At 73.4% G+C, this 107,277-nt stretch carries 118 protein-coding genes (2 of these 118 only partly in view); 66 read left to right on the top strand and 52 right to left on the bottom strand.

Annotated elements, in window-relative coordinates; all coding sequences use genetic code 11:
* Nucleotides 1-67, top strand: the final stretch of a protein-coding gene (locus tag C1N71_RS13925) for a glutaredoxin family protein (protein ID WP_137756960.1). The gene continues 215 nt to the left of window position 1, outside the view; the window shows 67 of its 282 coding nt (coding positions 216-282); its start codon lies beyond the left edge, outside the window; its stop codon occupies nucleotides 65-67.
* A gap of 42 nt (nucleotides 68-109) precedes the next feature.
* Complete coding sequence (locus C1N71_RS13920) at nucleotides 110-490, top strand: hypothetical protein (protein WP_137756959.1); 381 nt, start codon at nucleotides 110-112, stop codon at nucleotides 488-490.
* 48 nt (nucleotides 491-538) lie between these two features.
* On the opposite strand, the gene C1N71_RS13915 is transcribed toward C1N71_RS13920, so the two are convergent.
* The 9 genes from C1N71_RS13915 to paaA all read right to left on the bottom strand — a co-directional run bounded on the left by C1N71_RS13915 (nucleotide 539) and on the right by paaA (nucleotide 6,875).
* The gene (locus C1N71_RS13915; protein WP_137756958.1) at nucleotides 539-1,264 is read right to left on the bottom strand and encodes a DUF805 domain-containing protein; all 726 of its coding nucleotides are present in this window, start codon (nucleotides 1,262-1,264) and stop codon (nucleotides 539-541) included.
* Nucleotides 1,265-1,300: 36 nt separating this feature from the next.
* On the bottom strand, nucleotides 1,301-2,071 hold the full coding sequence (locus C1N71_RS13910) for an enoyl-CoA hydratase/isomerase family protein (RefSeq protein ID WP_137756957.1): 771 nt from the start codon (nucleotides 2,069-2,071) through the stop codon (nucleotides 1,301-1,303).
* A gap of 102 nt (nucleotides 2,072-2,173) precedes the next feature.
* Entirely contained in the window at nucleotides 2,174-2,854 is a 681-nt protein-coding gene (locus C1N71_RS13905) for a DUF805 domain-containing protein (RefSeq protein WP_137756956.1), read from the bottom strand.
* Between the two features lie 68 nt (nucleotides 2,855-2,922).
* Nucleotides 2,923-4,041, bottom strand: coding sequence for a 1,2-phenylacetyl-CoA epoxidase subunit PaaE (gene paaE / locus C1N71_RS13900; protein ID WP_137756955.1), 1,119 nt, complete (start codon nucleotides 4,039-4,041; stop codon nucleotides 2,923-2,925).
* Nucleotides 4,042-4,572: a 1,2-phenylacetyl-CoA epoxidase subunit PaaD gene (paaD, locus tag C1N71_RS15075; RefSeq protein ID WP_254678020.1), complete on the bottom strand. Its 531-nt coding sequence runs from the start codon at nucleotides 4,570-4,572 to the stop codon at nucleotides 4,042-4,044. It abuts the gene before it with no gap.
* Nucleotides 4,569-5,417 (bottom strand): 1,2-phenylacetyl-CoA epoxidase subunit PaaC, encoded by an 849-nt coding sequence (gene paaC / locus C1N71_RS15070; RefSeq protein WP_175414242.1) that lies wholly within the window; start codon nucleotides 5,415-5,417, stop codon nucleotides 4,569-4,571. The genes paaD and paaC overlap by 4 nt, the downstream gene beginning before the upstream one ends.
* Nucleotides 5,414-5,560, bottom strand: a complete 147-nt coding sequence (locus C1N71_RS15065) for a hypothetical protein (protein ID WP_175414241.1) — start codon at nucleotides 5,558-5,560, stop codon at nucleotides 5,414-5,416. Before C1N71_RS15065 ends, paaC begins: the two co-directional genes overlap by 4 nt.
* Nucleotides 5,560-5,865, bottom strand: coding sequence for a 1,2-phenylacetyl-CoA epoxidase subunit PaaB (gene paaB, locus C1N71_RS13890; protein ID WP_137756954.1), 306 nt, complete (start codon nucleotides 5,863-5,865; stop codon nucleotides 5,560-5,562). The genes C1N71_RS15065 and paaB overlap by 1 nt, the downstream gene beginning before the upstream one ends.
* Entirely contained in the window at nucleotides 5,865-6,875 is a 1,011-nt protein-coding gene (gene paaA / locus C1N71_RS13885; protein ID WP_137756953.1) for a 1,2-phenylacetyl-CoA epoxidase subunit PaaA, read from the bottom strand. Before paaA ends, paaB begins: the two co-directional genes overlap by 1 nt.
* 139 nt (nucleotides 6,876-7,014) lie before the next feature.
* Between paaA and C1N71_RS15540 the strand changes: the two genes are divergently transcribed.
* The 4 genes from C1N71_RS15540 to C1N71_RS13865 all read left to right on the top strand — a co-directional run bounded on the left by C1N71_RS15540 (nucleotide 7,015) and on the right by C1N71_RS13865 (nucleotide 11,003).
* Nucleotides 7,015-7,629, top strand: a complete 615-nt coding sequence (locus tag C1N71_RS15540) for a hotdog fold thioesterase (RefSeq protein ID WP_368074128.1) — start codon at nucleotides 7,015-7,017, stop codon at nucleotides 7,627-7,629.
* 177 nt (nucleotides 7,630-7,806) lie between these two features.
* Nucleotides 7,807-9,126, top strand: a complete 1,320-nt coding sequence (paaK, locus tag C1N71_RS13875; RefSeq protein ID WP_175414284.1) for a phenylacetate--CoA ligase PaaK — start codon at nucleotides 7,807-7,809, stop codon at nucleotides 9,124-9,126.
* Between the two features lie 75 nt (nucleotides 9,127-9,201).
* Nucleotides 9,202-9,894 carry an SDR family NAD(P)-dependent oxidoreductase gene (locus tag C1N71_RS13870; RefSeq protein WP_137756951.1) on the top strand — a complete coding sequence of 231 codons (693 nt, stop codon included), beginning with the start codon at nucleotides 9,202-9,204 and terminating at the stop codon, nucleotides 9,892-9,894.
* 59 nt (nucleotides 9,895-9,953) lie between these two features.
* Entirely contained in the window at nucleotides 9,954-11,003 is a 1,050-nt protein-coding gene (locus C1N71_RS13865; protein WP_137756950.1) for an NAD(P)-dependent alcohol dehydrogenase, read from the top strand.
* Between the two features lie 123 nt (nucleotides 11,004-11,126).
* Here the strand turns inward: C1N71_RS13865 and C1N71_RS13860 are convergent, their stop codons facing one another.
* Entirely contained in the window at nucleotides 11,127-11,462 is a 336-nt protein-coding gene (locus tag C1N71_RS13860; protein ID WP_137756949.1) for a TfoX/Sxy family protein, read from the bottom strand.
* Between the two features lie 161 nt (nucleotides 11,463-11,623).
* Here C1N71_RS13860 and C1N71_RS13855 point away from each other — a divergent pair, with 161 nt between their 5' ends.
* The 7 genes from C1N71_RS13855 to C1N71_RS13825 all read left to right on the top strand — a co-directional run bounded on the left by C1N71_RS13855 (nucleotide 11,624) and on the right by C1N71_RS13825 (nucleotide 19,259).
* Entirely contained in the window at nucleotides 11,624-12,220 is a 597-nt protein-coding gene (locus C1N71_RS13855; RefSeq protein WP_137756948.1) for a TetR/AcrR family transcriptional regulator, read from the top strand.
* Nucleotides 12,221-12,553: 333 nt separating this feature from the next.
* A complete protein-coding gene (locus tag C1N71_RS13850; protein ID WP_137756947.1) occupies nucleotides 12,554-14,224 on the top strand; it encodes a hypothetical protein in 1,671 nt (556 codons plus the stop codon).
* 210 nt (nucleotides 14,225-14,434) lie between these two features.
* Nucleotides 14,435-15,631: an LPXTG cell wall anchor domain-containing protein gene (locus C1N71_RS13845; protein WP_137756946.1), complete on the top strand. Its 1,197-nt coding sequence runs from the start codon at nucleotides 14,435-14,437 to the stop codon at nucleotides 15,629-15,631.
* Between the two features lie 203 nt (nucleotides 15,632-15,834).
* The gene (locus tag C1N71_RS13840; RefSeq protein ID WP_175414240.1) at nucleotides 15,835-17,052 is read left to right on the top strand and encodes a hypothetical protein; all 1,218 of its coding nucleotides are present in this window, start codon (nucleotides 15,835-15,837) and stop codon (nucleotides 17,050-17,052) included.
* A 101-nt stretch (nucleotides 17,053-17,153) separates the two neighbouring features.
* Nucleotides 17,154-17,510 carry a UBP-type zinc finger domain-containing protein gene (locus C1N71_RS13835; protein ID WP_137756944.1) on the top strand — a complete coding sequence of 119 codons (357 nt, stop codon included), beginning with the start codon at nucleotides 17,154-17,156 and terminating at the stop codon, nucleotides 17,508-17,510.
* Between the two features lie 14 nt (nucleotides 17,511-17,524).
* A complete protein-coding gene (locus tag C1N71_RS13830; RefSeq protein ID WP_137756943.1) occupies nucleotides 17,525-18,001 on the top strand; it encodes an SRPBCC family protein in 477 nt (158 codons plus the stop codon).
* 214 nt (nucleotides 18,002-18,215) lie between these two features.
* Nucleotides 18,216-19,259, top strand: coding sequence for an LPXTG cell wall anchor domain-containing protein (locus C1N71_RS13825; protein ID WP_175414239.1), 1,044 nt, complete (start codon nucleotides 18,216-18,218; stop codon nucleotides 19,257-19,259).
* A 126-nt stretch (nucleotides 19,260-19,385) separates the two neighbouring features.
* Here the strand turns inward: C1N71_RS13825 and paaZ are convergent, their stop codons facing one another.
* The 4 genes from paaZ to C1N71_RS13805 form a co-directional block, all read right to left on the bottom strand.
* Entirely contained in the window at nucleotides 19,386-21,455 is a 2,070-nt protein-coding gene (gene paaZ / locus C1N71_RS13820; protein ID WP_137756941.1) for a phenylacetic acid degradation bifunctional protein PaaZ, read from the bottom strand.
* A 37-nt stretch (nucleotides 21,456-21,492) separates the two neighbouring features.
* Nucleotides 21,493-22,296, bottom strand: a complete 804-nt coding sequence (locus C1N71_RS13815) for a 3-hydroxyacyl-CoA dehydrogenase family protein (protein WP_137757354.1) — start codon at nucleotides 22,294-22,296, stop codon at nucleotides 21,493-21,495.
* Between the two features lie 71 nt (nucleotides 22,297-22,367).
* A complete protein-coding gene (locus C1N71_RS13810; RefSeq protein WP_137756940.1) occupies nucleotides 22,368-23,105 on the bottom strand; it encodes an enoyl-CoA hydratase/isomerase family protein in 738 nt (245 codons plus the stop codon).
* Between the two features lie 184 nt (nucleotides 23,106-23,289).
* The gene (locus C1N71_RS13805; RefSeq protein ID WP_137756939.1) at nucleotides 23,290-24,474 is read right to left on the bottom strand and encodes a thiolase family protein; all 1,185 of its coding nucleotides are present in this window, start codon (nucleotides 24,472-24,474) and stop codon (nucleotides 23,290-23,292) included.
* Nucleotides 24,475-24,716: 242 nt separating this feature from the next.
* Here C1N71_RS13805 and C1N71_RS13800 point away from each other — a divergent pair, with 242 nt between their 5' ends.
* Both C1N71_RS13800 and C1N71_RS13795 read left to right on the top strand, forming a co-directional pair.
* A complete protein-coding gene (locus C1N71_RS13800; protein WP_137756938.1) occupies nucleotides 24,717-25,265 on the top strand; it encodes a type 1 glutamine amidotransferase domain-containing protein in 549 nt (182 codons plus the stop codon).
* A 112-nt stretch (nucleotides 25,266-25,377) separates the two neighbouring features.
* Entirely contained in the window at nucleotides 25,378-25,611 is a 234-nt protein-coding gene (locus C1N71_RS13795; protein ID WP_137756937.1) for a hypothetical protein, read from the top strand.
* A 56-nt stretch (nucleotides 25,612-25,667) separates the two neighbouring features.
* Here C1N71_RS13795 and C1N71_RS13790 read toward each other — a convergent pair whose 3' ends face one another.
* Complete coding sequence (locus C1N71_RS13790) at nucleotides 25,668-25,943, bottom strand: hypothetical protein (RefSeq protein WP_137756936.1); 276 nt, start codon at nucleotides 25,941-25,943, stop codon at nucleotides 25,668-25,670.
* A gap of 273 nt (nucleotides 25,944-26,216) precedes the next feature.
* Here C1N71_RS13790 and C1N71_RS13785 point away from each other — a divergent pair, with 273 nt between their 5' ends.
* The gene (locus tag C1N71_RS13785; protein WP_137756935.1) at nucleotides 26,217-27,062 is read left to right on the top strand and encodes a DUF1206 domain-containing protein; all 846 of its coding nucleotides are present in this window, start codon (nucleotides 26,217-26,219) and stop codon (nucleotides 27,060-27,062) included.
* Nucleotides 27,063-27,305: 243 nt separating this feature from the next.
* Here C1N71_RS13785 and C1N71_RS13780 read toward each other — a convergent pair whose 3' ends face one another.
* Complete coding sequence (locus C1N71_RS13780) at nucleotides 27,306-27,680, bottom strand: hypothetical protein (protein WP_137756934.1); 375 nt, start codon at nucleotides 27,678-27,680, stop codon at nucleotides 27,306-27,308.
* Nucleotides 27,681-27,790: 110 nt separating this feature from the next.
* Here C1N71_RS13780 and dcd point away from each other — a divergent pair, with 110 nt between their 5' ends.
* Entirely contained in the window at nucleotides 27,791-28,387 is a 597-nt protein-coding gene (gene dcd, locus C1N71_RS13775; protein WP_137756933.1) for a dCTP deaminase, read from the top strand.
* 202 nt (nucleotides 28,388-28,589) lie between these two features.
* Here the strand turns inward: dcd and C1N71_RS13770 are convergent, their stop codons facing one another.
* Both C1N71_RS13770 and C1N71_RS13765 read right to left on the bottom strand, forming a co-directional pair.
* Entirely contained in the window at nucleotides 28,590-29,099 is a 510-nt protein-coding gene (locus C1N71_RS13770) for a 2'-5' RNA ligase family protein (protein ID WP_137756932.1), read from the bottom strand.
* A gap of 250 nt (nucleotides 29,100-29,349) precedes the next feature.
* Nucleotides 29,350-29,958, bottom strand: a complete 609-nt coding sequence (locus C1N71_RS13765) for a hypothetical protein (RefSeq protein ID WP_137756931.1) — start codon at nucleotides 29,956-29,958, stop codon at nucleotides 29,350-29,352.
* Nucleotides 29,959-30,433: 475 nt separating this feature from the next.
* On the opposite strand from C1N71_RS13765, the gene C1N71_RS13755 reads away from it, so the two are divergent.
* From C1N71_RS13755 to C1N71_RS13725, 7 genes are all read left to right on the top strand, one after another.
* Nucleotides 30,434-30,769, top strand: a complete 336-nt coding sequence (locus C1N71_RS13755) for a MarR family winged helix-turn-helix transcriptional regulator (RefSeq protein WP_137756929.1) — start codon at nucleotides 30,434-30,436, stop codon at nucleotides 30,767-30,769.
* 229 nt (nucleotides 30,770-30,998) lie between these two features.
* On the top strand, nucleotides 30,999-32,006 hold the full coding sequence (gene fgd, locus C1N71_RS13750; RefSeq protein ID WP_137756928.1) for a glucose-6-phosphate dehydrogenase (coenzyme-F420): 1,008 nt from the start codon (nucleotides 30,999-31,001) through the stop codon (nucleotides 32,004-32,006).
* Complete coding sequence (locus tag C1N71_RS13745) at nucleotides 32,003-32,674, top strand: NAD(P)H-binding protein (RefSeq protein ID WP_137756927.1); 672 nt, start codon at nucleotides 32,003-32,005, stop codon at nucleotides 32,672-32,674. Before fgd ends, C1N71_RS13745 begins: the two co-directional genes overlap by 4 nt.
* 764 nt (nucleotides 32,675-33,438) lie before the next feature.
* Nucleotides 33,439-34,338 carry a CPBP family glutamic-type intramembrane protease gene (locus tag C1N71_RS13740; RefSeq protein WP_254678019.1) on the top strand — a complete coding sequence of 300 codons (900 nt, stop codon included), beginning with the start codon at nucleotides 33,439-33,441 and terminating at the stop codon, nucleotides 34,336-34,338.
* A gap of 55 nt (nucleotides 34,339-34,393) precedes the next feature.
* Nucleotides 34,394-34,771 (top strand): VOC family protein, encoded by a 378-nt coding sequence (locus tag C1N71_RS13735; RefSeq protein WP_137756926.1) that lies wholly within the window; start codon nucleotides 34,394-34,396, stop codon nucleotides 34,769-34,771.
* Nucleotides 34,772-34,822: 51 nt separating this feature from the next.
* The gene (locus C1N71_RS13730) at nucleotides 34,823-35,767 is read left to right on the top strand and encodes a nucleoside hydrolase (protein WP_175414238.1); all 945 of its coding nucleotides are present in this window, start codon (nucleotides 34,823-34,825) and stop codon (nucleotides 35,765-35,767) included.
* 101 nt (nucleotides 35,768-35,868) lie between these two features.
* Nucleotides 35,869-36,564, top strand: coding sequence for a MerR family transcriptional regulator (locus C1N71_RS13725; RefSeq protein WP_137756924.1), 696 nt, complete (start codon nucleotides 35,869-35,871; stop codon nucleotides 36,562-36,564).
* 13 nt (nucleotides 36,565-36,577) lie between these two features.
* Here the strand turns inward: C1N71_RS13725 and C1N71_RS15410 are convergent, their stop codons facing one another.
* From C1N71_RS15410 to C1N71_RS13710, 3 genes are all read right to left on the bottom strand, one after another.
* Nucleotides 36,578-38,491 (bottom strand): AAA family ATPase, encoded by a 1,914-nt coding sequence (locus tag C1N71_RS15410; RefSeq protein WP_254678018.1) that lies wholly within the window; start codon nucleotides 38,489-38,491, stop codon nucleotides 36,578-36,580.
* Nucleotides 38,492-38,581: 90 nt separating this feature from the next.
* On the bottom strand, nucleotides 38,582-39,760 hold the full coding sequence (locus C1N71_RS13715; protein WP_137756923.1) for a MalY/PatB family protein: 1,179 nt from the start codon (nucleotides 39,758-39,760) through the stop codon (nucleotides 38,582-38,584).
* Between the two features lie 2 nt (nucleotides 39,761-39,762).
* Nucleotides 39,763-40,260 carry a beta-class carbonic anhydrase gene (locus tag C1N71_RS13710; RefSeq protein WP_254678017.1) on the bottom strand — a complete coding sequence of 166 codons (498 nt, stop codon included), beginning with the start codon at nucleotides 40,258-40,260 and terminating at the stop codon, nucleotides 39,763-39,765.
* A 269-nt stretch (nucleotides 40,261-40,529) separates the two neighbouring features.
* Here C1N71_RS13710 and C1N71_RS13705 point away from each other — a divergent pair, with 269 nt between their 5' ends.
* Nucleotides 40,530-40,823, top strand: a complete 294-nt coding sequence (locus tag C1N71_RS13705) for a DUF7882 family protein (protein ID WP_137756921.1) — start codon at nucleotides 40,530-40,532, stop codon at nucleotides 40,821-40,823.
* Nucleotides 40,824-40,826: 3 nt separating this feature from the next.
* On the opposite strand, the gene C1N71_RS13700 is transcribed toward C1N71_RS13705, so the two are convergent.
* Nucleotides 40,827-41,279 (bottom strand): MarR family winged helix-turn-helix transcriptional regulator, encoded by a 453-nt coding sequence (locus tag C1N71_RS13700; RefSeq protein WP_175414237.1) that lies wholly within the window; start codon nucleotides 41,277-41,279, stop codon nucleotides 40,827-40,829.
* Nucleotides 41,280-41,455: 176 nt separating this feature from the next.
* Here C1N71_RS13700 and C1N71_RS13695 point away from each other — a divergent pair, with 176 nt between their 5' ends.
* From C1N71_RS13695 to C1N71_RS13675, 5 genes are all read left to right on the top strand, one after another.
* The gene (locus C1N71_RS13695; protein WP_137756919.1) at nucleotides 41,456-42,778 is read left to right on the top strand and encodes a saccharopine dehydrogenase family protein; all 1,323 of its coding nucleotides are present in this window, start codon (nucleotides 41,456-41,458) and stop codon (nucleotides 42,776-42,778) included.
* 75 nt (nucleotides 42,779-42,853) lie between these two features.
* Nucleotides 42,854-43,651 carry a hypothetical protein gene (locus tag C1N71_RS13690; RefSeq protein ID WP_137756918.1) on the top strand — a complete coding sequence of 266 codons (798 nt, stop codon included), beginning with the start codon at nucleotides 42,854-42,856 and terminating at the stop codon, nucleotides 43,649-43,651.
* A gap of 94 nt (nucleotides 43,652-43,745) precedes the next feature.
* The gene (locus C1N71_RS13685) at nucleotides 43,746-44,159 is read left to right on the top strand and encodes a pyrophosphatase (RefSeq protein ID WP_175414236.1); all 414 of its coding nucleotides are present in this window, start codon (nucleotides 43,746-43,748) and stop codon (nucleotides 44,157-44,159) included.
* Nucleotides 44,159-44,677: an AAA family ATPase gene (locus tag C1N71_RS13680; RefSeq protein WP_137756917.1), complete on the top strand. Its 519-nt coding sequence runs from the start codon at nucleotides 44,159-44,161 to the stop codon at nucleotides 44,675-44,677. The genes C1N71_RS13685 and C1N71_RS13680 overlap by 1 nt, the downstream gene beginning before the upstream one ends.
* Nucleotides 44,678-44,688: 11 nt before the next feature.
* Nucleotides 44,689-45,162 carry a protein-tyrosine phosphatase family protein gene (locus C1N71_RS13675; RefSeq protein ID WP_137756916.1) on the top strand — a complete coding sequence of 158 codons (474 nt, stop codon included), beginning with the start codon at nucleotides 44,689-44,691 and terminating at the stop codon, nucleotides 45,160-45,162.
* A gap of 14 nt (nucleotides 45,163-45,176) precedes the next feature.
* Here C1N71_RS13675 and C1N71_RS13670 read toward each other — a convergent pair whose 3' ends face one another.
* Nucleotides 45,177-45,578, bottom strand: coding sequence for a PPOX class F420-dependent oxidoreductase (locus C1N71_RS13670; protein WP_137756915.1), 402 nt, complete (start codon nucleotides 45,576-45,578; stop codon nucleotides 45,177-45,179).
* Nucleotides 45,579-45,665: 87 nt separating this feature from the next.
* On the opposite strand from C1N71_RS13670, the gene C1N71_RS13665 reads away from it, so the two are divergent.
* The gene (locus tag C1N71_RS13665; protein ID WP_175414235.1) at nucleotides 45,666-46,802 is read left to right on the top strand and encodes an FAD-dependent monooxygenase; all 1,137 of its coding nucleotides are present in this window, start codon (nucleotides 45,666-45,668) and stop codon (nucleotides 46,800-46,802) included.
* 40 nt (nucleotides 46,803-46,842) lie between these two features.
* Here C1N71_RS13665 and C1N71_RS13660 read toward each other — a convergent pair whose 3' ends face one another.
* Nucleotides 46,843-47,244, bottom strand: a complete 402-nt coding sequence (locus C1N71_RS13660) for an NUDIX hydrolase (RefSeq protein WP_137756913.1) — start codon at nucleotides 47,242-47,244, stop codon at nucleotides 46,843-46,845.
* Between the two features lie 52 nt (nucleotides 47,245-47,296).
* On the opposite strand from C1N71_RS13660, the gene C1N71_RS13655 reads away from it, so the two are divergent.
* Nucleotides 47,297-47,932, top strand: coding sequence for a GNAT family N-acetyltransferase (locus C1N71_RS13655; protein WP_137756912.1), 636 nt, complete (start codon nucleotides 47,297-47,299; stop codon nucleotides 47,930-47,932).
* A gap of 7 nt (nucleotides 47,933-47,939) precedes the next feature.
* Here C1N71_RS13655 and C1N71_RS13650 read toward each other — a convergent pair whose 3' ends face one another.
* Nucleotides 47,940-48,425: a DUF2087 domain-containing protein gene (locus tag C1N71_RS13650; protein WP_137756911.1), complete on the bottom strand. Its 486-nt coding sequence runs from the start codon at nucleotides 48,423-48,425 to the stop codon at nucleotides 47,940-47,942.
* Nucleotides 48,425-48,862, bottom strand: a complete 438-nt coding sequence (locus C1N71_RS13645) for an Lrp/AsnC family transcriptional regulator (RefSeq protein ID WP_137756910.1) — start codon at nucleotides 48,860-48,862, stop codon at nucleotides 48,425-48,427. The genes C1N71_RS13650 and C1N71_RS13645 overlap by 1 nt, the downstream gene beginning before the upstream one ends.
* A 90-nt stretch (nucleotides 48,863-48,952) precedes the next feature.
* Here C1N71_RS13645 and ddaH point away from each other — a divergent pair, with 90 nt between their 5' ends.
* Both ddaH and rocD read left to right on the top strand, forming a co-directional pair.
* Nucleotides 48,953-49,795 carry a dimethylargininase gene (gene ddaH, locus C1N71_RS13640; protein WP_137756909.1) on the top strand — a complete coding sequence of 281 codons (843 nt, stop codon included), beginning with the start codon at nucleotides 48,953-48,955 and terminating at the stop codon, nucleotides 49,793-49,795.
* Nucleotides 49,792-51,021 (top strand): ornithine--oxo-acid transaminase, encoded by a 1,230-nt coding sequence (rocD, locus tag C1N71_RS13635; protein WP_137756908.1) that lies wholly within the window; start codon nucleotides 49,792-49,794, stop codon nucleotides 51,019-51,021. The genes ddaH and rocD overlap by 4 nt, the downstream gene beginning before the upstream one ends.
* A 483-nt stretch (nucleotides 51,022-51,504) precedes the next feature.
* Here rocD and C1N71_RS13630 read toward each other — a convergent pair whose 3' ends face one another.
* The gene (locus C1N71_RS13630) at nucleotides 51,505-52,101 is read right to left on the bottom strand and encodes a DUF4232 domain-containing protein (RefSeq protein ID WP_175414234.1); all 597 of its coding nucleotides are present in this window, start codon (nucleotides 52,099-52,101) and stop codon (nucleotides 51,505-51,507) included.
* 167 nt (nucleotides 52,102-52,268) lie between these two features.
* Between C1N71_RS13630 and C1N71_RS13625 the strand changes: the two genes are divergently transcribed.
* Both C1N71_RS13625 and C1N71_RS13620 read left to right on the top strand, forming a co-directional pair.
* Nucleotides 52,269-52,718: a hypothetical protein gene (locus C1N71_RS13625; RefSeq protein WP_137756906.1), complete on the top strand. Its 450-nt coding sequence runs from the start codon at nucleotides 52,269-52,271 to the stop codon at nucleotides 52,716-52,718.
* A 45-nt stretch (nucleotides 52,719-52,763) separates the two neighbouring features.
* Nucleotides 52,764-53,045 (top strand): DUF2277 domain-containing protein, encoded by a 282-nt coding sequence (locus tag C1N71_RS13620; protein ID WP_137756905.1) that lies wholly within the window; start codon nucleotides 52,764-52,766, stop codon nucleotides 53,043-53,045.
* A gap of 30 nt (nucleotides 53,046-53,075) precedes the next feature.
* Here C1N71_RS13620 and sufU read toward each other — a convergent pair whose 3' ends face one another.
* Together sufU and C1N71_RS13610 are read right to left on the bottom strand one after the other, a co-directional pair.
* The gene (sufU, locus tag C1N71_RS13615; RefSeq protein ID WP_137756904.1) at nucleotides 53,076-53,528 is read right to left on the bottom strand and encodes a Fe-S cluster assembly sulfur transfer protein SufU; all 453 of its coding nucleotides are present in this window, start codon (nucleotides 53,526-53,528) and stop codon (nucleotides 53,076-53,078) included.
* Entirely contained in the window at nucleotides 53,525-54,802 is a 1,278-nt protein-coding gene (locus tag C1N71_RS13610) for an aminotransferase class V-fold PLP-dependent enzyme (protein ID WP_137756903.1), read from the bottom strand. Before C1N71_RS13610 ends, sufU begins: the two co-directional genes overlap by 4 nt.
* A 270-nt stretch (nucleotides 54,803-55,072) precedes the next feature.
* On the opposite strand from C1N71_RS13610, the gene C1N71_RS13605 reads away from it, so the two are divergent.
* The 3 genes from C1N71_RS13605 to C1N71_RS13595 all read left to right on the top strand — a co-directional run bounded on the left by C1N71_RS13605 (nucleotide 55,073) and on the right by C1N71_RS13595 (nucleotide 58,918).
* The gene (locus tag C1N71_RS13605) at nucleotides 55,073-55,750 is read left to right on the top strand and encodes a response regulator transcription factor (RefSeq protein ID WP_137756902.1); all 678 of its coding nucleotides are present in this window, start codon (nucleotides 55,073-55,075) and stop codon (nucleotides 55,748-55,750) included.
* Nucleotides 55,743-57,089, top strand: a complete 1,347-nt coding sequence (locus C1N71_RS13600; protein WP_254678016.1) for a sensor histidine kinase — start codon at nucleotides 55,743-55,745, stop codon at nucleotides 57,087-57,089. The genes C1N71_RS13605 and C1N71_RS13600 overlap by 8 nt, the downstream gene beginning before the upstream one ends.
* A 1,019-nt stretch (nucleotides 57,090-58,108) precedes the next feature.
* Nucleotides 58,109-58,918, top strand: a complete 810-nt coding sequence (locus C1N71_RS13595) for a PepSY domain-containing protein (RefSeq protein WP_137756901.1) — start codon at nucleotides 58,109-58,111, stop codon at nucleotides 58,916-58,918.
* A 62-nt stretch (nucleotides 58,919-58,980) separates the two neighbouring features.
* Here C1N71_RS13595 and C1N71_RS13590 read toward each other — a convergent pair whose 3' ends face one another.
* On the bottom strand, nucleotides 58,981-60,207 hold the full coding sequence (locus C1N71_RS13590) for an alpha-hydroxy acid oxidase (protein ID WP_137756900.1): 1,227 nt from the start codon (nucleotides 60,205-60,207) through the stop codon (nucleotides 58,981-58,983).
* A gap of 276 nt (nucleotides 60,208-60,483) precedes the next feature.
* Between C1N71_RS13590 and C1N71_RS13585 the strand changes: the two genes are divergently transcribed.
* Nucleotides 60,484-61,350: a sugar phosphate isomerase/epimerase family protein gene (locus C1N71_RS13585; RefSeq protein WP_137756899.1), complete on the top strand. Its 867-nt coding sequence runs from the start codon at nucleotides 60,484-60,486 to the stop codon at nucleotides 61,348-61,350.
* A 37-nt stretch (nucleotides 61,351-61,387) separates the two neighbouring features.
* On the opposite strand, the gene C1N71_RS13580 is transcribed toward C1N71_RS13585, so the two are convergent.
* Both C1N71_RS13580 and C1N71_RS13575 read right to left on the bottom strand, forming a co-directional pair.
* Nucleotides 61,388-62,014, bottom strand: coding sequence for a class I SAM-dependent methyltransferase (locus C1N71_RS13580; protein ID WP_137756898.1), 627 nt, complete (start codon nucleotides 62,012-62,014; stop codon nucleotides 61,388-61,390).
* Between the two features lie 5 nt (nucleotides 62,015-62,019).
* The gene (locus C1N71_RS13575; RefSeq protein WP_137756897.1) at nucleotides 62,020-62,778 is read right to left on the bottom strand and encodes an inositol monophosphatase family protein; all 759 of its coding nucleotides are present in this window, start codon (nucleotides 62,776-62,778) and stop codon (nucleotides 62,020-62,022) included.
* 123 nt (nucleotides 62,779-62,901) lie between these two features.
* Between C1N71_RS13575 and wrbA the strand changes: the two genes are divergently transcribed.
* Both wrbA and C1N71_RS13565 read left to right on the top strand, forming a co-directional pair.
* Nucleotides 62,902-63,501, top strand: coding sequence for an NAD(P)H:quinone oxidoreductase (gene wrbA, locus C1N71_RS13570; RefSeq protein ID WP_137756896.1), 600 nt, complete (start codon nucleotides 62,902-62,904; stop codon nucleotides 63,499-63,501).
* Between the two features lie 78 nt (nucleotides 63,502-63,579).
* Nucleotides 63,580-64,446 (top strand): hypothetical protein, encoded by an 867-nt coding sequence (locus tag C1N71_RS13565; protein ID WP_137756895.1) that lies wholly within the window; start codon nucleotides 63,580-63,582, stop codon nucleotides 64,444-64,446.
* A 25-nt stretch (nucleotides 64,447-64,471) separates the two neighbouring features.
* Here C1N71_RS13565 and C1N71_RS13560 read toward each other — a convergent pair whose 3' ends face one another.
* The 3 genes from C1N71_RS13560 to C1N71_RS15060 all read right to left on the bottom strand — a co-directional run bounded on the left by C1N71_RS13560 (nucleotide 64,472) and on the right by C1N71_RS15060 (nucleotide 68,254).
* A complete protein-coding gene (locus C1N71_RS13560) occupies nucleotides 64,472-67,519 on the bottom strand; it encodes a hypothetical protein (RefSeq protein WP_137756894.1) in 3,048 nt (1,015 codons plus the stop codon).
* 67 nt (nucleotides 67,520-67,586) lie between these two features.
* Nucleotides 67,587-68,117, bottom strand: a complete 531-nt coding sequence (locus tag C1N71_RS13555) for a hypothetical protein (RefSeq protein ID WP_137756893.1) — start codon at nucleotides 68,115-68,117, stop codon at nucleotides 67,587-67,589.
* A complete protein-coding gene (locus C1N71_RS15060; RefSeq protein WP_175414233.1) occupies nucleotides 68,114-68,254 on the bottom strand; it encodes a hypothetical protein in 141 nt (46 codons plus the stop codon). Before C1N71_RS15060 ends, C1N71_RS13555 begins: the two co-directional genes overlap by 4 nt.
* A 227-nt stretch (nucleotides 68,255-68,481) precedes the next feature.
* On the opposite strand from C1N71_RS15060, the gene C1N71_RS13550 reads away from it, so the two are divergent.
* The 7 genes from C1N71_RS13550 (at nucleotide 68,482) to C1N71_RS13520 (ending at nucleotide 74,456) form a co-directional block, all read left to right on the top strand.
* Complete coding sequence (locus C1N71_RS13550; RefSeq protein WP_137756892.1) at nucleotides 68,482-70,131, top strand: circularly permuted type 2 ATP-grasp protein; 1,650 nt, start codon at nucleotides 68,482-68,484, stop codon at nucleotides 70,129-70,131.
* The gene (locus C1N71_RS13545; RefSeq protein ID WP_137756891.1) at nucleotides 70,125-71,054 is read left to right on the top strand and encodes an alpha-E domain-containing protein; all 930 of its coding nucleotides are present in this window, start codon (nucleotides 70,125-70,127) and stop codon (nucleotides 71,052-71,054) included. The genes C1N71_RS13550 and C1N71_RS13545 overlap by 7 nt, the downstream gene beginning before the upstream one ends.
* Nucleotides 71,051-71,896: a transglutaminase family protein gene (locus C1N71_RS13540; RefSeq protein WP_137756890.1), complete on the top strand. Its 846-nt coding sequence runs from the start codon at nucleotides 71,051-71,053 to the stop codon at nucleotides 71,894-71,896. Before C1N71_RS13545 ends, C1N71_RS13540 begins: the two co-directional genes overlap by 4 nt.
* A gap of 93 nt (nucleotides 71,897-71,989) precedes the next feature.
* Nucleotides 71,990-72,574, top strand: a complete 585-nt coding sequence (locus C1N71_RS13535; protein WP_137756889.1) for a hypothetical protein — start codon at nucleotides 71,990-71,992, stop codon at nucleotides 72,572-72,574.
* Between the two features lie 40 nt (nucleotides 72,575-72,614).
* Nucleotides 72,615-73,187 (top strand): hypothetical protein, encoded by a 573-nt coding sequence (locus C1N71_RS13530; protein WP_137756888.1) that lies wholly within the window; start codon nucleotides 72,615-72,617, stop codon nucleotides 73,185-73,187.
* Between the two features lie 515 nt (nucleotides 73,188-73,702).
* Nucleotides 73,703-73,909, top strand: coding sequence for a hypothetical protein (locus C1N71_RS13525; protein WP_137756887.1), 207 nt, complete (start codon nucleotides 73,703-73,705; stop codon nucleotides 73,907-73,909).
* 103 nt (nucleotides 73,910-74,012) lie between these two features.
* Entirely contained in the window at nucleotides 74,013-74,456 is a 444-nt protein-coding gene (locus C1N71_RS13520) for a hypothetical protein (protein ID WP_137756886.1), read from the top strand.
* 21 nt (nucleotides 74,457-74,477) lie between these two features.
* Here the strand turns inward: C1N71_RS13520 and C1N71_RS13515 are convergent, their stop codons facing one another.
* Complete coding sequence (locus tag C1N71_RS13515; RefSeq protein ID WP_137756885.1) at nucleotides 74,478-74,951, bottom strand: MarR family winged helix-turn-helix transcriptional regulator; 474 nt, start codon at nucleotides 74,949-74,951, stop codon at nucleotides 74,478-74,480.
* Between the two features lie 250 nt (nucleotides 74,952-75,201).
* On the opposite strand from C1N71_RS13515, the gene C1N71_RS13510 reads away from it, so the two are divergent.
* On the top strand, nucleotides 75,202-75,534 hold the full coding sequence (locus C1N71_RS13510) for a DUF7882 family protein (protein ID WP_137756884.1): 333 nt from the start codon (nucleotides 75,202-75,204) through the stop codon (nucleotides 75,532-75,534).
* A 61-nt stretch (nucleotides 75,535-75,595) separates the two neighbouring features.
* Here the strand turns inward: C1N71_RS13510 and C1N71_RS13505 are convergent, their stop codons facing one another.
* Together C1N71_RS13505 and C1N71_RS13500 are read right to left on the bottom strand one after the other, a co-directional pair.
* Entirely contained in the window at nucleotides 75,596-76,447 is an 852-nt protein-coding gene (locus tag C1N71_RS13505) for an FHA domain-containing protein (protein ID WP_175414232.1), read from the bottom strand.
* Nucleotides 76,448-76,454: 7 nt separating this feature from the next.
* Nucleotides 76,455-76,706: a hypothetical protein gene (locus tag C1N71_RS13500; protein WP_137756883.1), complete on the bottom strand. Its 252-nt coding sequence runs from the start codon at nucleotides 76,704-76,706 to the stop codon at nucleotides 76,455-76,457.
* Between the two features lie 173 nt (nucleotides 76,707-76,879).
* Here C1N71_RS13500 and C1N71_RS13495 point away from each other — a divergent pair, with 173 nt between their 5' ends.
* Nucleotides 76,880-78,172 (top strand): O-acetylhomoserine aminocarboxypropyltransferase/cysteine synthase family protein, encoded by a 1,293-nt coding sequence (locus tag C1N71_RS13495; RefSeq protein WP_137756882.1) that lies wholly within the window; start codon nucleotides 76,880-76,882, stop codon nucleotides 78,170-78,172.
* Complete coding sequence (locus C1N71_RS13490) at nucleotides 78,169-78,753, top strand: CoA-binding protein (RefSeq protein WP_137756881.1); 585 nt, start codon at nucleotides 78,169-78,171, stop codon at nucleotides 78,751-78,753. The genes C1N71_RS13495 and C1N71_RS13490 overlap by 4 nt, the downstream gene beginning before the upstream one ends.
* A 39-nt stretch (nucleotides 78,754-78,792) precedes the next feature.
* Here C1N71_RS13490 and C1N71_RS13485 read toward each other — a convergent pair whose 3' ends face one another.
* Genes C1N71_RS13485 through C1N71_RS13470 form a run of 4 tightly spaced genes read right to left on the bottom strand, consistent with a single transcriptional unit; the run spans nucleotide 78,793 to nucleotide 82,708 of the window.
* The gene (locus C1N71_RS13485) at nucleotides 78,793-79,611 is read right to left on the bottom strand and encodes an ABC transporter ATP-binding protein (protein WP_137756880.1); all 819 of its coding nucleotides are present in this window, start codon (nucleotides 79,609-79,611) and stop codon (nucleotides 78,793-78,795) included.
* Nucleotides 79,608-80,669, bottom strand: coding sequence for a FecCD family ABC transporter permease (locus tag C1N71_RS13480; RefSeq protein WP_137756879.1), 1,062 nt, complete (start codon nucleotides 80,667-80,669; stop codon nucleotides 79,608-79,610). The genes C1N71_RS13485 and C1N71_RS13480 overlap by 4 nt, the downstream gene beginning before the upstream one ends.
* Complete coding sequence (locus tag C1N71_RS13475) at nucleotides 80,670-81,704, bottom strand: FecCD family ABC transporter permease (RefSeq protein WP_175414231.1); 1,035 nt, start codon at nucleotides 81,702-81,704, stop codon at nucleotides 80,670-80,672. It lies immediately after the preceding gene.
* The gene (locus C1N71_RS13470; RefSeq protein WP_137756878.1) at nucleotides 81,701-82,708 is read right to left on the bottom strand and encodes an iron-siderophore ABC transporter substrate-binding protein; all 1,008 of its coding nucleotides are present in this window, start codon (nucleotides 82,706-82,708) and stop codon (nucleotides 81,701-81,703) included. The genes C1N71_RS13475 and C1N71_RS13470 overlap by 4 nt, the downstream gene beginning before the upstream one ends.
* 172 nt (nucleotides 82,709-82,880) lie before the next feature.
* On the opposite strand from C1N71_RS13470, the gene C1N71_RS13465 reads away from it, so the two are divergent.
* The 6 genes from C1N71_RS13465 (at nucleotide 82,881) to C1N71_RS13440 (ending at nucleotide 89,175) form a co-directional block, all read left to right on the top strand.
* Complete coding sequence (locus C1N71_RS13465; protein ID WP_137756877.1) at nucleotides 82,881-83,624, top strand: hypothetical protein; 744 nt, start codon at nucleotides 82,881-82,883, stop codon at nucleotides 83,622-83,624.
* A gap of 259 nt (nucleotides 83,625-83,883) precedes the next feature.
* Nucleotides 83,884-84,435, top strand: coding sequence for a TRAP transporter small permease (locus C1N71_RS13460; RefSeq protein WP_137756876.1), 552 nt, complete (start codon nucleotides 83,884-83,886; stop codon nucleotides 84,433-84,435).
* Entirely contained in the window at nucleotides 84,435-85,757 is a 1,323-nt protein-coding gene (locus tag C1N71_RS13455; RefSeq protein WP_137756875.1) for a TRAP transporter large permease, read from the top strand. Before C1N71_RS13460 ends, C1N71_RS13455 begins: the two co-directional genes overlap by 1 nt.
* 35 nt (nucleotides 85,758-85,792) lie before the next feature.
* Entirely contained in the window at nucleotides 85,793-86,803 is a 1,011-nt protein-coding gene (locus C1N71_RS13450; protein WP_137756874.1) for a TRAP transporter substrate-binding protein, read from the top strand.
* A 153-nt stretch (nucleotides 86,804-86,956) separates the two neighbouring features.
* Entirely contained in the window at nucleotides 86,957-88,300 is a 1,344-nt protein-coding gene (locus tag C1N71_RS13445; RefSeq protein ID WP_137756873.1) for an NAD(P)H-dependent oxidoreductase, read from the top strand.
* Between the two features lie 53 nt (nucleotides 88,301-88,353).
* On the top strand, nucleotides 88,354-89,175 hold the full coding sequence (locus C1N71_RS13440) for an NAD(P)-dependent oxidoreductase (protein ID WP_254678015.1): 822 nt from the start codon (nucleotides 88,354-88,356) through the stop codon (nucleotides 89,173-89,175).
* A gap of 30 nt (nucleotides 89,176-89,205) precedes the next feature.
* Here the strand turns inward: C1N71_RS13440 and C1N71_RS13435 are convergent, their stop codons facing one another.
* From C1N71_RS13435 to C1N71_RS13420, 4 genes are all read right to left on the bottom strand, one after another.
* Nucleotides 89,206-89,901, bottom strand: a complete 696-nt coding sequence (locus tag C1N71_RS13435) for a GntR family transcriptional regulator (RefSeq protein WP_137756871.1) — start codon at nucleotides 89,899-89,901, stop codon at nucleotides 89,206-89,208.
* 136 nt (nucleotides 89,902-90,037) lie between these two features.
* On the bottom strand, nucleotides 90,038-90,364 hold the full coding sequence (locus tag C1N71_RS13430) for a putative quinol monooxygenase (RefSeq protein ID WP_137756870.1): 327 nt from the start codon (nucleotides 90,362-90,364) through the stop codon (nucleotides 90,038-90,040).
* Between the two features lie 72 nt (nucleotides 90,365-90,436).
* A complete protein-coding gene (locus C1N71_RS13425) occupies nucleotides 90,437-91,207 on the bottom strand; it encodes an SDR family NAD(P)-dependent oxidoreductase (RefSeq protein WP_137756869.1) in 771 nt (256 codons plus the stop codon).
* Nucleotides 91,208-91,248: 41 nt separating this feature from the next.
* Complete coding sequence (locus C1N71_RS13420) at nucleotides 91,249-92,139, bottom strand: sugar phosphate isomerase/epimerase family protein (protein WP_137756868.1); 891 nt, start codon at nucleotides 92,137-92,139, stop codon at nucleotides 91,249-91,251.
* A gap of 189 nt (nucleotides 92,140-92,328) precedes the next feature.
* Here C1N71_RS13420 and C1N71_RS13415 point away from each other — a divergent pair, with 189 nt between their 5' ends.
* From C1N71_RS13415 to C1N71_RS15405, 3 genes are all read left to right on the top strand, one after another.
* On the top strand, nucleotides 92,329-93,675 hold the full coding sequence (locus C1N71_RS13415; protein WP_137756867.1) for an MFS transporter: 1,347 nt from the start codon (nucleotides 92,329-92,331) through the stop codon (nucleotides 93,673-93,675).
* A 168-nt stretch (nucleotides 93,676-93,843) separates the two neighbouring features.
* The gene (locus C1N71_RS13410) at nucleotides 93,844-94,491 is read left to right on the top strand and encodes a GntR family transcriptional regulator (RefSeq protein WP_137756866.1); all 648 of its coding nucleotides are present in this window, start codon (nucleotides 93,844-93,846) and stop codon (nucleotides 94,489-94,491) included.
* A 132-nt stretch (nucleotides 94,492-94,623) separates the two neighbouring features.
* A complete protein-coding gene (locus C1N71_RS15405; protein ID WP_137756865.1) occupies nucleotides 94,624-96,573 on the top strand; it encodes an LPXTG cell wall anchor domain-containing protein in 1,950 nt (649 codons plus the stop codon).
* Nucleotides 96,574-96,658: 85 nt separating this feature from the next.
* Here the strand turns inward: C1N71_RS15405 and C1N71_RS13400 are convergent, their stop codons facing one another.
* The 6 genes from C1N71_RS13400 to C1N71_RS13375 form a co-directional block, all read right to left on the bottom strand.
* Nucleotides 96,659-97,651: a transketolase family protein gene (locus tag C1N71_RS13400; RefSeq protein WP_137756864.1), complete on the bottom strand. Its 993-nt coding sequence runs from the start codon at nucleotides 97,649-97,651 to the stop codon at nucleotides 96,659-96,661.
* Entirely contained in the window at nucleotides 97,648-98,535 is an 888-nt protein-coding gene (locus C1N71_RS13395; RefSeq protein WP_137756863.1) for a transketolase, read from the bottom strand. Before C1N71_RS13395 ends, C1N71_RS13400 begins: the two co-directional genes overlap by 4 nt.
* Entirely contained in the window at nucleotides 98,532-99,854 is a 1,323-nt protein-coding gene (locus C1N71_RS13390) for an MFS transporter (RefSeq protein ID WP_137756862.1), read from the bottom strand. Before C1N71_RS13390 ends, C1N71_RS13395 begins: the two co-directional genes overlap by 4 nt.
* Nucleotides 99,855-99,903: 49 nt before the next feature.
* Nucleotides 99,904-100,770, bottom strand: a complete 867-nt coding sequence (locus C1N71_RS13385) for an NAD(P)-dependent oxidoreductase (RefSeq protein ID WP_137756861.1) — start codon at nucleotides 100,768-100,770, stop codon at nucleotides 99,904-99,906.
* Entirely contained in the window at nucleotides 100,767-101,498 is a 732-nt protein-coding gene (locus tag C1N71_RS13380) for a FadR/GntR family transcriptional regulator (protein ID WP_175414230.1), read from the bottom strand. The genes C1N71_RS13385 and C1N71_RS13380 overlap by 4 nt, the downstream gene beginning before the upstream one ends.
* 274 nt (nucleotides 101,499-101,772) lie before the next feature.
* Nucleotides 101,773-102,141, bottom strand: a complete 369-nt coding sequence (locus C1N71_RS13375; RefSeq protein ID WP_137756859.1) for an FKBP-type peptidyl-prolyl cis-trans isomerase — start codon at nucleotides 102,139-102,141, stop codon at nucleotides 101,773-101,775.
* A 194-nt stretch (nucleotides 102,142-102,335) separates the two neighbouring features.
* Between C1N71_RS13375 and C1N71_RS15055 the strand changes: the two genes are divergently transcribed.
* The 5 genes from C1N71_RS15055 to C1N71_RS13355 all read left to right on the top strand — a co-directional run.
* Nucleotides 102,336-102,473 (top strand): hypothetical protein, encoded by a 138-nt coding sequence (locus C1N71_RS15055; protein ID WP_175414229.1) that lies wholly within the window; start codon nucleotides 102,336-102,338, stop codon nucleotides 102,471-102,473.
* A complete protein-coding gene (locus C1N71_RS13370; RefSeq protein ID WP_137756858.1) occupies nucleotides 102,470-103,099 on the top strand; it encodes an ArsR/SmtB family transcription factor in 630 nt (209 codons plus the stop codon). Before C1N71_RS15055 ends, C1N71_RS13370 begins: the two co-directional genes overlap by 4 nt.
* A 99-nt stretch (nucleotides 103,100-103,198) precedes the next feature.
* Entirely contained in the window at nucleotides 103,199-104,509 is a 1,311-nt protein-coding gene (locus C1N71_RS13365; protein ID WP_137756857.1) for an MFS transporter, read from the top strand.
* A 118-nt stretch (nucleotides 104,510-104,627) separates the two neighbouring features.
* The gene (locus C1N71_RS13360; protein WP_368074127.1) at nucleotides 104,628-105,431 is read left to right on the top strand and encodes a sulfite exporter TauE/SafE family protein; all 804 of its coding nucleotides are present in this window, start codon (nucleotides 104,628-104,630) and stop codon (nucleotides 105,429-105,431) included.
* 139 nt (nucleotides 105,432-105,570) lie between these two features.
* Nucleotides 105,571-107,277, top strand: the 5' portion of a protein-coding gene (locus C1N71_RS13355; protein WP_137756855.1) for a hypothetical protein. It continues 573 nt past the right edge of the window; the window shows 1,707 of its 2,280 coding nt (coding positions 1-1,707); it begins with the start codon at nucleotides 105,571-105,573; its stop codon lies beyond the right edge, outside the window.

Here is a 107,277-nt window from a genome sequence, read left to right as displayed (position 1 = left end):
GACGCATCACGTGGAGCCCTCGAACGCGGACGTCGAGGCGAAGCTGCGCGAGCTCGGGATCGTCTGAGCCGCCGGGTCCGCATCCAGCCGCGCGTGCGAGGGTGAACGCATGCGCAGGACACGACGAGGGGCAGCCGCAGGGCTGCCCCTCGTCGCGTGCGCGGCGATGCTCGTGGCCGTGACGAGCGGCTGCGCCGACGACGGTGCGGGCGTCGGCGGCGACGTCGACCTGCTCGGCGGGGGCGACTCGGCGGGTGCGTGGCCGACGTCGGTGCCGAGGCCCGACCTGCCGCTCGTCGAGGAGACCGATCTCATCATCGCCTTCACGGCCGTCTACGAGCTGCGCGGCGGCACGATCGACGACTACGTCGCGGCGCTGGAGGCCGACGGCTTCGCGGAGGCGGGCGCGTCGACGTACGCGGACGGCGAGCACGTCGTCCTCCTCGAGGTCGAGGGCGACCGCCTCTACGTCACGATCACCGAGGCCTGAGGGCTCGAGCCCCGCGCCGACGCGCGCCTGCGCCGCAGCGATCCGGTCTCAGCCCGGCTGCTGCGCCGACCAGTCGGCGGGCTGTCCCGCGTGGTGCATCTGCTGCGGCTGCATCGTGGGCTGCGGGGCGGGCTGCGGCATCGCCGGCCACGGCACCGCGACCTGCACGGGCTCGCCTGCGCGCTGGACGCCGAACGGATGCGACGGACCGTACGGCGGCTGCGCGCCGTACGCCATCGCCATCGCATGCATCTGCGCAGCGACGTCCGGCGGCACGAGCGCGAGCGACCCCGGCTGCTCGTAGCGCAGCCCGTCGGCGCGCGCGGGCAGGAAGCCGAGCGCGTAGATCCAGGCGCCGCTCGTGGGCCACTGCAGCAGGCACAGCCACCCCGTCCACCCCACGTCGTGCAGGCGCCGCACGATGAGCGCGAGCGTCGGCACGATCGTCGCGAGAGAGACGAGCGCCATGAAGGCGAGCGATGCGAGCAGCAGGATGATCCACGTCATCATGCCCGAGAGCGCGTCGGCGGGATCCGACGTGATCGTGAGCGCGCTCGACACGCTGTACCCGATGGCCGAGACGACGTACGGCGCCGCGGACACGAGCCCGAGGATCGCCGTGATCAGCACGCCCCACCACAGCTCGCTCTGGCTCGCACGCCCGCGGAAGGTGGCGTACTTGCGGAAGAACCTGCCGACGCCCTGGCGGAAGGTCGCGCCGTACTGCGGCTGATCGAGCGGTGCGGGCGCTGCCGGGAGGTCAGGCGTCGTCATGCGACCATCCTCGCTCGGCGAGGCTGAGCGCCAGCCTCAGCGGCCGCGGAACGTCGGGGTGCGCTTCTGCTGGAAGGCGGCGAAGCCCTCGCGGTAGTCGTCGGAGCGCGCGAGCCGCGCCTGCGCGCGCGTCTCGTGCGACATCGAGCGCCACAGCCCGAGTCGTTCGTCGCGCAGCTCGCGCACGAGCTCCTTCGAGGCTCGGAAGGCGAGGGTCGCGCCCTGCGCGGCGTGCGCGGCCGCGGCCCGCGTCGCGCCCAGCACCTCGTCGTCCGGCAGCGCTTGCGAGAAGAGGCCGGCCGTGACGGCCTCCGCACCCGTCATGAGTCGACCGGAGTAGATGAGGTCGAGCGTGCGGTGCGTGCCGAGCCGCTCGACGAACAGCGCGTGGCCACCGGAGTCGAGGGTGGCGCCGAGGTTCGCGAACGGGCTGCCGATCCGCGCCGACTCGGCGACGTAGACGACGTCGGTCGCGACGAGCAGCCCGAGCCCCACGCCGAGGCACGCGCCGTGGGCGGCGGCGAACGTCGGGGCGGGGAAGGCGCTCAGGTGCTCGAGCAGCGGCTGGACGCGGTGACCGAGGAAGCCCGTGACGTCGTCGGTCGCGGGGTCGACGCTCGAGATGTCGCGGCCGGCGCAGAACGACGGGCCCTCGCCGCGCAGGACGAGCGCGCGCACGTCGGCCGACTCGGCATCGGCGATCGCCATCGCCAGATCCTGCAGCGCGCCCTCGTCGAGCGCGTTGCGCCGCTCGGGGGCGTCGAGGGTGATCTCGGCCACTTCGTGCTCGATGGTGAGGTCGATCATGCTGCTCCTTCGCGCGATGCAGCCATCCTCTCGCGGGCGGCGCCTCGGATGCGACGAGGGCCCGGACGCGGGTGCGTCCGGGCCCTCGTGACGGGTTCGGGGCTACTGCTGGCCGAAGCTCGGCGGCTGCTGACCCTGCTGCGGCGGCTGCTGCTGACCCGGCTGCTGCCCCCAGGGCTGCTGCTGCGCCGACGACGGGGGCACCGGCGGGTACGACTGCTGCGGCTGCTGACCGTAGCCGCCCTGCTGCGGCTGGCCATAGCCCTGCTGCGGCTGCCCGTAGCCGGACTGCTGGCCGTAGGCCTGCTGGGGCTGGCCGTAGCCGGCACCCGCATCCTTCGTCGGCAGCGCGCACATGATGAGCCAGACGATGCCGAGGCCCACGAGGGAGAGGAGCAGGAGCAGGGGCGAGAAGCCCGCATCGCGAAGACGGCGCGCGCCGGCGGCAAGGGTCATGATCGCGATCGGGATCGTGACGATCGCGAGGAGGATGCTGACGATGACCGTCGCGATCGGCACGGGCGGCGCCGCGTACGGGTCGACGGCGACGGACGACGAGTACGACGCGACGAGCGCCGCCGACTCCACGCCAGCGACGATGCCGACGATGATGCCGAGGATCACGGACACGATGGCGAGCGCGAGGTAGCCCCACCAGAACTCGCCGCGCGAGGCGCGGCCCGAGAACGTGAAGATGCCCTTCACGTAGCGCTTGACGGCCGGCATGAAGCCGATGCCGTAGACGGGGGTGCCGATCGGCACGTCGACGTTCGCAGTGCTCATGGCACGATCCTCCCGCGCGGTCGCTGGGCGAAGCCTGCGACGAGGCTGGATGCGGCCTGGGTGCCCCGTCAGACGTCGTAGTCGACGACGACGCGCTCGCCCTTGGGATGCGACTGGCACGTGAGCACGTAGCCACGCTCGAGCTCGTCGGGCTCCAGGGCGTAGTTCTCGGTCATGGACACGCTGCCCTCGACGACGCGTGCGCGACACGTGCCGCACACGCCGCCCGCGCACGCGAAGGGCACGTCCTGCCGCACGCGCAGCGCCGCGTTGAGGATCGACTCGTTCGCGGCGACCGGGCTCTCGACGCTCGCGGACTGGCCGTCGAGGGTGAAGTCGAGCCGCCACGTCGGCTCGCCGCGGCGCACCTCGACCGGGCGGCCCGCATCCCCCTCGACGCGCTCGGGGCGACCGGTCGTGAAGAGCTCGAAGCGCACGTGCGAGGCGTCGACGCCGCGGGCCTCGAGCACGTCGCGGCACAGCTGCACGAGCTCGAACGGCCCGCACAGGAACCACTCGTCGACGAACTCCGGCGGAATGAGCGCGTCGAGGATGCGGCCGAGCCGCGCCTCGTCGATGCGGCCCGAGAGCAGCGGCGCCGTGCGCTGCTCGCGCGTGAGGACGTGGTGGAGCGCGAGGCGGCCGCGGTAGCGATCCTTGAGGTCGGCGAGCTCCTCGACGAACATCACGTCGAGCTGCGAGCGGTTCGTGTACAGCAGCGTGAAGCGCGAGTCGTCGGCCTGCGACAGCACCCGGTGGGCGACGGCCATGAGGGGCGTGATGCCGCTGCCGGCCGCGATGCCGACGACGTGCCGACCCGCGAGGTCGTCGAGCCCCGACGTGAACGTGCCCTGCGGGCTCATGACGTCGACGACCGTGCCGGGCGTCAGCGCGTCGTGCGCCCACGTCGAGAAGACGCCGCCGAGGTCGCGCTTGATCGCGACCGACACGGATCCGGGGGTCGGCGGGCGGCAGATCGAGTAAGAGCGGCGCACCTCGCGCCCGTCGATCGTCGCACGCAGCGCGACGTGCTGGCCGGGCACGTAGTCGTACTGCCCCTGCAGCTCGGTCGGCACGGCGAACGTCACCTCGACGCTCTCGGCGGTGAGCGGGCGCACCTCGGCGACCTCGAGCGGATGGAAGCGGGCGCGCTGCGCGCGCGGCGGCGTGAGGTTCTGCGCGGCCATCTAGAGCACCTTGAAGAAGTCGAACGGCTCGAGGCACGAGCGGCACTCGTAGAGCGCCTTGCACGACGTCGAGCCGAAGCGGGCGAGCTCGACGGTGTCGAGGGAGTCGCAGCGCGGGCACTTCACGGCTATCGCGATGCGCACGGGGCCGTCGAGGTGCGGTGCGCGACCGTTGGGAGGGGCGATGCCGTAGCGGCGCAGCTTCGCCTTGCCGTCGGCGCTCATCCAGTCGGTCGTCCAGGCGGGCGTGAGCGTGAAGTCCACGCGCACGTCGGCATAGCCCGCGGCGGTGAGCTGCAGCACGACGTCGTCGCGCATCTGGTCGATCGCGGGGCAGCCGGAGTACGTCGGCGTCAGCACGACGTGGACGGCCTCTCCGTCGCTCGCGACCGAGCGCAGCACGCCGAGGTCGGCGATCGTGAGCACGGGGACCTCGGGATCCGTCACCTGCGCCGCGACCTTCCAGGCCGCCTGCGAGGCGGCGTCACCGTGCGCGTCGGGCGTCGCGGGCAGGGCGGCGAGCGCGGTCACCACGACGCTCCCGGGTGTGCGCGCGCGAGCACCTGCATCTCGGCGAGCAGGTAGCCCAGACGCGTCGAGTGGCGGCCCCGGCGTCCGCCCGCCATCGACGGCTCGACGCTCGGCTCCTCGAGCCCGGCGGCGTCGAGGATGGCGCGGATGCGGGCCAGCACGGGCTCGCGCAGCGTCGACGGTCGCACCGCGATGCCCTCGAGGCGATCGACGAGCGGCTCGTCGCGGAAGAGCTCGTCGACGAGCGGCCACACGTCGACGAGCGACTGCTGGATGCGCGCGTGCGACAGCTCGGTGCCGCCGCCGAGGCGCAGCGTCCACTGCGTCGCGTGGTCGAGGTGGTAGGCGACCTCCTTCACCGACTTCGTCGCGATGGCAGCGAGGGCCGGATCGGCGGAGTCGGCGAGGCGGCGGTACAGCTTGAGCTGGAAGGCGGAGGCGACGAGCTGGCGTGCGATCGTGTCGCCGAAGTGCCCGTTCGGGGCCTCGAACAGCCACGCGCTGCGGAAGTCGGGCTCGTCGCGCCAGTAGGCGAGGTCGTCCTCGCTGCGCCCGTCGGCCGTGCCGGCGTAGCGCAGGAACGATCGGGCGTGGCCGAGCACGTCGAGGCCGATGTTGCCGAGCGCGACGTCCTCCTCGAGCTCGGGCGCGCGCGAGATCCACCATCCGAGCTGCTGGGCGAGGATGAGCGCGTCGTCGCCGAGCCAGAGCGCGTACTCGGCGACGTCGGACGTCGCGACGGCGCCGTCGGCGCCGGCGAGCTCGCTCGCGAGGTCGAGCTCGTCGACCGTGACGTCGCCGTGAGCCTCCTCGCCCTCGACGCCGGTGCTGATGTCGTGGCTCATCGCGCCACCGCCCATCCGGTGATTGGCGACTTCGCCCACCGATCGGCGACTTCCGCACCGGCGATCGGCGACTCCTGCCACCGATTGGCGATCTCGACCGTGCCGAAGTCGCCAATCGCTTCGTGTGCGAGCTCGGTGCCCATCACAGGTGCTTCACGCCTTCGGTCTTCGTGTAGTAGATCGCGTGGCGGTAGTTCTTGCCCGCGGGGCTCTCGAACCACTCGTCCTTCTCGTCGGGGTCGCTCGTCGTGATGCCGTCGGCCGGCGCGACCCAGATCGACACGCCCTCGCCGCGGCGCGTGTAGAGGTCGCGCGCGTTGCGGATGGCCATCGTCGCGTCGGGCGCGTGCAGCGAGCCGACGTGCACGTGACTCAGGCCGCGGTTGGCGCGCACGAAGACCTCCCAGAGCGGCCAGGCCTCGGTGCCGACCTCGCCAGGCGTGGCCATCAGGCCGCCGCCTGCTCGGTCGCCGCCGCCTGACGCTCGGCGTACGCATGCGCCGCCTCGCGCACCCAGGCGCCGTCGTCGTGCGCCTGCCGGCGGTGCTGCAGGCGCTGCGCGTTGCAGGGTCCGCGGCCGGCGAGCACCTCGTGGAACTCGGTCCAGTCGATCTCGGACATGTCGTACGCGCCCGTCTCCTCGTTCCAGCGGAGGTTCGGATCCGGCAGCGTGATGCCGAGCACCTCCGCCTGCGGCACGAGCATGCCGACGAAGCGCTGGCGCAGCTCGTCGTTCGAGAAGCGCTTGATGTTCCATGCCATGGACTGCGCGGAGTTCGGCGACTCGTCGTCCGGCGGGCCGAACATCATGAGCGACGGCCAGTACCAGCGATCGACCGCGTCCTGCGCCATGCGGCGCTGCGCGTCGGTGCCCTGCATGAGCTCGAGCAGGATCTCGAAGCCCTGCCGCTGATGGAACGACTCCTCCTTGCAGATGCGCACCATCGCACGGCCGTAGGGGCCGTAGGAGGCGCGGCACAGCGGCACCTGGTTCGCGATGGCGGCGCCGTCGACGAGCCAGCCGATCGCGCCCATGTCCGCCCACGTCGGCGTCGGGTAGTTGAAGATCGACGAGTAGCGCGCGCGGCCCTCGATGAGCTGCTGGGTCATCTCCTCGCGAGCGATGCCGAGCGTCTGCGCCGCGGAGTAGAGGTAGAGGCCGTGGCCCGCCTCGTCCTGCACCTTCGCCATGAGGATCGCCTTGCGCTTGAGGCTCGGGGCGCGCGTGATCCAGTTGGCCTCGGGCTGCATGCCGATGATCTCGGAGTGGGCGTGCTGCGAGATCTGACGGATGAGCGTCCTCCGGTATGCCGCGGGCATCCAGTCGCGCGGCTCGATGCGGCCGTCGGCCTCGATGAGCGCGTCGAAGCGCGCCTGGCCGGCCTCGTCGCGCGCTGCCTGCTCGGCGCGCGCGGTCGCGTCGTCCTGCGTGCTCGCGGGGGCGAGTGGTGCGGTCATCGTCGACTCCTCGGATTCGTCGATCGCCCGGTGCGTCACCGCGTCGAGTGGATTACCGAACGATCGTTCAGTTACTATAGCGGCACGACGCGAGCCGGACCACCCCGGTCGCGGAGGACACGAGCACGAGGGAGTGCGGATGCCGGACGCAGCGACCACCCGGACCGACGCGGCGAGCGCGGTCGGCGGGACGGCATCCGACGCGGACGCGAGCGCCTCCGACGCGAGCGCCGTCGCGGCGACCGCATCCGCCGCGACGGCATCGGACGCCTCCGGCCGTGACGACGCGTTCGATGGCGCGAGCCCCGTCGCCGCATCCGGGCTCACCGGCGACGCGGTCGCCGCCGCGCGCCCGCACACGCGCGCCATGATGCTGCGCGACGCCGCCTCGGCGCTGCTGGGAATGCGCGTCGAGCGCGACGAGGACGGCTTCGCCGTGACGTCGATGGTCGTGCGCCCCGAGCTCACGAACGGGTTCGCCATCACCCACGGCGGCCTCGTCTTCGCGCTCGCCGACACGGCGTTCGCGATCGCGTGCAACGACGGCGAGGCGATGACGGTGGCGCAGGGCGCCGACGTCACCTTCCTCAAGTCGACGCATCCCGGCCAGACGCTCACCGCCACCGCGGTGCGTCGCACGCAGCAGGGGCGCACGGGCCTCTACGACGTGCAGGTCACCGACGAGACGGGCGACGTCGTCGCGGAGTTCCGCGGCCGCTCGTTCACCACCGCCCGCCCCCTCCCCGCCCCCTGACGCCCCGAGTGGTCACCGCTGCCGATCGATTGGGCAGTAGTGGCTGGCGACACGCCGCAGAGCGAACCACTACTGCCCAATCGATCCGCGGACCGGACGCAGAGGCAGCAGACGAAGGAGTCTGAGATGACGATCACGAACCCCGAACGCGCCGACGGCGCGCTCGTCGCCGCGCGGATGCGTGTGGCCGCGACGCCGCCCGAGGAGCGCGACCCCGAGGAGCGCCTCAGCCGCGCCGACCTCGAGGCCCTGCAGCTCGAGCGCCTGCAGCGCACGGTGCACCACGCCTACGCCAACGTGCCGCTGTACACCGCGAGGCTCGACGCCGCGGGCGTCGCGCCCGCCGACATCCGCACGCTCGCCGACGTCGCACGGCTGCCGTTCACGACGAAGGCCGACCTGCGCGAGACCTATCCGTTCGGGATGTTCGCGGTGCCGATGGAGCAGGTGGCGCGCATCCACGCCTCGAGCGGCACGACCGGCAAGCCGACCGTCGTCGGCTACACGGCGGGCGACCTCGAGCGCTGGGGCGACCTCGTGGCCCGCAGCCTGCGCGCCGCCGGCATCCGCCGCGGCATGAAGGTGCACAACGCGTACGGCTACGGCCTCTTCACCGGCGGCCTCGGCGCGCACGCCGGCATCGAGCGCCTCGGCGCCACCGTCATCCCCATGTCCGGCGGCCAGACGGCGCGGCAGGCGCAGCTCATCTGCGACTTCGAGCCCGACGCCATCCTCTGCACGCCCTCCTACCTGCTCACGATCGCCGACGCCCTCGAGGCGGCGGGCGTCGATCCGCGATCGACGAGCCTCAAGGTCGCCGTGCTCGGCGCCGAGCCGTGGACGAACGAGATGCGCCACGAGCTCGAGGAGCGGCTCGACATCGACGCCGTCGACATCTACGGCCTCTCCGAGGTCATGGGCCCGGGGGTCGGCAGCGAGTGCGTCGAGACGAAGGACGGGCCGCACATCTGGGAGGACCACTTCCTGCCCGAGATCATCGACGCCGAGACCGGCGCGCCGCTGCCGGACGGCGAGCGCGGCGAGCTCGTCTTCACGTCGCTCACGAAGGAGGCGTTCCCCGTGCTCCGCTATCGCACGCGCGACCTCACGCGCCTCCTGCCCGGCACCGGCCGCACGGCGATGCGTCGCATCGAGAAGATCACCGGGCGCAACGACGACATGATCATCCTGCGCGGCGTGAACCTGTTCCCGACGCAGATCGAGGAGATCGCGCTCGGCGTCGACGGCCTCTCGCCGCACTTCGTGCTCGAGCTCACACGCAACGGGCGCATGGATGCGCTCACCGTCGGCATCGAGCCCGACCCGGATGCGTCGGCCGACGCCGCGAGGCAGGCGGCGGATCGGCTGCAGCTGCTCGTGAAGGAGCGCATCGGCACGAGCGTCGACGTGCGCCTCGTGGAGCCCGGGCACCTGCCGCGCAGCGAGGGAAAGCTCAAGCGCGTCTACGACCTGCGCGACCAGCCCGCCGGCGCCTGACCCTCGCTCGTCGGCACGGGGGAGGGGAGCCGTCAAGCCCCGGCGGCGCCGCAGCCGTCGTGCGACGCTCGGCGCATGGCACGCATCCTCGTCATCGCCGCGTCGAGCGGCATCGGCTCCCGCGCCGTCGCGCTGCTGCGCGACGCCGGCCACGAGGTCGTCACGACCGCGCGGCAGGAGGGCGCGGCGGACGTCGTGCTCGACGCGACCGACTTCGACGCCGTGGAGGCGGCGGTGGGGGAGCACGGTCCGTTCGACGGCATCGCCTGCTTCGCCGGCTCGCTGCTGCTGAAGCCGGCGCACCTCACGTCGCGCGAGGAGTACGACCAGATCGTCGCCGCCTCGCTCACGACCTCGTTCGCCGCCGTGCGCGCCGCCGGCAAGCACATGCGCTCGGGCGGTGCGGTCGTGCTCGTCTCGTCGGCCGCGGTGCAGGCGGGCCTGCCGAACCACGACGCGATCGCCGCGGCGAAGGCGGGCGTCATCGGCCTCGTCCACTCGTCGGCCGCGACGTACGCCAACCGCGGGCTGCGGATCAACGCCGTCGCACCCGGGCTCGTCCAGACGCGCCTCACCGAGCAGCTCACCGCGTCGGACCAGAGCCGGGCGGCGTCGGAGGCGATGCATCCGCTCGGCACGCTCGGCGAGCCGGACGACGTCGCGCGCGCCGTCGTCTTCCTGCTCGATCCGGCGAACGCCTGGATCACGGGCCAGGTCCTCGGGGTCGACGGCGGCCTGTCGTCGCTGCGGCCGCGCCAGCGCGCCTGAGGCCGCGACGCGAGGCGTAGCCTCGAGGGCGGCCCATCGACGACCCTGGAGGCACCACCGTGCGCGCGCTGCGATTCACCGACTGGAAGACGAAGCCCACCCTGCAGGACGTGGACCGGCCGACGCCGGGCCCCGGCGAGGTCCTGCTGAAGGTCGCGGGTGCGGGCGCGTGCCACTCCGACGTCGCCGCCTATGCCGAGTTCGAGGCCGCGACGGCGCCGAAGGGCATGGCGCCGCCGTTCACGCTCGGCCACGAGACCTCCGGATGGGTGGAGGAGCTCGGCGAGGGCGTGACGGGCATCGAGCCCGGCGAGGCGTTCCTCGTCTACGGCCCCATCGGGTGCGGCCGCTGCGTGCCGTGCTCGCAGGGTCAGGACACGTACTGCGAGCGCGTCGCCGAGATGCCCTACCTCGCGACGGGTCTCGGCCGCGACGGCGGCATGGCCGAGTACGTGACCGTGCCCGCCCGCAACCTCGTGCCGCTGGGCGACGCCGATCCCGTGGCTGCGGCGCCGCTCGCCGACGCCGCGCTCACGCCCTACCACGCGATCACGCTGGCGCAGCCGGTGCTCGCGAGGGGCGGCTCGACGGCACTCGTCATCGGCCTCGGCGGCCTCGGCCAGATCGCCGTGCAGATCCTCACGGCGCTCACGGGCGCCACGGTCTACGTCACCGACCGCAAGCAGGACGCCGTCGACCGCGCCGTCGCCCGCGGCGCGGTCGCGATCGACGCATCCGGCGACCAGGCCGAGCAGCTGCGCGAGGCGACGGGTGGCAAGGGCGTGGATGCGGTCTTCGACCTCGTGGGCGCCACGCCCACCATCCAGCTCGGCCAGGCGGTGCTCGCGCGCGGCGGCCGCCTCTCGGTCGTCGGCATCGCCGGCGGCGAGGTGTCGTGGTCGTTCTTCACGAACCCGTACGAGGCCGTCATCACCAACACGTACTGGGGCTCGATCGCCGACCTGCACGAGGTCGTGGCGATGTATCGGCGCGGCCAGATCGTGCCCGACGTCGAGCGCTTCTCGCTCGAGGACGCCCCCGAGGCGTACCGCAGGCTCGAGGAGGGCACGCTCGACGCGCGCGCCGTCATCGTGCCGCACGCCGGCTGACACTCGGCGCGGGTCGCGCAGATCGCGTTCTGCAGGCGATTCGGGCTCTCGAGGGAACATTCCCCTCAGGGCCCGGGATCGCCTGCAGAACGCAACAGGCTCGACGCAGGAGATCGGCCCGGCTCAGGCCTTCGGCGGCAGGTCGTCGATCACCTCGAGGCCGCGCTCGACCCACTCGGCGAGCACGGCGTCGTCGTCGAGCACGGGACCCTGCACGCGCAGCCACGTCCTCGACGGGCGACCGCTCATCACCATCTCGCCCGCGCCGTCGAGCGCGAGCAACGCATCCCGCTCGTCGTCGCGCACCCGGACCATGAGGCCGCCCTGGCCGCTCACGCACACGGCCATGTGCCCGTGCACCAGGAAGGCGAGGCCGCCGAACATGCGCCGTTCGTCGACCGGCTCGTGCTCGGCGAGGAGCGGGCGGATGCGCTCGACGAGCGACGGGTCGACGGCCATGCGCCGAGCATGGCACGCACCGCCCACGCCTTGCCCCTCCAGCTGCGCATCGCAGGCGATCCGGGGCGGCGGAGGGAGCATCCCCCTCCTACCGCTCGCATCGCCAGCGAAACGCGAGCTCGACGCGCGGCGTCGCGGCCCGGGTCGGCGAAGATGGAGGGATGGCCCACGTCGAGCAGCGCAGGGGTCGCCCCGGGTACGACCGGGCCGGCATCCTGGCGGTCGCCGTCGCGACGTTCATCGAGCACGGCTACGACGCGACGTCGATCGCGGTGCTCGCGGATCGTCTCGGGCTGTCGAAGTCGGCGATCTACCACCACTTCGCGTCGAAGGAGGCGCTGCTCGCCGCAGCCCTCGACGCCGCGCTCGGCGGGCTCGAGGCCGTCGCCGCCGAGTCGGAGGCCCTCGGCGGTCCCGCGGAGGACCGCCTCGCCCATGTCCTGCGCGGCGCGGTGCATGTGCTCGTCGAGCGCCTGCCCGAGGTGACGCTGCTGCTGCGCGTGCGCGGCAACACCGACGTGGAGCGCGACGCGCTGCGGCGACGGCGCGACTTCGACCGCGCGATGCAGGCCCTCGTGCGGGAGGCGCAGGACGCCGGGGCCGTGCGGCCCGACGTCGATGCACGCATCGTCGAGCGGCTGCTGTTCGGCATGGTCAACTCGATCGTGGAGTGGTACCGACCGGGCGGTCCGGAGGGCGCCGAGCGGTTGGCGGAGGACGCGCTCGCGATCGCGTTGGACGGCATCCGCGCGCGCTGAGTCACCTGGGCCAACGCCAACGCCAACGGGAACGCGTCGCGCGTCGTCGACGTGCTCGTCCTGCGGTTCTCGAACATCCTTCGGATTCCGTCGCGCAGAGTCGAATCGGATTCGGATTCCGTCGCCGTCCGTTCGGGGTACGACGCTTTGCGTGTTCCTCCAACGAGAGCACCTCTTCGACGCCTGCACTTGTGACAGTCGTGCATTCCTCAACTTTTCGCTGCGGATTCCTCAGTTCCACGCCATCGTTGCCGTCGGCCGCACGTCCCTCGCCGCTCGCGACATCGTGCCCGTCCGCGCTCACGGCTCGAGCGCTTCGTCGAGAAGAGCTCCATGCCCCATCCTCTCCCGCGTGCTCGCGTGCGCCGCCGCGCCATCGCGCTGCTCGCCGCGCTGGCCGTCGTCGTCCTGCCTGCGGTGGCGGTCGCCGCCGCGTCGCCCGCCATGGCCGGCGGGTCGAACGACCCGACCCCCTACGCCGTCACCGCCGACGGACTCACGCTGCCCGCGGGCGCCGTGTTCCAGGACAACGGACACGTCAACGTCCGGTACATGCTCGACGGGCGCCAGACGCCTGCGAACGCCCACTTCGAGGCGAAGTGCATCACGCGATCCGACGCCGAGTGCCGCGGCGAGCGTCACGAGCTCGCGCAGTACATCGGCCAGCGCTTCCTGCCCTGGGACGCGATGGGCGTGCCGATGGGCGCGTGCATCGTGTGGGTGCAGATGTCGGCGTACAACGAGCACTTCGGCGAGGGGCGCCAGTCGCCCGTCTGCCGCACCGCGCCCGCGCCGAGCGAGCCGACGCCGTCGGAGCCGACGCCGTCTGAGCCGACGCCGTCCGAGCCGACGCCGTCCGACCCGACGCCTTCGGAGCCGACGCCGTCCGACCCGACTCCCTCGGAGCCGACGCCGTCGACGCCCGTCGTCGTCGTCGAGCCGCAGATCCAGGACTACGTCGGTGCCTGCGACGCCGCCTTCGTGCTCGACAACCGCTCCTCCACCGTCGAGGTGACCTACACGATCAACGGCGTCGCGTACGTCGTGCCTGCGGGAGGCGGACTGCACACGGACGCCGACGGCACGCGCATCGCGCCGATCGACGGGCAGTACGTGATCACGACGGATGCGGGACGTTCGTGGACGTTCCCCGCTCGCGCCTGCGACGTGCCCGCAACCGGCACGCCGACGCCGAGCGAGCCGACGCCGTCTGAGCCGACGCCGTCCGACCCGGCACCGAGCGACCCCAAGCCCTCGGAGCCCGCGCCCGGCGACCCCGCTCCGTCTCACCCGACGCCGTCTGACCCGACGCCGAGCGAGCCGACGCCGTCTGACCCGACGCCGAGCGAGCCGACGCCGTCTGACCCGACGCCGAGCGAGCCGACGCCGTCCGACCCGACGCCGAGCGAGCCGACGCCGTCCGACCCGACGCCGAGCGAGCCGACGCCGTCCGACCCGACGCCGAGCGAGCCGACGCCGTCCGACCCGGCACCGAGCGACCCCAAGCCCTCGGAGCCCGTGCCGTCGGACCCGACGCCTTCGGACCCGACGCCTTCGGAGCCGACGCCGAGCGACCCGACGCCGAGCGACCCGACCCCTTCGGACCCGACGCCTTCGGACCCGACCCCGTCGGACCCGACGCCGAGCGACCCGACGCCGAGCGACCCGACGCCGAGCGACCCGACGCCGTCGGAGCCGGGCACCGACGTGCCCGCGGTCGACCCGCCGACGCAGCCCACGGACCCGACGACCGAGGTCCCGGCCGCAGGCGACGGCGGCGAGCTGCCCGCGACCGAGGTGCCCACCGAGGTCGGCACGCCCGCGTCCTCGCAGCAGCCTGCCGCATCCGCGCCCGCGCCCGTCGCGGCGCAGCCGACGCCCTCGCAGGCCGCGCAGTCCGACGCGCTGCCGCGGACCGGTGCGGAGCCGCTGCTCCTGGTGCTGCTCGCCGGAGCGCTGCTCGTCGCGCTCGGTACCGGCGTCCGAAGGGGGGCGCGTCGCTGAGCACCCCACGGTGACGAGGGGCGTCGATCGCAGGATCGGCGCCCCTCGTCGTGTCGCCGCACCCCACCGCGCTCATGAGGCCGTCGATGGGGGACGAACGATGAGCATCGCTCGACCGATGCTGGCGCGACGTGCACGAGATCCATAGGCTCGGCACAGATCGGGCCGCGCGCTCGATGCCGTGGCCGACATCGAGAACGGAAGCCCTCCATGGACCTGTGCGTCCTTCCCCAGACCGGCAGCACCGAGCCCTGGCTGCTCCTCGCCATCGCCGCCGTCGTGCTCGTCGCCGCGGGCGTCGCGCTCGCTGTGAGCGGCCGCGCCCGCCGTGGCGTGCTCACGGGCCTCGGCGCCCTCGCGATCGTCGGTGCGCTCGTCGTCGGCGGCGTCGCCGGTGCCGCACCCGCGCAGGCCGACGCCGGCTCCGCCGACTGCGTCACCGCGCCCGCCCGTCCCGCGCCCGCGGCGGCGGCGATCGTCGTGACCCCCGGCATCCCCACCACGACGGCGCAGTGCGCTGCCGAGCCGAGCCTGCAGGTGCCCACGACGCAGGGCGTCGTCTACTCGCAGGCGCGCACCGGCAACTCGGTGACGGTCACGGCGACGGCAGCCCCCGGCTACGCGATCCTGGCCGGCGCCGTCACCTCGTGGACGTACGACCTCACGCCGACGACGCGCGCGCCGTGGCCCGTCGACCTGCCGGACAGCACGGAGGCCACCATCGTGCTGGAGGAGAGCGGCGAGGAGCTCGTGCTCGAGCCCTCCGACCCCGCGCTGGTGCCGAGCCTGCAGGAAGCGGCAGACGCGGGAGCGTTGACGTACTCGCTCGACGGCGAGGGATTCGCGCAGGTCGTCCCCGTCGCGGTCCTGGACGAGGACGGACAGCAGCTCGGCACCGGAGAGGTCGCCATCCCGCAGCCGTCGGATATCTCCTACGACTTCGAGCGAAACGTCTACCTGCTCTCACCGCAGGACACCGAGCCTGACCCGGACGTCATCGAGGCTCAGATCGAGGCGCTGCTCGCGCAGTACCCGGGCGCCGTGACCGTCCAGCCCCTGGGTGGCTTCCCCTTCTTCTTCGAGCTCACCGGGCTCCGGATCCTCGCCTCGTACGAGCCGGGTCCCGGGTGCGCGACGGAGTCCGCCGAGGTCGCCATCGACGTCCAGTTCCCGTTCTTCCCGCCCGTCGCGCTCAGCTCGGCCCTGCAGGGGCTGTCCGGCGTCGACCTCGGGACGACGGACGAGTCGCCCTCGCTGCAGCAGGCTCCCGCCAGCGAGGCTCCCGCCAGCGAGGCTCCCGCCGAGCAGACGCCCGAACCCGGGCAGCAGGCCGACGGGGTGCCCTCGTCCGAGGCGCCGTCGGAGGCTCCGGTCGTCGAGGAGACTCCTGCCGTCGTCGAGCCGTAGCCGCCGACGCACCAGACGCCGACGCCCCGGATGCCCCGAGCATCCGGGGCGTCGTGCCGTCCAAATTCGCCGATGCTCCATCACGCGATGCTGCAGGCACTCACGGGTTCTTCAGGAACGATCCATAGGGTCTCGAATGGCGTCGTGCGGTGCGCGGCGCCGCAATCGTCATCGAGGGATCGGGAGACCCCATGGATCTGTGCGTGCTGCCGCAGACCGGCGCGAGCGAGCAGTGGCTCGTGCTCGTCGTCGTCGCGGCCATCGTCATCGGCGCGGGCATCGCGCTGGCCGTCAGCGGCAAGGCGCGACGGCGCGTCGCGACCGGGCTCGGAGCGCTCGCCATCGTGGGCGCGCTCGCGCTCGGCGGGATGCAGGCGGCGCCGGCCGCGCTGGCCGACGCCGGCTCGGCGTGCGTCACCGCACCCGGCGGCGCTCAGGCGCCGAGGGCGGACACGGTCGTCACGCCCGGCATCCCCGGCCTCCAGCAGCAGTGCAACGCCGAGTCGACGGTCGTCACGCCGACGACGACGGGCGTCACGTACACGCAGACGCGCGACGGCTCGGTCGTCACGGTCACCGCCGCGGCGAACGCCGGCTACCGCATCCTCGACGGCTCGACCACGACCTGGTACTACGACGTCTCGCCCGTGACGCCCGCGCCGGCGCCCATCGACCTCCCGACGACGGTCCGCGCCGACCTCGTCGACACGGCGCCGACGCCCGAGGGCGGCACCGAGGACCGGTTCGAGACCGAGAGCACGTTCATGCCCGACCTGCTGGCCGCTGCCGCGGCGGGCTCGGCGAGCTACGGCCTCGACGCGACGCAGGCCGAGCTCGTGGTGGAGTTCGACCTCCTCGACCTCGAGGGCCAGCCGCTGACGTTCGCGGCCTCCGCGCCGGTGGCGAACGCGATCTTCGGCTACGACGCCCCGCTCGCGCTGTTCACCCTCGCCGCTCCCGTCGAGGATCGGGATGCCGCGTTCGCGTCGCTGCTCGACCAGCTCGACGCCTTCCAGCAGGAGAACCCCGGCGCCCAGCTGATCGGCGTCCGCCAGGCCGCGGAGGGCCTCGCCGTCGGCGTGCAGTGGGACGGCGGCAGCGTGTGCGGCCAGCAGGCGGCGTACGTCGCGATCGACGCGGTCTACCTCGAGATCACGGGTGTGCCGGGCGAGCCCGGACCGGCCGGTCTTGCGACCGCGGCGAGCGCGTCGTCCGGCGTGACCTCGCTCGCCGACGTGGGCGCTCGCCTCGCGGCGGCCGCGGCGGCCGAGGAGGTCGACGCCACCCTCGTCGAGACGACGGCGCCGATCGCCGACGACGACTCGGCGTCGATCGCCAAGGGGCCGGCGGCCGAGCAGCCTACGCCCGAGGTGCCTGCGCAGTCGCCCGCGCCCGAGGTCGAGGAGCTCGTCGAGGGCTGATCCCGCTCATCAGCGACGACGCCCCGGATGCCTGCGAGCATCCGGGGCGTCGTGCCGTCCACGCCCTGTCACGAGCGGGCCTCCGCGCGTACGATCGCGACATGGTCGAGCTGCAGCCTGCGGACGTGGACGAGACGGTGCCGCCGAGCGGCACGGGATGCGCCGAGTGCGACGAGGTCGATGGCTGGTGGGTGCACCTGCGGCGCTGCGCCGCCTGCGGCCACGTCGGCTGCTGCGACTCGTCGCCCGGCCAGCATGCGACGGCGCACTGGCGCGCGACGGGGCACCCCGTCATGCAGTCGTTCGAGCCCGGCGAGGACTGGGGCTGGCACTTCGTGGAGGAGGAGTCCGTCGACGGCCTCCGGCTCGCGCCGCCGACGGCGCGTCCCGAGTCCCAGCCCGCGCCAGGACCGGAGGGCCGTGTGCCCGACGACTGGCGCCGACGCATCCACCGCTGATCGAGGCTGCCGACATGGAGCGATCCACCACCGTCGCGGCTGCGGCCGACGTCGCCTTCGACCGCGTGCTCGGTGACGAGCTCACGGGCGTCTTCGACCGCGGACACCTGCTGCTGCCCGCGATCGTCGGCACGGATCCGATCTCGGGCGGGGATGCGCGCTGGGGCACGCGACTGGGGCAGTCTCGTCGCATCCGCCTCGCCGATGGCGGCTCGATGGTCGAGACCGTGCGCACGATCGACGCGCCGACGGCGACGACCTACACGATGGGCGACCTGACAGGGCCGTTCGCCGCGCTCTACTCAGGCGTGCTGGGCGAGTGGAACTTCGCGCCCGAGGGCGCGGGCACGCGCGTCACCTGGCGGTGGCGGCTGCGCCCGAAGGGCATCGCGGGCAGGCTCGCCGCTCCCGTGATCGCCTGGATGTGGCAGGGCTACGCGGCGAAGGCCCTCGAGCGCATCCGCACCGCCCTCGCCGCCCCACAGGATTGAGGTCCTCGGCCGAGTGTGACCTCGCATCCGGCCGAACACCTCGAACGTGTGGAGGCAAGGCGGCGACGGGCCCCTTCGCCACGCATGATGTCGGCGGTGCGCACGCGGACATGCTGACGATCGCTCGACTCTAGGGCTAGGCTGTGGTTCGCCTGGCCGAGCGATCGCTCGTCACCGAGGACGTCGATCGACCGGAGGACCCATGGATCTGTGCGTGCTGCCCCAGACGGGAGCGGATGGTGGAGCGTGGATCGCACTCGTCGCCGCCGCCGCCGTCGTGATCGTGCTCGGCGGCCTCCTGCTGCGTCGCGGCATCTCGCGCCGTGCGCTCGGCACCGGCGTCGCGGCGCTGGCCCTCGTCGGCGTCGTCGCGCTCGGTGCCGGCGGCGCCGCTCCCTCGGCGTTCGCCGATGCCGGCTCGAGCACCGACTGCGTGCACCCGACGGCACCCGCGCCGACCGCGGCGCCCTCGCCGTCCGCGTCGACCGAGCCGACCGCCCAGCCGGCCATCGTCGTCACCCCCGCCGCGCCGACGGCTGCCGCGCAGTGCGGCGCCGAGCCTCTCGTGGCCATCCCCTCGCAGGAGGGCGTCTCCTACGCGCAGACGCGGTCGGGCGACGTGCTCACCGTCACGGCGACGGCCCTGCCCGGCTATGCGATCGCCGCTGGCGCGCAGACGGTGTTCGAGCTCGACGTCGCCGCCACGGAGCGCCTCGACCCGCCCGTGGCGGTGCCCGCCGAGGTCGACGGCATCCTGCTCGGCGAGCAGAACGGCGTCATCACGGTGCGAGCCGCCGATCAGGCGCTCATCCCCGCGCTCGAGGCGGCAGCCGCCGACGGAGCGCTCTCGTACACGATCTCGACCACGGGGCGGATCTCGTACGGCTACGTCCTGGAGCTCGATGGTCAGGAGATCGAATCCGGCACCATCTCGGGCGGGCTGCCGAGCACGGTCGCGTACGTGGACGGCAGCTACGCCTTCACGTACGACGTCGCCGACCTCCCCGCCCTCAACGCCGAGGTGAACGCGCAGCGCGACGCGCTGCTCGCGGAGCACCCCGGCGCGAGCTTCCGGACCGTCGGGCAGTTCCCCGATCTCGGCATCCGTCTGACCACCTCCTACGAGCCCGGCCCCGGCTGCGAGACGGCCGTCACGGAGTCGCCTGTCGTGCTCGGCTTCCCCCCGGCGGTGCGACTCGCGCCGACGGCTGCGCAGCCGGACGGACTCCTCTCCGCCACGTCGGACTCGCTCCGCTGAGGCATCGAGGATGGGGGCCGCGCGTGCCACGCGCGGCCCCCGTCGTCGTCTCGCCGCCCCACAGGATGGAGGGTCTCGGCCGAATGTGACCTCACAGTCGGCCGAAGACCTCACATCTGTGGCGGGTCAGGCGGCGACGGGCTCCTTCGCCACGTACGTCAGCACGTCGTACTGCGCGACGACCTCGTCGTGCTGGTTCAGCAGGCGCGCATCCCAGCGCACCTCGCCGTACTCGTCGGTCTCGCGCGGGGTGATCTGCTTCGCCGTCAGCTCGACGCGGATCGCGTCGCCGGGCGACACGGGGGTCATGAACCGGAGGTTCTCGAGGCCCGTGTTCGCGAGCACCGGGCCCGGCGCGGGCTCGACGAAGAGGCCGGCGGCGAACGACACCAGCAGGTAGCCGTGCGCGACGCGGCCCGGGAAGAAGGGGTTGGCGGCCGCCGACTCCTCGTCCATGTGCGCGTAGAACCGGTCGCCCGTGAAGGTCGCGAACGTCTCGATGTCGTCGAGCGTCACCTCGCGCGGCGGCGAGACGACCTGGTCGCCGATGCGCAGCTCAGCGAGCGACTTGCGGAAGGGATGCGTGCCACCGGACGTCGCCGGCGCACCCGCGTGCCAGACGCCCGTGAGCGCCGTGAGCATCGCCGGCGAGCCCTGGATCGCGGTGCGCTGCATGTGGTGCAGCACGGCGCGGATGCCGCCGAGCTCCTCGCCGCCGCCCGCGCGGCCAGGGCCGCCGTGCAGCAGCATCGGCAGCGGCGAGCCGTGACCGGTCGAGGCGCGCGCGTCGTCGCGGTCGAGCAGCAGCACGCGGCCGTTCGAGGATGCGATGCGCCTGGTGAGCGCGGAGACGAACGCGGGGTCGTGGCTCGCGACGCTCGTGACGAGCGAGCCGCCGCCGCGCGCGACGAGCCGGGCGGCGTCGGCGGCGTCGGCGTACCCGACGATCGACGAGACCGGGCCGAACGCCTCGACCTCATGCAGCGCATCCGCCTCGGCATCCGCGAACCGCAGCAGCATGGGGCTCGCGAACGCGCCGTCGGCGGCGACGCCGGTCGACCCGTCGGCGAGCCGCACCTCGGGCGCCTCGGTGGAGCCGACCACGAGCTCGCCGCCCGCCTCCTGCAGCCGCGCGACCTGGCGCAGCACCTCGTCGCGCTGCTCGGTGGACGCGAGCGCGCCCATCGTGACGCCCTCGGCGCGCGGGTCGCCCACGACGACCTTCTCGGCGATGCGGTCGCGCACCGCGGCGATCACCGCATCCACCCGCTCCGCGGGCACGATCGCACGACGGATGGCGGTGCACTTCTGCCCGGCCTTCGTCGTCATCTCGGTGACGAGGCCGCGCACGAACGCGGCGAACTCGGGCGTCTCCTCGGTGGCGTCGGGGCCGAGCACGGAGGCGTTGATCGAGTCGGTCTCGCTCGTGAAGCGCACGCCGCCGGTGGCGACGCACGCGTGGCTGCGCAGCCGCTCGGCCGTCGACGCCGAGCCGGTGAAGCCCACGATGTCGCCGAGGCGCAGGTGATCCATGATCTCGCGCGCCGAGCCCGAGACGAGCTGCACCGAGCCCGCCGGCAGCAGGCCGGACTCGACGAGGATGCGCACCATGTGCTCGGCGACGTAGCCCGTCGGCGTCGCGGGCTTGATGACCGAGGGCATGCCCGCGAGGAACGCGGGCGCGAGCTTCTCGAGCGAGCCCCACACGGGGAAGTTGAACGCGTTGACCTGCACCGCGACGCCGGGCAGCGTCGTCGCGATGTGGCGACCGAGGAAGGACCCGTCCTTCGACAGCGGCTCGACGGGCCCGTCGAGGTAGACCGTCGACTGCGGCATCTCGCGCCGCCCCTTCGACGAGTAGGTGAAGAGCACGCCGATGCCGCCGTCGACGTCGACCCAGGTGTCCGCCTTCGTCGCGCCCGTGCGGGCCGAGAGGGCGTACAGCTCGTCCCTGCGCTCCGTGAGGGCGAGCGCCATCCGCTTCAGCAGGATCGCGCGCTGGTGGAACGTGAGCGGCGCGAGGCTCGCCTGCCCGACCGTGCGGGCGTGCTCGAGCGCGGCCGCGACCTCGAGACCGGCCGACGAGACGCGCGTCACGACCTCGCCGGTGGACGCGTCGCGCACGGTCGTCGCGTCGCTCGCGTCGGCGGGGGTCCACCACGCATCCTGCACGTAGCTGGGCAGCACCTCGGTCATCGTCGTCCTCTCGGTGTTCCTCGGCCCTGTGGGGCCGTCAGTCGTAGTCGTAGAAGCCGCGGCCGCTCTTGCGCCCCAGTCGCCCCTCGGCGACCATGCGGCGCAGCAGCGCGGGCGGGGCGAAGCGCTCGCCCAGCTCGGCCTCGAGCTGCTCGGCGATGCCGAGGCGCACGTCGAGCCCGACGACGTCGGTCGTGCGCAGCGGCCCCATGGGGTGTCTGTAGCCGAGCTCCATGGCCGCGTCGATGTCGGCGACGGATGCGACGCCCTCCTCGAGCATGCGGATGGCCTCGAGCCCGAGCATGACCCCGAGCCTGCTCGACGCGAAGCCGGGGGAGTCGCGCACCGTGACGGCGGCCTTGCCGAGCGCCTCGACCCAGCCCTGCGCATCCGCCACGACCTGCGCGTCGGTCGCGTCGCCGACGACGACCTCGACGAGCCGCGAGGCGGGCACGGGGTTGAAGAAGTGGAGGCCGACGAAGCGACGGGGCCGGGCGAGGGCACCTGCGAGGCTGCCGATGCCGATCGACGACGTGTTCGTGGCGAGCACGCTCGTCTCGTCGATCGCCGCCTCGGCGCGGGCGAGCGCCTCGGCCTTGAGCGCCGGATCCTCCGGCACGGCCTCGACGACCAGGCCGCAGCCTGCGAAGGCGGCGGCATCGGTCGCCGTCGCCAGCGATGCGACGAGCGATGCGCGATCCGCCTCGAGTCCGCGTTCGAGCGAGCCGTCGATCGCCTGCTCGACGCGATCGCGTGCGGCCGCCGCGGCATCCTCGTCGCGCTCGACGATCGTCACGTGCGCGCCGGCGAGCACGAACGCGTGGGCGATGCCCGCACCCATGCGCCCGCCGCCGAGCACGCCGACGCGCTCGGGCACGGCGGAGCGAGCCTCGAGCGGTGCACCACCACCGGTCACCGCCTGGCCCTCCGCTCGAGGAACTCGGTCATGCGGCGCTCCTTCTCGGGGCTCTCGAAGAGCACCGACTGCTCCTCGCCGTCGATGCGCGGGTGGTCGGCGCGCGGTGCGGCGAGCGCGCGCTTCGTCGCCTGGATCGCGGCCGCGTCGAGCGCGGCGATCTGCTCGGCGATCGCGATCGCCTCCGCCAACGGGTCGTCGACGACGCGCGACACGAGCCCGAGACGCAGGGCCTCGTCGGCGTCGAGGATGCGCGCGGTGAGCAGCAGGTCGGCCGCGACGCCGTAGCCCGCGATCTCGGGCAGGCGCCACGTCGCGCCGGCAGCGGCCATGATGCCGAGGCCCGGCTCGGGGTTGCCGATGCGCAGCGTGGGTGCGGCGACGCGGATGTCTGCGGCGAAGGCGAGCTCGGCGCCGCCGCCGAGCGCGAAGCCCTCGAGCGCTGCGATGACGGGCATCGGCAGCGCGTGCACGCGCGCGAAGGCGGTGGCGTTGATGCCGCGCAGCGCGTCGGTGGCGCGCCGCTCGCGCAGCTGCGCGATGTCGGCACCGCCCGCGAACACGCCGCCCGCGCCGGCGAGGATGAGCGTCGCCGGGGTCGCCTCGAGCTCGGCGCACAGCGCGTGCAGGTCGTCGATCGTCGCCTGGTCGATGGCGTTGCGTCGCTCGGGCCGGTCGAGGGTCGCGAGCACGTAGGCGTCGTGGCGCTCGACGCGCAGCGTGCCCGTGGTCATCGGGTGACTCCGGCGGTCCGCTCCGAGGAGACTCCCTCTCCCGCTCCCTGAGGTGCGAGCGCAGCGAGCCTCGAAGGGTGCCCGCTCGGTCGCATCCTGCCGATCCGGCAGCGAAGCCCCTTTCGAGGCTCGCTTCGCTCGCACCTCAAGGAGCGGTCCTGTGCGATCGATGTGCGTGACGTCATCACACGCGCTCCACGATCATCGCCGTGCCCTGCCCGACGCCGACGCACATCGTCGCGAGGCCGCGCTCGACGTCCTCGCGCTCCATGCGGCCCAGCAGCGTCACGACGATGCGCGAGCCGGACGAGCCGAGCGGATGCCCCAGCGCGATCGCGCCGCCGTCGGCGTTGACGATGGCCTCGTCGAGCCCCAGACGCCGGATGCAGGCGAGCCCCTGCGAGGCGAACGCCTCGTTGAGCTCGACGGCGCCGACGTCGCCGATCGTGAGCCCGGCGCGCTCGAGGGCCTTCCGCGTCGCCGGGACGGGCCCGAGCCCCATGATCTCGGGCTCGAGGGCGGCGGCGACGCCCGTGACGATGCGGGCGCGCGGCACGAGGCCGTGTCGCTCGACGGCGGCGGCGCTCGCGACGACGATCGCGGATGCGCCGTCGTTCAGCGACGACGCGTTGCCCGCGGTGACGACCGAGCCGCCGGCCACGACGGGTCGCAGCCCGGCGAGCACCTCGAGCGACGTGTCGCGGCGCGGCCCCTCGTCGACGGCGACGTCGCCGGCGCGCGTGGGCACCGCCACGATCTCGTCAGCGAATCGGCCGGCGTCGATCGCCGCGATCGCGCGCTCGTGCGACCGCACGGCGAACACATCCGCGTCCTCGCGCGAGATCCCGTCGACGCGCGCGACCTCCTCCGCCGTCTCGGGCATCGTGAAGACGGCCTTGTCGCGCGCCGCGAGCCGCGGGTTCGTGAAGCGCCAGCCGATGGACGTGTCGAACGCCTCGCCCGGCTTCGCCCACGGGCGCTCGGGCTTCGCCTGCACCCAGGGCGCGCGCGTCATCGACTCCACGCCGCCTGCGACGACGAGGTCGGCGTCGCCGGCGCGGATCGCCTGCGATGCGAGCTGGATGGCCGACATGCCGGATGCGCAGAGCCGGTTGACGGTGATGCCGGGCACCGTGTCGGGCAGGCCCGCGAGCAGCACGGCCATGCGGGCGACGTTGCGATTGTCCTCGCCGGCCTGGTTCGCGGCGCCGAGGATGACCTCGTCGACTGCGGATCCCTCGATGCCCGCGCGCCGCACGGCCTCGCCGACGACGAGCGCGGCGAGGTCGTCGGGTCGCACCGAGGCGAGGGCGCCGCCGTAGCGGCCCACCGGCGTGCGCACGCCGCCCACGAGATACGCCTCGGGCATCCGTCCTCCTCGACGATCATCCGGTCGCATGCGCGGGCGCGCGAATTCCTGACCGTTCGTTCAGGAATGCTATCGCACGCGCTCGCCGTGGTGCCAGCCGCGCGACGGTGGTCGCGGAGGCGACGATGCGGGCACGGCGACCGCGCTCGCTCCTGGCGAACCCTGTCAAGGGCACGCGAGCGATGCGCGCCGGTTCCTAGCGTGGAGGCACCAGACATCACCGAACCATTGGAGGCATCGCCATGGCCCAGCTCGACGGCAAGAAGGTCGCGTTCCTGCTCACCGACGGCTTCGAGGACTCGGAGCTCACGAGCCCGTGGGAGGCCGTGACCGGCGAGGGTGCTACCGCGACGCTCGTCAGCCCGAAGGACGGCTCGGTGGAGGGCAAGAACGGCCACACGCAGGCCGTCGACCTCGCCGCCTCCGCAGCGAGCGCCGACGACTTCGACGCGCTCGTGCTGCCCGGCGGCACCGGCAACGCCGACAAGCTCCGCATGGACCAGGACGCCGTCGCCTTCGTCGGCGCGTTCTTCGACCAGCACAAGCCCGTCTCCGTCATCTGCCACGGCGCGTGGATCCTCACCGAGGCCGACGCGGTGCGCGGACGTCGCATGACGAGCTACCCGAGCCTGCGGACCGACCTCGTCAACGCGGGCGCCGAGTGGGTCGACGAGGAGGTCGTCGTCGATCAGGGGCTGACGTCGAGCCGCACGCCCGACGACCTGCCGGCGTTCAACGCCAAGACCATCGAGGAGATCTCGGAGGGGCAGCACACGGGCCAGACGCGCTGACGCGTCGGCGAAGCAGCGGCGGGGTCGGGCGCATGGGGGCGCCCGGCCCCGCCGCGTCATGTTCGGCCGGAGTGCCGGCAGCGGCACGCTGCAGCCCGCTATCATGCGGCGCATGACCACGTCGCTCCCGTCGCCGTTCGGCACCGAGCCGACGTACTGGCGCCGCTCGCGCTCCATCGGCGACGAGTGGTACCGGCTCGAGGGTGGCCTCGACTGGCGTCTCGTGCGTGGGCAGTGGGAGCCCGCGAACCGCTACAAGCACGGCCCGACGTGGTGGCGACTCACGGGCGAGACCAGCGTCGACCAGATCCACTTCGACGAGCTGCCGTCTGGCACGCCGCGCTGATCCGGCCGATACGATGACGGGCCTCCCACACGGCGGCCCGTCGTGCGATCGGATGCCTACGGACGCCACACGAGCGGCTCACCGGCGTACTCATCGTCCTGCGTGTCGTACGGGCCGCAGGTCGCGCCCGCCAGCTCCTCGTCGCCCCGCGTCGCGACGATGGAGCACGTCGTGTGCACCGACTCGTCGGCCAGCTCCGCCGTCATCGGCGCGACCTGACGCACCTCCACGTCGACGGAGAGCGGCTGGTAGCCCTCGAGCTGGTCGAGGAACTCCTGGTCGAGACCCGCGGCCTGGAAGTCGGCGATCGACCCCTCGCGCACGCCGGTCACCGGCGGGAGGCGTCGGCGGTGCCGGCACGCAGCCTGCGAGACCGATGGCGGCTGCGAGCGCGATGGAGGCGAGCAGGGGAGCGCGGCGCGCGGACATGCGGGACGACCTCTCGTCGAAGGGATGGGAAGCCTCCGACGCTACGGAGCGCGCTGGATGCTCGCTGGCCGGTCGCTGGATGCGCTGTGAGCTGCCGGGATGGCGATGCGATACGCGCGCGCGGGCGGCGGCGCAACTGGTCGCAGGCGCCCCGGGGCACGGCTAGCGTCGCGAGCATGGTCGATCGTCAGGACGTGCGCCGCGCAGCCGGCGCAGCGAAGGACGCCGCCGGCGACGCCGAGCGGCACGCGTCGCGGCTCGAGCGCAGCCGCGGCATGCGGATCGGGATGCGCGTCGGACACGTCGCGAACGGCATCGTGCACCTCGCGCTCGCGGGCATCGTCGTCGCCGTCGCGGTCGGCGCGGGCGGCGGATCCGCCGACCAGGGCGGCGCGATGGCCGCCATCGCCGCGACGCCGCTCGGCGTCGGCGCGCTCTGGGCCGTGTCGATCGCGCTCGTCGCGCTCGCCGTGTTCGCGCTGCTCGAAGGGGTCGCGCAGCGAGCGAGCGGAGGCGGGAAGGCGCTCGCGAAGGGCATCGGGAAGGCGATCGCCTACGCCGCCGTCGCCGCGACCGGCATCCGCACGGCGCTCGGCAGCGGCGGCGGCGGTGACGCGCAGGCGGAGTCGCTCTCGGGCGCACTCATGGCGCAGCCCTTCGGGCAGGTGCTCGTCGGCGTCGTCGGTGTCGGCGTCCTCGCCATCGGCGTCGCCTTCGTCGTGCAGGGCGCGCGACGGTCCTTCGAGAAGCATGTCTCGCCGCCGGCGTCCGCGCGCCGCGCGGTCACGGCGCTCGGCGTCGCCGGCTACGTCGCGAAGGGCGTCGCGATCGCGCTCGTCGGCGTGCTGTTCGTCGCCGCGGCCATCGCACACGATCCTCAGGAGGCGGGCGGCCTCGACGGCGGGCTGCGCTCGCTGCAGCAGCTGCCGTTCGGCGTCGCGGCGCTGCTCGTCGTCGGCCTCGGCCTCGGCGCCTATGGGGTCTTCAGCATCGTGCGGGGGATCTGGGCGTCGAAGCGCTGAGGTCGCACGGCACCGGAATGCAGCAGCGCCGCCGCCCTCGGCGCGAGCGGAGCCTCGAGCAGGCGTGCGCTGCCGGATCGCCGGTGGGTGCGGCTCCGTCGAGGCTCGACGCGCGGGTCATGCGGAGCGAGCGCCGCGAGCGTCTCGGAGGTCGCGTCTCGAAAGAGCGTCGGCCGATGCCGGGAGGGCGACACGCCCCCGCCTCACCTCCGCCACCGGGGAGGCGCGCAGGATCGCAGCGTCTCAGCGCCGCCGCATCGCCGATCGCAGACCCGTGGGCGGCACCGGCCGGCCGCTCGGCGGCGCAGGCGGTTCGCTCGGGCCGTCCGAGACTGGCGTGGCGTCGGCTCCGGCGTCGGCGATCGACCGCAGCCGAGCGTCGAGCGCGCCGAGGTCGACGGGTGCACCCTGCGTCCCGCCGAGCTGCTGTCCGAGCGTCCGCAGCACGCGGGCCGCGGTCTCGGCGTCCTCCGGCGTAATCGCGGACGCGACGCGGTCCTGCACCGCCGCATCCCCCTGCTCCGCGCGAGCGCGCGCGACGACGCGCGCCACCTGCTCGACGAGGGTGGCGAGACCGGGGCTGCTCGGCGCCGGGCGACCGGGCACGGATGCGGGCATGGCGACCTCCTGCATCCACGATCCGCGCTGACGGTCGACGCGTCAATCCCGCGTCTCGTGCCTGTGCGACGCCCGCGCTCGCCCGCACGACGACGGCATAGGCTCGTGCCGTGCTGCTGAGCGACCGCGACATCCGTGCCCGACTGGACTCGGGCGACCTGGGCCTCGACCCGCTCGACCTGTCGATGGTGCAGCCCTCGAGCGTCGACGTGCGCCTCGACCGGCAGTTCCGGCTCTTCGACAACCACCGGTACCCGTTCATCGATCCGTCGATCGACCAGCCCGAGCTCACCCGGCTCGTGGACACCCCCGATGGCGAGGCGTTCATCCTGCACCCCGGCGAGTTCGTGCTCGGTGCGACGCTCGAGCGCGTCTCGCTGCCCGACGACGTCGCGGCCAGGCTCGAGGGCAAGTCGTCGCTCGGCCGCCTCGGCCTGCTGACGCACTCGACCGCCGGCTTCATCGATCCCGGATTCTCGGGCCACGTGACGCTCGAGCTCGCGAACGTCTCGACCCTGCCCGTGAAGCTATGGCCGGGCATGAAGATCGGGCAGATCTGCTACTTCCAGCTCTCGAGCCCGTCGGAGCACCCGTACGGCACCGGCGACAACAAGAACCGGTACCAGGGGCAGCGCGGACCGACCGCGAGTCGCTCGTTCGCGTCGTTCCACCTCACGCCGGTGCCGCCGGCGCCGCCCGAGGGCTGAGGCTCCGGCGCCGCCGCGGCTCGCGTCGTTGATCGGCCCTGTCGTGCCTCGATCGGCCAGTGCTCGCGGTGATCGGCGAGTTCCTGCCTCGATTGGCGAGTTGTGGCTCCGATCGGCGAGTTCGTGCGTCCATCGGCCGCGCGCGGTAGGGCTGCACCGCTCCATCGGTCCACGACGGGACCGATCGGCGATCGGCGCACGCTCAGAGCGGCGTCACCGTGCGCGTGCCCGCATCCCAGCGGCGCAGCGCGACGCCCTCGCACGGAAGCGCGCCGCCGACGAGCGGCAGCGCACGCTCGAGGTCCGCGAGTCGTAGACGGCGGGCGAGGGTGACGTGCGGCGTCCACGCGCCGGGCGCCATGTGCTCGACGTCGTCTCCGACGCCCGCCGCGTCCCGCACCGCCGCGTGCAGCGCGAGCAACGCCTTCGACGGCACGACAGAGCGCACGAGGATGCGGCGGTCCCCATCGCCGAACAGCAGCGGCGCGCCGAGCACGAGCGGCACTGGCAGCGCGTCGTCGGGTACGGGGAGCGGATGCGGCACGCCGCCCCGGCGCGCGAGCAGCGTGACGTGCGGCCGGTTCGACGGCGCCGTGTGCGGCGCGAGGCTCGACAGCCCGGCGGCCGCGAGCGCATCCCACTCGGCGCGCACGGCCGCCTCGGCATCGGCGTCGAGCAGCAGCTCGATGCTCGTGATCGGAGCGAGGTCCATGGCTCCAGTGTGGGAGACGTGCACGCGAGCGGGCGACCATCCCGCATGCAGGCGCGCCGGTCCGCTTCGGTGCACATCTCCACGGGCTGGATGGCGACCGCCTCGACCAGGGGGCCATCGGTGCGCGGTCGAACGTGCGCGGATCCGAGTCCTCGCGACGCGGAGCGCCTCGAGGACTCGCAGCCGCGCACAGTCCACCGGACACGACGACGGGCCGCACCTCTCGGTGCGGCCCGTCGTGCTCGATGGGTCAGCCCTGCTGGCGGCGACGGCCGCGGCCGCGCTCGGGCAGGTGCTCGGCGCGCACGGCGCGGGCGATGGTGCGCAGGGTGCGCATCGTCGCCTCGTGGTCGGCGTGGCTCACGCTCGCCGCCATCGTGCGCTCGACGGCCTCGCGGCCCGAGCGATGCTCGGCGAACGCCACGATGCGCGCGGTGCGCAGGATGCGGCGGTCGAGTCGGCGCTGCCGGCCGCGGGCGGCGCGGTGGTCGGCGCGCTCGTCGCGCATCCGCTCGCCGTGCTCGTCGCTCGTCGGACGACCCGGGCCGAAGGGGCGCGGACCGAAGCCGCGCCCGCCGTGGCCGAAGGGGCGCCCGAACGCGCGCGCGGGGTGCATGCCGCGCCCGAAGGGGCGGCGGTCGTCGAACGAGGTGCGCTCGTCGCCCTCGCGCTCCGTGCGCTCGGGGCCGGGGCCGCGGTGATCGGGGCCGAGGCCCTCGCGCCACCGCGGGCCGGAGCCCCTCCGGCCGTGGCCGTGGTGCGGGTGCTCGTCGTGCGGATGGTCGGCGCGCGAATGCTCGCAGCGGCGCTCGTCGCGCGGCTCGGGCGTGGACTGGTCGTGGTCGTCGTGGGTGCTCATGGTGGCTCCTTCAGGGTCCTCGGCGATGCCGGGCGCCGTCGGCGGCGTCGTGCCTCGCATCCGCGGCTCGGGGATTCGAGGGGCGGGCGAGGCAGGTCCTCGGTGCATCGCAACTGCATGTCGAAATGCATGCATATGTAGGATGACATGCATGTGCCCGTCACGTCAAGACCCCGCGTCCGACGAGTCCGTCGCCGCCGTCGCCGATGCGCTCGACGCGCTCGCCATCCTGCGCCGCGGCAGAGGCCTTCCGGGGCCGGGCGGGCCGTGGATGCGCGGCCCCGGCGGACGCGGAGCCGGCCGCGAAGGCGACGGTCCTGCCGGCGGCCCCAGGCCCTTCGACGGCGAGGCTCCCTTCGGCCGTGGCGGGCGCGGCGCCTGGCCCCAGCGCGGGCCGCACGGCGACGCCGACGATGGCGACGATCCGCATCGCGGACGCGGACCGCACGGCCGCGGACCCGGCGGCCGAGGGCGCATGCTGGCCGTGCACCGCGCACTCGCGGTGCTCGCCGCATCCGAGCAGCCCATGTCGATCACCGACCTCGGCGCGGCGATCGGCATCGACCAGCCTCGCGCATCCCGCGTCGTGCAGATGCTGCAGCATGAGGGGCTCGTGCGGCGCGAGCCGGATCCGTCGGACGCGCGTCGCACGCGCATCGTCGTCACGGCGAAGGGGCGCGCGCATGCGGATGCGCACCGCGAGCGCCGAGCGGCGCCGGTGGCCGAGGCGCTCGCCGTGCTCGCTCCGGAGGAGCGGCAGCAGCTCGCCGCGCTCCTCTCCCGCGTCGTCGAGGCGTGGCCGCGCGCGTGAGGTCTCGCCGACCGGTCGCGGTCCCCGTCCGACTGGTCGCAGTTGCACCGGAACCCCGACCAGTCAGGCGCGATTGCGACCAGTCACCGTGCATCCGCGACCAGTCACCTCGCATCTGCGACCAGTCACCGCAGGAAGTGGGCAATCGACGACCGCGGCGATAGCACGCGCACCGCGTGCGCGACAGGCACGTCGTCGACCGGGGCGCCGACGAGGGAGAGGGTGCAGCATGGGGAGCATGCGCTACGGATACAAGGCCAGCGCCGAGCAGTTCACGCCCGCCCAGCTCCTCGACCTCGTCGTCGAGGCGGAGCGCGTCGGGTTCGACTCGGCCTTCATCTCCGACCACCTCCAGCCCTGGCGGCACGAGGGCGGCCACGCGCCCAACGCCCTCACCTGGCTCGGCATGGCCGCCGAGCGCACGCGCAGCATCGTGCTCGGCACGTCGGTGCTCACGCCGACGCTGCGCTACCACCCCGCGGTCATCGCCCAGGCGTTCGCGACGCTCGGACAGGTGCACCCCGGCCGGTTCATCCTCGGCGTCGGCACGGGCGAGGCGCTCAACGAGCACGCGATCGGCGTCGCGTTCCCCGACGGGCCCGAGCGCTTCGCGCGCCTGCGCGAGGCGGTGCGCCTCATCCGCAGGCTGTGGACCGAGGACCTCGTCACGTTCGAGGGCGAGCACTACTCGACCGACGGCGCGACGATCTACGACAAGCCGCACGAGCCCATCCCCATCTACGTCGCCGGCGGCGGCCCCGCCACGACGCGCTACGCCGGCCGCGTCGCCGACGGGCACATCTGCACGTCCGGCAAGGGCGACGCGTACTACCTCGAGACGATCGTGCCGAACCTCGAGGAGGGCATCGCGAAGGCCGAGCGATCGGATGCCGACGTCGACCGCATGATCGAGATCAAGGTGTCGTACGACCGCGACCCGGAGCAGGCGCTCGAGGGCACGCGCTTCTGGGCGGCGCTGTCGCTCACGCCCGAGCAGAAGCAGTCGGTGCACTCGCCCACCGAGATGCAGCGCCTCGCCGACGAGCTGCCCATCGAGCAGGTCGCGAAGCGCTGGATCGTCTCCTCCGACCCCGAGGAGGCTGCGGCCGCGATCGGCCACTACGTCGACCTCGGATTCACCCATCTGGTCTTCCACGGACCGGGCCACGACCAGCAGCGCTTCCTCGACCAGTTCGCCGAGGACGTGCTGCCGCTGCTCAAGCAGAAGGAGGCATGATGCGCGTCACGATCATCGGAGGCCACGGCAAGGTGGCGCTGCTCGCCGCGCCGCTGCTCGTCGCGGCCGGGCACGAGGTCCGCTCGGTCATCCGCAATCCCGAGCACGAGAGCGACGTCGCCGCCACGGGCGCGACGCCCGTCGTGGCCGACGTTGAGGCGATGGACGTCGCCGCGCTCACGGGGCTCCTCGAGGGACAGGATGCGGTCGTCTGGTCGGCGGGCGCGGGCGGGGGATCGCCCGAGCGCACCGTCGCGGTCGACCGCGACGCCGCGATCCGCACGCTCGAGGCGGCCGAGACCGCCGGGGCGCGCCGATTCGTGATGGTCTCGTACTTCGGCGCGGGCCCCGACCACGGCGTGCCTGCCGACTCGTCGTTCCGCGCCTACGCCGACGCGAAGACCGAGGCCGACGCCGCCATCGAGGCCTCGGACCTCGACTGGGTCATCCTGCGCCCGAGCGGGCTCACGCTCGACGAGCCGACCGGCGCCATCGACGCGCGGCAGCTGGATGCGTCGGTCGAGCCCGGCACGATCGCACGCGCCGACGTCGCGGCGCTCGTCGCCGCGGTGCTCGAGCGGCCCGCGCTCGGCCACGCGATCGTGGAGGCGAACACGGGTTCCACGCCGATCGGCGAGGCCCTCGACGCGATCGCGGCGCGGGGCTGACGCGCGCCGAGTCGGCGGCGCTCCACCAGCTGGTCGAGGCGGCCGCAGCCGCAGGCTGCAGCCGTCACGAGACCTCGTGAGGCGCCCGCCCGACGCGATCGGGTGCGTGGTCGGGTGGGAGCGGCGGTCGCGTGGTCTCGTGACGCGTGCTCGCTGCGCTCGCGCGCTCCTCGACCGGCTGCGTGGGGGCGGTGCCAGCACCGGCCCTTGAGGTGCGAGCGGAGCGAGCCTCGAACGGGTCCCGCGGATCGGTCGGCTCCCACCAGCTGGTCGAGGAGGCCGCAGCCGCGGGCTGCAGCCGTCACGAGGCCACGTGAGGTGCCTGCTCGGCGCGACGATGCACACGGCTGATCGGGAGCGGCGGTCGCGTGGTCTCGTGACGCGTGCTCGCTGCGCTCGCGCGCTCCTCGACCGGCTGCGTGGGGGCGGTTCCAGCACCGGCGCTTGAGGTGCGAGCGGAGCGAGCCGCGAACGGGTCCCGCGCATCGGTCGGGTCCCACCAGCTGGTCGAGGAGGCCGCAGCCGCGGGCTGCAGCCGTCACGAGGCCACGTGAGGTGCCTGCTCGACGCGACGATGCACACGGCTGATCGGGAGCGGCGGTCTCGTGACGCGTGCTCGCCTGGCGGCTCGCGCGCTCCTCGACCGGCTGGTGAGGACAGCAGACGTCGCAGCGCTCGACGCCATCGCGTCGCGCTGGGGGAGGGCCTCGGCGCGCGCCGTCCACCCCCAGCGCCCGCCGGGGATCGACTCGTATGGTGAGCGCGTGACCGCCTCCGAGGCCACCGAGCCGCAGCCGCAGAGCGCCGCGTCCCGTCCGGGTGCCGAGCAGCCCGATCCCACGACGACGCATCCGATCGCGATCGTGCCGGCGGCGCTCGTCTCGCTGTCGGCCGTCGTGCTCTTCGCCTTCCTCGAGACGATCCCGGGCTACGTCATCCTGCTCTCGGGCGTGCTCGGCGGCGTGCTCACGGATCGCGCGGGGCTGTCGCGGCGGCTCGGTGCCGACCTCGCCGTCATCGGCGCGAGCCTCACGGTCATCAGCCTCACCGAGCTGAAGGCGGACGTGTCGTGGGCGGGCGTCGCGCGCTTCACGGTCGTCCTCGGTCTCGCGATCGTCATCCCGGTCGTCATCACGCGCCTGATCTACAAGGAGCGCAGCATCGCGTTCCCGTGGCGCGGCGGGCGGTGGACGCGCGCGCAATGGACGTACGTCGCCGTCGTGATCGTCGCGGGCTACCTCATCCTGCCCGTCTACTTCCTCGGCTCCGGCGTCTACCTGAACTGGCCCGAGCTCGCCGACGACGGCGAGATCCTGCGCTTCTTCCTCGGCGTCAACGCCGTCGGGCTGTGGGACGAGCTCTTCTTCATCTGCATCGTCTTCACGCTGCTGCTGCGCCACTTCCCGCTGTGGGTCGCGAACGTGCTGCAGGCGACGATCTTCGTGTCGTTCCTGTGGGAGCTGGGGTACCAGTCGTGGGGGCCGCTGCTCACCATCCCCTTCGCGCTCGTGCAGGGCCTCATCTTCAAGCTCTCCAAGCGCAACCTGCTCTACGTCGTCACGGTGCACCTGCTGTTCGACGTCGTCGTCTTCCTCGCGATCGTCGCGGGGCGCATGCCCGAGCTGCTCTGGATCTTCCCCCTGGCGGCACCGCTCGTCGGCTGAGGCCCGGATGCGGTGGCCCGTCGCGGATGTCGGAGGCGAGGGCTACCGTCGCAGCATGGCCATCGCGCGACAGCCCAGCATCGTCCTCGACTGCCCCGATCCAGGCGCGCTCGCCGGCTTCTACGCCGCCGTGCTCGGCTGGGATCACCACGCCGACGACGACGGGTCGTGGGCCGAGGCGTACGGGGAGGGATGGCCGCCGCTGTGCTTCCAGCGCGCCGACGGCTACCGCGCCCCCGAGTGGCCCGGGCAGGAGCACCCGCAGCAGATGCACCTCGACCTGTGGGTCGACGACATCCCCGCCGCCGAGCCGCAGGTGCTCGCGCTCGGTGCGACGCTCGCCGACGAGCAGCCGTCGAAGGACGGCGGGTTCCGCGTCTTCGTCGACCCTGCCGGTCACCCCTTCTGCCTCTGCCGCGCCGGCGAGTCGTAGGAGCGGGCGCGCGGGCGGTCGGAGGATGCCGACCGACCTAGGATCGCCAGGGTGACGAGCATCATCCTCGACGTGGACACCGGCATCGACGACGCGCTCGCGATCGCCACCGCGGCGCGCAGCGCCGCCATCGACCTCGTCGCCTGCACCGTCGTGTGGGGCAACGTCGACGTCGAGCAGGGCGCGCGCAACACGAGCGAGATCCTCGCGCTCGCCGGTCGCGACGACGTGCCCGTCGCCGTCGGGGCGGCCGGTCCCTACGACGGTCGACCCGCCTGGTACTCGCCGCAGGTGCACGGCGAGGATGGGCTCGGCGGCTTCGCCGACCTGGACCACGTCGCCAGGCGGTCCGACCGCACCGCCGTCGAGACGATCCTCGCCGCGAGCCACGCGGTGCAGGATCTCGAGCTCGTCGCCGTCGGTCCGCTCACGAACCTCGCGCACGCCCTCGACGCCGATCCGACGCTGCCCGAGCGCATCCGGCAGGTCACGGTCATGGGCGGGGCCGTGCTGCGCCGCGGCAACGTCAACGCCTTCGCCGAGGCGAACATCCATCACGACCCGGAGGCGGCGGCGATCGTGCTCGCGGCGCCGTGGGAGGTGACCCTCGTCGGGCTCGACGTGACGATGGACTCGATCATCACGGAGGCGATGCGCGACGAGCTCGCGCGCGGCGATGCGCTCGGCCGCCGGCTCGCGGCGATGCTCGACGCCTACATGGACTTCTACGAGCCGGTCCTCGGCCGTCGCGCCGCGGTCAACCACGATGCGGTGGCGCTCGGCATCGCCACGGGGCTCGTGCCCACGACGCGCTCGCCGCTCGCGACCGTGACGGTCGACTGCTCCGACGGGCCCGAGCGCGGCCGCACGCACGCGGCCCTCGAGCTCGTCGACGGCGTCTGGCAGGACGAGCCGGACGCCCGGCACCGCGTCGTCCTCGAGGTGGGGGACGGATTCGAGCGAAGGATGCTCGACATCCTCCAACGCCGCCCTTAGCGGACTGCGCCTGGGAGTAGGCTCACTTCGCTGCGGACGACGAGAGGCCTTCCGACCGACCGAGCACCCCAGTCGGTCGTCGTCAGGCGGAGGAGGTCGCGATGCATGTGCGAGAGGTGAGCGCCGCTGCCGGCGTGAGCGTCGCGCTCGTGAAGTTCTACGTGCGCGAGGGGCTCCTGCATCCCGGCGTGCGCGAGTCGGTGAACAGCACGTCGTACGACGAGACGCACGTCGCGAGGCTGCGCCTCATCCGCGCGCTCGTCGAGGGCGGGCGGCTCTCGCTCGCGGCGGTGAGCGAGCTGCTCGACGCCATCGACGACGAGTCGCTGCCCATCGAGGTCGTCGTGCGTGACGCGCACCGCGCGGTCTCGCGCGTCGAGCAGCCGCCGTCGGAGGAGGCGATCGCCATGGTGCGCGGCGCGATCGCGCGGCACGGATGGCAGATCAGCGACGACAACCCGGGCGTGCTGCAGTGCGCCGCGGTCGTCGACACCGCGATCTCCGTCGGCCGGGACGACGTCGAGGAGATGCTCGAGGTCTACGGCGCGCCGGTCGAGCTCATCGCTCGCGAGGATCTCGCCGCCGTCGGGCGCGCGGCCGCGGCGCGCTCGCGCGTCGCGGAGACCGTCGTCATCGGCACGGTGCTCGGCGACGCCATGCTGCTGGGCATGCGGCGCATCGCGCAGGAGCACGTCGCGCGCCAGGCGAGCATCGCCGAGCCACCGCGAGGCACGGGATCGCGGCAGGACCGCCCGCCGACGAGCGGTCACGGGCTGCGCCCGGCCGCCGGCGCCTGACCGCTCGGAGCAGCTACAGGCCGCGCGCGACGGCGGCGGCAGCGCCGAGCCACGCGCGGCGCGTCTCCGGCCGCAGGGATGCGAGCCGCAGGTGGCCGTCGACGATCGCCTGGTCGAACGGGATGCGCACGACCTCCCGTGCGAGCGGCCCGTAGCCCGAGATGACGCCGTCGACGTCCTGCCTCGATGCCTTCGGGTCCGCCTGGCTCACGACGACGACCGAGCGCTGGGCGAGGATGGCGGAGCGCTCGTCGCGCTGCGCGAGCGCCTCGAGCAGCAGCGCGCCCGCCTCTGCGTGGTCGGCCCTCGTCGTGGTGGCGACGACGATCTGGTCGGCGTGGTCGATCATCCGCAGCCACATCGGGTCGGACTCGTCGTTGCCCGAGTCGATGACGATGATGCGGTAGTACTTCGACGCGACGGCGTGGATCGCGTCGACGTCGGCGGGGCTGACGCGGTTCTCGTGCGCGAGGCGCATGGGCTTCGAGCGCAGCACGTCGTACTTGTCCTGCGTCTGGTGATGCACGAACGCCGCGAGGTCGCCCGCCTGCGCGCCGGCGGACAGCAGGCGCTCCGCCTGCGGCAGCAGCTCGAGCAGCGTCGCCTCGTGCGGCCCGCGCTCGGTGCGCCAGCCGAGGGTGCCGCGCGTCTGGTTGTTGTCCCACGCGAGCACGCCGCCGCCGCCGAGCTGCGCGAACATCGCCGAGAGCAGCACCGTCGTGGGCGTCTTGCCCGCGCCGCCCTTGCCGTTCACGACGGCGATGGTGCGCGGCCCCGACCAGTGCTGGCTCACGGCGCGCTCATCGGCCCGCTCCGCGAGCTCCTCCTGGCTCGGCGCCATCTTGAGACCCATGCGGGTCATCGCGCCGCGCAGGCCCTGCTGCGCCGGCGTCTGCCGCTGCGCGGCCTCGAGGAACGAGTGGCGTCCGTCCGCCGTCATCGGTCCGGACAGCTCCCCGGGCGCGTAGCCGCGCGCGGGCGCGCTCTGCGGCGCCGGCGTCGCGCTCGCGGGCATCGCCTGCGGCGCCGAGGCGATCGGCGCATGCTGGATGGGTGCGGACGGCGCGGGCTCCGCTGCGACCTGCCCGGGCTGGTACGCGGGCGCGGGCGGCGCGGCTGCGGGCGCGCTCGGCACCGAGGCGATCGGCGTGGCGGACGGCGGACGCGTCACCGTCTCGTCGAGGAGCGGGTCGTAGCCGGGCACGGAGCCGATCGGCGCCTGCAGCGGCACCGACGGCGACGTGGGTGGCGGCTCGGCGAGCCGCGACGACGCGACGGTGTCGTCGAGGGCGGCGGGCTCGAACGCGGGCAGCGCCGGTGAGGGCTGCGCCTCTTCGGCGGGCGCCGGCTCGTGCGTCGCGGGCAGCTCCTCGGCGCCCGAGGCGTCGCCGGCATCCGCCTCCGACAGGTCGTCGCGCGAGGCGAGGGTCGCGTCCGTGAGGGTCGGAGCGGGGCCCGTCTGGCCGAAGGACGGCACGTCGACCGTGGACGCGGCGGGCGCGGAGGGCACCGAGGCGATGAGGCCCGCGGGGCGAGGCTCGGACTCGGCGAGCGCGGGCTCTGCGCGCGGCTCGTCCGATGGCGCGGGCGCGGCCGCGGCGGGCGGTGCGGCGGACTCCTCCGCGGCCAGCGGCGGCGTCGACGGGATGGGCTCGGCCGCCGGCGGCTCGAGCTGTCGCACGTCGGAGACGGAGCCGTCCGGGTGGACGACGATCTCCCAGTGCCCGTCCGCGCCACCGATCGTCACGCCGATCGGGCGTCGCAGGGCCGCGGCGAACTCCGCCGCGTGCGACACGATCGCCGTGCGCGTCTGCGGGAAGGGTCCCGGCTCGATGTGGCGATGGGTGCCGTTGACGTCGAGCACGCCGGATCCGTCGGTGCGGATCTCGGCGCGGATGCGCGTCTGCGGCACGATCTGCTCGCTCACGGAGCCCTCCAGCCCTCGGACGTTCCGCGGATGAGGCTACTCGCTCGGCGATGCCCGATCCTGGGTGCTCGTGGGGAGCGCCCGGGCACGCTATGCGATCGCGGCACGCAGCCTCGCGACGCCCTCGCGCACGATCGCCTGGGACGTGCCGAGGTTCATCCGCACGTGGTTCTCGCCGCCCGCGCCGAAGGGCTCCCCGGCGTTCACGCCGAGGCCCGCGGCCCGCAGCGCCGTGCTCGGGCGGCTCGCGTCGGTGACGACGCCGCCGTCGGCACGGGCGTCGGGATCGGCGAGAGGCGTGCGCGACAGGTCGAGCCACGCGAGGTAGGTCGCGTCGGGGACGCGATGCTCGACGCCGGAGCCCTGCAGGAGGTCGCGGGCGAGCGCATGGTTGGCGGCGATGCCCGCGACGACGGCGTCGAGCCACGCGCGTCCCTCGTCGTAGGCCGCGGCGTGGGCGATGACCGCGAGGTGATTCGGCCCATGGGTCACGACCTCGGGGATGGTGCGCAGCGTCGCCGCGGCATCCGCCCCGGCGAGGATGGTGGCGCTGCGCAGGCCCGCGAGGTTCCACGCCTTCGACGCCGACGTGACGACGAGGCCGCGAGGGTCGACGGCGAGGTAGGGCGTGAAGACGGCGCCGGGCAGCGTGAGCGGCGCGTGGACCTCGTCGACGATCACGGTCGCGCCGTGCCGCTCGGCGACGCTCGCGACGGCCTCGAGCTCGGCGCGCGCGTGCACGGTGCCGGTGGGGTTGTGGGGGCTCGCGAGCAGCAGCGCCGTCCGGCTGCCGCCGGCGCTCGCCGCCGCGAGCGCGTCGTCGATCGCGGCGACGTCGAGGCGCGCGTCTGGCGTGAGCGGCGCCTCCCGCACCACGCGGCCCGCGTGACGCACGAAGCCGTGGAACGGCGGGTACACGGGGCTCGTCACGACGACCTCGTCGCCGGGGTCCGTCACCATGCGGACGAGCTCGAAGACGCCCGTCATGACGTCCGCCACGGTCACGGAGGCCGCGGGATCGGGTGCGAAGCCCCAGCGCGCCTCGCTGAAGCGCGCGTACGCCTCGGCGTAGCCGACGCCGCGGCCGTAGCCCGTGTCGCCGTCGCGCAGCGCTCGCGCGAGGGCGTCCCGGATGGGCGTCGCGGGCACGACGTCCATCTCCGCCACCCACATCGGCAGCACGTCGGGCTCGAAGTGGCGCCACTTGATGCTCGTGCGCTCGCGCAGCCGCTCGAGCGGCACCTCCTCGAGGGGGCCGGTGACCGCCATGCTCAGGCGACCCGCTCCAGCAGGCCCGTGTCGACGTCGTAGAGGAAGCCGCCCACGTGCACGGAGTCGGCGATGAGCGGGTGCGCCGTCACCTTGTGCACGTCGGCAGCGAGCGCGCGACGCTGGTCGGCGATCGGGTCGACCGGCAGCCAGTGCGCGTCCTGCCTTGCCGACTCGCCGATGCGCGTGAGGATCGTCTCCTCGTCGTTCGAGGCGACGGCGCAGCGCGTGTGCTCGACGATGAGGATGCGGTCGACGCCCAGCAGGTTGTTGCCGAGCACGAGCGCCACGAGCGCGCGATCGTCGACGCGGCCGCCGGGGTTGCGCAGGATCTTGGCGTCGCCGGGCCGCAGCCCGAGCATGCCGAGGGGCTCGATGCGCGAGTCCATGCAGGTCACGAGCATGACCCCGGCCTTGGCGATGCCGTCGAAGCCCTGGAGGTCGAAGGCGTCCGCGTACGCACGGTTCGCGGCGAGGAGGTCGTCGAAGTGCTGGTCCACGAGGACACGGTACGCCGACTCGCGCGCGAATCCCGACGCCTCGCACGCGCACGCGAGGCAGATGGTTCGGTGGGGGCTCGACGCGATCCGTCGACTCGCTCGGTGTCCCGGGGGATCGCGCCGGCGGCGATCGTTCGGCGACGGAAGCACTTCGCACGCCCGGTCGTACCGTCGAGGCATGCGATCGCATGACGATCGCCGCGCTCCCGACCCGACACGTCGGACCCCGCGACATCGACGCCACCGCGTCACGAGCAAGGAGGAGCGACATGGGCACGCTGCACTACGGATCGACCGCGTTCGAGCTGGAGGACGAGGCGCTGCGCCACTTCTCCGCCGTCATGGTGGCCAAGCTGCGACGCGGGGAGCCCTTCCTGGCGCTCGTGCGCTCGGACGCCGAGGGCCTCGAGCGCATCTGGGTCCACACCGCCGCCGACATCCGCATCGCCACGATGCCGACGCGCGAGCCCCTCGACCAGCAGCGCCTCCAGCACATGGTCGCGCAGGCCAACAAGGGCGGCGTGGACGTGTGCGAGGCCTGGATGGCGCGCGTCGCCGCCTGAGCCTCAGTCGCGTAGATCCGTGCGATCGACGAGGTCGCGCAGATCCTCGAGGAACTCGGCGATCGCCCGTGCCTCGGCGGCCGTGCGCTTGCCGATGAGCTCGCGGACCTCGGCCGGCAGCGTCTCGCCGCCGTCCGCATCGCCCACGGGCACGATGATCTTGCTGCGTCCGTCGGATGGATGCGGTGCCGTGACGACCACGCCCGTCGCGACGAGCCGCTTCAGCAGCTCGGTCACGTTGGGGCTCGAGATGCCGAGGTGCGCCGCGAGCCCGCCGGGCGTCACGGCCTCGTGGGATGCCGCACGGTCGACCACGTAGCGGAGGGCGAGCCGGTCGAGCTCGCTCGGCCGCTGGCCGTGGGCTCGCCGCTGCTCGAGCCGGTTCTCGGCGTGCCGGAGCTCGTCGAGGGAGTCGCGCACGGCCTCGCGCTCGTCGGTCGACGACGGATCGCTCATCCTCGTCCCTTCCCTCCCACGGGTGCCTCGGCACCATCTTGCCGCTCGCGCGGGCTCGAGAGCGAGCGCCGCGGCCCGCGTGGGTGCTGCGCCCATGCGGCCGGCGCTGGTGCGCTCCGGACGGCTGGGCCATGCTGGGCCCGGGGCGACCATCCCGTCCCGTCAGGGAGATCGACATGCGCATCCTGCTCATCGGCGCCGGCGGCGTGGGCGCCGCCTTCGCACGCATCGCCGCTCGCCGCTCGTTCTACGAGTCGATCGTCGTCGCCGACTACGCCGTGGAGCGGGCCGAGGCCGTCGTCGCCGCGATCCGCGAGCGGCACGGCGACGATGTCGCGGCCAGGTTCGTCGCGGCGCGCGTCGACGCCTCCGATCCGGCCACCGTCGCCGCGCTCGCTCGCGAGCACGCGGCGACGCACGTCATGAACGCCGTCGAGCCCGGATTCGTCGACGCCATCTTCGCGGGTGCGTTCGACGCGGGCTGCGACTACCTCGACATGGCCATGAGCCTCTCGTCCAGGCATCCCGAGCGCCCCTACGAGGAGGTGGGCGTCATGCTCGGCGACCGGCAGTTCGCGAAGGCGGCGGACTGGGAGGCGGCGGGCAGGCTCGCGCTCGTGGGCATGGGCGTCGAGCCCGGGCTGTCCGACGTCTTCGCCCGCTACGCCGCGGACCACCTCTTCTCCGAGATCGACGAGCTCGGCACGCGCGACGGCGCGAACCTCGTGGTGCGCGACGAGGACGGGAACGAGATCTTCGCGCCTTCGTTCTCGATCTGGACGACGATCGAGGAGTGCCTCAACCCTCCCGTCGTGTGGGAGCGGGACCGCGGCTGGTTCACGACCGAGCCCTTCTCCGAGCCCGAGGTCTTCGACTTCCCCGAGGGCATCGGCCCCGTCGAGTGCGTGAACGTCGAGCACGAGGAGGTGCTGCTCATGCCGCGCTGGGTGGACGCGCGCCGCGTCACCTTCAAGTACGGGCTCGGCTCCGAGTTCATCGGCGTGCTGCGCACCCTCAACCTCCTGGGCCTCGACGGCACCGAGCCCATCCGCGTGCGCTCGAAGGCCGGGCCCGTGGAGGTCGCGCCGCGCGACGTCGTCGCGGCGGCGCTGCCCGATCCTGCGACGATCGGACCGCGCATGGAGGGCAAGACGTGCGCGGGCGTGTGGGTGACGGGCACCGGCGTCGACGGCGAGCCCAGGTCGACGTACCTGTACCACGTGGCCGACAACGCGTGGACGATGGCCGAGTACGACTCGCAGTGCGTCGTGTGGCAGACGGCGCTCAATCCCGTCATCGCGCTCGAGCTGCTCGCGACGGGCGCGTGGGCGGGCACGGGCGTGCTCGGCCCCGAGGCGTTCGACGCGAAGCCGTACCTCGACCTCATGGCCGCGCCCGAGGCCGACGGCGGCTACGGCCAGGCGTGGGGCGTGCGCGAGCAGCCGCATCCCACCGCCGTCCCAGGGTCCGGGCCTACCATCGGCGACACGCCGATGTGACCGCCTGCGCCAGACGGACATGACGGACCACAGCAGCCCTCGCTCCGAGGGCAGGATCATCCGAGGAGCCGCATCGTGCGCACCGTCCCCATCCTCGCCACCGGCATCGCGCTCGTCCTGGCGTTCGGCACCGCGACCGCGGTCGCTGCGTCGAACGAGCCGACGGTCGCGGCGAGCCCCGAGCCCGTGGTCGACGTCGCCGCGGCGCCGGAGCCCACCCTCGCACCCGCGCCGGTCGTCGTCGTCGAGCCCGTCGAGACGACGGAGCCGGGGCTGACCTGGACGGCGCCGAGCTCCCAGCCGGCGCCGGAGCAGACGCTCGCGCCCGGATTCGTGCCGCCGACGTACGCGCCCGTCCCCGCGGACGCCGGATCGACGCAGCCGACCGACTGGACGCTCGCTCCCGGGTACGTGCCTGCGCACTGCTCCGACGTCGTCCCGCAGAGCGCGATCGACGCCCTCTACCCCGAGCGCGGCTACACGCTGTACGGCATCCACTTCCCCGTCGACTGGTACTTCCCGTGGTCCGGCTACCCGGCCGAGGAGCTGCAGCTGATGCAGCAGCACTGGCTGGCGAACTGCACCTGGAACGACACGGTGACCTCCTCGGGCTACGGCCAGCACGTCGACTTCGGCGCCGGCCTGGACGCGGCGGACATCGCGACCCTGCAGCAGCAGAGTGCGGGCTGGCAGTCCGTGACCCTGTCGACGGGCGACGTGCTGCTGGTCGACACGGCGCGCTCCGCCGAGCAGTTCCCGTTCACGCGTGCCTACGTCCTCCAGGGAGACCGTTGGATGCGCATCATCATGCTCAACGACACCGACGCGGCAGCCTTCGCGGAGTACCTCCTCTCCCTCGACCTCACCTGGTAGCGGGCGCATCCCGCGACGCGGCCACGCCGACGTCGGGCGGTCGCGTCGCGTCGCGTCCGGCGAGTCCTCCGGTCCGACGCCCCATGATGGGGGGATGGAGCTCGCAGAGCTGGCGCGGCGCATCGACGCCATCAGCGCCAGGTACGCCCGCATCTACGGCTTCGAGCGCGACGGCGACTGGCTGATGCTCAAGGTGCAGGAGGAGGTCGGCGAGCTCGCGCAGGCGTGGCTCGCGAAGACCGGCAGGCAGCGCGACAAGGGGCACTCGCCGGAGGAGATCGAGGAGCGCTTCGCCCTCGAGCTCGCCGACGCGATCGGCATGCTGCTCGCCTTCGCCCAGGTGACGGGCGTCGACGTCGAGCGGGCGATGGAGGCGAAGTGGCTCGTGTGGGATCGGCGCACGAACCAGCGCGACGACGCGCTCGACGCCGACGAGCGCGCGCTCGAGGGACGTGCGCTGCGCGGCGAGCGCGCGATCGAGGACGACGAGCGCGGGGAGCCGGGCTGATGGCGTCGAGCGTCGTGCTCGTGAACGGGCTGCCCGGGTCGGGCAAGTCGACCCTCGCGCGCGCGCTCGCGGCCGAGCTCGACGTGCCCCTGCTGTCGAAGAGCCTCGTGAAGGCGGGCATCGTCGGCTCGACGCCGCACATGGGCCTGCCCGGCGCGATCTACGGCGCGCTCGCGATGGACGTCGTGTGGGCGCTCGTCGGGCGCAGCGACGAGCCGCCGATCGTCGACTCGCTCTGGATCCGCTCGCGCGACCTGGGCTTCGTGCAGGAGGGACTGCGGCGCGCGGGCTCGCCGCACGTCGTCGAGGTGTGGTGCGACGTCGAGCCGGCCGTCGCGCAGCAGCGTGCGCTCGCGAGCCGCGACCGGCTGCGCTCCCGCGAGCGCTTCGCGCGGGAGTGGGACGACCTCGTGGCCGAGGCGGAGCCGCTGGGGCTCGGCGAGCTCGTGGCCGTGCCGTCGCTCGAGCCCGTCGACGCGACCGCCGTCGCCGCGTCGGTGCGCAGCCTGCTGCGCTGAGGCCCGGAGCCATGTCGTCGGACGCAGCGGAGGACGCGGCGGCGCGCCCCGCACGTCGGACGTGGGATGCGGACGCACCGGGCGTCGTGACGTTGCCGGACGGACGGATGGTGCGTGGCAGGGGCCTGCGCCGCGGAGCCGTGCCGGCCGGCGGCGAGCCCGACCTCGGCGCGTACCTCCTCGCACGTGCGCCCGACGTCGCGTGGCCGAGCATCTGGATCTCGTGGCGCGACTTCGGCATGCCGCGCGACTCGACGGCCGCGATCGCCGCGTTGCGTCGCATCCATGCGGCTGCGGCGGAGGCGCGCGTCGAGGTCGCGTGCGCGGGAGGCATCGGCCGCACGGGCACGGCGCTCGCGATCCTCGCGCGCATGAGCGGCGTGCCCGCCGACGTCGCGGTCGCGTGGGTGCGCGAGCGCTACGACCCGCGAGCGGTCGAGACGCCCGGCCAGCGTCGCCTCGTCGCGACGATGGCGCTGGACTGAGCGCCTCCCCGGCGCTACGCGTCGTCGCTCGGCGCGGCCAGCACGATCACCACGCCCTCGACCCTCCGGCGGCCGATGACGCCCGCGATGCGCTGGATGGCCGTGATGAACCTGTACTGCAGGCGGTACTTCGCTCTGAGCGCCGCCTCGACGCGCTGCTTCGTCGCCGCATCCTCGTGCACGGCGCCGACCGCCTCCACGGGCTCGGTGCCCGGCGTCGGCGTGCCGCGCACGTCGCACGGCTGCACGAGCACGCGGGGCGTGCGGCGGATGCGCTTCGCCTTCCACGCGTTCGACATCGTCGTGACGCCGGCGGTGCCGTCGCCCAGCGGCGCGATCCACACGGGCGTGCCGACCCCCTGGCCGTCGCGCTTGAACGAGGTCAGCAGCACATACTGCGCGTCGGGGATCGCCATGCGTCGATGCTCCCACCATCGCCCGGCGGATGCGGGCCGCGCGCATCCCCTGTCGTCTCCCGGCCGGCGCCGGATAGCCTCGGTGGCATGCGTGAGGCCATCGTCGTCGGTGCAGGCATCGGCGGGCTCGCCGCCGCGAAGGGACTGCTGGATGCGGGCTGGCGCGTCACGGTGCTCGAGGAGGCCTCGGCGCTGCGCGAGGTCGGCGCCGGCGTCGCGCTCGGCCGCAACGCCCTCGCGGCGCTCGACGCGCTCGACCTCGGCGACGCCGTGCGCGCCGTCGGCGTGGACGCCCTGCTGCAGGGCGTGCGGACCGCGCAGGGCACCCGGCTCCTGCGTGCGACCGAGTTCGACTCGAGCTCGTTCGTCGGCATCCACCGCACGACGCTGCATCGCATCCTCGCCGACGCGGTCGGCGACGCGGAGGTCGTCACGGACGCGACGGTCGTGCGTGTGCATCCGGGCGCTCGACCGCGGGTCGAGCTGGTCGAGGCCGGCGAGCAGCGCGAGCGGGTCGCCGACCTCGTCGTCGGCGCGGACGGCATCGACTCGGTCGTCCGCGCGGCGATCCGCGACGACCTGCCGGTCGACCCCTCCGGCTCGACGTGCTGGCGCGGCGTCGTCGCCCGACGCGATGACACGCCGCCGGGCGCGACGCAGTGGTACGGCGCCGGCACCGAGGTCGGCATCATGCCGATCGACGGCGACCGGGTCTTCTGGTACGTCGCCGCCCGCGCCCGCGTGGGCACCGCGGCGCCCGACGAGCACTCGGCCGCGATCGCCGCCGCGCGCGGGTTCGAGGAGGTCGTGCGCGCGCACGTGTCGGCCGAGCCCGAGGCCCCCGTGCTGCGCCACGACCTGCGCCTGCTGCCGACGGGGTTGCGGACGTTCGTCGCGCCAGGCGTCGCGCTGCTGGGCGATGCGGCGCACGCGATGCTCCCGACCCTCGGGCAGGGCGCCGCCATGGCGCTCGAGGACGCGGCGACGCTCGGCGTGCTCGCGGCGCGCGACGACGTCGACGAGCTGCTCGGCGCCTACGACGCGCTGCGCCGACCGCGGACGCAGTCGCTGCAGCGGCTGGCGTACGAGGTCTACCGATCGTGCCTCGCGGTGCGCCAGCCCGTGCTCGCCGCCCTGCGCAACGGCATCCTGCACCTCGTGCCGACCCTGGCGGCCGAGATCGCGACCGACTGGATGCTGCGATGGAGCCCGCCGCGCCGCTGATCCGCGTCGTCGCGGCGTTGGTCGTCGCGGTACCGGCTCGCTAGCCCCTCGCCGCCACGAGCAGCGGGAAGACGTGCTCGCGGTTGAGCGGCGCCTCCTGCGGGTCGTCGATGCCCTGCGCCGGATCGACCCAGCGCGCATCCTCGAGCTCGGCCTGCACGACCGGCTCGATCGCGCCGTCGTGCGCGAAGACCGTCGCGCGCACCGTGAACCCCGCCTCGTTGGCCGCCGTCGCGTCGAAGACGCCGACGAGGCGCAGCGCCTCCGCGTCGACGACGACGCCGAGCTCCTCGTGCACCTCGCGCGCCGCGCACGCCGCCGCCGTCTCGCCGCCCTCGGGCTTGCCGCCGGGGAGCATGAACATCGACGTGCCGCGCTTGCGCACGGTGAGCACGCGGCCGTCGCGCGAGAAGCACACCGCCGAGACCGTGATGACGCCCACGCGACGAGGCTAGCCGGGCACGCGGGTCGCAGGATCCGAGTAGCGTCGCGGCATGCGCGCCTGGCCCCTCCTCGACCTCGTCCTGCGCACGCCTCGCCTCGAGCTGCGACCCGTGCGCGACGTCGACCTCGACGACCTCGTCGACGCCGCGCTGAGCGGCATCCACGAGCCGCACGTGCGGCCCTTCCTGCACCGCTGGGACGTCGGCTCGCCCGACGAGGTGCGGCGGAACCTCGTGCAGTACCACTGGCGGACCCGCGCGGCCATCGCGCCCGACGCCTGGGCGCTCGAGCTCGGCGTGCATCTCGACGGCCGCGTCGTGGGCGTGCAGGCGATCGAGGCGAAGGACCTCGCGGTGACGCGGAAGGTCGAGTCGGGCTCGTGGATCCGGCAGGACGTGCAGGGGCGCGGGATCGGCACCGAGATGCGCCAGGCCGTGCTCCTGTTCGCGTTCGACGTGCTGGGCGCCGACGTGGCGCTCAGCGGCTACCTCGAGGGCAACGAGGCGTCGGCCGCCGTCTCGCGGAAGGTGGGCTACGTCGAGAACGGCCGCGGCGTCGTCGCCGTCGACGGCGAGCGGTACGAGGATCGCCGGGTGAGGCTCGACCGCGACGCGTTCGTGCGTCCCGACTGGCGGCTGCAGGTCGAGGGCTGGGAGGCGGCGCGCCGCGACCTGCTCGGCGACTGAGACGGGATCAGGCGGGCGCGCGACGGTAGGCGCTGCCGTCGGCGGCGCGCGCGACGAGCCCGGCGTCGACCATGTCGCGTCGGAGCAGCACGGGGTCGGTCCACAGCGCGCGCAGCCGATCGGTGATCGTGCGCTCGTCGACCTCCTCGCCCGGCGCGAGCACGGCATCCGCCGCCCACGCGAGCACCGCCTGCCGGTCGCTCGGCCGGCGCGGCCAGCCGACGATGCGCCCCTGGGAGACGTAGCGGCCGATGCCCGTCGCCGCCGACGTCGAGCCGAGCAGCGGCGTGAACGCGTCGACGGGATGCGCGCCGCCCGCGCGCAGCTCGACGAGGCCGGCGCGCACGAGGGCGACGAGCCGCCTGCGGTCGGCCGTCGGCATGGCCTCGGGATGCAGCGGCAGCCCGCGCGCCGCCTCAACGGTGACGCGGGCGAGCAGCAGACGCCGCTCGGGGTCGGCGAGCGCGGCGACGACGGGCCGCCAGTCGTCCATCAGCCGGCGACGCGCGTGACGAGCTTCGACAGCACGATCGCGGAGCGCGTGTGGTCGACGGACGACGCGGCGCGCACCTTCTCGAGCGCCTCCTCGAGGGCGATGACGTCGCGTGCGCGCATGATGACGATCGCGTCCGCCTCGCCCGTGACGGTGCCGGCCTCGACGATCTCGGGCACGCCGGCGAGGATGCGGCGGAGGTCGGTGGGCGAGACGGTGCCGCGGCAGAAGAGCTCGACGTACGCCTCCGTCGCGAGCCCCTCGACCTTCGGGTCGATCTGCACCGTGAACCCGCGGATGACGCCGTCGGCGACGAGGCGGTCGACGCGCCGCTTCACGGCCGAGGCAGACAGGCCGACGACCTGCCCGATGTCGCCGTAGCCGGCGCGGGCATTCGAGCGCAGCTGATCGATGATGCCCTGGTCGATGCGGTCCATGCGCAAGAAACTACAGTCGAAGGCTGACATTCGCATGCATCGTGCGTGTGAGCGGGCTGTCGCGCGCGAGACCGCTGCGACGATGGAGGCATGGAGCCCGAGCTCGCCACCATCGCGCCCGCCCCGTCCGACCGCGTCGCCGTGCCCAAGACGGTGCTCATGTGCCGCCCGGACTTCTTCACGGTCAGCTACCGCATCAATCCGTGGATGCATCCCGAGCATCCGACGAGCACGCAGACCGCCGTCGCGCAGTGGGAGACCCTGCACGCCGCCTACCTGCGCCTCGGCTACGACGTGCACCTCGTCGACCCGATCGACGGGCTCAACGACATGGTCTACGCCGCGAACGGCGGCTTCACGCTCGACGGCACGGCGTACGGCGCGCGATTCACGTACGAGCAGCGGGCACCCGAGGGCCCCGCCTACATGGCCTGGCTCGAGCAGGCGGGCTTCGAGGTGCACGTCCCGCAGCACGTCAACGAGGGCGAGGGCGACTTCCTCGTCTCCGGAGACGTCATCCTCGCCGGCCACGGCTTCCGCACCACGCTCGAGTCGCACGACGAGCTGCGCAGCATCTTCGGTCGCGAGGTCGTGAGCCTGCGGCTCGTCGACCCGTCGTTCTACCACCTGGACACGGCGATCGCGATCCTCGACGACGAGAACGTCGCCTACCTGCCGAAGGCGTTCGACGACGCGAGCCGCATCGAGCTCGAGCGCCGCTACCCCGACGCGGTGCTCGTGAGCGACGAGGACGCCGCGGTGCTGGGCCTCAACTCCTTCGGCGACGGCCGGTCGATGGTCATCGCCTCGCGTGCCCTCGGCTTCGAGCGCGATCTGCGCGCGCGCGGCTACGAGACGATCGGCGTCGACCTGTCCGAGCTGCTGCTCGGCGGTGGCGGCGTGAAGTGCTGCACGCTGGAGCTGCGCCGATGAGCGCCGCCGGGAGCGCATCCACGCGCACGCGCACGGCCGACGCGATCGCGCAGGTCGAGCGGCACGCGGCGCACAACTACCACCCCCTGCCGGTCGTCGTCGAGTCCGCGTCCGGCGCCTGGGTCACCGACGTCGACGGGCGGCGCTACCTCGACTGCCTCGCCGCGTACTCGGCGGTCAACTTCGGCCACGGCCACCCGCGCCTCGTGGCCGCCGCGAAGGCGCAGCTCGATCGCGTCACGCTCACGAGTCGCGCCTTCCACTCGGCGGCGCTCGGCCCGTTCGTGGCCGAGCTCGCCGCGCTCGCCGGCAAGGAGATGGTGCTGCCGATGAACACGGGCGCGGAGGCCGTGGAGTCGGGCATCAAGGTCGCGCGTCGGTGGGCGTACGAGGTGAAGGGCGTGCCCGCCGGGCAGGCGGAGATCGTCGTGGCGTCCGGCAACTTCCACGGCCGGACGACGACGATCGTCTCGTTCTCCGACGATCCGGAGGCGCGCGAGGGCTTCGGACCCTTCACGCCCGGCTTCGTCACCGTGCCGTACGGCGACGCGGACGCGCTCGCGGCGGCGATCACGCCGCGCACCGCTGCGGTGCTGCTCGAGCCCATCCAGGGAGAGGCGGGCGTCGGCATCCCGCCGGCCGACTACCTCCCGCGGGTGCGCGAGATCACGAGGCGGGAGGGCGTGCTGCTCATCGCCGACGAGATCCAGTCGGGACTCGGCCGCACCGGCGCGACGTTCCGCTGCGAGCAGCTGGGCGTCGTGCCCGACCTCCTCCTGCTCGGCAAGGCGCTCGGCGGCGGCATCGTGCCGGTGTCGGCCGTCGTCGGCGACGCCGACGTGCTCGGCGTCCTGACGCCCGGCAGCCACGGCTCGACGTTCGGTGGCAACCCGCTGGCCGCAGCCGTCGGCCTCGAGGTCGTGCGCATGCTCGCCGACGGCGAGATGCAGGCGCGCGCGCTCGAGCTGGGTGCGCGGCTGGAGGCGGGGCTTCGACGCCTCGTCGGCCACGGCGTCACGGCCGTGCGCTGCGCAGGGCTATGGGCGGGCATCGACGTCGACCCCGGGCTCGCCACCGCCCGCGAGGTGTGCCTGCGGCTCATGGACGCGGGGATCCTCGCGAAGGACACGCACGGGCAGACGGTGCGCCTCGCGCCGCCGATCGTCATCACGGAGGCCGAGATCGACCTGCTGCTCGAGGCGTTCGAGGCGGCGCTGCGGGGCTGAGCGCGCCCCGCGCCGATGACCGCTCGGTGCGGCGCGAGCGCAGTGAGCCTCGAAGCGAACTGACCCGGAGGTCAGCCGACGCATGACCGCTCGGTGAGGCATGACCGTTCGGTGAGGCATGACCGTTCGGTGAGGTGCGAGCGCAGCGAGCCTCGAAGCGAGCCCGCCGGTGAGGTCAGCCGAGGCATGACCGTTCGGTGAGGTGCGAGCGGAGCGAGCCTCGAAGCGAGCCGACTCGGGAGGTCAGCCGGCGCATGACCGCTCGGTGAGGCATGACCGCTCGGTGAGGTGCGAGCGGAGCGAGCCTCGAAGCGAGCCGACGCGGGGGGTCAGCCGGCGCATGACCGCTCGGTGAGGCATGACCGCTCGGTGAGGTGCGAGCGGAGCGAGCCTCGAAGCGAGCCGAGCCGGGGGGTCAGCCGGTGCATGACCGCGCGGTGAGGTGCGAGCGGAGCGAGCCTCGAAGCGAGCCCGCCGGTGAGGTCAGCCGACGACGGGATCGATCGTGATCCAGTCGACGTCGCCCGCGCATGCCGACAGCCCGTCGACCGGCACGAAGATCGCCTCGGTCGATCCCGGAGGATAGATGCGCCATCCATCCGCGGGCTGCACCTGGCAGGCGTCGCCGAGCGGTCCGCCGCCGCCTGCGACGTCCACCATGCGCAGCGCTGCCGTCGCGGTGTCGCCGGAGGCGATGATCACGGGCTCGTAGGACCGATCCGAGCGCTCGGCCGGCTGGCCGATCTGCGTGCCGTTCCCGTCGCCGACGGCGGAGACGCCCGGGAAGCCGTCGAGCGTGCAGGGCGTGCCGCCGACGTTCTCGAACGTGAACGTCACCGTGACGGAGCCCGCGCCGGCATCGCCGATCGCCGCCGTGACGTCGAGGTCGCCTGCGGCGCACGGCGCGTCCTCGCCCGCGGTCTCCGGATCGGCGGGCGACGGCGACGCCGAGCCCTCCGTCGGTGCGGACGGCGGCGGCGACTGCCCCTCGGTCGGCGGCTCCGCGGGCGCTCCGCACGCCGTGAGCAGGAGCGACGCCGCGACGACTGCGACGATCAGGGGCTTCCTCGATGCCGACATGGGTGCCACGGTGCTCCGCGTCGCAGGCGGTGTCAATGCCTCGCACCATGCGAACGCCCAGCGCAGCCGATGGGTCGCATGAGCGCGATGTCGAGAGCCTCCACGACCCTTGCTGGCTTCCATGCCGCATGCGGCATCCATCGCGGCGAGCGCGAGAAGATGGATGCGTGGCTACCGACCTCCGCTTCCGCTCGGTCTGGCGGATCCCCGCCGAGCGGGATGCGGTGCGCGCCGTGCTCGGCGACGTCGACGGCTATGCCGAATGGTGGCCGAGCATCCTCGACGCAGCGCTCGCGAACCACGACTCCGGCGCTCGCGGCGGCCACCTCGTCGTGCGCTGGCCGCGCGCAGGCGCGCTGCGCCTGCGACTCGCGCCCATGTCCTCCGCCGACGACGTGCTCGCGGCTCGGGTGAGCGGCGACCTCCTCGGCTGGTGCTCGTGGCACCTCTCGACGGATGCCGCTGGCGGCACATGCGTGGTCCTGCAGCAGCACGTCCTGCTGCGTCGCGGCGCGCTGCGAGCGCTCGCCCGCATCGCGCCGCGACGGCTGCGCACCGACCATGCGGCGGTCATGCGCGCCGGCGAGGCGGGGCTCGTCGCGCACATTGCGCGCTGAGCAGACCGCTTCCCGCGCGTCGGCGACGGGCGTAGCGTGACCGGCATGTGCCGCAACATCACGACCCTGCGCGGGCTCGAGCCCGCAGCGAACGACGACGAGGTCGAGGCCGCTGCGCGCCAGTACGTGCGCAAGGTCTCGGGCATCACCCACCCCACCGATCGCACGCGCGAGGCGTTCGAGCACGCCGTCGCCGAGATCGCCCACGTCACACGCCACCTGCTCGAGGACCTGCCCGACCGCAGGCAGCCTCCGAAGACGGTGCCGCCGCTGCGGCGCCCCGAGGTGCGAGCGCGGATCGCCGCGCGCGAGGCCGCCGCGAGCTGAGCCGACCCGCGTCGCGCGACGCGCGCTCGATCAGTCGCGCGCCGTGACCTGCCGCAGCGTGTCCTCGAGGGCGACCCAGGGCAGCATCGCGCACTTCACGCGCATCGGGAACCGCGCGACGCCCTCGAACGCCGACGCGTCGCCGAGCAGGTCGAGGTCGGCGTCGTCGTGCTCGCCGCGCGTGCGCAGCATGCGGCGCATGGCGTCGACGCGCCGCTGGGCCTCCTCGCGCGAGAGGCCGGGCACGTCCTGGCCGACGATCGACGCGGACGCCTGCGAGATGGAGCATCCCTGCCCCTCCCACCCGACGGCGTCGACGCGCTCGCCGTCGACCGCGATGCGCAGCCGGATCTCGTCGCCGCACGTCGGGTTGCGCTCGAAGCGCTCGGCGTGCGCGGCGTCGGCCGAGAGCGCACCCTCGCCGTGCCGAGCCTTCGCGTGGTCGAGGATGATCTGCTGGTAGAGCTCGTCGAGGCCGCTCATCGTCCCGCTCCGAAGTAGGCCCGCACGCCGCTGACGGCGTCGAGGAACCGGTCGACCTCCGCCTCGGTCGAGTAGAGGTAGGTGGATGCGCGCGTCGTCGCGGCGACGCCGAGGCGCCGATGCAGCGGCTGCGCGCAGTGGTGGCCGACGCGCGCGGCGATGCCCTGCGCGTCGAGCACCTGGCCCACGTCGTGCGCATGCACGCCGTCGACGACGATGCTCGCGAGACCCGCGCGCTCGGCGCCGACGGGCGGGCCGACGAGGCGGACGCCCTCGATGGTCGCGAGACCCTCGACGAGGCGCTGGCCGAGGGCGTGCTCGTGGGCGGCGATCGACGCCAGCCCGACCTCGGCGAGGTAGTCGACGGCGGCGGCGAGCCCGACGACCTGTGCGACCGGCTGCGTGCCGGCCTCGAAGCGCTGCGGCGGCGGCATCCACTCGGCGCCCTCGAGGGTCACGGTGGTGATCATCGACCCGCCCGTGCGCGCCGGCGGCAGCGCGAGCCCGAGCTCGCGGCGCAGGTACAGCACGCCGACGCCGCCGGGGCCGAGCATCTTGTGCGACGAGAATGCGGCGGCGTCGACGCCGAGCGCGTGGAGGTCGAGCGGCATGTGGGGCGCCGACTGGCACGCGTCGAGCACCGTGAGCGCGCCGATCGCCCGCGCAGCCGCGACGATCTCGGCGACGGGGGCGACGAGGCCCGTGACGTTGCCGACGTGCGAGAAGGCGACGACGCGCGTGCGCTCGTCGATGACGGCGAGCGCGTCCTCGAGCGTCCACACGCCGTCGTCGTCGACCGGCACGACGCGCAGCGTGGCACCCGTGGCGGCCACGAGGTCCTGCCACGGCAGCAGGTTGGCGTGGTGCTCGGCCTCGGTCGTGACGACGACGTCGCCGGGGCCGAGGTCGACGAGCGCCTCGTGCGGGCCGCGCTGCGCGCGCGAGAGCGACAGGCTCACCATGTTGAGGGCGTCGGTGGCGTTCTGCGCCCAGCTCACCTCGTCGGCATCGGCGCCGACGAACGCGGCGATGCGCTCGCGCGCATCCTCGTACGCCATCGTCGCGAGGGCGGCGAGGGTGTGGGCGCCGCGGTGCACGGCGGCGGTGCGGGTCTCGGCGAACGCGCGCTCGGCGTCGAGCACGGGCGCGGGGCGGAGCGCCGTCGCGCCCGAGTCGAGGTACGCGAGCGGGTGGCCCTGCACCTGCTCGGCGAGCTCGGGGAAGTCGGCGCGGATGCGCTCGAGCGCCTCGGGTGCGATCGTCTGGTGCTGCATGCGTCCTCCGTGCCGGGCGGCCCGACGATCCATCCTCTCGCGCGCGTGCGCGGCCTTGCGACCCGCGGCGTCATGCCGACCGCGAACAGGTGGCTGCGGCGCTCGCGGCTCCTCGATTGGTCAGTTGTGGCGAGGCGCGCGGCGTGTCCGCTGCCACTGCTGCCCAATCGAGAACGCGAAGTGACCAATCGAGCGGAGGAGGTCGGGTGGCAGACGAGGACGCGCGGGTCGTTCAGCGCCGCGTCAGCGCGGCCGCGCCAGGATCGAGTCGTGCGGGTGCTGCTGGTCGACGACGAGGTGCGGCTCGCCGACGGCGTGCGCCGTGGGCTCGAGGCCGAGGGGATGACGGTCGACGTCGCCCACCACGGCGTCGACGGCCTGTGGCGCGTGCGCGAGTTCTCGTACGACGTCGTGCTGCTCGACGTCATGATGCCCGGGATGTCGGGCTATCGCGTGTGCCAGACCATGCGCGCCGAGGGCATCTGGACGCCGGTGCTCTTCCTCACCGCCAAGGACGGGGAGTGGGACGAGGTCGAGGGCCTCGACACCGGCGGCGACGACTGGCTCACGAAGCCCTTCTCGTTCCCCGTGCTCGTCGCCCGCATCCGCGCCCTCGTGCGCCGCGGCGGCCGCGAGCGGCCCGTCGTGCTCGAGGCCGGCGACCTGCGGCTCGACCCTGCGGCGCGCACCGTGCACCGCGGGGAGACGGAGGTCGAGCTGACGGCGCGCGAGCTCGCGGTGCTCGAGCTGCTCATGCGCCGCAAGGGCGAGGCGGTGACGAAGACCGAGGTGCTCGACGACGTCTGGAGCGAGGACTTCGACGGCGATCCGAACATCGTCGAGGTGTACGTCGGCCGCATCCGCCGCAAGGTCGATCGGCCGTTCGGGCGCGACGCGATCCAGACGGTGCGCGGCGCCGGCTACCGGCTGGCGGCCGACGGTGGCTGAGGCCTCGGCGAGCGATCCTGTCGCGTCGGCGCCCGAGCGCGGGCGTCGGCGCGCGTCGATCCGGCTGCGCATCACCGCGGCGGCGCTCGCAGTCGTGACGGTCGCCTTCGGCGTCGGCGCGGTCGCGATGGTGTGGACGCTCGAGCAGCGCCTGCGCGCATCCGTCGCCGAGCAGCTCGCCGACGAGCTCGCCGCCCTCGCGGAGGGCGTCGACGCCGGCACGATCCAGACCGCCGCGCTCGTCGCGCGCGACGACGACGTGCTCGTGGCGCTACGCGCACCGACGGGCATCACGGTGAACGCAGCGGACGCGTCGCTGCTGCCCGTGCCGCCGACCGCCGAGCCCATCGAGGCGCGCGTCGACGGCCTCCACGTCGTCGTCGTCGCGGCCGAGACGTCGCAGGGCACGATCGTCGTCGGGCGGTCGTTGCAGGAGGCCGACGACGCCGTGCGCACCACGGCCGTGCTGCTCGCGGTCGCAGTGCCGCTCGGGCTCGTGCTCGTCGGCACCGTCGTGTGGATCGTCGTGGAGCGCGCGCTCGCACCCGTCGACCGCATCCGCGCACGCGTCGACGCGATCGACGCCGGCGGACTCGACATGCGCGTGCCGACGACCGGATCCGGCGACGAGGTCGACCGGCTCGCGGCGACGATGAACCGCATGCTCGCGCGCGTCGACGGCGGCGTGCGCGCGCGGCAGCGGTTCGTGTCGGACGCCTCGCACGAGCTGCGCTCGCCGCTCGCGACGATGCGGCAGTTCGCCGAGCTCTCGCGTGCGCATCCCGATGCGACGTCCGCGAGCGAGCTCGCCGACGTCGTGCTGGGCGAGGGCGAGCGGATGCACGGCATCGTCGAGGGCCTGCTGCTGCTCGCCAGGCTCGACGAGCATGGCGGCGCCGCGTCGCGCTCCATCGACCTCGACGACCTCGCGCACGCCGAGGTCGAGCGCGTGCGTGCGCTCGGGCGCACGGTCGACGGCTCCGCGATCCGCGCCGCGGCCGTGGCAGGCGATGCGCGGCTGCTCTCTCGCGCGCTGCGCAACCTCGTCGACAACGCCATGCGGCACGCGTCGACGCGCATCGCGCTCGGGTCGGTCGTGCGCGACGGGCGCGCGATGATGTGGGTCGACGACGACGGCGCCGGCATCGCGGCGAGCGAGCGCGAGCGCGTCTTCGAGCGATTCGTGCGGCTCGACGAGGCGCGCGCCCGCGACGACGGCGGCTCGGGCCTCGGCCTCGCGATCGTGCGCGAGGTCGCGCGCGCCCACGGCGGCGACGCGTGGATCGCCGACGCGCCGATCGGCGGCGCCCGATTCGTGCTCGAGCTGCCGGCGTCCTGAGGGTCGGAGAGGCGGCTCCGCTCCCGTGACCGCTCCTCGAGGTGCGAGCGCAGCGAGCCTCGAAAGGAGCCGCGCCGAGTGGTCGTGCGAGGATGCACCCTTCGAGGCTCGCCCTTCGGGCTCGCACCTCAGGGAGCGGTCTTGGAGGCGGCCGCCGAACGGAGGGGCGCGGTGGAGGTGTCGGCTCGCTCCCATGACCGCTCCTTGTGCGGGCAAGGCGCGCGCTGTCGGAGAGGCGGCTCCGCTCCCGTGACCGCTCCTTGAGGTGCGAGCGCAGCGAGCCTCGAAAGGAGCCCCTGCGGAGCGGTCGTGCGAGGGTGCACCCTTCGAGGCTCGCCCTTCGGGCTCGCACCTCAGGGAGCGGTCTTGGAGGCGGCCGCCGAATGGAGGGGCGCGGTGGAGGTGTCGGCTCGCTCCCATGACCGCTCCCTGTGCGGGCAAGGCGCGCGCGGTCGGAGAGGCGGCTCCGCTCCCGTGACCGCTCCTCGAGGTGCGAGCGCAGCGAGCCTCGAAAGGAGCCGCGCCGAGGGGTCGTGCGAGGGTGCACCCTTCGAGGCTCGCCCTTCGGGCTCGCACCTCAGGGAGCGGTCTTGGGGGCGGCCGCCGAATGGAGGGGCGCGGTGGAGGTGTCGGCTCGCTCCCATGACCGCTCCTTGTGCGGGCAAGGCGCGCGCGGTCGGAGAGGCGGCTCCGCTTCCGTGACCGCTCCTCGAGGTGCGAGCGCAGCGAGCCTCGAAAGGAGCCGCGCCGAGGGGTCGTGCGAGGGTGCAGCCTTCGAGGCTCGCCCTTCGGGCTCGCACCTCAGGGAGCGGTCTTGGAGGCGGCCCCGGTGGGGGAGGGAGCGATCTTGGAGGCGGCCCCAGTCGGGAGGGGGCGGTCCGGGATGCTGCACTGGACGCGACGCGGACTCCTCGGCTCGGTGGGGGCGAACGGGTGGTCGCCTGCCGCATCCGCACTCCTGAACAGCCGTTCAGCATCGTTCAACCTCGCGTCAGCGCGGCACCGCGAAGGTGGGACCCATGAACGAGCAGACGCCCCGCGATCCGCAGCAGCCGATCGACGCGAACGACCCCACGCCGCAGCACCCGGTAGCGCAGCCCACCGGGGCCGAGGCGCCCACCGCCCAGCAGCCCGTCGCGAACCCTGCCGCCGCCGAGGCGACCCCGCGCCGCGGCCGCGGCATCCTCAAGCCCGTGCTCATCGGCGCCGGCGCCGCGGTCGCCGTGCTGGCCGTGGCCGGCGTGGGCCTCACGGTCGCCGACGCGCTCGACGACGCGAACGACCAGCCGACGGCGCAGCCGAGCGTCACGGCACCCGCGCCCACGACGCCGTCGACCGGCGGCCCGGGCGCCGACGACGACCGCGGCGGCGACGACCAGGGCGGCTCCGACGACGGCTCCGGCCCCGCGGCACCCGCGAACCCCGCCGACCTCGCGACGGCATCCGGCCTCGCCGGTGCGATCGACGCCGCCGTCGACGCCGCGGGCGGCCAGGGTGCGACGGAGGTCGAGGTCGAGCGCGACGGCTGGAAGGTCGACGTGCTGCTCGCCGACGGCACCGAGGTCGAGGTCCGCGTCTTCGCCGACGGTCGCGAGTCGATCGTGCAGCAGGACGACGACGACAGCCGCGGCTCGGCCCTCATCGACGTCTCGCGCCTGTCCGACATCGTCGACGCGGCGCTCGCGGCGACCGGCGGCGGCACGGTCGACAAGATCGAGGCCGAGGACGACGACAGTCACGCCTACGAGGTGCGCGTCGAGATCGGCGGCGACCAGGACGTCGACGTCGAGCTCGCCGACGACCTCTCGGTCGTCTCGATCGACGACTGATCCGCCGACCCACGGCACGAGGGCCCGCGACCGGATGGTCGCGGGCCCTCGTCGCGTGCGCGTCAGCGGCGCGGGCGGAGGCGCTCGAGCTGGGTGACGTGCTGCGGGCCGAGCTCCTCGAGCGCGCAGACGCCGAGCAGCCGCATGGTGCGGGCGATCTCGTCGGTGAGGATCGCGAGGGCACGGTTGACGCCGGCCTGGCCGCCGGCCATGAGGCCGTACAGGTAGGCGCGGCCGACCATCGTCGAGCGGGCGCCGAGGGCGACGGCGGCGACGATGTCGGTGCCCGACATGATCCCGGTGTCGAGGTGCACCTCGACGTCGCCGCCCACCTCGCGCACCACCTCCGGCAGCAGCAGGAAGGGCACGGGGGCGCGGTCGAGCTGCCTGCCGCCGTGGTTCGACAACGTGATGGCGTCGACGCCGAGGCTCGCGAGGCGCTTCGCATCGTCGAGCGACTGCACGCCCTTCACGACGATCGGCCCATCCCAGGCCGCGCGCACCTCGGCGAGCGCCTCGTAGTCCACCGACGGGTCGAACATCGTGTCGAGCAGCTCGGCGACCGTGCCGTCCCACTCCGAGATCGCGGCGAACTCGATGGGGTCGGACGTGAGGAACGACCACCACCACTCGACCTTCGGCGCCGCGTCGAGCATCGCCGTCGGGGTCAGCCGCGGCGGGAACTGCATGCCGTTGCGGCGGTCGCGGTGCCGCGCGCCGGCGACGGGCGTGTCGACCGTGATGTGCAGCGCGTCGTAGCCGGCGGCCTTCGCCCGGTGCACGAGCTCGATCGACCGCGACCGATCCTTCATCATGTAGAGCTGCATCCACAGCCGCCCCTGCGGCACGGCCGACCGCACGTCCTCGATCGACGTGGTGCCGAGCGTCGAGAGGGTGAAGGGGATGCCGTACGCGTGCGCCGAGCGTGCGCCGGCTCGCTCGCCCGCGGTATGCATGAGGCGCGTGAAGCCGGTCGGGGCGATCGCGAGGGGATACGCGGAGCGCGTGCCGAGCACGTCCCAGCCGGTCGAGACGCGCGTGACGTCCTCGAGCACGGTCGGATGCAGCTCGATGTCCTGGAAGGCCTGGCGGGCCCGCGCGATGCCGACCTCGTCCTCGGCGGCGCCATCGGTGTAGTCGAACGGCCCCTTCGGCGTGCGGCGCTTCGCGATCGCGCGCAGGTCCCAGATGTTCGACGCCTTGCGCAGGCGAGTCTCGGCGGGGTTCGTGATGGTCGAGAGGTCGATCATCTTCCGGACCATCTGGATGGGTGACTCGCGGGTGGCCATGGTGCTCCTCGGTGCGCTGCGACGATGCGAACGGTCGTCCGCGCGCAGCGACGGCGCTGCACGCGGTGGTCCCGACCGGCGCGTCGGCATCCGTCTCCATGATGCCGTCGGCGCCGCGTCGCCGAGCCGCCTCGATCGCAAGCATGCCGCGTCGGCGCTTTCGAACGCAACCGATGTGCTTTCGATCCTTGCCTGGAACGTTTCGGAGTGCGTACAGTCACGCCAGGGGTGGACGCCGCACCGGGCGCACCCGTGCATCGACGAAGGAGTCGCAGCATGCAGATCGGCGTCCACGGCCTCGTGTTCACGGGTGAGTTCGACGAGTCGGGCCTCGTCACCGCGATCCGCGGCGCGCAGCAGGCGGGCTACGACCTGCTCGAGCTGCCGCTCATGGATCCGTACGCGTTCGACGGCGCGCTCGTGCGCCGCATCCTCGACGACCACGGCATCGCGATGCACGCGTCGCTCGGGCTCTCGGCGGACACCGACCTCGCGGGCACGGCCGAGCAGTCGCGGGCCGGGGAGGCGCTGCTCGAGCGCGCGCTCGACGTCACAGCCGAGGCCGGCGGCGGCTACCTCTGCGGCGTCATCTACGGCGCGATGCAGAAGCACATGGCGCCCGTCACGCCCGAGGGTCGCGCGCGATCCGCGGCGGCGCTCGCCCGCCTCGGCGCACGCGCCGAGACGATGGGCGTCACCCTCGCGCTCGAGGTCGTGAACCGCTACGAGACGAACGTCATCAACACCGCGCGTGCGGGCCTCGCCTTCCTCGACGAGATCGGCCACGACAACGTGCACCTGCACCTCGACACGTACCACATGCACATCGAGGAGTCGGGGATGGTCGAGCCGATCCTCGACGCCGCCGAGCGACTGCGGTACGTGCACATCGGCGAGAGCCACCGCGGCTACCTGGGCACGGGCACCGTCGACCTCGACGGCGTCTTCCGCGGCCTCGCCCGCATCGGCTACGACGGCCCCGTCGTGTTCGAGTCGTTCTCGAGCGCGGTCGTCTCGCCCTCCCTGTCGAACACCCTCGGCATCTGGCGCAACCTCTGGGACGACTCCGCCGACCTCGCGGCGCACGCGCGGCGCGTCATCGGCGACCGCATCCGAGCCGTCGAGACGCTCGCGCTGCACTGACCGGGCCGAGCGCGACGGGGCACGCGAGTCGCGGGCGTCAGCGCAGCGGGCGGCGGGCGAGCACGAACGCCTGCGGCATGCGCTCGCGGCCCTCGCGGGGTCGTTCGACGCTCGCCTCGATCGCGAGCCCGGCGCGCTCGGCCGCAGCGGCGAGGGTGGATGCGTCGTGCGCCCACGCCGTGAGCGTCGCCGCCGTGCCGTACGCGCCGACGATCGTGCGCATCCCCGAGCCCGACTGCGCCGCGGCGAGCACGACGCCGCCCGAGCGCACGACGCGAGCGAGCTCGGCGACGGCGGCGTCGAGCTCGCTCGCGGGCACGTGGATCAGCGAGTACCAGGCGAGCACGCCGGCCGCCGACGCTGCGGGCGCCGGCACGCTCGTGGCCGTGCCGAGCGCGAAGGATGCGCTGGGCTGCGCCGCGCGCGCGATGGCGAGCATCGCGGGCGACGGGTCGACGCCGAGCACCGCGAGGTCGCGCTGGGCGAGCCAGCGCGCGACCCGGCCCGTGCCGCATCCGACGTCGACGACGTCCCCGCCGGCGGCGGCCGCCGCATCCGCGAACGCCTCGAGCAACACGACGTCCTGCGGGTGCTCGGCGTCGAGGGCGGGCAGCAGCCGGTCGTACGCGTCGGCGACGGCGTCGTAGGCCGCGGGCTCGTGCATCGGCGTCAGGATGCGCGCAGCAGCTCGAGCAGCTCGCCCACCGCCTGCCGGTTGCCGGCGACGTGCCAGCGATGCCCGCGATGCTCGACGACCTCGGTGCGTCCGCCGGCCGCGTCGACGAGGGCCTTGCCGGGCAGCCAGTCCCACTCGGCGGTGGAGTGCTGCGCCCACACGCCCACGCGGCCGCCCGCGACGCCCGCGAGGTCGCACGAGCCGGATCCGAGGATGCGCACGGTCGCCGCGCCGCCGACGATGGCGTGCCAGGGCTCGGCGACGTCCGGGTCGTCGAGCGTCGTGGGATGCACGTAGGTCGCGACGCTCACCTCGGCGAGCGGGCGATCCTCGAGCGGCGCGACGGGCACGCCGTCGAGCGTCGTCGGCAGGTCGCGCCCGCCCAGCCAGGTCTCGCCGGTGATCGGCTGGTGCACGGCGCCGAGGACGACGCCCTCGTCGTCCTCGAGCGCGATCGCGCTGCACCAGTAGGCGAGGCCGGAGAGGAAGTTGTAGGTGCCGTCGACGGGGTCGACGACCCAGCGACGACCGGATGCGCTCGCCACGGCAGCACCCTCCTCGCCGAGCACGCCGTCGTGCGGGCGCTCGGCGCGGATGCACTCGAGCACGAGCGACTCGGCGGCACGGTCGGCCGCGGTGACGACGTCGGAGATCGACGTCTTGAACTCCGTCTCCAGCCCCTCGGCGCGCATCCTCGCAGCGAGCGCCCCCGCGTCGCGGACGAGTCGGATGGCGAGGTCGGCGTCGGTCACGCGGCCAGCCTAGGCGTCGTCGCCGCGCGCATCCCTGCCAGCGCCACGGCCGACGCGCAAGCCGTCGACGCCGCGCGCGTCGTCGAGCAGCGTGGAGGGCGCACACGGAAGGGAGCGCCTCGCATGAAGGTCGCCGTCATCTACTACTCGTCCACGGGGACGAACCACGCCATCGCCCAGGCCGTCCAGGCCGGCGCCGAGGAGGCGGGCGCCGAGGTGCGCCTGCGTCGCGTCGCCGAGCTCGCGCCCGACGCCGCCATCGACTCGAATCCCGCCTGGCGCAGCCACGTCGACGAGGTCACGCCGACCGTCGAGGAGGCGACGCTCGCCGACCTCGAGTGGGCGGACGCGTACGCCTTCGGCACGCCCACGCGGTTCGGCCTGCCGGCCGCGCAGCTGAAGCAGTTCCTCGACTCCGCATCGGGGCCGTGGAGCAAGGGCGTCATGGCGGGCAAGGCCGTGACGAGCTGGACGAGCGCGATGAACCAGCACGGCGGCATCGAGTCGACGATCCTCGCCCTGAACAACGTCTTCTACCACTGGGGCAGCGTCATCGTGCCTCCCGGCTACACCGACGACCTGCTGTACGCGGCGGGCGGCAACCCGTACGGCACGGGTCACGCGACGGGCACCGACGGCCAGCCGCCGACGGACGCGGTGCTCGCCGCCGCCCGCTACCAGGGTCGGCGCCTCGCCGAGATCGGCGCGCGCCTCGTCGGCTGAGCGCACCCACCCCGAGCCGTGGAGCGCCCCGTGCGCTCCACGGCTCGCGTGCGAGCGGCCCGGCTAGCCTGGCTCGCGATGAGCGAGCACCTGACCCTCGGCCCCGCCCCTCGACCGGCCACCGGCGTCGACCTCGTCGCGCGCATGCGCGCCGCGAGCCTCGCCGACGCGGGCGAGCGGCTGCGCCCCGCCATCGAGGGGATCTTCGACGGGATGCGCGCCGACGTCGACGGCGCCGACGTGACGATCGACGTCGATGCCACGGGCGTGACGATCGACGGACTGCTCGGCGAGGAGTCCGCAGCGTCCGAGCTGCTGCCGACGCGCGCCGGCGCCGTGCGCGTCGTCGAGCACGGCGACCTGCGCTCGCTCACCGTGCGCGCGCATCCCGTGCACGTCGAGGGCGTGCCGGTCGACCTCGGCCTCACGCTCGAGGGAGCGCGGCTCGCGTGGGTGGAGGTGCCCGCCGACGGCACGGTCGGGCTCGACACGGTCGCGCCCGACGACGCGCATCCGATGCGCGGGCACCTGCGCGTCGAAGCGCCGCTCGCCGAGACGGTCGAGGCCGTGCGACGCGCCGCCGAGACCTCGCTCGCCGAGCTCGGCGTCACGATCGCCGACCTCGACGTGCGGCTGCGCTCCGAAGGACCCCGCGAGGTCGCCGCCGAGGTGGATGCGCGCGTGAGGAAGGGCTTCCTCGGCGCGCCGGCGAGCGCATCCGCCACGCTGCGCATCGACGACGCGCTGCGGCTGCACGTCGAGGACCTGCGCATCACATCGTCGAACGTCATCGTCGCGGGGCTCCTCGCGACGGTGCGCGGGAAGGTCGAGGCGAGGACGAAGGAGCCCATCGACCTCGCCGGGCAGCTGCCCGCCGGCGTGCGGGTGACGGACGTGCGGCTCGAGGCGGGCGACCGCATCGGCCTCGAGGCGCGCATCGGCTGACGCGCGGCGCGCGACGCCTCGCGCGTCAGCGACCGGCCTCGGCCGCCCGCGCTCTCGCGTCCCGCTCGATCCCATCGAGCTCGTCCGCGATCCTCGTCCGCGGACGTCCGACGCGCTCGCCCGCCGCACGGAAGGCCTCGGCGAGGAGCGCATGCCCCGGCACGTCCATCGCCGACACGTCCTCGACGGCGCTGAGCCACGCGTCCGTGAGCACCGCCACCGCGTCGTCGTCGAGGTCGCGCGCGGCGAGCTGCACGAGCGGATGCGCGTCGACGGTCGAACGCGCCGGGCCGAGACCGGGCACGGCGCCCGCCCGCAGCAGCGCGGCGACGAGGTCCGCATCCTCCGACCGGAGCGTGGGATTCGCCATCAGCACGTTGAGCGGCGTGTGCGGCGACAGCGGCACGGAGGCGTCGACGCCGCGCTCGAGCAGCCACAGCGCGATCGCGAGGCGCTGGTCGGGGTCGGGGTTGCCGACGGCGAGGTCGAGGAGGGATCGCAGCGCTCGGTGGCCGCCGAGCCCGTCGATGAGGTCGAGCACCTCGTCGAGCGAGCCGACGAGCGCTCGCTCGTGGACCTCGCCGAGGGACGCGATCGCCGCCTCCGCCATCTCGAGGTCGACGGGGCGGTCGACGACGAAGCCCTCGTAGCCCCCGTTCGCCAGCATCTCGGCGCCGAAGCCGCCACCGGCGTTCACCGCCCAGCGCAGCTGCGGCACACCCGTCTCCGGCGCCCACAGCATCCGGAGCGGGTCGGCCGTGGCGATCCCGATGCCTGCGGCGGCGGCACGCCCGGCGTCGCGCGCACGGCGCAGCGCGGCCTCCGACGTCCGCCACTCCATGCCGTCGAGCCAGTGGATCGACTGGACGGCCGGGATCGTCCGCGCCTCGGGCAGCGGATCGCCGTCCCGAGCCGTCCCCGCCGGGCGGCGCACGATGGGGTAGTGGCCGTCGGCGTCGCGGTCCACGACGAGCGAGCGCAGCTCGGCGGGCACGCTCGCGAGCAGCGCGGCGTGGCTGTCGAACGCGTCCGGCTCGGCGTCCGCGCTGCCCGTCGGGAAGGCCATGAGGAGCGCACGCGGCCCCGTCGTCCTGTGCGTCAGATGCCAGGCCCAGGTGTGGCTGCCGGTACGCAGCACGCCCTGCGTCGCGGCGGGCACGAGGGTCGATCCCGCGAGCGCCGGACCGTCCCAGGGCACCGACCGGATCGCCGGGCGTCGATCCGGCTCGTCGCTCGTGCGCGTGGCGAGGACGTCGAGGATCCGCAGGCGCCTGCGCAGACCCCACGCGTCGAGGTCGTGCAGGAGCTCGAAGACCGCGTCGGCCTTCGCGAGGAGCAGGATCGCCTGCGGCCGATCCGAGAACTCCGGATCGGGCTGGCCCCGCAGCAGCAGCACGGCATGGCCGTCGACCCACCACAGCGGCGCGGATCGGATGCCGATCGATCGCATGAGCACGGACACCGGCGTGCGGCGATCGGCGGACAGTCGCGGGTCGCGCACGTCCATCGCGATCGCCGGTCCCCAGCGGGCGTCCATCGCCTCGTGCAGCCGGCGCGTCCACGCTCCGAGCGCGTCGACGGTCCACGGGTCGGCGACGCCGAGCGACGCCCACTGCACGTGATCGTCGGAGGGCCGCATGCGGATGCCGCCGACGCGAAGCGGCTCGTCGGGCTGGTCGCCGCCGCGCGACGTCTGCTCCCACCACGCGGTCGACGCGCGCTCGACGTCCTCGACGATCGTGGGGACGTCGGCGTCGGGCGGCACACCCGCGCCGAGGCGCCCGGCGTCCGTCGGGCGGGCCTGCTCGGGGTAGGGGCATGCGGCGAACCACGGCTCGAGGCGCGCGCGGAGCTCGTCGTCGCCCGCGGCGAGGTCGTCGACCGTGAAGGTGCCGCCCAGGCGGTGCGGCACGCGCAGCGCGGTGTCGAAGGCGAAGTCGTCGAGGCCGAAGCCGTTCTGCCTGCCGAGCTCGGTGAGGGAGGCGGGCACGTGCCAGTGCTCGCCGTCGAACCATGCGGCACCGGAGATGATCGGCACGACGTCGGCACCGGCGGCGACGAACGCGAGGTCGTGCGGCGCGGGCTGCCCGCTCGCATCCTCGCCGCGCGCCGCGACGAGCGATCGCAGATCGGCCGGCACCCCCGCGAGCAGGCGGCTCGAGAGGATGGTGCGGGCCTCGTCGAGCGCCGCGTCCATCGCGGCGTCGTCGTCCTCGGCGTACACGTCGACGATGCCCTGGTCCGCGCGGGCGAGGTCGTCGATGAGCTGCCGGGGCCCGCGCGCGGAGATGTCGCTCGTCGGATCGTGCACGAGGAGCAGCGCGCGTCCGTCGTCGGCGAAGATCCACACGGTCGTGGTGTCGCCGGCGTGCACGCTGCAGCGCGTCGCACCGATCGCCGTGTCGCGCAGGCGCACCTCGCCGACGCCGAGGAGCGAGCTCCTGATCCATGCCCGGCGGTGCAGCTCGACGACGTGCTCGCCGTGCATGATCCCGTCGTGGATCGTCCCCTCGTCGTCGAGCACGGCGGCCATGCCGCCCATCGCGAGGTCGCGCGGCAGCAGCACGGCGATCTGCCGCAGCATGCTCGTGCCGGGCTCGCCGGCCCATCCCGTGATGAGCGCGCAGTGCATGACGCCGCGATCCCACACCTCGGCCTCCGGGATCCGGAGCGAGACGAGGAGGTGGTCGAGGATGCTCTCGGGCATGGCCTCGGCGCCCGCGACGCGCGGCGTCCGCACGACGGGATCGCCCCACGTCTCGCGCAGCACGCGACGCACGTCCTGCGTCCATGCGGCCACCTGCGCGACGTGCTCGTTCGCGGGATGCGCGAGGTCGGCCTCGGCGATCGGCGCGGCGGCATCGTCCTCGCCCGGGTCGTAGGCGCCCGTCGGCATCAGCCACACGCCCTGCGCCTGCTCGAGCTCGACGCCGTCGACCACGAGCTCCTCGGCCGTCTCGTCGATCAGCCGCCCGACCAGTCGGTCGACGAAGGCCGGCAGCTCGGCGAGCTCGACGGGGGCGACGTAGGCGGGGCCGTCGTCGTCGGTCGCCTGCGGCTCGTCGTTCGCCATCGTCGGTCCTCCTCGTGCCGGTCCCTCCCAGCACGGTAGGACGTGCACCCCGCAGGTTCGCCGAGCGTCAGCGCAGCAGGGGCAGCCAGTCGACGCGCTCGGCGCTCCCCGGCACGAGCACGCCGGCGCGCACGTGCACGCTGCCCGCGCACGGGATCGCCAGGAGGTCGCCGGGTGCGACGTCGGCGACGAGCGGCGCGGTCGCGACGATGCGGCCGTCGCGGACGACCGCGGAGCGGCGGCGGCGAGCCGTCGACGCGCGGCCCACGAGCCGCGTCTCGGCCCAGTCGAGCGGGGCGTCCCCCGCGTCGACGTCGAGCGCGATGCCCACGAGGTCCTCCGTCGACGTCACCGCGACGACCATCGCGACGACGACGGAGGCGACGCGGTCGGGCGAGGGCACGCCGCCGGTGCCGGGCACCACCGCGGCGCCCGCGTGCACGCACGGGGTGCCGGTGACGGCGACGACCGCGCGCAGCGACAGGCCGCCGACGACGACGTCGTCGATGCGTGCCCGGGTGTCCTCGGGCCACGCGTCGAGGGCGATCGGATCCGGCAGCGTGCGGCGAAGGCTCGGCAGCTGGTCGGTGAGGGTCATCGCGTGCCCTGCCCCTGCGACGCGACGCCGAGGCGTCGGATGCGGATGCGGCTGCCGGTGGCGGGGATGCGCACCTCGAAGGAGGAGGACGCGGCCGGGGCGTCGGCCCATTCGACGGGCTCCGATGTCGGTTCCATGCGCCGATCGTGCGCGCCCGACCGCGACCACGGGTGCATCCTCGCGATCTCCTCGCGCTCCGCGGCCACATCCGCATGCGATCCCGACGGCATCCGTGCGCGCGACGCGCTCCCGCGCGGCCGTGCGCCTGCGATGCACGCCGCGCACGAGCACGAGGCGCGGTGACCGCCGCTACCACGCCCGCCTCGTCACGAGCCGGAAACAGCAGCCCCCGTAGGATCGCGACATGGGCGACCTGTTCGAGGACTACGACAAGCCCTTCGCGAATCCGCCGAAGCGCCAGGGCACCCCGTGGGACGAGATGTTCGACGCGTCCGGCACCCCGAGGGCGCCGTATCGCGAGATCCATGCGGCCCTCAGCGCGATGACGCAGGAGGAGCTGCGCGGCCGCGCCGATGCGCTCGCGCGCTCGTACCTCGCGCAGGGCGTCACCTTCGACTTCGCCGGCGAGGAGCGGCCCTTCCCGCTCGACGCCGTGCCGCGCGTCATCACGAGCGAGGACTGGGCGCACGTCGAGTCGGGTGTGCGGCAGCGCGTCCTCGCGCTCGAGGCGTTCCTCGCCGACATGTACGGACCGCAGCGCGCGGTGGAGGACGGCATCATCCCGGCGGCGCTCATCTCGTCGTCGACGCACTTCCATCGGCAGGCGGCGGGCGTCGTCGGGGCCAACGGCGTGCGCATCCACGTCTCCGGCATCGACCTCATCCGCGACCAGGACGGCGAGTGGCGGGTGCTCGAGGACAACGTGCGCGTGCCCAGCGGCGTCTCGTACGTCATCTCGAACCGCCGCGTCATCGCGCAGACGCTGCCCGAGATGTTCGCCTCGATGCGCGTGCGACCCGTCGGCGACTACCCCGACAAGCTGCTGCATGCGTTGCGCCTGAGCGCGCCGGCAGGCGTCGACGACCCGACGGTCGTCGTGCTCACGCCCGGCGTCTACAACTCGGCGTACTTCGAGCACACGCTCCTCGCGCGCCTCATGGGCGTGGAGCTCGTCGAGGGCCGCGACCTGTTCACGAGCGGCGGCCGCGTCTACATGCGCACCACCGAGGGGCCGCAGCGCGTCGACGTCATCTACCGTCGCGTCGACGACGACTTCCTCGACCCGCTGCAGTTCCGTCCCGACTCGATGCTCGGCAGCCCCGGCCTCATGCTCGCCGCGCGTCTGGGCAACGTGACGATCGCGAACGCGGTCGGCAACGGCATCGCCGACGACAAGCTCGTCTACACCTACGTGCCCGACCTCATCCGCTACTACCTGAACGAGGAGCCGATCCTCAAGAACGTCGACACGTGGCGGCTCGAGGACGAGGGCGCGCTCGAGGAGGTGCTCGACCGGCTCCACGAGCTCGTCGTGAAGCCCGTCGACGGCTCCGGCGGCAAGGGCCTCGTCGTGGGCCCGGATGCGACCGAGGAGGAGCTCGACGAGCTGCGGCACCGGCTCATCGCCGACCCGCGCGGCTGGATCGCGCAGCCGGTCGTGCAGCTGTCGACCATCCCGACGCTCGTCGAGGACGGCATGCGGCCGCGCCACGTCGACCTGCGCCCGTTCGCGGTGCACGACGGGCACGACGTGTGGGTGCTGCCCGGCGGGCTCACGCGCGTGGCGCTGCCCGAGGGGCAGCTGGTCGTGAACTCGTCGCAGGGCGGCGGCTCGAAGGACACCTGGGTGCTCGGCGACCCGCGCGAGCCCGCGCCGCTCGCCGACGTCGACGCCGAGTTCGGCGGCTCGGGCGAGCCCATGACGCGCCCGATCTCGATCATCGCCGGCCACGAGCATCCCCAGGATCAGAGCCCGCAGGACACCGGCACGAGCCGGCAGGCCGAGCAGCAGCAGCAGTCGCAGCGCGCGAGCGAGGGAGGTGGAGCATGCTGAGCCGCATCGCCGAGAGCCTGTTCTGGATCGGTCGCTACATCGAGCGCGCCGACGGCACCGCCCGCATCCTCGACGTGTACCTGCAGCTGCTGCTCGAGGACACGTTCGTCGACGAGGACACCGCGTGCCGCGCCCTGCTCGGCGTCATGGGCAACGACGCGCCGCCCGAGCGCACGCTGCGCCGCGGCGACGTCATCACGTCGCTCGCGATCGACCGCATGGAGACGGCGTCGATCGCCTACTCGGTGAACGCCGCTCGCGAGAACGCGCGCCGCGCCCGCGAGATCATCTCCACCGAGCTGTGGGAGGTGCTCAACACGACGCACGCGGGGATGCCCAGGCGCGTGTCGGGCGAGAAGGTGCACGAGCTCTTCGGCTGGGTGCGCGAGCGCGCTGCGCTCGCAACCGGCATCGCCGACTCGACGGCGAGCCGCGACGACGCCTGGTCGTTCCTCACGCTCGGCCGCTCCCTCGAGCGCGCCGACATGACGGCGCGCCTGCTCGCGACGCGCGCGCTCACCGAGGACGCGAGCCCGTCGTGGACGGCGATCCTGCGCTCCGTCGGCGCGTACGAGGCGTACCTGCGCACCTATCGCGGCGTGCCGTCGTCGACGAACGCCGCCGAGTTCCTGCTGCTCGACCGCCTCTTCCCCCGCTCGGTGCTGTTCAGCGTGCTGCGCGCCGAGCAGTGCCTGCGCGACATCGAGCCGCGGCACGAGCGCGTCGGCTACGGCGACAGCGCGCAGCGCATGCTCGGCCAGGTGCGTGCCGAGCTCGAGTTCCGACCCATCGGAGAGATCATCGAGAACCTCGCGAGCGTCATGGATCAGGTGCAGACGACCACGAGCACGGTCTCGCAGGCGGTGCGCGAGCGCTACTTCCCGACGCACAACCTGCCGGCATGGGTGGGGGAGCGGGCATGAGCCGCATCCGCATCCGGCACACGACCGGCTACCGCTACAAGGCGCCCGCCGTCGCGTCGTACAACGAGGCGCGGATGCTGCCGTCGACGAGCGACGGCCAGTTCGTCATCTACTCGAACCTCGACGTGCGTCCCTCGACGTCGGTGAACACCTACGAGGACTACTGGGGCACGAAGGTCACGTCGTTCGACGTGCTGTCGCCGCACACCGAGCTGCAGCTGACGGCGACGAGCCTCGTGGAGGTGCGGCCGCGGCTCACGGTCGGCCGCGACTTCACGTGGGAGCAGCTCGGCAAGGTGTCGCGGCGCACGACGGGCCACGTCGAGCAGCTCGGCCAGACCGACCGCACGCGGCCGCTCGACGACCTGGTCGAGTCCGCGAAGGGCATCGTGGAGGAGACGGAGACGCCCGGCGAGGCAGCTGCGGCGATCGCCCGCTACGTCGGCGAGCAGATACAGTACATGTCGGGCGTGACGCATGTGCACACGAATGCGCACGAGGCATGGGCGAAGCGGAAGGGCGTGTGCCAGGACATCGCGCACGTGACGATCGGCGCGCTGCGCGCCGTCGGCATCCCGGCGCGCTACGTCTCGGGCTATCTGCACCCCAGGCCCGACGCGCAGATCGGCGAGACCGTCGTCGGCGAGAGCCACGCCTGGGTGGAGTGGTTCACGGGCGACTGGATCGCGTGGGATCCCACGAACCTCATCGACATCGGCGAGCGGCACGTGAAGATCGGCTACGGCCGCGACTACGCCGACGTCGCTCCGCTGCGCGGCGTCTACGCCGGGGCCGGCGGCTCGGAGCTGTTCGTGACGGTGGAGATCACGAAGGAGTCCTGAGGGCTCGGCCACGTGCGGCGCCGGGCGGCGGCGTGCAGCGGAGGCGCAGACGGCGGTCAGCATGGCGTGCGGCGCACGTCGTACGGTGCTGGCATGTCGACGCCACCGCTGCCGTGTGCCGTGCGCGTGGAGGCGTTGCGGGCCGGAGCGTTCGCCGGCGCGCTGCTCGGCGTCGGCCTCTCCCTCGTCAACCTCGCGGCGCTCGTCGCGCTCGTGGTGCTGCCGCTCGGGCTCCACACGGGACTGCCCGTGCTGCCGGCGCCCGCCGACGGCGTGCCGCCCTCCGAGCTCGCCGAGGCCGCCCTCCCCCGGCTGCGCACCGCGGCCGGCGTGGGCGCGATCCTGCTCGCGATCGGCGTGCTCGTGTCGGCGTGGATGCTGTCGCGCCACGTGCCCTCGCCGGCTCCGGTGGTCGCTGCAGCGTGCGTGCTCACGCTCCTCGGCGTCGCGGCGACCGGCATCGTGACGACGGCGGCCGTGTGGCCGACGCTGCCGATCCTCACGGGCATCGGCGGCATGCGGTGGGCGATCGTGCTGGCGTGCGCCCTCGGACTCGACGGCGCGCTCGTCGGCGCCCTCGTGCACGCCTGGGTCGTGCGGCGGATGCGCGCACGGCGACTGCGGGACGACGGCGACGACGGGACTGTGCGGGCCCACGCGCAGACCGCGTCCCGATGATGGTCAGCAGACGCTGCGGTGCATGCCCTAGCGTCCGGCCATGACGATGCCCGCGCCGCCGCTCCCACCGCTGCCGCGCGCCGCGCGGGCCGGCGCCGTCCGGGCCGGCGTGGTCGCGGGTGCCCTGCTGGGCGTCGGGCTGTCGCTCATGAACCTCGCCGTGCTCGTCAGCGCCGTGCTGCTGTCGCTCGGCCTCGGGGTGGGCATCCTCACGATCATGTGGGGTCCGGCCGACGACATCCCCGTCGAGGAGCTGGTGTCGGGCGTCGCGGTGCCGCTCGTCGTCGCAGGCCTCGTCGGGCTCGTGCTCCTCGTGCTCGGGGTCGTGGCATCGGTGCTGCTGCTGCGCCGCCGCGTGCCCCGGGCGGGTGGGGTCGCGGCGGCGGCGTGCGCGCTCACGACGGTCGGCACGGTCGTGGTCGGGCTCGTCACGACGACCGCCGCCTGGCCCGCGCTGCAGGTGCTCGGCGGCGCGTCGAACGTCCCGTGGGCGATCGCGCTCGCCGTGGTGCTGGGCCTCGCAGGCGCGCTCGTCGGCGCCGTCGTGCATCCCTGGGTCGCGCGACGGATGCGCGCGCGATGGCTCGGGGTCGAGGGTGCAGCGCCGCGCTGACGAGAGCGTCCTCGCGCCAGCGAGGAGCATTCGCGACGAATTCCGCGATTCGACTTGCGCGAGGAAGAATTCCATGGATATGCTCGCTCTCGTCCACGGCGCTTGCCGCAATCCCGTCGAGAGAGGAGCTGCCATGTTCATGACCGCATCGTGCATCGGCCCGGCCCTCGTCTCCGGGACGCACTGACACCGCGGACACGTCGGCACCACCGGCAGCGCTCGTCTCGAGTCGCGCCGATCGTGCATCGTCTGCCCACGCAGCGCCCGCCTGCCGCCTCTCGGCCATCGCCGTGAGCCGCGCGTCGCGGAGCACGCGTCGGCGTGACCGCCTCTGACGCCGTCGAGCGCATCCGCTCGACGTCGACGCGCATTCGCGAATGCGATTCCACGCGCAATTTTTTTCCCGTGCATGCGGAATCCAGCGCGCATTCTCGCGCACGATTCCGCGCGCATTCGCGAATGCATCCTCCCCCCATTCCGGCGCGCCCGCGCGCCATCGCAGAAGGACACCACCCATGTCGACCATCTCCCAGCCCCTGCGGCTCGCGGCCCGGCGGCCGGCGTCGCGGGCCAGGCGGGCGCTGCTCGCGCTCGCCGAGGCGCTCGCGCAGCTCGCCCTGCAGCACCCCGAGCCGCGGGACGACGCGTTCCGCGCCGACGCGCAGGATCGTCGCGAGCGCGACGCCCTGCGACTGCAGTCGCTCACCGCACCCCTGCGGTGACCGCCGCACGCGCGGGCCCCGCAGCCCGCATCCCGTCTCGAGGGGCCGCCCATGCCGGGCGGCCCCTCGTTCGCGTGCGGCGCGGAGGCGTACGCTCGCCTCCATGAGCAGCACGAAGACGGGGTTCAGCGACGAGGAGCGGGCCGCGATGCAGCAGCGCGCCGAGGAGCTGCGCTCGACGAAGGGCCTCAAGGGCGCGGCGCGCCTCGCGAAGGAGCTCGAGTCGTGCGTCGAGGCGATCGACGCGCTCGAGGGCACCGACCAGCAGGTGGCGTCCGCGCTGCACCGCATCGTGACCGAGGTCGCGCCGGACCTCGCACCGAAGACCTGGTACGGCTTCCCCTCGTACGCGCGCGGCGGGAACGTCGTGGTGTTCTACCAGCCGGCCTCGAAGTTCGACACGCGCTACGGCACCGTCGGCTTCCAGCAGGACGCCGCGCTCGACGACGGACCCATGTGGGCGACGTCGTTCGCGGTCGTCGACGTCACGGACGACGTCGAGCGACGGCTGCGCGAGCTCGTGGCGAAGGCGGCCGGCACCGCCTGACGGCGGCTGCTGGAGCCCGGCTCAGGCCGGGCCGGCCGTCAGCACGGCCTCGCGCTCGACGGGCGTGCTGCGGTCGACGACGCCTCGCAGCTCCTCGAGGAAGCGGGTCACGACGGCGGCCTCGTCCTCCGTGAGCCGCGCGGCGACCTCGCGGATGTCGTCGGTGAGCGCGTCGTCGCCGGCGAGGTGGTCGTTGCGGCTGCGCGGCAGCACGATCTTGCTGCGCCCGTCGTCGGGATGCGGGCGCAACGACACGAGGCCGCCCTTGTCCATGCGCTTCAGCATCACGGACATCGCCGGCCTCGACAGTCCGACGTGCTCCGCGAGCTCCGAGGGCGTCGGCGGCTCGTCGATGTCGTCGAGCTCGAAGACGCGGCGCAGCACCGAGCGCTCGATCGCGCTCGCCTCCGACAGCGCCTCGCGCCTGCGCTCCAGTCGCGCCTCCGCGAGCCGCAGCTCCTCGAGCGCGGCGGCGACGGTCTCGGCTGTACCCATGGCTTCCGTCCTCCCGTCTCGACAGCATGCACCGATGCGGCCGCATGCGCAGGGGGTTGCGGTTCGCGATGCTTCGGTCGCTGAACCATCCGCCGCGATGGGCGGCCCGCGAATCCTTTGTCGGTGGTGCTCGATAGACTGGCACGCGTCTGGAAAGTAGTTGCCATCCACAACTATCTCGTCGATCCCGGCGCAGAGGAGAGGACATGATGGCGATCGCCCAGGCTCGCGCGCAGGAGGGCTCCGCACGATGGGGCGCCTGACCTACGGCACGTCGACGTACGAGATCGAGGACCGGATGCTGCAGCATCTGCGGGCGGTCGTAACGGCGAAGCTGCGCCGCCACGAGAGCTTCACGATCTCGTGGCACGTCGACCTCGCGCACGGGTCGGGTCGCGTCTCGCTGTGGGTGCATCCCGCGGTGCCGATCGTCTTCACGTTCTCGGGCTCGCGCGTGCCGCCCCTCAACCCGCAGTGGGTCGACGCGATGATGACGCTCGCCGGCACGGCGCAGGGGCTCGTGCTCGTGACGGAGGAGGAGGCCGCCGCGATCGGCAAGGGCGGGCGCGCACCGCGCGTGTGAGCGCGCTGACGCGCACGACGAGGCGATCCCTGCGTCCGCTGGGTCGGACGCAGGGATCGGGTCAGGGCCGGTCGGACGGGCGCGGCGGCTGCCAGCGCTGGAACGACAGCTCGCCGCCCTGCCGGCCGCCGAAGGGCCGGCCGTGGTCGGCGTACTCCTCGCGCACGTACGCGAGGCGCCACGGTCCCATCTCGATGCGGGCGCCCGTGCGCAGCACGCGCGGCTGGGGCTCGCCCTCGTCGCGCGAGGCCGAGCCGCCGCCGACGACGCCGCGCGCGTGCAGCACGTACTCGTCGTCGCCGCGGTGCTCGATCTCGGCGTGGATGGGGTCGAGGCCCTCGAGGCGCAGGTCGGCGTCCTCGCTCGAGCCGATCGTCGTGCGGTCCGGCAGCAGGTCGAACTCGTAGGGCACGGCCGGCGTCCACGCACCGGTGCCGACCGCGAACACGAGCCGCGGTCGTCCCGAGCCGGGGGTCGCGTGCGTCGTCGTCGGGCGGCGACGGATGCGCCTGGCGAGCGTCGGCGCGATCGGCAGCAGCGTCGACGGCGGCAGCGACACGTCCGCGAGCTGCTCGCCGCGGCCGAGGCGCGCGATCGCGGCGGGGCTGCCGACCGCGACGTGATGCGAGCCCGTCACGAGTCGCTGCACCGCGTTCGCCTTCACGTCGCCGAACGAGACGAGCGTCCCCTCCGGGCCGTCGATGCGCACCGAGACCCCGCGCTTCGCGAGGTCCTCGGCGAGCGGCGCGAGCTCGCGCAGCGCGCGCCTGCCCGAGGGTCGCGGCAGCCGGGAGGCGTCGTCGACGGTCACGACGACCTCGCGCCCGGCGGCCGAGACGGTGGCGGCGAAGGCCGTGCCCTCGCCATCCGCCGACAGCTCCGCGACCGAGAGGTCGATGTCGAACCGGATCACGATGCGCTCAGCGCTGCTCGGCGTGGCCCGAGGCGTCGTCGCTCGTCGTGATGCGCAGCGTGCCGTGCACGCGCCACGTCGCCCGCGGCGAGTCGGGGCCGATGTCGCGCGGCACCTCGATGAGCATGTCGTCGAACGTGTAGTTGACGACGGCGTTGCGACCCGTCAGGTACGACCACATCTCGCGGCCCAGGTCGGTCCAGTCGGCGATCGTGGCGCCCTCGGGCCCCTTCGCGTGCGTCTCGTGTGCGTCGGTCATGGGGAGACCTCTCTCGTGGGGTGGATCTGTCCTCGCCTGAGCATCCTCATCCGCATCGCGATGTCGCGCCTAGGGCTGTACAAGGCGTCGAGGATGCGCTGCGATGCACTCCGTGTGACGGCGCGTGACGCCGCCGGCGGGAGCCGTCGCGCCGCGCGCCTAGCCTGGGAGGCATGGCCGATCGCGAGCACGGGTTCCGTACGCGCGCCATCCACGCAGGCAACCTTCCCGACGCCGTGCACGGATCCCGCGCGCTCCCCATCCATCAGTCCACCGCGTTCGTCTTCGACGACACCGCCGATGCCGCGGCACGCTTCGCGCTGCAGAAGTACGGCAACGTCTACTCGCGCCTGTCGAACCCGACGGTCGCGTCGTTCGAGGAGCGGATCGCGAGCCTCGAGGGCGGCCTCGGCGCCGTCGCGACGGCGTCGGGGCTCGGCGCGGAGTTCATCGTCTTCGCCGCGCTCGCGGGCGCAGGCGACCACATCGTCGCCGCGTCGAGCCTGTACGGCGGCACCGTGACGCAGCTCGACGTCACCCTGCGCCGCTTCGGCGTCGAGACAACGTTCGTCGCCTCCGACGACCCCGCGGACTTCGCGGCTGCCATCACCGACCGCACGCGGCTCGTGTTCGTCGAGACCGTCTCGAACCCCTCGGGCGCCGTCGCCGACCTCGAGGGCCTCGCGGACGTCGCGCACGCGGCCGGCGTGCCGCTCGTCGTCGACGCGACGATCGCGACGCCCTACCTCAACCGGCCGATCGAGTGGGGCGCCGACATCGTCGTCCACTCCGCGACGAAGTTCCTCGGCGGGCACGGCACGACCCTCGGCGGCGTCGTCGTCGAGTCGGGCAGGTTCGACTGGGCCAACGGCCGCTTCCCGCTGCTCGACGAGCCCGTGCCGCACTACGGCGGGCTCACGTGGAACGGCAACTTCGGCGAGTACGCCTTCCTCACGCGGCTGCGCGCCGAGCAGCTGCGCGACATCGGCCCCGTGCTGTCCGCGCAGTCGGCGGCGCAGCTCGCGCAGGGCGTCGAGACCCTGCCGCTGCGGATGCAGGCGCACGTCGACAACGCACGGATCGTCGCCGAGTGGCTCGAGCAGGATGCGCGCATCGAGCGCGTGCACTGGGCGGGCCTGCCGTCGCATCCCCACCACGAGCGTGCGGCGAGGTACCTGCCGAAGGGGCCCGGCTCGGTCTTCTCGTTCGACGTCGCCGGCGGCCGCGCCGTGGGCCAGCGGCTCATCGAGTCGGTCGACCTCGCGAGCCACGTCGCGAACATCGGCGACACGAAGACGCTCATCATCCATCCCGCATCCACGACCCACGCGCAGCTCACCGAGCAGCAGCTCGTCGAGGCCGGCGTCGGCCCCGGGCTCGTGCGGCTCTCGGTCGGCCTCGAGGATGCGGACGACATCATCCACGACCTCGACCAGGCGCTGCGCCTCGCGACGGAGGACCGATGACCGACACGACCGCGCAGCCGGACACCGAGCTCGTCACGCTGCAGAACGGCCTCACCTGCCAGATCCCCGCCTCGTCGCCGCTCGCGCGGCTGCTGCGCAGCCAGCGCACCTGGGTGGGGCCGGATGCGAAGGAGCGCCTGGCGATCCTGCGTCGCGCGCGCACGATCGCGATCGTCGGCGCCTCGCCGAACCCCACGCGCTCGTCGTACTTCGTCGGCACGTACCTGCAGCAGTCGAGCGACTACGAGCTCTGGTTCGTGAATCCCAACGCATCCGAGATCCTCGGGCAGCCGGTCTACCCCGACCTGCGGTCGCTGCCCGGCGTACCGGACGTCGTGGTCGTCTTCCGGAAGGCGTCCGACATCCCGTCGGTCGTCGACGAGGTCGTGGCGATCGGCGCCTCCACCATCTGGGTGCAGCTGGGCATCTGGAACGAGGAGGCCGCGTACGACGCGGAGGCGAAGGGGCTCACGGTCGTCATGGACCGCTGCATCAAGGTCGAGCACGCTCGCTTCCACGGCGGCCTGCACCTCATGGGCTTCGACACGGGCCAGATCAGCTCGCGCCGCACGCTGCGCTGACGCGTCGGCGGCGGATCGACCGCCGACGCCGACGCGCCGTCAGCGCGCGTGGTGCCGACCGCGCGGCACGACGAGCGGACCGCCGCTCACCGGATCCTCGACGACGAGGGCGTCGAGCCCCAGGACCTCGTGCACGAGCTCGCTCGTGAGCACGTCGCCCGGCGCCCCTGCCGCGACGAGCCGCCCCTCCTTGACCGCGAGCAGATGGTCGGCGTAGCGCGCGGCGAGGTTGACGTCGTGCAGCACCATCGCGATCGTCGTGCCGCGCGCGCGGTTGAGGTCGGTGAGCAGGTCGAGCACCTCGATCTGGTGCGCGAGGTCGAGGAACGTCGTCGGCTCGTCGAGCAGCAGCACGTCGGTCTCCTGCGCGAGCGCCATCGCGATCCACACGCGCTGGCGCTGCCCGCCCGAGAGCTCGTCGACGGGACGGTCGGCGAGCTCGACCGTGTGCGTGAGCTCGAGGGCGCGGGCGACGGCGGCGTCGTCGCCGGGGGCCCAGCTCTGCAGCAGCCTGCGGTGCGGATGCCGGCCGCGGGCGACGAGGTCGGCCACGACGATGCCCTCGGGCACGATCGGCGTCTGAGGCAGGAGGCCGAGCCTGCGCGCGAGCGCCCGCGAGGGCATGCCGTGGATGTCGGCGCCGTCGAGCACGACGGTGCCCGTCGAGGGGCGCAGCAGCCGGGCGAGCACGCCGAGCAGCGTCGACTTGCCGGATGCGTTCGCGCCGACGATGACGCTGATGCGACCGGCCGGCACCTCGATGCCGAGATGGTCGAGCACCGTGCGGTCGCCGTACCCGGCGACGACGTCGTGCGCGGCGAGCGAGGTCGCGGCCGTGGCGATCGGTGCAGCGGTCACAGGGAACCTCCGGAGCGGCTCTGGCGAGCGAGGAGCAGGAGCAGGTACGGGGCGCCGACGATGCCCGTGATGATGCCGACGGGGAAGCGCAGGTCGAAGGCGTGCTGGCCGAGCAGGTCGCACAGCAGCACGAGCGTCGCGCCCGTGAGGCCGGCGGGCAGGACGGCCGGGGCGCCCGGTCCGACGAGCCGCGAGGCGATGGGGCCGGCGAGGAAGGCGACGAAGGCGATGGGGCCGGTCGCGCTCGTCGCGACGGCCGAGAGGGCGACGGCGCCGAGCAGGAGCAGCAGCCGCACGCGGCTCGCGCGCACGCCGAGCCCGATCGCGGCCGCGTCGCCGAGCTCGAGCTGCGGCAGCCGCGTCGAGAGCACGAGCAGCAGCGGCGCGAAGAGCGCGAGCGCGACCGCGAGCCACACGACGTCCTCCCACCGCATCCCGTTCAGCGAGCCGGAGAGCCAGCGCATCGCGGTCGCGACGTCGAAGGAGGAGGCGCGCAGCAGCAGCCAGCCGACGACGGCGTCGAGCATGGCGCCGATGCCGATGCCGACGAGGATGATGCGCGCGCTCGCAGCCGAGCCGACCGAGACGGCGAGGATGAGGGCGGCCGTGAGCAGGCCGACGACGAGCGCGAGGATCGCGACGGACGCGCCCGACCAGCGCAGCACGAGGATGCCGAACACGGCGGCCGCCGAGGCGCCGGCGGTGATGCCGATGATGTCGGGGCTCGCGAGCGGGTTCCGCAGCAGGCGCTGCACGGTCGAGCCTGCGAGGCCGAAGGCGAAGCCGGCCAGCAGCGCCATGACGGCGCGCGGCATCCGCAGCGTCCCGATCGTGAAGGCGCCGTCGGCGTCGGTGCCGAGCACGGCGCCGCCGACGACGCCGAGGATCTGCGCCGGCGAGTAGACGGTGTCGCCGAGCATCACGGATAGCAGCAGGAGCGTGAGCGCGGCGCCCGCGAGGATCCCCGTGACGATGCGCGCCCGACGGCCGCGTCGGCGGCGGGCGGCGACGAGCGCGGCGACGTCGATCGTGGCGGGCGGTGCGGCGGTCATGGTCATCTACAGCCCCTGCATGCGGGTTCGTCGGGCGATGAGGACGAGCACGGGCGCGCCGACGAACGCGGCGACGATGCCGGCCTCGACCTCGGCGGTGTCCTGGATGAGGCGGCCGACGACGTCGGCGAGCAGCAGCAGGCCGGCGCCGCCCAGCAGCGACGCGGGCAGCAGTGCGCGGTGGTTCGCGCCGACGAGGAGGCGCAGCACGTGCGGCACGACGAGGCCGATGAAGCCGATGGGGCCGGCGAGCGCCGTCGCCGCCCCGCAGAGCACGACGCCGGCCACGGCTGCGACGAGGCGCGCTGCGCCCGTGCGCACGCCGAGTCCCGTCGCCGCCTGCTCGCCGAGCGCCATGGCGTCGAGCGCGGGTGCGCACAGGAGGCCGACGACGGCGGCGACGCCGATGACGGGGGCGACGACGGCCATCCGATCCCACTCGGCACCGCCGATGCCGCCGATCTGCCACTGGCGGAAGATCGTCATGACGTCGGTGCGGGGCAGCAGGATCGCGCCGACGAGCGACGACAGCGCCGCGCTCGTCGCTGCGCCCGCGAGTGCGAGCTTGATGGGCGTGGGGCCGCCGCGGCCGAGCGAGCCGACCACGTACACGAAGGTCGCGGCGAGCGCGGCGCCGACGAGCGCGAGCGCGAGGTACTGCCACGGCGAGACGATGCCGAGGAACGCGATCCCGACGACGACGGCGAGCGCGGCGCCGCCGTTGACGCCGAGGATGCCGGGGTCGGCGAGGGGATTGCGCGTGACGCCCTGCATGAGCGCCCCGGCGAGGCCGAGCGCGGCGCCCGCGACGAGCCCGAGCACCGTGCGCGGGATGCGCTCGCGCACCGCGATCGCGTCGAGCCCGCCCGTCGTCGAGTCGAGGACCGCACGGAGCGCGGTGGCGGGGTCGACGTCGCGCACGCCCAGCGCGAGGGAGGCGACGATCGCCAGGACCACGATGCCCGCGCTCGTGACGAGGGCGATCGTGGTCCTGGGCGCGCGCGACGCGGTGCGTCGCGCGGCGATCGTCGTCGTGGTCACGGCACCTGCTGCGCGGCGGCGTCGAAGGTCGTGACGTAGTCGTCGAGCGCCCACGGGATCGACAGCGGCGTCGGCGTGAGCGCCGCGGCGACCGGAGTGCCATCGGTGAGCAGCGCGACTGCGCCGGAGCGGATGGCGGGGATGGTGCCGAGCAGCGGGTCGGCCTGCATCGCCTCGAGCAGCGACTGGTCGCCGTAGGCGACGAACAGGTCGACGTCGTCGAACGTGTCGGCCCGCTCGGCGCTCACCGCGCCGAAGAACTGCCCCTCGTTCGCCTCGCCGAGGCTCGTGACCGAGCCGGCGGTCGTGAGACCGAGGTCCTCGAGGTACTGCACGCGGGTGTCGAGCGGCGTGTAGGCGCTGATCGTCGACAGGTCGGTGGGGTCGACGAACACCATGGCCGTCGAGAGGCCCGCGAACGCCGACCCCTCGGTCGCCGCCGCGATCTGCGCCTCGATGTCGGCCTGCACGGCTGCGGCCTCGTCCTCGAGCCCGAGCGCCTGGCCCGTGATGGCGAGCGACTCGCGCCACGGCGTGCCCCACGCGTACTCGGGGAAGGCGACGGTCGGCGCGATCTCGCTGAGCGTCGCGTAGTCCTCCTCGGTGAGGCCCGAGTAGGAGGCGAGGATGACGTCGGGGTCGGACTCGGCGACGGCCTCGAAGTCGATGCCGTCCGTCTCGTCGAAGAGCGCGGGCGTCTCGGCGCCGAGCTCGTCGAGGGCCTCCGCCGTCCACGGCAGCACGCCGTCGCCGTCGTCGTCGCCGTAGGTCTGCGCCGCCATGCCGACCGGCACGACGCCCAGCGCGAGGGCGATGTCCTGGTTCGCCCAGTTGACCGTCGCGACGCGCTCGGGGGTGCCGACGATCTCGGTGGTGCCGAACGCGTGCTCGATCGTGATCGTGTCGCCGGACGCGGCGCCGTCGCCGGGGGCGGCGGTCGACGAGCAGGCGGCCAGCGCGGCCACGATGGGGAGGGCGAGGGAGAGCCGGAGGGCTCGCTGCATGGGACTGCCTTCGATCTGCATGGGGAGGGGAGGCGGCGCGACGTCGCGCTCGTTGGTGAGGGTAGCCTAACCAAAGTCCCCAGCGCGATCCGGGCGTCACCCGATCCGATGCACGCCGGCGTTCCCGTCTCGCTCCCACCTGCGGCACAGGCGCATCCAGCACGATGGAGCGGTGACGACCGACGAACGCCAGGATTTGGGCACGCCCGCATCCTCGGTCGGTCACAGCCCCGAGGCCGAGCGTGCCTATCGGGCGTCGATCGCGCCGCCGCCGCGGCCCCCGCTGCCGCCCGAGCAGCTCGAGCGTGCGCGCTTCGCGGGTGGCGTGGGCGGCGCGATGCTGCTGCTCGGCGCCGATCTCGTCGGCCTCGGCGTGCTGCTGCTCCTGCTGCCGCTCGTGCTCGACTCCGTCGTGCGCCGGCTCGCCGACGTGCTGCCCGAGGTGGAGCCGGGCGTCGTCGCAGACGGCGTCGCCCAGCTCTACGCGGGCCCGTGGCCGTGGGTGGCCGCGCTGCTCGTCGTCGCGGGGATCGCGCTCGCCGCGGGTGGCGGGCTCGTGAGCGTCCGCGTGCTGCGCGCCGCGGGCCTCGCGCATCCCGTGCGCCTCACGCTCGCCGCGTTCGCGCTCGCGCTGGCCGGGCGCATCGTGCTCAACATCTTCACCGCGCCCTTCTCGAGCCTGCTCTCGCCGCTGCTCGAGCGCGGCATCGCAGGGCTCGCCGAGGGTGGGCTCGTCGCGGTCGGCACGGTCGTCGGGCTGCTGATCGCGTGCGCGATGAACGTCGCGATCGCCTCGGCGACCGCCATGCTCGCGTGGTGGTTCGTCGCCCACCGCATGCGCCCGCCGGCGCCGGAGGTCGAGCCGGAGGAGCCCTCCTGGTCGTCGCTCCTGCGGCACCACCACCAGCCGCACTGACGCGCGGCGAGCGTCTCGCCTGACGGCTCGCTCCTCGGCGGGAGCCCCCGTCGGCGAGGCAGACGCGTCGTGCGTTCGGGGGCGCCGCGATCGGCGACCCGAGCAGCCGCGATGCGATCGCGCGACCGTTCGCGGTCGCCACGCTTGACCCAGCGCGCCGCTCGTGTTCTACTGTCAACAGTCGAACACGAAGGGCGGTTCGACGGCCCTCCTCAAGGGCTCGCGCCGTACCAGGCCGCATCGCAAAGGAGCGATACGCATGAAGAGAGCGCTGCACCGGCTGCTCGATCGGCTGGATCTCGCCGTGCAGATGCTGTGCATCCTGCTGCTCGGGCTCGTCATCGTCGGCGTCATGTGGCAGGTGCTCGCGCGCTACGTCACGAGGGGTTCCACGGCATGGACGGCCGAGCTCGCGTCCTACGCGTTCGTGTGGCTCGCGATGCTGGCCATCGCGCTCGGCGTGCGGCGCGGACGGCACATGGTGCTCGACATCTGGGAGTACGTGCCCTACCGACGCTGGCTCGCTCGCCTCATCGACTCCGTCGCCTTCCTCATCGTCGCGGGCACGCTCCTGCTGCTGCTCGCCTTCGGCATCGAGGGCCTCGGCGCCGCCTGGAGCCGCACGGCGCCCGGCCTCGGCATCTCGACCGGCTGGGTCGCGCTCGCCGTACCCGTCGGCTCGGCCCTCGCGCTCGTGTTCGCCGTCGAGGCCTGGTGGCTCAGCGTCAACGCCGACGAGGGCGAGGATCCGCTCGACGCCCCGCTCATCCATCAGCCCGCCGACCTCATCGTGATCAAGGGAGAGGTGTGATGGGACCGACGATCCTCTCGAGCTTCGGCGCAGCGATGCTGCTGCGCGTGCCGGTCGGCTTCGCGCTCGCAGCCGCGTCCTTCGTGGCGATCTGGCTCACGACCGACGCCCCGCTGTCCGTCGGAGCCCAGCGCCTCGTCGCAGGCATGACCCCGTTCCCGCTGCTCGCGATCCCGCTGTTCGTGCTCGCGGGCGCGGTCATGAACGAGGGCGGGATGACGAAGCGCATGCTCGACCTGGCCGACTCGATCGTCGGCGGCATGCGCGCAGGCATCGCACAGACCACGGTGCTCTCGTCGCTGTTCTTCGGCGGCATCTCCGGCTCCGCCGTCGCATCGATCTCGAGCCTCGGCCGCATCCTCATCCCCGCGATGAAGGAGCGTCGGTACAAGCCCGCGTACGCCTCGGCCGTCATGGCTGCGGCGCCCGTCGTCGATCCGATCATGCCGCCGTCGATCACGATGATCGTCTACGGCGTCGTGAGCGGCACGTCGATCGGCGCGCTCTTCTTCGCCGGCATCGTGCCCGCGCTGCTCTACGTCGTGATCCTCATGGTCGTCGTGCACGTGACCTCGCGCTGGCTCGGCTTCACCGACGAGGCGATCGCCGAGGCGAAGATGCTGCATCGCCCGATCGGCACGATCGCGAAGGAGGACCGGCCCAGGTTCTGGCCGTCGCTGTGGAAGGCCACGCCGGCCCTGCTGCTGCCGATCGTGATCCTCGGCGGCATCCGCTTCGGCTGGTTCACCCCCACCGAGGCCGCGGCCGTGGCCGTCGTCTACGCCCTCGTCGTCGGCATCTTCGTGTACCGCGAGCTGACGTGGAAGCGCTTCGTGTTCGGCATGGCCGACTCGGCGCTCGTGGTCGGGCTCATCATGCTCGTGCTCGCAGCTGCGCAGATCTACTCGTGGGCGCTCACGCTCGGCTTCGTGCCGCAGACGGCCGCCGAGGCGATCTTCGCCGTCACGGAGAACCCGATCATCCTGCTGCTGCTCATCAACGCGGTGCTGCTCGTCGTCGGGATGTTCATCGAGGCGAACGCCGCCCTCATCATCCTCACGCCGATCCTGTACCCGGTCGCGGTGGAGGCGGGGATCGACCCCGTGCACCTCGGCATCATCATCGTCGTCAACCTGAGCGTCGGCCTCCTGACCCCGCCTGTCGGCATCGGGCTCATGCTCGCGGCCGAGATCGGCAAGGTCTCGATGCTGCGCGCCGTCAAGGCCGTGCTGCCCTTCCTCCTCGCCGGCCTGCTCTTCCTGCTGCTCATCACGTTCGTGCCGGAGATCTCGCTCTGGCTGCCGAACCTGATGATGCCGTGACCTCGTCCCGCCCCACCCATCCACCAAGGAGCACCATGCATCAGCGCACCATCGTCCGCAGCGTCGCGGTCGGCGCCATCGCCCTCGTCGCCCTCACGGGCTGCCGTCCGAGCGACTCGGCCCCCTCGGGGTCGGGCGAGAGCGAGCCGCTCACCCTCGTCCTCGGCCACGCCGGCAGCGACACCGACGCGCGGCAGGACGCCTCGATCCGCTTCGCCGAGCTCGTGAGCGAGGCCTCCGACGGTCAGATCACGGTCGAGATCCACCCCGCGTCCACCCTGGGCACGTGGGAGGAGATGATCGAGGGCCTGCAGCTGGGCTCGACCGACATCGTGATCGAGAGCCTCCTCTCGCTCGAGTCGTACACCGAGCTCGCGAGCGTCGAGACCGCGCCGTTCCTCTACGAGGACTACGACCAGTTCGAGGCGGTCTGGAGCGGCGACCTCGGCACCGAGATCGTCGACGCCGTGAGCGAGGCGTCGGGCTACGAGCCGATCGGCAACCTCTACCGCGGCCCGCGCGTGCTGACGACGAGCGACCCCGTCGCATCCATCGCCGACGTGCAGGGCATGACGATCCGCACGCCGAGCGCACCCACCATGCTGCAGACGTGGGAGTCGATCGGCGCGCGCGCCGAGGCGCTGCCCTTCAACGAGGTCTACTCCGCGCTCGAGTCCGGCGTCATCGACGGCCAGGAGAACCCGGTCGACGCCATCCTCTTCAACTCGATCTACGAGGTGAACCCGTACATCGCCGAGACGAACCACGTCTACGCGAACTACCACTTCATCCTGTGGGAGGAGGCCCTCGAGGGCCTCACGGACGAGCAGCAGACGATCATCCGCGACGCGGCCGAGCAGGTCGGCGTCGAGTACACCGAGAACACGATCGCGCAGAACGAGGAGTACCGCGCCGAGCTCGAGGCCGGCGGCGCAGTGTTCGCCGAGATCACCGACCGCGACGCATGGGTCGAGGCGACCCAGCCCGTCGTCGACGGCCTGCCCGACCAGGTGCAGACGTGGGTCGAGGAGATCCGCGCCATGTGATCGGCACCCCCGAACACGCGGGGCTCTCGGACCTGGACATCCGAGGGCCCCGCGCCCCCACCCGCCGCCCGTGCGCTCGGACACGGTCGGCGCCACCTCGCCATGCCCGCGTGCTCGACGCGTCGGCATCCCACCGAGCAGGAAGGCATCACCATGAACCTCCACGAGCTGCTGCAGGAGCGCGAGGCCGCGGGCGACCCCATCCGGGTCGGCCTCATCGGCTCCGGCCGCTTCGGCACCATGTACCTGTCGCAGGCCAGGAACATCCCCGGCATCCGCGTCGCCGCGATCGCCGACATCGACACGGCCAGGGCGCGCGAGTCCCTCGCTCGCGTCGGATGGCCGGAGGATGCGATCGTCGACTCGGTCGACGACCTCGCCGAGGGCCGCACCGCCGTGATCGCGAACGCGATGGACCTCTTCCGCACCGACATCGACGTGGTGGTGGAGGCGACGGGCAACCCCATCGTCGGCATCGCGCACGCGCTCGCCGCGATCGACTCGGGCAAGCACGTCATGATGGTCACGGTCGAGGCGGATGCGCTCGCGGGCCCCGCGCTCGCGAAGCGCGCGAAGGAGGCCGGCGTCGTCTACTCGATGGCGTTCGGCGACCAGCCCGCGCTGATCTGGGAGCTCATCGACTGGGCGCGCACGTCGGGCTTCGACGTCGTCTGCGCCGGCAAGGGCGCCAAGTACCTGCCGGGCTACCACCAGATGAACCCCGCGAACGTCTGGGACCACTGGGAGTTCTCGGACGAGCTCAAGCAGTCGGGCCAGCTGAACCCCAACATGCACACCTCGTTCCGAGACGGCACGAAGGCGGCCATCGAGATGGCGGCCGTCGCGAACGCGGCCGGGCTCGTGCCCGGCGACGCGGGCCTCACGTTCACGCCCGGGAACCTCGAGGAGATCGCGACCGTCTGCCGTCCGAAGGAGGTCGGCGGCGTGCTCGAGCACGAGGGCACCGTCGACGTCATGTCGTCGTACACGCGCGAGGGCGACTGGATCCCCCACAACACCCAGGAGGGCGTCTTCGTCGTCGTGAAGGCGACGAACGACTACGTCGCGAGCTGCTTCCAGGAGTACCCGTGGCACCCGGACCCGACGGGGCAGTACGCGGCGCTCTACCGCCCGTACCACTACGTGGGCCTCGAGCTGAACGTGTCGATCGCGAACGCCGTCCTGCGCGGCGTCGCGACCGGCACCGCCGTCGGCTTCACGGCCGACGTCGTCGCGACGGCGAAGACGGATCTCGCGGCCGGTGCGACGCTCGACGGCGAGGGCGGGTTCGCGGTCTACGGCAAGCTCGTCTCCGCGCGGACGTCCGTGCGCGAGGGCTACCTGCCGGTCGCGCTCGCGCATCACGTGCCGCTGCGCCGCGACGTCCGGCAGGGCGAGTCCGTGCGCTGGGACGACGTCGAGATCGACGACTCGCTCGCACAGGCGATCGAGCTGCGACGCGAGACCGAGGCGCTCGCGGCATCCGCCGTCCGATGACGGCGTCGAGCCGAGGGCTCGCGCTCGTGGGCCTCGGCGCCATGGGACGGCCCATGGCTCGACGGCTCGCCTCGGCAGGGGCGCTGACCGTCTGGAACCGCTCGGCGGCGCGCGCGCAGGCGCTCGCCGCCGAGCATCCGACCGTGCGCGTCGCGGCGTCCCCGGCGCTCGCCGCCAGCGACGTCACGATCACGGTGCTGCCGGATCTCGACGAGGTGCGTGCGGTGCTCGAGGGGCCTGACGGCCTCCTCGCCGGCTGGCGCGACGCGCGTCGCACGCCGATGCTCGTCGTCTGCGGCACGGTCTCGCCCGTGGCGCTGCGGCGCCTCGCCGCCGAGCTCGAGGGGCGCGTCGAGGTCGTCGACGCGCCCCTGTCCGGTGGCGTGGTGGGCGCCGCGGAGGGCCGGCTGTCGATCATGGTCGGCGGCACGGCCGCGCAGGCGGCGACGCTCGCCGAGGTGCTCGCGCCGTGCGCGAGCCGCGTGACCCGGATGGGGCCCACGGGCGCGGGCGCCACCGCGAAGCTCTGCAACCAGCTCGTCGTCGCCGAGACGGTCGCGGCCCTGTCGGAGGCGTTCGCGCTCGCGCGCGCCGCCGGGCTCGACGCCGACGCGCTCGCCGACGCGCTCGGCGCAGGCCTCGCGTCGAGCGAGGTGCTGCGGCAGAAGCGCCACCACTGGGTCGACGAGACGTTCGAACCGGGCGGCACGATCGACTACCAGGTGAAGGATCTGCGCTACGCGCGCGACGCCGCGGCGGACGCGGGGCTGCGGCTGCCGCTGGGCGAGCGCGCGCTCGCGCTGTTCGAGGAGGCGGTCGACGCCGGCGACGGCGCGCTCGACCACACGGGCGTGTACCGCACGATCGCGGGCTGAGCCGCGTCGCCGCTCGCCGCTCGCGAGTCGTCAGCGAGCCTCGCTCGCGTCCTCCTCGGCCATGCGCTGCGCGACGAGGTCCCTGGCGGCGGCGGAGTGCTCGCGCAGCACCGCGCGGGCGAGGGATGCGTCGCCGGACGCGATCGCGTCGACGATGGGCTCGTGCCGCGCCGCGGACATGTTGGCGACCGCGGTCTCGCGTCCGGCGGCGAGGATCGCGACGCGGGCGAGGCCGGAGACGCGACGCCACGACTCCACGAGCGTCGCGTTGCCGCTCGCGGCGCAGATCTCTTCGTGGAAGGCGAGGTCGGCGTCGATGCGCGCAGGCACGTCCTCGCGCTCTGCCGCCTCGAGCCGCGCGAGCGCGGCCCGGAGCCGCTCGACGATGGCGGGCAGCGCCGGGCTGCTGCACGCGACCTCCGCCGCGAACGACTCCAGCGCGAAGCGCACGTCGAAGATGTCCCGCACCTCCGCGAGGCTCACGACGCGCACCGAGAGCCTGCCGCGCGCGTCCCGCGACAGCAGCCCCTCCTCCTCGAGGTGCCGCAGCGCCTCGCGCAGCGTGCCGCGCGAGACGCCGAGGGAGGAGCTGAGCTCCGTCTCGCCCAGGTGGGTGCCCGGGGGCAGCTCGCCGGACGCGACGGAGGATCGCAGCCGGTCGAGGATGAGCTCGCGTCTCGTGAGTCGCTCGATCGACGACAGCGTCGGGAAGCCGGTCTCGCTCATTGCCTGGTGCCCAGCGCTGTGCGCCGCTGCTCGAGGCGAGGATGACGCACGCGGGCTCCTGGGTCGACGCGGGACGTGCGCCGTGGCGGCGACGTGTCGCGAGCCTACCGTGTCGAACTGTCGACAGCCCGGGCGCTCAGGCGCGGACGAGCCCCTTCGCCGGATCCCCGAACGGGATCGGCGCCGCCGTGATGACCTCGACGGGCTCGGTCAGCAGCCCCTCGAGGTCGGCGTTCAGGTCGGCGACCGGCTGCCCGGCGCCGTGCGCGTCGAGCAGTGCCTGCGACGTCCAGTGCTCGACCATCCAGATGACGCCGTCGGCGGCCTCCTGGATGGCGTAGAGCGTGCAGCCCTCCTCCTCGTGCACGCGCGGGATCGCGCGGCCGAGCGCTGCGAGCACGTCGTCGCGGGCGCCGGCGGCGGGTCGGAAGATGGCGATGACGACCACGGGGGCGTCGCTCATGGGGTGTCCTCTCGATGGGTCGGGCCTTGGCGGGCGCTGCGCGTCGGGCGACGCGCAGCGTCGCGTCCGGCGTCAGTGCATGTGGCTGCCGCCGTTGACGTCGATGTTCGTGCCCTGCAGGTACGACGCGCCATCGCTCGACAGGAACGCGAACACCGCGGCGATCTCGTCGGTGGTCGCGACGCGGCCGACGGGGATGTCGGCGGCGATGCGCGCCTCGAGCTCGGGCGTCGTGCCGACGCGGATGTTCGTGTCGACGGCGCCGGGCGTCACAGAGTTCACCGTCACGCCCGAGTCGGCGATCTCGCGCGCGAGCGCCTTCGTGAAGCCGAGGATCGCGGCCTTCGCCGCCGAGTAGGGCACCTTGCCGAAGACGCCGCCGCCGCGCTGCGCCGACACCGACGACATGTTGACGATGCGGCCGAAGCCCGCCTCGAGCATCGGCGGCAGGAACGCCTTCGTCACGAGGTAGGTGCCGGTCGCGTTCACGGCCATGACGGTGTTCCACAGCGCGAGGTCGGTCTCGAGGAACGGCACGGGCGAGGTGATGCCGGCGATGTTGGCGAGCGCGCCGACGACGGGCAGGCGACCCGCCTCGACCTCGGCGGCGACGGCGGCGCGCGCGGCCTCGACGGCGGCCTCCTCGGCGACGTTCACCGCGGATCCGAAGTGCGCCACGCCGTGCCGCTCGCCGATCTCGGCGGCGACCTGCGCGGCGCGCTCGCCGTCGAGGTCGAGGATCACGATGGCCCAGCCGTCGGCCGCATAGCGATCGGCGACGGCCATGCCGATGCCGCGCTCGCTCGTGGCGCCCGTGACGATGGCGGTCCTGGTGGTGGTCATGCTGCTCCCTCTTCGGATGCGGTGCGGGACTTCGGGCGGCGTCAGCGGATCTGCACGCCGCGGTGGGCGAGGCCGGCGGCCTCGAGCTTGGGGACGACGTGGCGAGCCGCCGCGTCGATCGCGGCGAGCCGCTCGGCGCGGAACGCGGGGCTCGACGTCGCCGTCGCGTCGTCGGTGTAGGCCCGCGCCGGCAGCTCGAGCGTGAAGCCGCCCTCGTAGCCGACCGACGCGAGCGCGGCGAAGGCCGCGTCGAGGTCGACGTCGCCGCCGCCGATCGGGCGGGCGAAGTCGCCGCGCACCGCGTCGCGGAGGTGCACGTGCGCGGTGCGGTCGCCCCACGCATCCACGACCGCAGCCACGTCGTCGCCCGCGGCGACGACGTGGGCGAGGTCGAGCACCGCGCGCACCGACGCCGGCGTGCGCTCGTGCAGCATCGCGGCGCGCTCGGCGTTCCAGCACAGGCGCAGGAAGTGGATGGACTCGACCCACACCCGGGTGCCGTGCTCCTCCGCGAGCGTGCCGGCGACGGCGAGCTCGTGCGCGACGCGCGCGACGTCCACCTCGAGCGTCGCCGCGGGCTCGTGGTCGAGCGCACCGCACGGCAGCACGAGCGCCTCGGCACCGATCGCGGCGGTGAGGCGCAGGAGCCGCTCGAGGTGCTCGCGACGGGCCGCGGGGTCGGCGGCGGGCACGTTGAGGTCGCCCACGTCGCCGTTCACCGACCGCACGCGGATGCCGGCGTCGGCGATCGTCGCGGCGACGGCGTCGATGGCGCGGTCGTCGAGCTCGAAGGGCACGTGGTCGCAGACGCCGGGGAGGGCGCCGAGGTCGATCTCCTGGAAGCCGAGGGCGCGCACGTCGCGCAGGGCGTCGGGCAGGGCGAGGTGCTGGAACGAGATCGTCGAGCAGCCGAGCCGATCGGGGAACGTCATCGTCGCCATCCTCACCGTGGCGCGAGGTCCGCTCCGCGCCGAGCCGCGCGGAGGATCCGCGCCGATTGCGAGGGTAGCGAGTCGACTGTTGACAGTCAACACAATTCCGTGCATGCTGGCGTCTGCCGGCAGCGTCGTGTGGCTCGTGAGCCCCTCCCGCCGAGGCATCCTTGACCAGGAGAGGAACCCATGAGCACCGAGGCTCTTGCGATGCGCGGACCCGTCCGCGGCACTCCCGATGCGAAGAAGGTCGCCGTCGGCTCCGGCGTCGGCGCCGTGATCGAGACCTACGACTTCATCGGCTACGGCACCGCCGCAGCCCTCTACTTCGGCACCGTCTTCTACCCCTCCGAGGATCCGCTCGTCGGCACGCTGCTGTCGTTCGCGACCCTCGGCGTGGGCTTCCTCGCCCGCCCCCTCGGCGGCGTCATCGGCGGCCACCTCGGCGACAGGATCGGTCGCAAGCCCGTGCTCGTCGCCTCGCTCATCGCGATGGGGCTGGCGACCTTCGTCATCGGCCTGCTGCCGACGTACGCGCAGGTGGGCATCCTCGCCCCGATCCTGCTCGTCACCGTGCGCATCGTCCAGGGCGTCGCGTTCGGCGCCGAGTGGGGCGGCGCGATCCTCATGAGCTACGAGCACGCGCCATGGAGGCGCAAGGGCGCCTTCACGGGCATCGTGCAGGCGGGCTTCCCCGTCGGACTCCTGCTCGCGAACCTCACCTTCCTCGTCTCGGTGCACCTGCCGGGCGACTGGGCGTGGCGCGTGCCGTTCCTCGCATCCATCGTCCTCGTCGTCGTCGGCCTGCTGATCCGCGCGAAGGTGCCCGAGTCGCCCGTGTTCGAGGACGTGAAGACCCAGGGCATCGTCGCGAAGGCGCCCGTCGTCGAGGTCATCAGGACGGACTGGCGCAACATCCTGCGCGGCATCGGTCTGCGCGTCGCCGAGACCGCCGGCTACGCCGTGTCGGTGACCTACATGATCAGCTACATCAACGACGAGGGCCTCGCCGAGCCCTCGCAGACGCTCACCGCGCTCTGCATCGGCGCCGGCATCGGCGTCTTCGCGACCTGGGGATGGGCGGCGCTCACCGACCGCGTCGGCCGACGCCCGCTCTACATCGCCGTGACGCTCTTCGCCGCGATCTTCGCGATCCCGATGTTCCTGCTCGTCAACACGGGCCTGTTCATCCTCATCGTGCTCACGATGATCCTCGCCTACTCGGTGTGCCAGAACGCCCTCGCCGGCGCGCAGGGCGCGTGGTTCCCCGAGCTCTTCCAGGCGAAGACCCGCTCGTCGGGCGCCTCGCTCGCGTACCAGTTCTCGGCGATGGTCTCGGGATTCACGCCCTTCATCACGACGCTGCTGTTCGTGTGGCTCGGTTGGCTCGGCCCGGCGCTGCTGTTCGGCACCTACGCCCTCATCGGCCTCGTCGCCGCGCTCCTGACGCGCGAGACGTGGGGCCCGCGCGAGCGACGCCTCGCGGACGAGGCCGAGGCCGCCGCCGACGCGGAGGGGCTCGCCCGCGTCGGCTGACGCGGGCCGTCGACCCGGTGCCCGGCCGCCGCCCAGCACAGCGGGCGGGCACCGTGCGGACAGGCGTCCGGTCGCTGCCAGCGACACTGCGGCCGGGCGCCCACCACGACGGGGCGGATGCACGCAGCATCCGCCCCGTATCCTCGTCGGAAGGACCAGGGGGACGGCATGAGCGCACTCGTCGGGCTCGATCGCACGAATCTCCGCGAGCTCGCGGTGGACTCGTTGCGACGCGCCATCACGAGCGGCGAGATCGCGCCGGGCACCCACATGGTCGAGACCGACCTCTCCGACCGGCTCGGCATCTCCCGCGGCACGCTGCGCGAGGCCATGCGGCAGCTGCAGCAGGAGGGGCTGCTCGAGTCGGGGGCGCGCGGCCGGCTCAGCGTGCGCAACCTCGACGCTCGCGAGATCGAGGACATCTTCCTCGTGCGCGGCGCGCTCGAGGCGCTCGCGGCCCGCATCATCATCGCCACGGACCGGATCGCCGAGGCGCGCCCCGTGCTGCACGCGGCGATCGAGCGGATGCGTGCGGCCGAGGATGGCTCGGTCACGGCGTTGATCGAGGCCGACCTCGAGTTCCATCGCGCGCTCGTGTCCTTCCCCGGCAACGCGACGCTCGTGCACCAGTGGCAGCAGCTCGAGGGCTCGATCCGCATGTCGATCATGTACGCGGGTCTCGATCGCGCCACGTCGAACATGGACACCGATCGGCATGTCGAGATGGTCGAGGCGATCGAGACGGGCGACGAGGAGCACGCCGTCACGGTCATCCGCGCGCATCACATGGACGCGGCGGCGACGCTCACGTCGTAGCCTGGCCGCGGGTCGAGGCCGTTCCTCCGCCTCGCGATGCGTGACGAATCCTCCGTACCACGCTAGCCTCGGCATGAGCCATCCTCATCACGGGCGAGAGCGCCCGGCGGAGCGGCCGAGAAGGGACACGTCGTGTCTGCACCCCGCCCCTCCCTCCGCGTCCGCCTGACGTCCGCGCTCGTCGCCGTCGTCGCAGCGCTCGGCCTCACGATGACGCCCGCGGTCGCCACGGCCGCCGTCGAGTTCACCGGCGTCGGCGCACCGTCGATCTCGGGTACCGGCATCGTCGGCTCGACCTTCACCGCGTCGTACGACGCGTCGACGACGTCGCCGACGCCGACGAGCGTCGACTACGACTGGTATCGCGTCGACACCGGTGCCCTCGTGCAGGAGGGCGGATCGACCCTGGTCGCGTCCCAGGCCCTGCTCGGCACCGGCGTCTACGTGCTCGCGACGCTGCGCGAGCCCAGCACGCCGTCGTACCGCACGACCAACTCCCCGTTCTCGGCGACCGTCCGGCTGGGCGAGTTCGCGGGCGTCCGTGCGCCGTCGATCTCGGGCTCCGGCATCGTCGGCTCCAGCTTCACGGCGTCCTACGACGCCTCCGGCACGACGCCGGCGCCCACGACCGTCGCCTTCGACTGGTACCGGTACGACACGGGAGCGCTCGTGCAGGAGGGCGGATCCACGTTCGTCGCGACGGAGGCACTGCTCGGCGTCGGGGTGTACGTGCTCGCGACGCTGTCGGCACCCGGGGTCCAGGACTACCGCACCATCAACTCGCCGTTCTCCGCGACCGTCCGGCTGGGCGAGTTCACCGGGGTCGGCGCCCCGTCGATCGCAGGCTCGGGCGTCGTCGGCTCCACCTTCACGGCGTCCTACGACGCGTCCGGCACCACGCCGACCCCGACGAGCGTCACCTTCGACTGGTACCGCGTGGACACGGGAGCGCTCGTGCAGGAGGGCGGCGCGACGCTCGTCGCGACCGAGGCCCTGCTCGGCACCGGCGTCTACGTGCTCGCGACGCTGTCGGCGCCCGACGCGCTCGACGTCGTCACCACCAACTCGCCCTTCTCTGCCGCGGTGCGCCTCGGCGAGTTCTCGAGCGTCGGCACGCCCGTCGTCGAGGGGTCGGGGGTCGTCGGCACGACGCTCGGGGTCGCCCTCGACACGTCCGATACCGTGCCCGCGCCGACGACGGTGCGCTTCACCTGGTACCGCGTCGACACGGGAGCGGAGGTGCTCGACGACGCCGACTCGCTGCTCGTCACGAGCGAGCTGCTCGGCACGCCCGTCTACGTCGTCGCGACGCTCGAGGCTCCGGGCACCCAGTCGTACGTCACCGCCAACTCGGCCTTCAGCGCCACGGTGCACCTGCGGTCCTTCGTGCCCGGCGATGCTCCGACGCTCGGCGGACGCAACGTGCTCGGGGGCGTGCTGACCGCATCCATCGACCTCGCGACCTGGACGCCCGAGCCGACGGCCGTGGCGTGGCAGTGGCGACTCGAGGACGGCACGCCCATCGCGGGCGCGACCTCGGCGCAGCTGGCCATGACCGCCGACCTCGCCGGCGAGGTCGTCTTCGCCGAGGCGACGCTCAGCGCTCCCGACACGCAGCCGTACGTCGTCGCGACGGCTCCGAGCGGGCGGATCGCCGTGCCCGGCATCGCGATCGACGGTTCGAGCCGCGTGCTGCCCGGTGCGACGGTGTCGGTCGAGGCGTGGGGCCTGCTGCTCGACACCGAGTACGCGCTCGAACTGCGCTCGACGCCGCTCGCGCTCGGCACCGCGGTATCGACCGCCGAGGGCACGATCGATGCCCAGGTGACGATCCCCACGACCGCCGAGATCGGTGCGCATCGCCTCGCGCTGCTGCTCGACGGTCAGGAGGTCGCGTCGGTGCCGCTCGAGGTCGTCGCCGCGGCGCCCGCGCCGGTCGCGCCGCAGCCCGGTGCCGCGGTGCCTGCTGCCCCGTCCGCGTTGCCGCAGACCGGTGCTGCGGATGCGTCCGTGCCGGCCGCGCTCGCAGCGCTGCTGCTCGTCCTCGGCGTGACGCTCGTCCTGCGGCGGCGACCGGCCTGATCCATCGCGGCGCGGGCCGCACGCAGAGGCGGCACGGCGGCGACCTTGGGGATCGCCGCCGTGCCGCGGTCCGGTGGAGTGCGGGTCAGCCGAGCTCGGCGAGCACCGTCTCGACGACCTTCTCCTTCGACAGACCGTAGCGGTCGTGCAGCGTCGGCAGGGCGCCGGCGTCGAGGAATGCGTCCGGCAGGCCCACGGGCACGACGCGCCGCGTGACGCCGCGGCGCACGAGCGCCGAGGCGACCGACTCGAAGAGCCCGCCGACGACCGAGTGGTTCTCGAGCGTCACCGCGAGGCGGGGGGTGTCGAGCTCCGCGACGATCGTGTCGACGTCGAGCGGCTTGATCGTCGGCGCGTGCACGACGGCCACGTCGACCTTGTGCGCCGCGAGCAGCTCTGCCGCCTGCAGCGCCCGCATCGTCATGAGGCCCGACGAGACGAGCACGACGTCGGCGCCGCCGCGCAGCACCTTGGCCTTGCCGAGCTCGAACGCGTAGTCGTACTCGTCGAGCACCGTCGGCACCTTGCCGCGCAGCAGGCGCAAGTAGGTGGGGCCGTCGGAGGCGGCGAGCTGCGGCACGGCCTGCTCGATGTCGATCGAGTCGCACGGGTCGACGATCGTGAGGTTCGGCATGCCGCGGAAGATCGCCATGTCCTCCGTCGCCTGGTGGCTCGGACCGTACCCGGTCGTGAGGCCGGGGAGGCCGCCGACGACGTTGACGTTGAGGTTCGGCTCGGCGATGTCGAGGCAGATGAAGTCGTACGCACGACGCGCGGCGAACACCGAGTAGGTGGACGCGAAGGGAGTGAGCCCAGCCTCCGCCATGCCCGCGGCGGCGCCGAAGAGCAGCTGCTCGCTCATGCCCATCTGGAAGTACCGGTCCGGATGCGCCTGGGCGAAGATGTGCATGTCGGTGTACTTGCCGAGGTCGGCGGTGAGGCCGACGATGCGCTCGTCCTGCTCCGCGGCCCTCGCGAGCGCGTGGCCGAACGGCGCGGGCGCCGTCTTCTGGCCGGGATCCGCGAACGACGCGATCATCGCGCTCGTCTTCAGCTTGGGCGCTGCCGTGGTGCTCATCGTGCTGCCTCCTTGGCTGCCTCGTAGCGGGCGGTGAGCTGCTCGCGGCAGATCGCCCACTCGTGCTCCTCGATGCGCATGAAGTGCGCCTTCTCCCGCTGCTCGAGCAGCTCGACGCCGGAGCCGACCTTCGTGTCGCAGATGATGACCTGCGGCTGCCCCTCGGGCTGCGCGACCGAGCGGGCCTCGTCGAACGCATCCACGAGCGCACCGAGGTCGTTGCCGTCGACGCGGATGGCGTGCCATCCGAACGCCTGCCACTTCTCGAGCACGGGCTCGGTGCGCAGCACGCCCTGCGCGGGGCCGTCGGCCTGCAGCGCGTTCATGTCGACGAGCGCGAGGAGGTTGCCGAGGCGGTGGTGGGCGGCGCCCATCGCGGCCTCCCACGTCGAGCCCTCGTCGAGCTCGCCGTCGGAGAGGAAGTTCACGACGCGCTGCTCGACGAGCCCGCGGTGGCGCAGGCCGAGCGCCATGCCGACCGCGACCGTGAGGCCGTGGCCGAGCGAGCCGCCCGAGATCTCCATGCCGGGCGTGTACGACGCCATGCCCGACATCGGCAGACGCGAGTCGTCGGAGCCGTACGTCTCGAGCTCCTCCAGCGGAACGATGCCCGCCTCGGCGAGCGCCGCGTAGAGGCCGATCGCGTAGTGGCCGGTCGAGAGCAGGAAGCGGTCGCGCCCCTCCCAGTGCTCGTCGGCGACGTCGTAGCGCAGCTGGTCCATGTAGGCGACCGTGAGCATGTCGGCGGCGCCGAGCGCCTGGCCGACGTAGCCCTGGCCCTGCACCTCGCCCATGTGCAGCGCGTGCATCCGCACGTTGAAGGCGTGCTCGGCGAGCCGCGCGAGGCGCTCGGCCCGGGTGGTCGCGGGTGCGACGGTGGTCATCGGACTCCCTCCAGGATGGGCTGCTCGGCCTTCGCGGTACCGACGATCGCGGGCGCGGTCTCGCGCGCCGTGATGGCGACGGCCGTCGAGATGACGCCGAGCAGCGTGAACAGCAGAGCCGGGCCCATCCATCCGACGGCGCCGTAGACGGCCGTGGCGATGAAGGGCAGGAAGCCGGCGACGATCGCGGCGCCGTTGTAGCCGAGCGAGATGCCCGACGTGCGGCGATTCGCGGGGAACAGCTCCGAGAACCAGCTCGACTCGACGGCGAAGATCGGGTCGTGGCTCAGCACGAGCGACAGCGCGACGGCGACGACGATCATGACGAGCGAGCCGGTGTTGATGAGCAGGAACATCGGGATGCCGAACGCGATCGTGAAGATCGAGCCGATGAGGTAGACCTTCTTGCGGCCGATGCGGTCGCTCCATGCGCCGTACGCGAGGTGGCTCACGAGGCCGATGGCCGAGCCGACGAGCGTGCCGACGAGCACGTTGCGCGAGTCGGTGATGGCCGCGAGGCCGACGTAGGAGACGACGAACGACGTCGTGACGTAGTAGCCGCCGGTCTCGGCGAGGCGCAGTCCGATGACGCGCAGGATCGAGCGCCAGTCCTGCTTGATGGCCTCGAGCGCGGGCGCCTTCAGCACCTCGCCCTGCTCCTTGACGGCCTCGAACGCGGGGCTCTCGGCGACCTTGAGGCGGATGAAGAGGCCGATGATGACCATGACCGAGGCGAGGAGGAAGGGCACGCGCCATGCCCAGTCGCCCGGGAGGCCCGACGTGGCGAGGATGACGCCGTTGGCGAGCAGGAGGCCGCCGGGGATGCCGATCTGCGGCAGCGCGCCGAAGAAGCCACGACGACGCTCGGGCGCGTGCTCGACGGCCATGAGCACGGCGCCACCCCACTCGGCGCCGTAGGCGACGCCCTGGATGATGCGCAGCACGATGAGCATGATCGGCGCGGCGATGCCGATGGTCGCGAACGTCGGCAGCACGCCGATGAGGGTCGTGACGACGCCCATGACGACGAGCGACCAGATGAGCACGCGCTTGCGGCCGATGCGGTCGCCGAAGTGGCCGGCGAGGTAGCCGCCGATGGGGCGGAAGAGGAAGCCGATCGCGAGCGTCGCGAACGAGTACAGCGCGCCGACGATGGGGTCGTCGGTGGCGAAGAAGACCGTGCCGAAGTAGGTGGCGGCGGCCGTCGCGTAGATGAAGAAGTCGTACGACTCGACGACCGTGCCGATCATCGAGGCGAGCGACACCTTCACGGCGTTGTCCTTCTTCGGCGTCGCGCCGGAGACGGTGGGTGCGGACATGGATGCTCCTGGTGGTGATGGGGCGGCGACGGCGCCGCCGGAGGTGCTGCTAGTGCTGGGAGGGGGTCTGGTACGTGCGGATGACCTGGCTGTCGTCGGCGCGGTCGAGGCCGGCGTCGGCGGCGGCGAGGTAGCGCTCGCGCGCGGCGGCGAGCACGGGCACCTCGGCGCCGGCGGCCTCGGCCGCCTCGGCGACGAGGCCCGAGTCCTTCACGAAGATGCCGATCGTGGAGGTGACCTGCGGGTCGTCCTCGAGCATGCGGGGGCCGCGGTCCGACAGCATCCACGAGCCGGCGGCGCCGCCGGCGACGAGGTCGAGCACCGCGGCGGGGTCGAGGCCGAGGCGCCGCCCGAGGTCGAGCGCCTCCGCGGCGGCGACGATGTGCACGGAGCAGAGGTGCTGGTTCACGACCTTGATGCCCTGGCCCTGGCCGAGCGCGTCGCCGACGACGCGCACGGTGCCGAGCGGCGCGAGCACGGCGGCGGCCTCGTCGAGGTCGGCCTGCGCGCCCGAGGCGAAGATGATGAGCTCGCCGGTCGTCGCGCGGGCGACGCCGCCCGTGACGGGGGCGTCGACGACGCGCGCGCCGAGCCCCTGCAGCCGCGCGCCCGCCGACTCGACGGCGGCGGGGCCGACGGTCGACATGACGATCCAGAGGCGGTCGGCGGCGACGCCGGCCTGCTCGGCCTGGGTCACGAGCGCATCCAGCTGCTCGCCGGTGGCGACCATGACGACGACGGCGCCGGTCGTGGGGGCCTCGGCGATGGAGGCGACGGCGTCGATGCCGGCGGCGACGGCGCGCTCGCGGGCTGCCTCGAACGGGTCGACGCCCGTGACGGCGAAGCCGGCGCCCGCGATGCGCTGCGACATGGGCGTGCCGATGGCGCCGAGGCCGACGAAGGTGGCGGTGGTCATGCGTGGGTGTCCCTCCGGGCGGTGACGTCGTCGTCGGTGCTGCCGACGACGGCGTCGTGGTGGTCGAAGTGGTGGCGGATCGCGATGCGCGCGGCGTCGGGATCGCGCTCGGCGAGCGCGGCGACGATCTGCCGGTGCACGGTGTCGGTGAGGTAGGTGCCGTCGGCTGCGGGCGTCTCGGTGCGCAGGGCCTTCGCGCGGCGCGCGGCGAGCGTGTCGCGCAGCATGCCGGCGAGGCCGTCCTGCAGGACGTCGAGGATGGGGTTGCCGACGATCGTGAAGAGGTGGCGGTGGAACGCGAGGTCGGCCTCGAGGCCCGCCTCGTGCTCGCCGGCGGCGGTCGCGTCGACCATCGACTCGGCCAGGCGGCCGAGCTCGGCGACGTCGTCGTCGGTCGCGACCTTCGCGGCCTCGACGGTCGTGACGATCTCGAGCATCTCGCGCGCCTGGTCGATCTGCTCGGGGCGGACGCCGCCGAGCGCGCCCATGAGGGCGAAGGTCGTGCGCACGACGGAGGAGCCGGGGGAGCGCAGGTAGGTGCCGTGGCCCTGGCGGCGGTCGAGGATGCCGAGGGACTCGAGCTGCGAGAGGCGCTCGCGCAGCGAGCCGCGGCTCATCTCGAGCTGCTCGACGAGCTCCCGCTCGGGCGGGAGGCGGCGAGCGCCGTCGCGATCGACGGTCGAGAGGTCGACGAGGCGGGCCACCAGGGCGTCGAGCGCATCGTCCATGTCTCTCTCCATCGAGTCTCGCATTGGTCTGACCACATTGGTCCGACCAATCCATCACGGTACGCCCGCCCATCCCCGCTGTCAACACCGCCCGCGTCCCCCGCCTCGCAGATCTGAGGTTTTCGGCCCCTTCTGACGTCAGAAAGGGCCGAAAACCTCAGATCTGCGGCAGACATGGGCAGGCGGAGACGCAGCGAGGCCCCCGCCGGGTGGCGGGGGCCTCGTGGATACGCTGGGCGCGGAGAGCGCTGCGCGAGGTGCGTGCGGGTGCGGGTCAGCGCACGCCGAGCAGGTCGATGACGAAGATGAGGGTCTTGCCCGAGAGGCGGTGGCCACCGCCGGCCGGGCCGTAGGCGAGGTGCGGCGGGATCGTCAGCTCGCGGCGGCCGCCGACCTTCATGCCCGGGATGCCCTCCTGCCAGCCGGCGATGAGGCCGCGCAGCGGGAACTCGATCGACTGGCCGCGGTTCCACGACGCGTCGAACTCCTCGCCGGAGTCGTGCTCGACGCCGAGGTAGTGCACCTCGACGGTCGCGCCGGGCGTCGCCTCGGCGCCGTCGCCCACGACGATGTCGCGGATGACGAGCTCGGAGGGGGCGGGGCCCGTGGGGGCGTCGATCTCGGGACGGGTCAGGTCGCTCATGCCTCCATCCAACCGCACGCGCGAGTCGATTCGGGATCGATGCTTGCGTCGCCCGCGAACGCGATATATCGTGACCTCCGAGCCATTCGCGATATATCGCGAGCAGCCCGTCTGAAAGAAGTCTTGCGAAGCAATCGCTTTGAAAGTAGTCTTTCAATCATCGCCTCATCCGAGGAGCACGAGAGGAGCCGACCATGCGACGCATTCACGACACCGCGACCACGCGGCGCGACGAGCAGGTGCACCGCGCCCGCCGCATCGCCGCGGCGGCCGAGCAGGGCTACGTCGAGGCGCGCCAGACGGCGATCGCCACGCACGGCTTCGCCCGATGACGCACGAGGAGCGGCACGGCGAGCCCGACGGCGCGTCCGCCGAGGATCGCGGGATGCTCGTCACGAGCGATCCCGCGATGCTCCGAGCGCTCGCGCACCCGCTGCGCGTCGAGATCCTCGCGGTCCTCGACGAGCTCGGCGAGGCGACCGCGACCGAGATCGCCGAGCAGGTGGGCGAGAGCCCGTCGAACTGCTCCTTCCACCTGCGGCAGCTCGCGAAGGCCGGCTACATCGTGCGCGGCGAGCAGCGCGGCACAGCGAAGCCGTGGCGGCCCGCGCATCGCGGCCGCAACCTCACCCCGGACGAGCACGACCCGGCATCCATCCGCTCGTCCGCCGCCGTCGGCGCGCTCTACGTGCAGCGCGAGGCGAGCCGGGTCATGGAGTACCTCACGACCACCCCGCCGGAGGATCCGGAGTGGGTCCGCGCGATGGTCGTCAACACCTCCGACTTCTGGGCCACGGCCGACGAGATGCGCGAGCTCGCCGAGACGATCGGCCACCTGGTCGACCGCTTCGCGGGCCGCGCGGCCGACCCCGCCAAGCGACCGCCAGGCAGTCGCCGCGGCCACCTCTTCGCGACGCTCAACCCGGATCCCAGGACCCCGCCCACGCCCGAGGCCTGACGCCTCCAGCCTCCAGCGCGCGCCGGCGCCGGCGTCGCGCCATCCCGTCGCGCCCGCGCGACCGCCCACCGCATCCCTCGCACGCACCCCGGAGCGACCATGGCCGACCCCACCCAGACCCCAGAGCCGGCACCGCCGGCGCCGCCCGCCGGCATCGCCACCGCGCCCGCAGTCCCGGCCTCGCCCTTCCGCCGGCCCGCCTTCCGTCGCCTCACGGTCGGCTGGGTCGCGACGAACCTCGGCGACAGCGCGCTCTACCTCATGCTCGCGGTGTGGGTGCGGCAGCTGACCGGATCGGATGCCGCGGGCGCGCTCGTCTTCCTCGCGCTCGGCGCGCCGACGCTGCTCGCGCCGTTCGTCGGCCACGTCGTCGACCGCGTCTCGCGTCGCAGGCTGCTCATCGCCGCGAACCTCGGCGGCGCGGCGCTCGTCGCCTGCCTGCTGCTCGTGCGCGGTGCGGGCGACGTCTGGCTCATCTTCGTCGTGACGTTCGGCTACGGGCTCGTCGCGAACGTCACCGGCGCCGCGCAGTCCGGGCTGCTGCGCGACCTGCTGCCCGACGAGGAGCTCGGCTCGGCGAACGGCACGCTCTCGTCGATCGACAACGCGATGCGCATCGTGAGCCCGCCGCTCGGCACCGTGCTCTACGTCGCGCTGGGGCCGTGGGCCGTCGTGCTGCTGACGACCGCATGCTTCCTCGCCACGGCGATCGTGCTCATGACGGTGCGCATCGACGAGTCGCCCGCGGTGCTCGAGGATGCGCACGAGCCGTGGGCGCGGCAGGTGACGGCGGGCTTCCGCCAGCTGCTCTCGGAGCCGACCCTGCGCCTCCTCACGATCGTCATGGCGCTCGCGTTCGCAGCGAACGGGCTGCTGAACGCGACCGTGTTCCCCTTCGTCGAGGTCGGCACGGGCGCAGGGCCCGAGGCGCTCGGACCGCTGCAGGCCGTGCAGGGCGCGGGCGCCGTCGTCGGCGGCCTGACCGCGGCACGTGCGATGCGCCGCACGGGCGAGCGCCTGCTCGTCGCGTGGGGGCTCGCCCTGCTCGGCGCCGGGCTCGTCGTCGGGCTCGCGGTGCTGATCGTGCAGCCGGACGCGGCATGGATGCGCTGGGCCGGCATGAGCGCGGCGCAGCTGCTGATCGGCTTCAGCGTGCCGTGGGCGATCGTCGGCGTCGTGACGTACCGCCAGCGCGTCACGCCGCCGCGGCTGCAGGGCCGCACGTCGGCAGCGCTCAACGCCGCGATCAACGTGCCGCAGCTCGGCTTCCTCGCGCTCGGTGCCGCGCTGCTCGCCGTCATCGACTTCCGCATCCTCGTCGCGATCTGCGCCGCGGCGATGGTGGTGGCGGGCATCGTGTGCGCGCTCGTGCGACCCCGCGGCGAGCTGCCGGCATCCGCGCCCTCCTGATTGGTCACTGCTTGCGCTCGATTGGGCACTCGTGGCGCCTCGCGCGGCGTGTCGCGGACCACTACTGCCCAAACGGTGGGGGATCGCGAGGCACGCGCGCGGTGCCAGGATGGATGCGATGCCCCTCGAGTCCCGTCCGAAGCGCCGCTACCTGGCGTTCGTGCTCATCGGCCTCGTCGCCGGCTTCATGTCGGGGCTCTTCGGCGTCGGCGGCGGCATCGTCATCGTGCCGCTGCTGCTCGCGTTCGGCGGCCTCGAGCGCAAGCTCGCGAGCGGCACGAGCCTCGCGGCGATCGTGCCGACGAGCGCCGTCGGCGTCGTCGCCTACGCCATCCCCGGTCACGTCGACGTCGTCGCCGCCCTCATCCTCGCCGCCGGCTCGGTCGTCGGCGCGCAGCTCGGCGCGCTGCTGCTCGCGCGCCTGCCCGTGTCGTTCGTGCGCATCCTCTTCATGGCGTTCGCGATCGCGGTCGCCGTGCAGCTGTTCCTCTTCGTGCCCGAGCGCGGCGACGGCATCGCGCTCACCGGCTGGACGATCGCCGGCCTCGTCGCCGTCGGCCTCTTCACGGGCGTGCTCGCGGGCATCATCGGCATCGGCGGCGGGGTTGTCGTCGTGCCGGCGCTCATCCTGCTGTTCTCGTCGAGCGACCTCGTCGCCAAGGGCACGTCGATGCTCATGATGGTGCCGACGGCGATCTCGGGCACGATCGGCAACCTCGTGCGCAAGAACGTCGACCTCGTCGCGGCCGCGATCGTCGGCGTCTCGGCGTGCCTCACGACGGCGCTCGGCGCGACGGTCGCGGCGATCCTCGATCCGCGCGCGGCGAGCGTCCTCTTCGCGATCTTCCTCGTCGCCGTGCTCGTGAAGACCGGCATCGAGGCGTGGCGCGATCGCCCGCGCAAGGACTCGCCGACCGCCTGAGCTGCGAGGCCGACGCCTGCGATCGGCGTGCGATCGCACTGTCGCGCCGACCCCGAGCAGCCTGCACCCGGGCGCCCGCGAGCGGATGCCGGCGCTCGGCTCCCTGGCACCTCGCACCCAGGCGGTGCATGCTCGCAGCATGGATCCGCGTGGCACGCCCGAGCCGGGGCGGCCCGGCGAGGGCTCGCCGTGGTCGCACCGCGATGCGCGCCCGGATGCGCCCCGGGGCGCTCCGCACGGGTCCGAGCAGCAGTCGAGCCCCTCGTGGCCGTCGGCGCCGGGCCCGCAGGCGGCAGGCGGCGCGGCGTCACGGACGCCCGAGGGGCAGCCTCCGCCCTGGGCCCGGCCCGGGCAGCAGCACCAGCCGCCGCCGTCGCCCGCGTACGGGTCGGCGCAGCCCCCGCATCCCGAGACTCCGCCCGCATCCCCTGCCTACGGCGCGCCGACCAGCGCGATGCCGCTGCAGCATGCGCACGTGCCGACGGGCGCGATGCCGTTGCAGGGACCGCCTCCGACCGGCAGCCACCCCTGGCAGCACCCCACGTCATCCGCATCGCGGCGCCGCACCCCCGACGGCCGCACCACCTTCACGCGCGTCCTGCGCGCCTGGTGGGCCGGCCGCCTGCGCCGCCTCGTGCCCCGTGGCGTCGCCTGGACGGCCGTCGCGTTCGCCGCGGTCCTCCTCGCCGCGTGGGTGCTCTTCGCCGACATCCTGCTGACGCCCGGCGTCGTGCAGGTCTTCCCCGGCCAGGCGCCGAGCCGCGACTGGGCGCACGACGTCATCGGATGGGTCGCGCTGCAGATCACCTTCGGCCTCGGGTTCGCCTCGGTCACGCTGCTGCTGCTGCTCGAGCGGGCGCGGCTGCGGTGGATCGCCGTGCCGGTGGCCGTCCTGTCGAGCGCCATCACGCTGAACATGGTGGTGTCGGGACCGGGTCAGGCGCCGCAGTGGATCGCAGGCATCGGCGCGAGCGGCCTCGTCGCGGCGGTGCTCGCAGTGCTCGCCGTGCTGCTGCCGCGACCGCGCGTGCACCTCGCCGTCGGCGCCGCGACCGCGCTCGTCGTCCAGTGGGGGCTCGTCACCTGGGTGGGCGCCATCGAGCCGACGCAGTGGGTCTTCCTGCGCGCCTGGATCGACCTCGCGTTCCCGACCCTCATCGTCGTCGCGTTCGCCGCGATCCTCGCCGTCGCGTTCTACGCGCAGCAGGTGCACGAGCGCGCCGACCTCATCGGTCGACGCATCCTCGTCGCGTCGTGGGCACCCGTCCTCGCGGCGTCGCTCGCGCTCGTCGTCGTGCTCGTGCGCATGGGCCCGCTGTCGAACCTCTTCGGCGACCTCGACGCCAACCTGTGGGGGTGGGCGTCGTGGCACTCGTGGCCGCACGCGATCGTCGTGGGCGGGCTCGTCGTCTGGCTCGTCGCGCGGTCGGGCAGGATGCCGCTGCGCCCGCGCGGGCACGTGCTCACGATCCTCGTGCTCGCGGCGATGGCGGGCATGGCGTTCCTGTCGTTCGCGGCGACCGCGATCGTGGGCGCGCTGGGCGGCAGCGAGCAGCTCTCGGACGCCGTGCTCGACGTCACGCTCGTCTACGGCAACCTGCTCGGCCTTGCCTGCACGGTGCTGCTGCTCGTCCCTCTGCTCGTGCCGCGGTTCCGCCGGTCCACCGGCCGCCTGGGCGCGATCGTCGCGATCGTCGTGGCGGTCCCGCTGCAGCTGTGGCTCATCCTCCGCAACGACCTGCTCATGGTCACCCTTCCGCGCTTCGCGGCGTCGCCGTCGCAGATCGTGCTCGTCATCGTCGTCGCGGTGCTCGCGCTCGCGATCTGGGGCGCGGCCCGTCGCCGC

It is taken from the genome of Agrococcus sp. SGAir0287, from assembly GCF_005484985.1.
Classification (GTDB): domain Bacteria; phylum Actinomycetota; class Actinomycetes; order Actinomycetales; family Microbacteriaceae; genus Agrococcus.
This window is presented reverse-complemented; position numbering and strand designations above follow the sequence as displayed.

What these genes read in the sequence shown, in the direction of transcription:
- C1N71_RS13920 (WP_137756959.1), top strand. Translation starts at nt 110, where the DNA reads ATGCGCAGGACACGACGAGGGGCAGCCGCAGGGCTGCCCCTCGTCGCG.
- C1N71_RS13915 (WP_137756958.1), bottom strand. Translation starts at nt 1,264, where the DNA reads ATGACGACGCCTGACCTCCCGGCAGCGCCCGCACCGCTCGATCAGCCG.
- C1N71_RS13910 (WP_137756957.1), bottom strand. Translation starts at nt 2,071, where the DNA reads ATGATCGACCTCACCATCGAGCACGAAGTGGCCGAGATCACCCTCGAC.
- C1N71_RS13905 (WP_137756956.1), bottom strand. Translation starts at nt 2,854, where the DNA reads ATGAGCACTGCGAACGTCGACGTGCCGATCGGCACCCCCGTCTACGGC.
- paaE (WP_137756955.1), bottom strand. Translation starts at nt 4,041, where the DNA reads ATGGCCGCGCAGAACCTCACGCCGCCGCGCGCGCAGCGCGCCCGCTTC.
- paaC (WP_175414242.1), bottom strand. Translation starts at nt 5,417, where the DNA reads ATGAGCCACGACATCAGCACCGGCGTCGAGGGCGAGGAGGCTCACGGC.
- C1N71_RS15065 (WP_175414241.1), bottom strand. Translation starts at nt 5,560, where the DNA reads ATGGGCACCGAGCTCGCACACGAAGCGATTGGCGACTTCGGCACGGTC.
- paaB (WP_137756954.1), bottom strand. Translation starts at nt 5,865, where the DNA reads ATGGCCACGCCTGGCGAGGTCGGCACCGAGGCCTGGCCGCTCTGGGAG.
- paaA (WP_137756953.1), bottom strand. Translation starts at nt 6,875, where the DNA reads ATGACCGCACCACTCGCCCCCGCGAGCACGCAGGACGACGCGACCGCG.
- C1N71_RS15540 (WP_368074128.1), top strand. Translation starts at nt 7,015, where the DNA reads ATGCCGGACGCAGCGACCACCCGGACCGACGCGGCGAGCGCGGTCGGC.
- paaK (WP_175414284.1), top strand. Translation starts at nt 7,807, where the DNA reads ATGCGTGTGGCCGCGACGCCGCCCGAGGAGCGCGACCCCGAGGAGCGC.
- C1N71_RS13870 (WP_137756951.1), top strand. Translation starts at nt 9,202, where the DNA reads ATGGCACGCATCCTCGTCATCGCCGCGTCGAGCGGCATCGGCTCCCGC.
- C1N71_RS13860 (WP_137756949.1), bottom strand. Translation starts at nt 11,462, where the DNA reads ATGGCCGTCGACCCGTCGCTCGTCGAGCGCATCCGCCCGCTCCTCGCC.
- C1N71_RS13855 (WP_137756948.1), top strand. Translation starts at nt 11,624, where the DNA reads ATGGCCCACGTCGAGCAGCGCAGGGGTCGCCCCGGGTACGACCGGGCC.
- C1N71_RS13850 (WP_137756947.1), top strand. Translation starts at nt 12,554, where the DNA reads ATGCCCCATCCTCTCCCGCGTGCTCGCGTGCGCCGCCGCGCCATCGCG.
- C1N71_RS13845 (WP_137756946.1), top strand. Translation starts at nt 14,435, where the DNA reads ATGGACCTGTGCGTCCTTCCCCAGACCGGCAGCACCGAGCCCTGGCTG.
- C1N71_RS13835 (WP_137756944.1), top strand. Translation starts at nt 17,154, where the DNA reads ATGGTCGAGCTGCAGCCTGCGGACGTGGACGAGACGGTGCCGCCGAGC.
- C1N71_RS13830 (WP_137756943.1), top strand. Translation starts at nt 17,525, where the DNA reads ATGGAGCGATCCACCACCGTCGCGGCTGCGGCCGACGTCGCCTTCGAC.
- paaZ (WP_137756941.1), bottom strand. Translation starts at nt 21,455, where the DNA reads ATGACCGAGGTGCTGCCCAGCTACGTGCAGGATGCGTGGTGGACCCCC.
- C1N71_RS13815 (WP_137757354.1), bottom strand. Translation starts at nt 22,296, where the DNA reads ATGGGTGCGGGCATCGCCCACGCGTTCGTGCTCGCCGGCGCGCACGTG.
- C1N71_RS13810 (WP_137756940.1), bottom strand. Translation starts at nt 23,105, where the DNA reads ATGACCACGGGCACGCTGCGCGTCGAGCGCCACGACGCCTACGTGCTC.
- C1N71_RS13805 (WP_137756939.1), bottom strand. Translation starts at nt 24,474, where the DNA reads ATGCCCGAGGCGTATCTCGTGGGCGGCGTGCGCACGCCGGTGGGCCGC.
- C1N71_RS13800 (WP_137756938.1), top strand. Translation starts at nt 24,717, where the DNA reads ATGGCCCAGCTCGACGGCAAGAAGGTCGCGTTCCTGCTCACCGACGGC.
- C1N71_RS13795 (WP_137756937.1), top strand. Translation starts at nt 25,378, where the DNA reads ATGACCACGTCGCTCCCGTCGCCGTTCGGCACCGAGCCGACGTACTGG.
- C1N71_RS13785 (WP_137756935.1), top strand. Translation starts at nt 26,217, where the DNA reads ATGGTCGATCGTCAGGACGTGCGCCGCGCAGCCGGCGCAGCGAAGGAC.
- C1N71_RS13780 (WP_137756934.1), bottom strand. Translation starts at nt 27,680, where the DNA reads ATGCCCGCATCCGTGCCCGGTCGCCCGGCGCCGAGCAGCCCCGGTCTC.
- C1N71_RS13770 (WP_137756932.1), bottom strand. Translation starts at nt 29,099, where the DNA reads ATGGACCTCGCTCCGATCACGAGCATCGAGCTGCTGCTCGACGCCGAT.
- C1N71_RS13765 (WP_137756931.1), bottom strand. Translation starts at nt 29,958, where the DNA reads ATGAGCACCCACGACGACCACGACCAGTCCACGCCCGAGCCGCGCGAC.
- C1N71_RS13755 (WP_137756929.1), top strand. Translation starts at nt 30,434, where the DNA reads ATGCTGGCCGTGCACCGCGCACTCGCGGTGCTCGCCGCATCCGAGCAG.
- fgd (WP_137756928.1), top strand. Translation starts at nt 30,999, where the DNA reads ATGGGGAGCATGCGCTACGGATACAAGGCCAGCGCCGAGCAGTTCACG.
- C1N71_RS13745 (WP_137756927.1), top strand. Translation starts at nt 32,003, where the DNA reads ATGATGCGCGTCACGATCATCGGAGGCCACGGCAAGGTGGCGCTGCTC.
- C1N71_RS13735 (WP_137756926.1), top strand. Translation starts at nt 34,394, where the DNA reads ATGGCCATCGCGCGACAGCCCAGCATCGTCCTCGACTGCCCCGATCCA.
- C1N71_RS13725 (WP_137756924.1), top strand. Translation starts at nt 35,869, where the DNA reads ATGCATGTGCGAGAGGTGAGCGCCGCTGCCGGCGTGAGCGTCGCGCTC.
- C1N71_RS13715 (WP_137756923.1), bottom strand. Translation starts at nt 39,760, where the DNA reads ATGGCGGTCACCGGCCCCCTCGAGGAGGTGCCGCTCGAGCGGCTGCGC.
- C1N71_RS13705 (WP_137756921.1), top strand. Translation starts at nt 40,530, where the DNA reads ATGGGCACGCTGCACTACGGATCGACCGCGTTCGAGCTGGAGGACGAG.
- C1N71_RS13700 (WP_175414237.1), bottom strand. Translation starts at nt 41,279, where the DNA reads ATGAGCGATCCGTCGTCGACCGACGAGCGCGAGGCCGTGCGCGACTCC.
- C1N71_RS13695 (WP_137756919.1), top strand. Translation starts at nt 41,456, where the DNA reads ATGCGCATCCTGCTCATCGGCGCCGGCGGCGTGGGCGCCGCCTTCGCA.
- C1N71_RS13685 (WP_175414236.1), top strand. Translation starts at nt 43,746, where the DNA reads ATGGAGCTCGCAGAGCTGGCGCGGCGCATCGACGCCATCAGCGCCAGG.
- C1N71_RS13680 (WP_137756917.1), top strand. Translation starts at nt 44,159, where the DNA reads ATGGCGTCGAGCGTCGTGCTCGTGAACGGGCTGCCCGGGTCGGGCAAG.
- C1N71_RS13675 (WP_137756916.1), top strand. Translation starts at nt 44,689, where the DNA reads ATGTCGTCGGACGCAGCGGAGGACGCGGCGGCGCGCCCCGCACGTCGG.
- C1N71_RS13670 (WP_137756915.1), bottom strand. Translation starts at nt 45,578, where the DNA reads ATGGCGATCCCCGACGCGCAGTATGTGCTGCTGACCTCGTTCAAGCGC.
- C1N71_RS13665 (WP_175414235.1), top strand. Translation starts at nt 45,666, where the DNA reads ATGCGTGAGGCCATCGTCGTCGGTGCAGGCATCGGCGGGCTCGCCGCC.
- C1N71_RS13655 (WP_137756912.1), top strand. Translation starts at nt 47,297, where the DNA reads ATGCGCGCCTGGCCCCTCCTCGACCTCGTCCTGCGCACGCCTCGCCTC.
- C1N71_RS13650 (WP_137756911.1), bottom strand. Translation starts at nt 48,425, where the DNA reads ATGGACGACTGGCGGCCCGTCGTCGCCGCGCTCGCCGACCCCGAGCGG.
- C1N71_RS13645 (WP_137756910.1), bottom strand. Translation starts at nt 48,862, where the DNA reads ATGGACCGCATCGACCAGGGCATCATCGATCAGCTGCGCTCGAATGCC.
- ddaH (WP_137756909.1), top strand. Translation starts at nt 48,953, where the DNA reads ATGGAGCCCGAGCTCGCCACCATCGCGCCCGCCCCGTCCGACCGCGTC.
- rocD (WP_137756908.1), top strand. Translation starts at nt 49,792, where the DNA reads ATGAGCGCCGCCGGGAGCGCATCCACGCGCACGCGCACGGCCGACGCG.
- C1N71_RS13630 (WP_175414234.1), bottom strand. Translation starts at nt 52,101, where the DNA reads ATGTCGGCATCGAGGAAGCCCCTGATCGTCGCAGTCGTCGCGGCGTCG.
- C1N71_RS13620 (WP_137756905.1), top strand. Translation starts at nt 52,764, where the DNA reads ATGTGCCGCAACATCACGACCCTGCGCGGGCTCGAGCCCGCAGCGAAC.
- sufU (WP_137756904.1), bottom strand. Translation starts at nt 53,528, where the DNA reads ATGAGCGGCCTCGACGAGCTCTACCAGCAGATCATCCTCGACCACGCG.
- C1N71_RS13610 (WP_137756903.1), bottom strand. Translation starts at nt 54,802, where the DNA reads ATGCAGCACCAGACGATCGCACCCGAGGCGCTCGAGCGCATCCGCGCC.
- C1N71_RS13595 (WP_137756901.1), top strand. Translation starts at nt 58,109, where the DNA reads ATGAACGAGCAGACGCCCCGCGATCCGCAGCAGCCGATCGACGCGAAC.
- C1N71_RS13590 (WP_137756900.1), bottom strand. Translation starts at nt 60,207, where the DNA reads ATGGCCACCCGCGAGTCACCCATCCAGATGGTCCGGAAGATGATCGAC.
- C1N71_RS13585 (WP_137756899.1), top strand. Translation starts at nt 60,484, where the DNA reads ATGCAGATCGGCGTCCACGGCCTCGTGTTCACGGGTGAGTTCGACGAG.
- C1N71_RS13580 (WP_137756898.1), bottom strand. Translation starts at nt 62,014, where the DNA reads ATGCACGAGCCCGCGGCCTACGACGCCGTCGCCGACGCGTACGACCGG.
- wrbA (WP_137756896.1), top strand. Translation starts at nt 62,902, where the DNA reads ATGAAGGTCGCCGTCATCTACTACTCGTCCACGGGGACGAACCACGCC.
- C1N71_RS13565 (WP_137756895.1), top strand. Translation starts at nt 63,580, where the DNA reads ATGAGCGAGCACCTGACCCTCGGCCCCGCCCCTCGACCGGCCACCGGC.
- C1N71_RS13560 (WP_137756894.1), bottom strand. Translation starts at nt 67,519, where the DNA reads ATGGCGAACGACGAGCCGCAGGCGACCGACGACGACGGCCCCGCCTAC.
- C1N71_RS13555 (WP_137756893.1), bottom strand. Translation starts at nt 68,117, where the DNA reads ATGACCCTCACCGACCAGCTGCCGAGCCTTCGCCGCACGCTGCCGGAT.
- C1N71_RS15060 (WP_175414233.1), bottom strand. Translation starts at nt 68,254, where the DNA reads ATGGAACCGACATCGGAGCCCGTCGAATGGGCCGACGCCCCGGCCGCG.
- C1N71_RS13550 (WP_137756892.1), top strand. Translation starts at nt 68,482, where the DNA reads ATGGGCGACCTGTTCGAGGACTACGACAAGCCCTTCGCGAATCCGCCG.
- C1N71_RS13545 (WP_137756891.1), top strand. Translation starts at nt 70,125, where the DNA reads ATGCTGAGCCGCATCGCCGAGAGCCTGTTCTGGATCGGTCGCTACATC.
- C1N71_RS13540 (WP_137756890.1), top strand. Translation starts at nt 71,051, where the DNA reads ATGAGCCGCATCCGCATCCGGCACACGACCGGCTACCGCTACAAGGCG.
- C1N71_RS13535 (WP_137756889.1), top strand. Translation starts at nt 71,990, where the DNA reads ATGTCGACGCCACCGCTGCCGTGTGCCGTGCGCGTGGAGGCGTTGCGG.
- C1N71_RS13530 (WP_137756888.1), top strand. Translation starts at nt 72,615, where the DNA reads ATGACGATGCCCGCGCCGCCGCTCCCACCGCTGCCGCGCGCCGCGCGG.
- C1N71_RS13525 (WP_137756887.1), top strand. Translation starts at nt 73,703, where the DNA reads ATGTCGACCATCTCCCAGCCCCTGCGGCTCGCGGCCCGGCGGCCGGCG.
- C1N71_RS13520 (WP_137756886.1), top strand. Translation starts at nt 74,013, where the DNA reads ATGAGCAGCACGAAGACGGGGTTCAGCGACGAGGAGCGGGCCGCGATG.
- C1N71_RS13515 (WP_137756885.1), bottom strand. Translation starts at nt 74,951, where the DNA reads ATGGGTACAGCCGAGACCGTCGCCGCCGCGCTCGAGGAGCTGCGGCTC.
- C1N71_RS13510 (WP_137756884.1), top strand. Translation starts at nt 75,202, where the DNA reads ATGGGGCGCCTGACCTACGGCACGTCGACGTACGAGATCGAGGACCGG.
- C1N71_RS13500 (WP_137756883.1), bottom strand. Translation starts at nt 76,706, where the DNA reads ATGACCGACGCACACGAGACGCACGCGAAGGGGCCCGAGGGCGCCACG.
- C1N71_RS13495 (WP_137756882.1), top strand. Translation starts at nt 76,880, where the DNA reads ATGGCCGATCGCGAGCACGGGTTCCGTACGCGCGCCATCCACGCAGGC.
- C1N71_RS13490 (WP_137756881.1), top strand. Translation starts at nt 78,169, where the DNA reads ATGACCGACACGACCGCGCAGCCGGACACCGAGCTCGTCACGCTGCAG.
- C1N71_RS13480 (WP_137756879.1), bottom strand. Translation starts at nt 80,669, where the DNA reads ATGACCATGACCGCCGCACCGCCCGCCACGATCGACGTCGCCGCGCTC.
- C1N71_RS13470 (WP_137756878.1), bottom strand. Translation starts at nt 82,708, where the DNA reads ATGCAGCGAGCCCTCCGGCTCTCCCTCGCCCTCCCCATCGTGGCCGCG.
- C1N71_RS13460 (WP_137756876.1), top strand. Translation starts at nt 83,884, where the DNA reads ATGAAGAGAGCGCTGCACCGGCTGCTCGATCGGCTGGATCTCGCCGTG.
- C1N71_RS13455 (WP_137756875.1), top strand. Translation starts at nt 84,435, where the DNA reads ATGGGACCGACGATCCTCTCGAGCTTCGGCGCAGCGATGCTGCTGCGC.
- C1N71_RS13450 (WP_137756874.1), top strand. Translation starts at nt 85,793, where the DNA reads ATGCATCAGCGCACCATCGTCCGCAGCGTCGCGGTCGGCGCCATCGCC.
- C1N71_RS13445 (WP_137756873.1), top strand. Translation starts at nt 86,957, where the DNA reads ATGAACCTCCACGAGCTGCTGCAGGAGCGCGAGGCCGCGGGCGACCCC.
- C1N71_RS13440 (WP_254678015.1), top strand. Translation starts at nt 88,354, where the DNA reads ATGGCTCGACGGCTCGCCTCGGCAGGGGCGCTGACCGTCTGGAACCGC.
- C1N71_RS13435 (WP_137756871.1), bottom strand. Translation starts at nt 89,901, where the DNA reads ATGAGCGAGACCGGCTTCCCGACGCTGTCGTCGATCGAGCGACTCACG.
- C1N71_RS13430 (WP_137756870.1), bottom strand. Translation starts at nt 90,364, where the DNA reads ATGAGCGACGCCCCCGTGGTCGTCATCGCCATCTTCCGACCCGCCGCC.
- C1N71_RS13425 (WP_137756869.1), bottom strand. Translation starts at nt 91,207, where the DNA reads ATGACCACCACCAGGACCGCCATCGTCACGGGCGCCACGAGCGAGCGC.
- C1N71_RS13420 (WP_137756868.1), bottom strand. Translation starts at nt 92,139, where the DNA reads ATGACGTTCCCCGATCGGCTCGGCTGCTCGACGATCTCGTTCCAGCAC.
- C1N71_RS13415 (WP_137756867.1), top strand. Translation starts at nt 92,329, where the DNA reads ATGAGCACCGAGGCTCTTGCGATGCGCGGACCCGTCCGCGGCACTCCC.
- C1N71_RS13410 (WP_137756866.1), top strand. Translation starts at nt 93,844, where the DNA reads ATGAGCGCACTCGTCGGGCTCGATCGCACGAATCTCCGCGAGCTCGCG.
- C1N71_RS13400 (WP_137756864.1), bottom strand. Translation starts at nt 97,651, where the DNA reads ATGAGCACCACGGCAGCGCCCAAGCTGAAGACGAGCGCGATGATCGCG.
- C1N71_RS13395 (WP_137756863.1), bottom strand. Translation starts at nt 98,535, where the DNA reads ATGACCACCGTCGCACCCGCGACCACCCGGGCCGAGCGCCTCGCGCGG.
- C1N71_RS13390 (WP_137756862.1), bottom strand. Translation starts at nt 99,854, where the DNA reads ATGTCCGCACCCACCGTCTCCGGCGCGACGCCGAAGAAGGACAACGCC.
- C1N71_RS13385 (WP_137756861.1), bottom strand. Translation starts at nt 100,770, where the DNA reads ATGACCACCGCCACCTTCGTCGGCCTCGGCGCCATCGGCACGCCCATG.
- C1N71_RS13380 (WP_175414230.1), bottom strand. Translation starts at nt 101,498, where the DNA reads ATGGACGATGCGCTCGACGCCCTGGTGGCCCGCCTCGTCGACCTCTCG.
- C1N71_RS13375 (WP_137756859.1), bottom strand. Translation starts at nt 102,141, where the DNA reads ATGAGCGACCTGACCCGTCCCGAGATCGACGCCCCCACGGGCCCCGCC.
- C1N71_RS15055 (WP_175414229.1), top strand. Translation starts at nt 102,336, where the DNA reads ATGCGACGCATTCACGACACCGCGACCACGCGGCGCGACGAGCAGGTG.
- C1N71_RS13370 (WP_137756858.1), top strand. Translation starts at nt 102,470, where the DNA reads ATGACGCACGAGGAGCGGCACGGCGAGCCCGACGGCGCGTCCGCCGAG.
- C1N71_RS13365 (WP_137756857.1), top strand. Translation starts at nt 103,199, where the DNA reads ATGGCCGACCCCACCCAGACCCCAGAGCCGGCACCGCCGGCGCCGCCC.
- C1N71_RS13360 (WP_368074127.1), top strand. Translation starts at nt 104,628, where the DNA reads ATGCCCCTCGAGTCCCGTCCGAAGCGCCGCTACCTGGCGTTCGTGCTC.